We start from the raw sequence: 114,433 nt of genomic DNA, 5'->3' as shown, positions 1-114,433 counted from the left end.
AGGGCCCGTTCCTCCGGCCGGCGGGTGAAGTCGGCGGAGGTGGGCGACTGCGCCGGGCCATGGGGCTGCGAGCGGCGCCCGTGCCGGGACAGCATGAAGACCCGCCCCGAATGCCCGCGCTGGTGCAGGGTCGCCACCACATCGGCGCCGGTCAGCCCCGAGCCGAGGATCAGCACGCGGTCGGTCGGGGCGATGGCGGCGAGCGCATCCGGCCCATAGGCGTCTGCCACCAGCCGCGGATCGTCCCGCAACGGCGACAGCGGGCCGGGAATGGCGGGCGCCGGGTGGGCGACGGCCAGCACCACCCGGCCGGCGGCGATCTCCCCGCCGTCGTCGAGGGTGATGCGGTAGCCGTGCGGTTCCGCCCGCACGCCGGTGGCGCGTGCCCGCACATGCGCGATGCGGCCGCTGGCGAGCCAGGGGCGAAGATGGTCGGCCACATAGCGGCCGAACACCTCGCGCGGCACGAAGGCATCGCCATCGGCGGGCTGCGTGGCGCCGGGCAGCGGGCCCGGTCCCTCGGGGGATTGCAGCCAGCGCTGGAAATGCAGCGGGTCGGCGGTGTCGATGGTCATCTTCCGCGCCGGCACGTTCAAGCGGTGGTCCGGATCGGGGGTCGAATAGGCGAGCCCGCGCCCGAGCTCCTCCCGCGGCTCGATGACGATGATGCGGATGTCCTCGGCCTGGGTGCGGCGGGCCAGATGCCACGCCACGACCGCGCCGGAAAGGCCACCGCCGATGATGGCGACGGCGGGCCGCTCGCCGCCCGCAGGCTGCGCGGGGGCCGTTGGAGCTTTTGTCCGCTCGGAGGAATTCATATGCCTGCCCCTGCGCTGGGAACATTCTCGCGCGAGCGGATCGCCGCTTCGCGCAAGGAAGATGCGTGAGCCTGGGAGGCCGGAACGGCCGGCCTCGGCCTGTGGGAGAACGCCGGGGCGCGGAGAAAGATCGCTCCGCCGCGCCCGGTTTGGCTGGCGCATCCTCACGCGAGGCGGATGCCGGTTCGCGTCAGCAGAATGCGCCTTCTGGATAAACTGGAGCCAAAGTGGCCTTAGAGGCCAAGAAGCCGGGCGGCGTTGTCGTGGAAGAGCCGCGGGAGAAGCTCCTCGCGGAAGCCGATGTTGCGGAAGTCGTCGATGGTCTGGGCGATGGGGCGGAAGGGGTAGGAGGAGCCGAACAGGAACTGGTCTGCGAGGAAGCCGTTTACGGCGTCCACGTAGGTCTGCGTGCCCGGCTGGAACAGGTACATGTCCGGAATGAGGAACACGTTCTCGTGCCGGAAGGCGACGCCGACGACCTGCTGCACGTTGGGCCAGGAGCCGTGGTAGACGGCGATCTTCAGGCGCGGGAACAGCCGCGCCACGTTGCCCACCGCCGCCGGATCGTTGAAGCGCGGATCGGGCGTGGTCGGCCCGCTCATCAGGAATAGCGGCGCGCCGAGGCCGGAAAGCAGCTCGTAGAGCGGGAAATACACCGGGTCGTCCGCATGTCGGGCGGGATCGCCGAAGCCGGGTTCCAGATCGATGCCCCGGAGCCCCAGCACCTTGATCGCGCGCTCGGCCTCGTCGAGGGCGCCCCGCTCGCCCTGGAGCACGGGATCGACCGCGCCGATCCCCTCCAGTAGCGGGGAGGCGGAAACGATCTGGTGGATCGTGTCGTTCGGCAGGTGCTGCCCCGGCGTGTGGCGGCCCACCACCACCGCCGTCGCGAGGCCGGCGTCACGCACCTCGTCGAGGAAGCCCTCGGGGGTCGCTGAGCGGGTGAAGTGGGTGTCGGCGCCCCGCGTGCCCACGCGCCGGTTGAGCCAGCGGGCGGTCTCGAATTCCGCGGTGCCCGGGGTCCTGCCGAAGAAGTCGTGCAGGTAGGCCGGGCGGCAGCGCATATCGATGATTTGCATGATCGTGCTCAGCTTGCTGCGGTTTGGCGGAGGGCTCGGATGTCGAATGCGCCGCCGGTCTGGGTGCCCTGCTTGGTGACGGCGGCCTTGCCGAGGAGGGGGAACACCAGCTCGGCGAAGCGGATGGATTCCTCGAGGTGCGGGTAGCCCGACAGCACGAAGGTGTCGACGCCCAGCGCCTGGTATTCGCGCAGCCGCGCGGCGATCTGCTCGGGGGCGCCCACCAGCGCGGTGCCGGCCCCGCCGCGCACGAGGCCGACGCCCGCCCACAGGTTCGGCGCCACCTCCAATTGGTCGCGGCGGCCGCCGTGCAGGGCCGCCATGCGCTTCTGGCCCTCGGAATCCATCTTGGCGAAATTGGCCTGGGCGGCGGCGATGTCGGCGTCGCTGAGGCGGGAGATCAGCCGCTCCGCCTCGGCCCAGGCCTCGGCCTCGGTCTCGCGGGCGATGACGTGGAGGCGCACGCCGAAGCGCACGGTGCGGCCGTGGCGGGCGGCGCGGGCGCGCACGTCGGCGATCTTCTCGGCCACGGCGGCGGGCGGCTCGCCCCAGGTCAGGTAGGCATCCACGTGCTTTGCGGCCAGCTCGTGGGCGGCGGGGGAGGAGCCGCCGAAATAGAGCGGGGGATAGGGCCGCTGGACCGGGGGATAATAGTTGCGGGCGTTCTCCACCGTGAGGTGGCGGCCGCTGAAGCTGAAGGCCTCGCCGGTGGCGAGGATCTGCCGCCAGACGGTGAGGAACTCGTCGGCGGCCTCGTAGCGGGCGTCGTGGTCGAGGAAGATGCCGTCGGCGGCGAGCTCGGCGGCGTCGCCGCCGGGCACCACGTTCAGCAGCAGGCGCCCGTCGAGGGCCTGGTCGAGGGTGGCGGCCTGGCGGGCGCAGGCGGTGGGGCCCATGATGGAGGTGCGCAGCGCCACCAGCAGCTTGATGCGGCTGGTGAGGGGGATGAGGCTGGAGGCGGTGACCCAGGGGTCCTGGCAGCTCGATCCGGTGGGGATGAGGAGGCCGTCGTAGCCGAGGCGCTCGGCGGTGACGGCGATCTCGCGCAGGTAGGCGTTGGTGGGCTCGCGCCCGAAATCGGAGGTGCCGAGGTAGCGGGTATCGCCCGAGGTGGGGAGGAACCAGAAGACTTCCGGGGAGGGAAGGGTCGCCATCGCATCGATCCTGTCAGAACGGCCGGGCCTGCGCCGTCCGTTCCCGGACGCGCGGCGTCACCTCCTGTGATAGGCGGCACCCGCCGCCGCGGCTATTCCAAAGAACCCCCCCGGCTGGAGAACGCACCCCTCCCAGGCCCCGCCCGCGGAGAACGGTTTTCTCCGCGTCGATCATGTCCCGCCCGGCGCGACCGCGCCCATGCCGAAGGGGGCGCGGATGCTTGCGGCACCCGCGCCCCCCGCAATGCTTGGCCGCCCGGCGGGGATCAGTTCCAGGGATGGCGCGGCGGATGCACGCCGTTCAGGTACCAGTTGCCGACGTGGAAGAACTTCCAGCGCACCGGGTCGTGCAGCGTGTGCACCCGCGCGTTGCGCCAGTGCCGGTCGAGCCCGAACTGGGCGAGCGTGGAGCGGGTGCCCGCCAGCTCGAACAGCTTGTTGGTGGCGTCGATGGCGATCTGCGTGGTCAGCACCTTGGCTTCCGCCGTGCGGATGGTGGCCTCCGTCACATTTTCCAGGGAGGGGTCGAGGTAGCCCTTGTCGATGGCCCGCCCGGCGCTCTCCAGCAGGGCTTCCGCCGCATGCAGGCGCAGCTTGAGGTCGCCGATGGCGGCGATGGTGTAGGGGTCCTCGCCCGCCGTCTCCTTGCCGCTGTCGATCCACGGGCGGGTCTGGGTCTTCACGAAGCGGATGGTGTCGTCGATGGCGGCCCGCGCGATCCCGGCGTCGATGGCGGCCTGGATGATCTGCGAGACGGGGCCCTGGACCGAGGGATGCTCCGCCGTGTCGCGCAGCTTCACCGCCCGCTCGCGCGGCACGCGGACGTTCTCGATGCGCACGGAGCCCGACGCGGTGGTGCGCTGGCCGAAGCTCGACCAGTTGTTGGTGACGCTCAGGCCGGGGGTCTCGCGGTCGGCGAACACCAGATAGACGCCGTCGTCGCCCACCGCGACGATGGGCACGATATGGGCCAGGAGGGCGCCGGTGGTGTAGAATTTCTCGCCATCGACCACCGCCTCGGCGCCCTCGAAGCGCACGCGGGTCTTGAAGTCGGTCACGTCCTTGCCGCCGAACTCCGAGAAGGCGTTGCCGAAGCGCAGGCCGGCGAGCGACCAGCCGAACACGCGCGCCTTCTCCTCCTCGGTGGCATCGAGATCCACCAGCGCGGCGATGGCGATGTGGTTCTGCGCGATCTGCGCCACCGCCGGATCGCCGGAGGCGACGATGGCGATGACCTTGGCGAGGGTCGCATGGGACAGGCCGGGACCGCCGAACCGCTTCGGAATGAGGAGAGACCAGATGCCGCTCTGCGAGTAGAGGTCGAGTTCCGCCAGCGGCAGCAGCCCCTCGCGGTCACGCAGCGCCGCGCCTTCCGCAAGCCGGGCCGCCAGCGCGGTGGCGGCGGCGATGGCGTCGGCATCGTCCTTCAGCAGGTGCGGCGGCGTCGAGGGGCGCGGACGCGGCGGCACGGGGTCCGCCGAATTCACGCGGGGATGCTGCGTGTAATCGATTTCGGTATCGGTGAGGGAACCCATGCTCGTTCCTTTTCGGGCTTGATGTCTCATCCGCATCCGGAAGACACGCGCCATCCGCGCCATGCGCATGCCGTCTTCCGCGGGGTCGTCAGCGCCGCGCAATGCGATGCCGTTGCAGCGTTGCGAGAAACAACGCCTCGCACAAGTGGAATGCGCTTCTTATTATGTGTTGTCCTGCAACAACATTATTCTCCGTTCGCTCTGCGGCCGGATGGAAGGCCGTGATTAAATTTTATTGTCTGGGTGCGACGTCGCATAATTGAAAAAATATTCTGAAAAACGTTCACGCCATGGCGGTGATATGCTCCGCGGTGGTTGAAATATGGAATAGTGAGCTCTCGCTTCCATCCGTGGCTTCCGATTACACTTTGCAGCACTGGGGTTCCGCCGGCTCAATGCGGTCGAGGCAGTTCCAGAAATGAAGGTCATTGCCGCCCGGATGCCGGTTCGGGCGCAGGAAGGAGCCTTGCCGTGACTGTGCATGAGTACCGGGGCACGTTCCCCGACACCGGGGCGCTGAAGGCGCGTTTCCGTCCGCTGTTCGCGCGCATCGCGGAAGGGGCGGTCCGGCGCGAGCGCGAGCGCATCCTGCCGTTCGAGGAGATCGGGTGGCTGAAGGAGGCCGGCTTCACCGCGCTGCGCGTGCCGGTGGAATACGGCGGCCTCGGCGTCTCCCTGCCGCAGCTGTTCGACCTCCTGATCGACCTCGCCGAGGCCGACACCAATGTCGCCCAGGCGCTGCGCGGGCATTTCGCCCTGGTGGAGGATCGCCTGGTCGCGCCGCGTCGGGAGGGCGAGCCCTGGCTGAAGCGCTTCGGCGCCGGTGAGATTGCCGGCAACGGCTGGACCGAGATCGGCGCGGTCAAGCTCGGCGACACCATCACCAAGGTGGTTCCGGACGGCGCGGGCTTCCGTGTCGAGGGCGAGAAATACTATTCCACCGGCACCATCTTCGCGGACTGGATCGACACCTACGCCACCCGCGCCGACACCGGCGCCCCGGTGATCGCCATCGTGCGCGCGGCGCAGCCCGGCGTGGAGCGGCGCGACGACTGGAGCGGCTTCGGCCAGAGGCTGACCGGCACCGGCACCACCATCTACAAGGCCGCCGCCGTGGAACCGGAGGGGCTGGTGCCGTTCGAGGCCCGCTTCCGCTACCAGACCGCCTTCTACCAGCTGGTACTGAATTCCGTCCTCGCCGGCGCGGCCCTCGCGGCGGTGCGCGAGGTCTCGGCCCTGGTGGCCAAGCGCACGCGCGGCTTCTCCCACGGGGCGGGCACGCCGCCTCGGCATGATCCCCAGGTGCTGCAGGTGGTGGGCCGCGCGCGCGCCTTCGCCTTCACCGCCCGTGCCGCGACCCTCGAGGCCGCGCGGGCGGCGCAGCGGGCCTATGAAACCTCCCAGGCCGGCGACAAGGCCGCGGACGATCAGGCGAACATCGAGGCCGAGCTCGCTTCCGCCGCCGCGCAGGTCGGCGCCGCCGAGCTGGCGCTGCGGGCCACGAGCGATGTCTTCAATGCCCTGAGCGCCTCGGCCACCGACGAGAAGCTCGCCTTCGACCGCCACTGGCGGAACGTGCGCACCGCTTCGAGCCACAACCCTTTGATCTACAAGGAGCGCATCCTGGGCGACAATGCGGTGAACGGTACCGAGCCGGTGTATGTCTGGCAGATCGGAGCGATCGCCGGCTAGGCTTGGAGCCGGTCGCCCGGTTCGATTTGCGATCCGCTGGGCGAGACAAGGACGGCGCGGCCCGCGCTGTCCTTGTCGTTATCCCGCATCCGAGGGCCCACCGGCAGGACGGAGGGCCTTCGGGAGGGCTGGTTCCGTCCTGGACGGGATTGCGCGGAGGCGGCTTGGCCGCCCTCTGCGTGGCCCGATCGAAGTGCCGGGACGACGGCCCCCGTGGTCTCCCAGGGGGCGGGTCGAGGGGCGCCGTTCGGCGCGATGGCCCGTTGTCCTCTGGTGCATATCGACCCGCGCGGCGCAGCGCCGGAATCCGCCGGTTGTTCGGGCTCGATGCCGGCACCTTGCCGTCGCCCGTCTGGCCGCATAGGGTCTGCCGAAAGCCGGTGCCGGTTGAAGCACTGGCGTTTCCCGACCTCAGGCCGATTGGACCTCCGGCATCACAAGGCACCCGATGAAGCATCCGTATGCTGACGCGCTGGCGGACATGCGGGTCGCCGTGGTCATTCCGTGCCATCGGGTGCGGGCGAGCGTCCTGCCGGCCATCGCGCGGATCGGACCGGAGGTCGATCTCATCTATGCGGTGGACGATGCATGCCCGGAGGGATCGGGCGTTTTCATCGCCGAGCACGCCGCGGACCCGCGCGTGAATGTCCTCTTCCACGACGAGAACATGGGGGTCGGCGGGGCGACGTTGACCGGCATGCGCGCGGCGGTGGCCGGCGGCGCGGACATCATCGTGAAGATCGACGGCGACGGGCAGATGGACCCGGCGCTGATCCCCGGTTTCGTCGGCATGATCGCCGCGGGCGAGGCCGACTATGCCAAGGGCAACCGCTTCTTCGAGCCCGAGAGCGTCGCGCGCATGCCGATCGTCCGGCTGATCGGCAATGCGGGCCTGTCCTTTCTCTCGAAACTCTCGACCGGCTACTGGCAGACCATGGACCCCACCAACGGATACGTGGCCATCCATGCCAGCCTGGTGGAACTGCTGCCGACCGAGAAGATCGCCAGGCGCTATTTCTTCGAATCCGACCTCCTGTTCCGGTTGTCCATCCTGAACGCCAAGGTGGTCGATGTGCCCATGGTCGCGCGCTATGGCGAGGAGATCAGCGGGCTCGTGCCGCACCGCGAGATCCTGCCCTTCGCCGCCGGGCACCTGCGCAATCTCGGCAAGCGCATCCTCTACAACTATTTCATCCGGGGCTTCAGCGCGGCCTCGGTGGAGCTGGTGCTGGGCTTCGGCCTTCTCCTGTTCGGCATCGTCTTCGGCCTTGCAAACTGGGGGCTGCGCAGCCCCGCCTCGGCCGGCACGGTGATGGTGGCGGCCCTGCCGGTCATCGTCGGCTTTCAGCTGCTCCTCGCCGCGCTGAACTACGATATCCAGGCCGTGCCGCGCACGGCGCTGTATCCGCGGCTGCGCCTCTCCGCCCGCAACCGCTCCGGTTCCGCCGGCCGCGGCGTCCCGCCGCTCACGCCCGGCGCGGGCGCGGGGACGGGAGACACCCGGGCGAGGGCGGAAGCGCTGGAACCTTGATGTTCCGCCACGCGGCGGCGTGTATGGACATGGCGCCGCCCTGTGCCACCATGCCCTGAGGTCAGTGGTCGGGGCCGGATGCTGGGAATGATGGTCTGAACATATGTCGGGGTTCTTGCGAAAGCGCCATGCCTGCATCGTGCTCGGCATGCATCGCAGCGGGACGTCGGTGCTGGCGCAGCTGCTCGCCGGCCTCGGCGCCGATCTGCCGCTGGTCCTCAACCCGCCGGCGCCGGACAATCCCGAAGGCTATTTCGAGCCGGCGGCGCTGGTCGCCATCCATGACGACCTGCTCAGCGCCGGCGGCAGCGCATGGTTCGATCTGAGGCCGTTCGCGGTCAACGCCGTGCCCCATGACAGGGCCCGCGCCTTGACGGAGGCGATGGCGAGGGCGCTTGAGGCGGATTATGCCGCGGCCGCTCTGCCCCTCATCAAGGACCCGCGCATGTGCCGGTTCTTCCCGCTCTCGCGCGAGGTGCTGGCGGCATCGGGCATGGACTGCTCGGTGGTGCTGGCCCTGCGGCCCCCCGCCGAGGTTGCCGCCTCGCTCGCCAGGCGGGACCAGATATCGGCCGCCTATGCCGGGGTGCTCTGGGCGCGCCATGTCATCAGCGCGGAGCGCGACACTCGCGACCTGCCGAGGGTCGCCGTCTGCTACGAGGAGATGCTGGCGGACTGGCGCGCGACGGCGGCGCGCGTGAGGCGCCTGCCGGGACCGTGGAACCCGTCCGATCCCGAGCGTTCGCCGCTGAAGGAGGAACTGCGGCATCACAGCAGCCTGAGCGCCACCGACGTGTTCGGCACCACGCTCGGCCCCTTGCTCGACGAGCTCTATGCGGCATTGGCGGCACTCACCGGCGGGGACGAGGGGGAGCAGCGCGCGCGTATCGATGCCGCCGCCGCCGATGTCCTTGCCGCCGCGCACCGGGAGACGAGATTGTTCGAGGCCGAATTCCTGCACAGGCGGCTCGCCGCCACCAACCCGTTCTGGCGGTCGAGCGATCCGCTGGGCGACCGGCAGGCGCTTGCCGCGATCTTCGACAGCCTGCACACCGGCCGGGAACGGGATCTCGCCCGATGAGCGAGCGCGTCGGCCTGTTCGTCGCGGGCGTGCAGAAGGCGGGCACGACGAGCCTCGACGCCTATCTGCGCCTGCACCCCGCGCTTGCCGCCCCATCGGAGAAGGAAACCCATTTCTTCGACGACGAGAGCATCGACTGGAGCGCCCCGCCGTATGAACGCCTGCACGCCTTCTACCCTCCGCCGAGGGAAGGCCTGCTGCGCTTCGAGGCGACGCCGATCACGAGCTTCTGGCCGCCCGCCCTGGCGCGCATCCGGCGGTACAACCCGGCGGCCCGGATCATCCTGCTCCTGCGCGACCCGATCGCGCGGGCATGGTCGCACTGGTCCATGGAGGCGGCCCGCGGGGCGGAAAGCGTGTCCTTTTCGGATGCGATCACCATCGGCCGGCGGCGTCTCGCCAATGCCCCGCTCGGGCCGGAATGGCGCGACTGTTCCTATGTGGAGCGCGGCTTCTACCTGGGGCAGGTGCGCCGGGCCCTGCTGCTGTTTCCGGAAGCGCAGCTGCTTTTCCTGGAATCGCGGGCGCTGCTGAGCGATGCGGCCGGAACCCTGGCGCGGATCGCGGATTTCGCGGGCATCGCGCCCTTCCCCTCCGTTCCGGAGATCCGCGAGAGGCCCAATCCATGTCCGGGCGCGGGGATGAGCGCCAGCGACGCGGCCGTGCTGAAAGCGCTGTTCGCGGACGACGCTCGGGAAGCGGTGGCGCTCGCCGGCATCGACGCCGGTCACTGGCCGACGCTGGCGCCGGACGGCGCGGGGCCCGCCGTCCCGCCGGGATCGTCCTGAGGCGTGGCGTTGGCCAGGTGCGCCAGGGCCCCGCAGCACACCACCGGAAGCAGGAAGAGGTAGCGCACGTCGCAGGCGATGCCGATGAGCGCGAAGCTCGCCGCGAACAGCAGGCCCGACACCAGCATCGCGACGATGGCGACGTCTCCGGGTGCGCGGGATGTCCTGAACCGGATCACGCCGGCCAGCGCCAGCGCGACAAGCGCCCACGTGAGGTTCATGAACAGCGGCGTGCCGAACCACGATGTCGAATAGGCGTACAGCGCGGCATCCTGCGGCCGCACCTCCCGTTTGAGCCCCAGTTGGGACAGGGTGGCATCGGGACCGTCGACGCCGACCCAGACCGGCAGGCAGAGCCGCACGTCGGGCGGCGCGACCATCCATCGGAAGACCGCCGCGCGGTGGGCCAGCCAGGCACGCGGATTTGCTTCCACCGTGTGCCACCAAAGTCCAGGAACCTGCTCCATGTCCTGGAAATAGCTCATCACCTCCACGTTCTTCACCAGCGTGTCCACGCGGCTGGGATCGTAGCCGTGCCGGAAGGCGGAGACGATGCGCTGGGATTCCGGCGATGACGCCGGCGACGCGGGGAGCGGGGGCGCGCCGTTCGCGATCATCCCCGCCATGTCGTAGCGGTGAAGAACCTTCAGGCCCCAGGCCATGCCGTCGCCGATGGGCTGCGCCGCGCTGGCCTCCACGGCGGATCGCGCGGCCACGAAGGCGAGGGCGGCACACACCGCCCAGGCGACCATCCGGGTGGAGCGGGCCCGCAGCGTGGCGGGACCCGGCGCGGTGATGGCGACGCAGGCCGCGCCGGCCAGGCCGATCAGCACGCCGTTCTGCCGGGTCGCGGCCGCGAGCGCCGCGAGAAGGGCGGCCAGCGCGAGACAAGTGAGGCGGGCGCGTCGCCGTCCGCCATGGCGCTGCGCCAGAACGAGGCACGTGAAGGTGCTCAGGGACAGGTTGGCGAACAGGACGTCCTTCCAGACCGTGCCCTGGTAGATCAGCAGCAGCGGCGTGGACAGCAGGACGAGGAGGAGCGCGCCCGACAGCCAGTTCATCGCGCTCCGGCGACCGGCCCCGCCCGCCAGCACCATCAGCGGCACATAGAAAAGCGCGGACACGAAGAGGACATAGAGCGCGGTGCCCGGCACGATGCGGTCGAAGGCGCCCAGCAAAGCGGACATGAGCGGCGGGTTGCTGCCGGCATAGATGCCGGTGCGCCCTTCGAGAAGCTGGATGACGGAATCGGTGGAGAGATGGCCCGGCGCATCGAGGGCCAGCGCCACAAGCCACGCCAGGGCGATCAGGAGGCGGAGCATGTCGCCTCCGCGCCGTTCGCCGGCCGCGGCATCAGGCCCTGTTCCACCGCCGCCCGCGCGAAGGCCCGGTAATATTCCGGGATGAAGTGGAAGGGCGCGGGCCCCCACCGATGGGCTCCGTCGACGATCCGCAGGGCGGGGGGCGGCTCGATCAGCGTCGCTTCCGGAAACCGGGCGGCGAAGGCGGCATGCATGCGGCAGAGCAGCTCGTTATGGGCGGCGCGCGATACGACCCTGCCATGCAGGATTTCGCAGCGATCGGGGAGAGGTTCGTTCCCCGAGGAGGTCCGCATGGTGTCGGCCCAGTAGCAGGCATGCAGCACGAGACGGCACGAGGGGAGCTGCCCCCCGTCGAGGAACCGGCGCAGGCGGAGCAGGCCGGCAAGCCATCGTGCCCAGGCTTCCTCGGACAGCCGCGGGATGCGTTGCGCCTGCGCGAGCGGCGCCTGCGCCAGCAGGCCGCTTTCCAGCATTTCGAGGCTTTCGTTCACCAGCACGTCGCCGCAGGCGAGGAGATCGAAGCGCTCATCGATGAAATCGAGCATCAGCACATCCGGCCGCAGCGCCGCCAGCTCGGCGAAGGCGCTCTTGCGGATTTCCGTCGTGACGACCCGTCGGGCGAAGGTGTCCGTGCCCGGCACCCGCGCGGCCAGGGCGTCCAGCGCGCTGCTCCCGTTCATGGGGCGCGAGACGCTCGCCAGCGAGGTCCGGCCGAGGAAGAATGCGGGGCTGCCGGGCTGGAGGTCGAGAAGCCTCCAGACGTCCCTCGTGACGCAGCTTCCCAGGAGGGCGATGCCGGAGGCGGCCATCTAGCCCGCTCCGGCCAGGGCTGCGAATTCGGCGCCGGTGATGGCGAAGGGGTCGCGGATGCGGGCGCGCAGCCCGCCGTCCCGCCGCCAGAGACGGCGATGCTCACGCGGGATCGGCTGACCCTGCGCATCCATGCCGAATGCCCACCAGCCGGCCGGCAACCCCTCCGGCGCGTTGCGGGCCAAGGCGTCCGCGTACCACGCCATCACTTCGGCCAGGGCGCTGCCCGCCTGGGCGTGGCGTTCGAGCATGATGCGGCCGGCGCCGGTGAACTTGGTGAAGTGGAAGAACCTGAGCGGCGCGCCACCGGCGCGGATGACGCCGTCCCGCCCGATGCTCAGCGGCCGGTGGCCGACATTCCAGCTCGCGACATTGCAGCCGGGGTCGCGAATGATGTGGGTGCCGGGGAAGAAGACGGGGACGTGATCGCACCAGCGCTGGTCGGTGAACAGCCCTCCGGCGATGTCGTCCACGCAATGGTCGTGAAGGCGGTCGGCCCACCACCGCGCGAAACGCCGGCCCTCGGCGCCGGCCGATACGCCGACGAAGCCGAGATTGTAGATGCCGTGCTTCAGCGCGCCGATCTCATTGTCCAGTACCGCGGCGGGGGAGGTCTCCGGTTCCAGGAGATGCGGCGTGAGGAGGATATCGGATTGGGTGAGCCGTTCCGCGATCCCGGTCAGCGGCGCGAAGACGGCAATGTCGGGGTCGAGATAGAGGATGCGTTCCGCGCCGCGCTCCAGCATGTGGAGCAGCATGGCGCCCTTCACCGCCGTGCAGGCCTCCACGACGTCGTGGCCGAACAGCCAGGCGCGAACGTCGGGAATATCCAGATCCTCTACCTGGACCACGTGATCGAACGCCGCCTCGATCGCCTCCATGGAAAATCCCGCAGGAGGCTGATCGACCAGGCAAAGCCACGATGTCCAGCCGGGATGCTGGCTGCGCAGGCTCCGGGCGAGCACGGCCGCGCGATCGGCATAGGCGAGCGAAGCCGAGGTGAAGCAGTGGACGCCGGTGTCAGCCATTCCCGCGCAGGCTCCGTTTGCGCGCATCGGCCCCGCGCGCGAGAAGCCACTCCGCGCCGGCGCCACCCACGGCCAGCACATGGCGCGACCGGTGCGCTTCGGCGAGCAGCTCGTGCAGGCGATCGCCCTCGAAGAGGGACCGGAGGTCCTGCTCGTCGCGCGCGAGCAGCCCCTGCCGCGGCGCATTCTCGCGGATCGCCTGCCAGATGTTGCCGGATTCCGGATGGGTGACCACGAAGGCGCCGCCGGCGATCGCCTCATGCGTCGTGAAGGAGAAGGTCTCGAAGCAGGACGACCAGTTCACGACGATATCGATCTCCTCGACGACGACGGCGTCGGCCATCGCGCTTTGGCGGCCGGGGCCGACCCGCACCGGCACGTGCCGGATATGCGGCGTCAGCGGAAGCCCCTCGTCAAGGCCGAGCTGCAGGAATTCGAAGCGCCCGTCCGCCGCGAAGCGGCCGGCAAGCTCGGTGAAGACCGGCCAGCCCTTGTGGAAGGTCCTCGCCCCCAAATGCGCGACGCGCAGCCTCTTCCGCGTCGGGCGCGTGATGGCCGGACCGGGCAGCGGTACCAGCAGGAGGGGCGGAGCCACCGCGGAAAGCTCGACCGCGAACCCCGCGCGGCTCTTCCAGAAGTCGAGCGCCAGCCTGGACGGGGCAAGGACGACCGGGGATACCGCCGCGAAGAAGGCACGCAGCCGTGTCAGGTGCCGTTGCCGACCGGCCCCGTGCGCGCAGATCATGCAGGCGGAGGAGGTCTCCGGGGGGCCGCCGCAGAAGGCGAGGTCGTTGCGCAGGAGCGCCGGGCTCTCGCACAGGGTGCCGAAATCGTGCAGCCAGAACAGCAGCTCCCGGGCCCTCGCGGCAACGTGGAGGGCCTGCACCTGTTCAGGCGCATGGCCCGACAGGTGATGCACGACGCTTGCGAGAACCGCGTTCTGCCGGCCGAGCTCGCGGCAGACTTCGAGGAGCGTCTCGAATGAAGCCGTGCCGATGACGGCTCCATCGAGACGCGCCGAAAAGCACGCCGAGGGGTCAGGTTCCGCCAGCCGGCTCGCGGTCGCCACCGGCGAGAGGTGCAGATAGCCGAGCCCCTCCGCGGCGAAACCGAGCTGTTCCGCATGGACGACGTTCTGCACCCCGCCGCAGTGGGCGGCGTAGTCATCGTGGCTGAAGCTGATGACCAGCGGGAAACGGGAGATGCACGCGAGAATGTCGCCCGCCTCCACCGTCGATTGGCGGTCGTGGGTGGCGGAGGTCTCGGTCCGGCGCGCCCAGGCCGAGGCCAGGGTGTGGCGCCATGCCGGTTCCTCGGCCATCGGGGCCGAGGGCGGCGTCTCCTCGGGGGCTTGTTCTTCCGCCGCGGGAGGTTCCGGCACATGGGGGCGCGCAGTGAGCCGCACGGGGCGCTCATAGGCCGAAAGATGATCTTCGATCGCCTGGAGCGGGACGGGGGACTCGGGCGGAACCAGCGCGCGCCAGTTGACGGCTTCGGGAATGCGCTGGGGATTGCTCAACACCAATTCCGTCTTGAGGAACGGAAAAGCGCAGCGCCGGACCAGCATGCCCGCGAAATAATGGATGGGGTTGAGCGGGAGATCGAGCAATTGCCGGCGCAGGTTGAGGCGCTGGCCGGGACCCGCCGCGGGTCCGTGCCGCCCCGGCAGCGCGGCGAACAGGGCGGCCACGTCGTCTTCCGACTGCAGAAGCTCGTTCTCCAGCTCCTCGTAGCCCCACAGCGCCGCGACCCTGTGGCCCTGGTCGCGCATGTGCTCCGTCAGCGCGATCTCGAAACGCTTCACGACGAGGCGCTTGTTGACGCTCAGGCGCCCGGCGCGGAGGAAGGAAACGACATCCGATATGGCCGCCTCACCGCGCGCGAGCAGGAAATAGGATTGCAGATGGGGCGCATGCTGCACGCTGTCCGTCATGCCGAACAGGCCCTCGCCGGCCGCGCGCATGCGCGCCAGCGCAGGGTCGAGCGCATGCAGCGGGCCGAGCACGGAGTCGTTGACGAGCAGCAGCTCGTCCAGCTGCCCGGTGATGTCCGGGAAAAGCGTCAGCGCGTCGATCCACCCGCCGAAGTCGAGGCCAAAATTGCGGCGGTGGATGGCCAGCTCGACGATATCGCGGATGCGGGTGAAGTCCGCCTCGTCGAAGCGCGGCGATGCGGAGATGAAGACGATGCGGAACCCCAGCCGCGCATAGTCGTGCAGCTGCGCCACGACCATCTCGCTGATGACGGAATGGGGGGAAAAATGGGCGTAAAGGGCGACGGCGCGCGTCCCGCCCGTGCGGGCGCCGTGGAAGATGCGCAGCAGCCGCGCCTTGGCGCCTCCCCGATGCTCGCGCGCATCGGTCCATGCCGTGCGGCAGGAGTCCGCCAGCCGCGAGAGACGCAGCGCGGCCCTCCCGAACGGGGCCAGCAGGCGGTGGAGCAGCCGCTTCCGCCTGGGCGGTCGGCGAAGACGAAACGGCCTGTCGCTGATGTCCGTCAGCGGGTGGGGCCAGTCCGCGCCCACCGCGCCGGGCGGGGGCGCCCCGATGTCTGCTTGATCACTCATCAGCCGTTTTACTCGGAACTGTGCTGTCGAACCAGCGGCCGGTGCCGTCATCTTCCGTTACAGGAATATGGGTTTGCTTTACTTTATTTTATTGATCGGTACGGCTCGATTGCCGGGCTTCGCGCTTTTGAGGATGATGATTTGCATATCGCTTAAGTAGCGTCGCCCTGTTGCTGCAATTTTCCTGTTGGATGATACCGCCTGCAATTCCGTTGTCCAGAGACGCCAATCCCGCCGGACATCGGCAACGATGCTGGCTCCTCCGAATTGCGGTCGGAGAGGCCCGCTCCGAGATAGGACAGCCAAACCATGCCGCCGCCAGCGCCACGGCGCCGAGGCGGGTGACGGCTCTCCGCGGCAGATGGAGCGCCATGCCTCGACCCGTCCGCTGGCCATTCGGCAGGGGAGGCTGATGACGCGCCGACGGTCACCGCGCGTATCGCTTCTGTATCAGCCTGTTTCAGCCCGGCGCGGCATTCTGGAGCCGGGGCAGGCGGATGGTGGCCTCCAGGCCGCCGCCCTCGCCATTGGAGAGGGTCAGCGTGCCGCCATGGGCGGCCACGGCCCCCTGGGCGATGGTGAGGCCGAGCCCCACGCCGCCGGTCGCGCGGCTGCGGGATTCCTCGAGCCGCACGAAGGGCTCGATGACGGTGGCGAGCTGGTCGTCGGGAATGCCCGGCCCGTTGTCCCTCACCGTCAGGACGGCCTCGGCGCCGGCTTCGGCGATGGTGACGTGCGCCGCGCCGCCATAGGCCAGGGCATTCTCCACAAGGTTCGATACCGCGCGCTTGAGGCCGAGGCGGCGGCCCTCGATCACGAGGCGCGGCGGCGCGGAGAGGTCGGCAGGGCGCCCGCGGTCGCGCGCATCGTCCACGATGGTCTCCACCAGCGCCACCAGATCAAAGGCGCGCACCGGCTCCCCGGCGGCCTCGCCGCGCAGATAGGAGAGGGTCGCCTCCACCATCTGCTCCATCTCGGCCACATCGGCCGCCATGGCCGCGCGCAGGGCGGCGTCGGGCACGTCCTCCAGCCGGAAGCTGAGACGCGTCATGGGCGTGCGCAGGTCGTGGGAGACCGCGGCGAGGGCCTGCGTGCGCCGCTTCACCAGCTCAGCGATGCGCGCCTGCATGCCGTTGAAGGCGTGGGCCAGCTCGCGCACTTCCCGAGGGCCTGCTTCCGGAAGCCGCATGGCGGGCGCATCGGGCGGCAAGGCGGCGACGGCGCGCGCCATGGCGCGGAGCGGGCGCGTGAGCCAGGCGGCGATGGCCAGGGACAGAAGCAGCACGCCGGCGGCCATGAGCGAGGTGGAGAGGAGCGAGCCGTGGGCGCCCCCCGCCGTGGGCTCGGAAAAGAACAGGCTGGCGTTCAGCCAGCTGCCATCCGGCAGGCGCAGGGCGACGAGGCTGAGATGCGGGTCCGACCCGCCGCCCGCCACCACGTCGGCCGGCGCGATATCCGGCGCGAGGGCACGCAGGTCCTCGGCAAGGCGCGCCTGGCTCCCCGTCGGGCCGGGGCCGGCCACCGCCATCGCCTGCCGGCTCCAGTGGGCGTCGATGGCCCCGCCCGACAGCTCGTGCGCCACGTCCTCCCGCCGCTCGGGCGGGGCGGCCGCGAGGGCGCGCCGGAGCGCGACCAGCTGATCGGCGAGCCGCACGGCATGGGCGGCGTGGCGCTCGCTCTCCATGGCGTGCTCATAGGTCCAGAGGCTGAGCACATGCACCACCACGATGCCGAGAACCGCCACCACGGCGGTGCGCGCGGCGAGGCTGTCGAAGGCGCGGATCACGAGCGGTGCACCTCGGGGGAAAAGAGATAGCCGGCGCCGCGCACCGTCTTCACCATCTCCGCGCCGCCATGGGCGTCGAGCTTCTTGCGCAGCCGGCTCACCTGGATGTCGATGGCCCGGTCGAAACCGGTGGCGACGCGGTTCTTGGCGGCATCCATGAGCTGGTCGCGGGTCAGGACCCGCTGGGGATGCTCCAGGAAGGTCAGCAGCAGGTCGTATTCCCCGGTGGAGAGATCCACCACCGCGCCTTCGGGATTGGCCAGCTCCCGGCGACGCGTGTCGAGCGTCCAGCCGGAGAAATGGAGCAGGCTTCCGCCGGGCGCCGCGCTTCCCCCCGGCCCGCGCATCCGCCGCAGCACCGCATGGATGCGCGCCAGAAGCTCCCGCGGATTGAAGGGCTTGGCCAGGTAATCATCGGCGCCGAGCTCCAGCCCGACGATGCGGTCGATGTCGCTGCTGCGGGCGGTGAGCATGATGATGGGCACGTCCGAGGTGCGGCGGATGTCCCGGCACAGATCGAGCCCGTTCGCGCCGGGAAGCATCACGTCGAGGATGACGAGATCCACGGGGCCGCCGGCCATCGCCTCGCGCATCTCGCGGCCATCCTGCGCCGCGGTGACCTTGTGTCCGTGCTGGCGCAGGAACTTGCCGGCGAGACGGCGGATCTCGGCGTCGTCGTCGACGATCAGGATATGGCCTTCGGGAAACACTGGTGCTCAGGCCTCGCTTTGCGGTAAGCCGCTCCTTCAAGGGCGCGCCTCGCGGGCGAAGCGTGCTCGATCGGCGGCGGGCCTCGAAGAATGTCCCGCTCGTCAAGCCGCGCGCGGCAACGGCGCCGCCTTCGGAGCGGGAGGGACAAGGTGCCGGGCCGCCGCCCGCACGGCCGCGACGGCAGGCGCCTCTTCCCCATGGCTCGGGGAAGCATGCCCGCGTGTCTCATGCCGTGGCGATGGCGTGCTCAGGCTGTGGCGTTCTCGTAGATGTCCTCCTCCTGCGCATTGTGCATGCGCACCAGCGCCTCGATGGATTCCACCATACGCTGCGCGTCGCGGATCAGGTAGCGGTCCGCGTCGGCCGCGGACAGGCCTTCCGCGAGACGGCTCAGCAGGCGGGCGAGATGGAGGATCTCGCGATGGGCGCGGCTCATGGCGGCGAGGCCGTCGCCATCGTGCACGGCGGCGCGCAGCTGCGGGTAGAGGCTGTCCTCGTCCTGCCGCTCGTGGACGGCGATCTTGGTCGCCACCAGAGTACTCGCCTCGCGGATCAGGGCGACGGCGGCAGCTCCGGCGGCATCGTCCAGGGCATCGGAAATCTCCCGCATCCGGTCGAGGGTCGCTTCCAGCGCGCGATGGTCCTGCTGAAGCGCGAGGGTGACCGCCGGCTTCAGGGCGCGATGGCCGAAGCCATGGCCCGCGGTCAGGGCGCGCAGGGCATTGAGGATGACAGCCACGTCGATGACTTCCTGGGTCACCGCGCCGGCGACCGGCGGCAGCCAGCCGAAGGCCGCCGCGATCATGGCGGCGCCCGACAGCCCCATGCCCACGCCGATGCTCTCCATGGCGATCCGCCGCGTGCGCCTGGCGATGGCAACCGCGTCCGACACCCGGTCCAGCTGGTCCACGAGGATGACCACGTCCGCCGCCTCGGACGAGGCGCTCGCGCCGCGCGCGCCCATGGCGATGCCCACGCCGGCGGCGGCGAGGGCCGGGGCGTCGTTGATGCCGTCGCCGACCATCAGCGTGGGGTTCAGCCGCTGCTCCACCGTGACGGCCTCCAGCTTGTCGCCGGGGCTCCGGTTGGCGAGGACGGAATCGAGGTCCAGGGCGGCGCCGATGGTTTCCGCCGCCTCGGCATTGTCGCCGGTCAGCATGACGATCCGCGCCACGCCCGCGGCCCGCAGGGACTGGATGGCGCGCGGCGTCTCGCGCCGCAGCTCGTCGGCGAGCAGGATGGCGCCCTTCACCTTGCCGTCCACCGACACGAAGATGCTGAGGGCGGATCGCCAGGCGGCCCGTCTCAGCGCCCTCTGCGCCCAGGGCTCGGGACGAAGGGCACCGCAGACGAGATCATAGGAGCCCGCCTTCACCAGCCGCCCGCCCACGCGGCCCTCGAGGCCCGATCCCATGGTCTCGCGCACGCTCTCCGGCGGGTCGAGCGCGATGCCGCGCCTGCGGGCGGCGGAGACGATGGCCGCCGCCACCACATGGTGCGAGGCCTGCTCCAGGGAGGCCGCGAGGCGCAGGATCTCGTCCGGGCTTTCGCCGGAGGCGGCCTCCACGGCGACCAGCCGGGCGCCGCCCACCGTCAGCGTGCCGGTCTTGTCGAGCACCACGGTGTGGGTGCGGGCCAGCGCCTCCAGCGCCGCTCCGCCCTTCACCAGAATGCCGAGCCGCGCCGCCCGCGCGACACCGGAGATGAACGCCACCGGGGCGGCCAGGATGAGGGGGCACGGTGTCGAGGCCACCAGCACCGCCAGGGCGCGGACCTCGTCCCCCGAAAGCGCCCAGGCCAGCCCGGCAAGAAGCAGGGTCGCCGGCAGCAGCAGCAGGGCGTAGCGGTCGGCGAGGCGGATGAAGGGAGCCCTGGCCGTCTGCGCCGCTGTCACCATCCGGACGATGCCGGCATAGGTGCTGTCGCCGGAGCGGGCGGTGGCGCGGATCTCGAAGGTCTCGCCGGCATTTATGGTGCCACTGAACACCGGCGCGCCGCGCGTCTTGCGAACGGGCAGGGGCTCGCCGGTCAGGGCAGCCTCGTCCAGCGTGGCGGCGGCGGTGGCGAGGAGGCCGTCCACCGGGATGACCTCGCCGGCATCCACCACCAGCAGGTCGCCGGCCGCGATGGCGTCGACGGGAACGTCGGTGATGGCGTCGCCGTCACGGCGGTGGGCGATGCGCGGCGCGCGATCGACCAGCGAGCGCAGGTCCCGCTCCGCGCGCGCGACCGCGATGTCCTCCAGCAGGTTTCCACCGGCATACATCACCGCAATGACTGAACCCGCGAGATTCTCGCCGAGCGCGACCGCCCCGCTCATGGACAGCAGCGCCACCGCATCGACGCCCAGGCGCCCGGCGGCGAGATCCCTTGCGATGGAGACGGCGAGCCAGACGATGACGGGAAGCGTGCCGCCGGCCCAGATCCGGTCCGCGAGCGTCGCGTATCCGAGCCACCATGCGGCGATGCCGCCGATGAGGCCGAGCAGGGCGATCCCCGCAAGGCCCCAGCGCAGAACGCGCGCGTCAAGGAGACGTCCCATCCGACCCCCATGGCCACGCCGGCATGGCCGCAGAAGAGTTTAATGCGATGATTCCGCGCTCGCCATGGCAGGATGCCGATGGAAGCGGCTTGGTGTGCAATGCCGAGGGTGCACCCATATCACAACAATGTGAATGAATGCGCGGCTTGAAAATCGCTTGCCGGATCTTATTACCGGCGCGCGTTCTGAGATCAGGCTGGTCTTTGATCGGCCCCAGCGAGGCTTCGCTCCGTCGCCACGCTGCCAGACGCCAGCGAGCAGAGCGCGCCGGCCTTCGGAAGGCGGGCGATGTCTTGGCGGACGCGCCGAACCCCGGCGCGAAGCGCGTTTCGCAATCCGTGACCTCGCCGCGCTGACCGGCGGGGCGCGCGGCATCCCTTTGAATTTCAAGATCCTCGAACTGGTCGCATACCGACGCGAAGGACGACCGTCGGCGCGCGGCGCGATGCCGGGCCGTCATCGGCGGAGATCACGCGGCCGGCACCGGATCACCCGATGAGCCTCCCTGGTGCCGGGCGGATTTCAGCTCGCAAATCGGGGGCGGGACGCTGCGGGTGAGCCGCGGTGCTGCCGACCCGACTGTTGCCACGATCTGCATGTCATGGTCGCGGCCACCGCGAGGCGAGATCGCGCTGGTGTCGCCGTCGGTGGCGCGTGGCGGGCCGCGCCACGCACACGCGCGCTTGCCAGTCGAGCCGTGTGACGGCAATCTCCGCCCGGCAAGACGCCCGGCGGGCGCATGCCGGGTCATTCTCGCCGAGCAACTGGACATGGGAAGCTGCCAGATCATGAGCATGGACTGTGGGAATGACGCGGCCGGGGACATCGGCGAGCGCCGCCTGCCCGGGCTTCGCGCGGGGGCGCTCAGCCGCCGGTCGTTTCTGTTCGGCTCCGCCATGGGGTTCGGCGCATTGGGGCTCGCCGGTTGCGGGACGCTCGACGGCATGAGCGTCGCCGAGGCCGAGAAGCTCTACGGGCCGGTGCCCACCGAGAAATTCCCGATCCCGGGGGTCGATGTCAGCAAGGTCAATCCCAAATATTATCGTCGCACGGTGCGCTACGAAACGAAGGAAGCGCCCGGAACCATCATCGTCGATCCCGGCAATTACTACGTCTACCGCATCGAGGATGAGGGGTCCGCCACCCGCTATGGCGCCAATGTCGGCCGCGCGGGCTTCCTCTGGAGCGGTGACGCTTATGTGGGGCGCAAGGGCGAATGGGCGATCTGGACGCCCCCCAAGGAGATGATCAAGCGCCAGCCCGAGGCGGCCAAATATGCCGGCGGAATGCCGGGCGGCCTCGACAACCCGCTCGGCGCCCGCACGCTTTATCTCTATCAGAACGGCGCCTACACGCTCTACACGATCTACGCCACCAGCGATCCCGAGTCGATCGGCACCGGCGTCACCAGTGGATGCGTCGGCCTCCTGAGCCAGGACATGATCGACCTGTACTCGCGGACGCCGGTCAAGACCAAGGTGGTCGTTCTGCCGGCATAGGCGCGGGACCTGCTGACTTGGACGGGGCGTGTTCACGGCGTCCGGTTCCACCGAGCGAAGGCGGGTGGCGCGGATTGCACCATCGACCGCGACCGAAATGCGCCCCCGCCGACTGGCAACCCGCGAAGCGCTCCGGCGACGGCTGTCACAGGGTCCGGGCCACCCGCGCCCAAGGGGGCAGCCTGAAGGCGAGATATGATCCCGCCACCGTGGAGCACGGCCGCCGCCGCACGTTGACGAAAGCCGGCCGAAGCATGAAGGTTCTCTTCGGGGGACTTTCATGACTCAATCGGATGCAGGGGCTGGCGGGACGTCGCAGGCGGCCGCGGGCGAAGCGGGCGCGCGCGTGCCCGAGGCCACGCAGATTTCTTGCTCGCGCACGTTCGCGAGCTGGCTCGTCCGGCACCGGGCGAGCCTCGCGTTCTCCTCCTACCAGTCGGGCCAGCTTTTCCTCGTCGGCCAGTTCGGCGACGGGAGCCTCTCCTTCCATCAGCGCGACTTCGTGCGCGCCATGGGGCTGTGGAGCCAGGGCGGCGACCTCTTCCTCGCCTCGCTGATCCAGATCTGGCGCCTGGCCAACGTGCTTGCCGCGGAAGAGCGGGCCAATACCCATTTCGACCGCCTCTACGTGCCGCGCGCCGCTTTCGTCACCGGCGACCTCGACGCCCATGAGCTGGCGGTGGAGGCGAGCGGCCGCCTCGTCTTCGTGAACACGAAATACTCCTGCCTCGCGACGGTCAGCCATTCCCACAGCTTCAAGCCGCTGTGGCGGCCGAAATTCGTCTCCCGCCTCGCGGCCGAGGACCGCTGCCATCTCAACGGGCTCTGCCTTGAGGACGGACGCGTGCGCTATGTGACCGCCGTGGCCCGCGCCGATGTGGTGGACGGCTGGCGCGAGCATCGCGCCGGTGGCGGCGTCGTCATCCGGGTGGACGACGATGCCGTGATCGCGGAGGGCCTGTCCATGCCGCACTCGCCGCGCCTTCACGGCGGCTTCCTGTGGGTGCTGGATTCCGCGCGCGGCTACCTGGTGCGGATCGATCCGCAAAGCGGAGCGAAGGAGGATGTCGCCTTCTGCCCCGGCTTCCTCCGCGGCCTCGCCTTCCATGAGGGCCACGCCATCGTCACGCTTTCCCTGCCGCGCGACACCAGCTTCGCCGGCCTGCCCATCGAGGGGGAGATCGCGCGGCGCGGCGGCGTGCCGTGGTGCGGGATCCAGATCATCAACCTCGCGACCGGCGACGTGGTGGAATGGATCCGCCTCGACGGTGCCATCCGCGAGCTGTTCGACGTGGTCGTCCTCAAGGACGCCGCCTGCCCCATGGCCGCGCCGGCGGCAGGGCCCGAGCTTGCCGGGCTCCTGACCGTCGAGGCTCCTGACCGCCCCCTCGACGCGCGAGGATATCCTCGCGACGGGCCGTAATTCCGGCGCCGCGCGAGGCTCCGATCTGGGCCAAAATTCGCCGCGCCAAAGGCATGCCATGCCTTCGCGGAAGCCGGGCGCGATGCTAGTGTCAAGTTGAAGCTGGGGGGGCTTCATGCTGTCCGCGCCCGCGCGTTGCGCCGGTGCGCGAGGGGCGATGTCCCATCCCGACTTTCCGGGGGGCGGGCGGCATGCTTAGGCGCGGTACGGCACTGAGGAGCTTGCTCCTCCAGGCGACATTTCTCAGCGGCTCCCTCGCAGTGGGGGCGGTGGCGGGCGCGGTGCCCAGCCATGCCCAGCAGGCGTGCACGAGCGGCGGAGCGCCAGCCTCCTGCACCGTGTTGCCCCAGGGCCAGATCCAGATCACCTCGAACGGCGCGAATGGGACCAATAGCGACGACACCAGCAGGCAGGGTGGTGTCGGCAGCATCGGGGGCGCTGTCTCCATCTCCAGCGCCAGCCCGGTCAACGGAGCGCTGACGGCGAGCACTTCCGGCGGCGGCGGCGGTGGCGGGTACAACGCCAGCGGCTTCAGTTCCGCCTCGTCCGGCGGCAACGGCGGCAATGGCGGCTCAGCCTCCATCTCCAGCACCGCCGCGCTTTCGACCCCCGGCGGAACCACCTATAGCGGCATCGCCGTCATATCGAGCGGCGGCGGCGGCGGCATGGGTGGTGCCGCCAACTTGGTCGAAGGCGCGCAGCCGGGCGGAGCGGGCGGCGATGGCGGCACCGTCGCCGTCACCAATTCCGGGACCATCACCATCCGCTCCTCCGACACCGCCGGTATCTACGGCGTCGCCACCGGCGGCTCCGGCGGCGTCGGCGGCTACGCCTCCAGCGTCGATTCCGGGGATTCCGGCCGCAGCGGCAACGGTGGACAAGGCGGCGCCATCGTCATCACCAATCTCGGCGCCATCACCACCTTTTCGTCGAACGGCATCGGCATCAAGGCGAACGGGAACGGCGGCAGCGGCGGCAACGGCGCCGGCCTGACGGAATCCTTCGCGGTGGATAGCAGCGCCGGAAACGGCGGCGGCGGCGCGGGGGCCAGCAGCATCGGGACGAACGGCATCGCCCAGGGCAGCGCCATCGGCTTCAGCCAGGCCGCGGTCGCCATCAAGAACTATGGCGCCATCACGATAGCCTCCGGCGCCGGCATCGCCGCCTATGCCACCGGCGGCTTCGGCGGCCTGGCGGGGGCGCAGACCACCAGCCAGGGCGGCAACGGTGGTCAGGGCGGCCTCGTCTACGTGCGCAACGCGGCGGGCATCGTCGTCAGCGGCGACACCGCCTTCGGAATCGGCGCCATCGCCACGGGCGGCGCGGGCAGCCAGGGCGGCACGGAAAGGGATGGCGGCGGCAACGGTGGCACGGGCGGCAACGGCGGCATCGTCACCATCGTCAATGTCCAGGGCACCACGGTGCAGACCAATGGGAGCAAGGCGTTCGGCGTCTATGCCCAGGCCAATGGCGGTGTCGGCGGCGTGTCCGGCTTCAACAGCGGGCTTTCGGCCTCCGGCGGCGGCGGTGGCAATGCGGGCACCGCCTTCATCACCCATGAGGGCGCCATAACGACCGCCGGCCCCGCTGCGCACGGCGTCTATGCGGCCGCGGTCGGCGGCGCCGCCGGCGGCATTCTATACACGGCCAATTCGGGCGGCGGCGTGGGCGGCACCGGCGGCATGGCCAACGCCACGGTCAACAGCGCCGCGACGACCGCGAACACCATCGCCACCACCGGTGCCGGCGCACACGGCATCCTGGTGAACGCGAGCGGCGGCGCCGGTGGCCCGGGCGACAATGGCGGCATGGGCGGGAATGCCGGCACGGCCACGCTGCACGCCTACGGCATCGTCACCGTGTTCGGAGCCAACGCGAACGGCGTCGTCGTCCTCGCGCAAGGCGGCACCGGCGGCAATGCCGAGGTGGACAACGACGGCAACCGCGGCGCGGGCGGCGGCGGCGGTGCCGGCGGCAACGCCTTCGCCTACAATCAGGCCTCCGTTGTCGCGCAGGGCGCGAACGCCATCGGCGTGCTGGTGAGCAGCTCCGGCGGATCGGGCGGCTATTCGAGCGCGCTGGTCTGGCCGCAGAACAGCAAGGACGCCGGCAATGCCACCCTGGTCAACACCGGACCCGTGACGGTGACCAGCGCGGCGGGCGGCGCCGGCATCGTGGTGGAGGCGATCGGCGGCCAGGCGTGCGGCAGCAGCGCCTATTGCGGCCCCGCCGCGGGCGGCAATGGCGGCACGGTCACCGCCACCGTCAACAATTCGGTCTCGACCTCAGGCGTCGGAGCTCCGTCGAGCCCCGGCGGCTTCGTGGCCCCGGCCATCCTCCTCTCGGGCAATGGCGGCAACGGCGGCTATGGCGCGACCTACACCAACATGGCCGCCATCGGCGGCGGCGGGTCCGCGGGCGCGGTCTCCCTCACCGTGTCTCCCCTGGTGTCCGGGCAAACGATCCGGATCTCCACGCTCGGCGCCTCTTCCCCCGGCATCGTCGCGACCGCCGACGGCGGAGCCGGCGGAACCGGCATGACGGAAGACGAGGTCAGCTACATCGGTTCCGGCGGCGTCGGCGGCGCGGCCGGGCAGGTCACGGTCAACACCTATTCCCGCAGCATCTCCATCGTCACATCGGGTGACCGCTCGCCCGGCATCTTCGCGACCAGCTTCGGCGGCACGGGCGGCACGGCGTATTCCTCGGCCTCGGAAGGAAACGAGCTGGGCGGCAATGGCGCCGCGGGCGGTGCCGCGGGCGGGGTCATCGTCAAGAACGGCGCCGCCATCTCCACCACCGGGAACGCGTCCTCCGCCATCGTCGCGCAGAGCGCCGGCGGCGCGGGCGGCACGGACGGGTCCTCGTCCGACGGCCAGTCCGTCTTCAGCGGCAACGGCGGAACCGGCGTGGTCAAGGGCAGCAACGGCGTCGAGATCAATGCCGTGGCGGTGACCAACATCGGCACCCTGCACACCACGGGCGCCACCTCCTACGGCATCCTCGTCTCCAGCACCGGCGGCAACGGCGGGCAGGCTTTCGGCGGCAACGCGACGGCGGGGGTCGGCGCGCCCGGCGGCAATGTCAGCGTCATCAACGGCGGCACCATCACGACGGAAGGCGACAGCAGCCACGCCATCGTCGCCATGACGGTGGGCGGCGGCGGCGGCGCGGGCGGAAGCTATTCGGCCGGCTTGAGCCTCGTGGTCGATGCCGTCGGCGGCGCGGGCGGCGCGGGCGCGGCGGCGGGCAACAGCGACGTCACCAATTCCGCGGCAATCCTGACCCTTGGCGATTCGAGCAACGGCGTCTTTGCCCTCAGCGTGGGCGGCGGCGGCGGTAATGGCGGCAGCGCCTCCGGCTCGTCCCTCGGCGGCTTCGAGGTGCCCTCCATCGCCGTCACCGTCGGCGGCAAGGGCGGTTCGGGCGCCACGGGCGGCGACATCACCGTCACCAATACGGCGGGCGGCGTCATCAGCACAGCGGGCGCGGATTCCGCGGCCATCCGCGCCCTGACCCTGGGCGGCGCGGGCGGCGTGGGCGGATCGGCATCCGCGACCACCTACAGCGCCGGCTTCGGGGATGCGGCGAGCATCAACGTCACCATCTCCGTCGCCGGCTCCGGCGGCTCCGGCGGGCCGGGCGGCACCGTCACCCTCACCAACGACGGCAGGCTCACCACCCTCGGCGACCAGTCGGCGGGCATCCTGGCGCTGAGCCTCGGCGGCGGCGGCGGCGAGGGCGGCAACGCCTATGCCCAGTCCATCGCCTACGGCGTCTCCACGGATGTCGCCCTCACGGTCACCATCGGTGGATCGGGCGGCGCGGGCAGCAGCGGCGAGGCGGTCACGGTGAACAACCAGAACCCGACCTCCTCGATCCTGACCTACGGCTATGCCTCCGACGGCATCATGGCGGTGAGCCTCGGCGGCGGCGGCGGCAACGGCGGCATCGGCTCGTCGAGCGTGCAGACCGTCATGCCGCTCTCGGACTTTATCGACGCCCTGCCGCTGGCGTTCAACACCGGCTGGTCGGCGAACCTCACCATCGGCGGCGACGGCGGCCAGGGGGGCACGGGCGGCAACGTAACGGTCACCAACAACGGCACCATCGCCGTCTTCGGCGCCGATTCACGCGGCATCTTCGCGCAATCCGTGGGCGGCAGCGGCGGCAACGCGGCCGCGGGCCAGGCCACCGCCAGCCAGGATCGGACCTTCATCCTGTCCATCGGCGGATCGGGCGGCTCCGGCGGCAACGGCGGGGCCGTCACCGTCAACAATGACGCCTCCGGGCTGATCTTCACCACGCAGGACGGTGCGCACGGCATCGTCGCCCAGTCCATCGGCGGCGGCGGCGGCACCGGCGGCACCGCCACGGCGGATGCGAGCGGCAGCGCTGCCGCGGAGCTGGGCGACAGCGTCGCCGCGATGGTGATCAACAAGATCGTCCAGACCTACGTGGGCAAGCTGGCCCAGTTCGACCAGCACGTGTTCGAGCCGTCGGTGACGGTGAACCTCTCATTCGGCGGCAGCGGAGGGGCGGGCGGCAACGGCGGCGACGTGAAGGTCGGCAATGCCGGCACCATCGCCACCGGAGGGGCCGGGGGCAGCGGCGGGGATGTCGCCTTCGGCATCTTCGCCCAGTCCATCGGCGGCGGCGGCGGCGCGGGCGGCGCGGCCACCGTGATGGGCACCCGGATGATCGACGCGGAATTCGCGCTCGGCGCCCGCGGCGGGGCCTACGGCTATGGCGGCAACGTCACGGTCAGCGGCACCGGCACCATCACCACCACCGGCGACAGCGCGTTCGGCGTGCTCGCCCAGTCCGTCGGCGGCGGTGGCGGCCTCGGCGGCCTCGCGACGGATCTGTCGCAGATCGTGCTCATTCCCACAATCACGCTGGGCGGAGATATCGCGGCGCAGAACAATTCCGGGGGCGGGACCGTCAAGGTCGGCGTCGCCGGCATCGCCACCCGGGGCGCGGAGGCGCATGCGGTGGTGGCCCAGTCCATCGGCGGCGGCGGCGGCCTCTTCTTCTTCAACCAGGCCGACTATGAAAGCGCGGGCCAGGCCGCCTACCAGTCCGAAATCGGCAGCGCGGTCACGAACGCGGTCGGCGCGGCGACGCTGAGCGCCATCGCTCAGCAGTTCGCCACCGATGTTGCAAGCTCCAGCGCGGCGCTCACGCTCAATCTCGGCGGCCCCGCCTCCTCCGCCTCCGATGCGCAGGGCAACGGCGGCAAGGTCGATGTCACCCTCAACGGGGCGGTCTCGACCACGGGTACCGCCGCGTTCGGCGTGCTGGCCCAGTCCATCGGCGGGGGTGGCGGCTTCGCCACCGACGGCAGCGGCCTGACGGTGAGCACGACCACCGTGAAGGGGCAGCTCGGCGGCGCGCTGCCGCTCCTGGGCGCCGACATGTCCGGCGGCACCGTTACGGTTACGCTCGCAGGTGAGGGGGGTCTCTACACGAGCGGGACGGGTGCCGCCGCGGTGGTGGCCCAGTCCATCGGCGGCGGCGGCGGCTATACCGGCGCCATCAACGCCACCGGCGCGAGCTATGCCGCCTTCCTGCCTGTGATGACGTCGTCATGGGTGCTGGAGGGCAATGTTCAGGGCGGAAACATCACCGTCGCCACGAACGGCTATTTCAGCATCTACACCGCGGGCGACAATGCGCACGGCATCGTCGCCCAGTCCGTGAGCGGTGGCGGCGGCCTGGTGGGCAACGGCAACGGCATCATCCTGCCCGACACGGCCGCCACGAACACCTCGCGCGCGCTGGACCTCGACGGCATCGTCAACGCCCAGGCCGGCACCGTCTCCGTCAATTATACGGGCATGCTGCTCACGCCGGGCGCCGGCTCCGTCGCCATCTTCGCCCAGAGCGGCGTGCAGGGCACGTCCGGCGCCCTGGACCGCACCAACGGGCAGTTTTCCGGCGCCATCAGCATCAACATCGGCGCCGACAGCACGATCATGGGCGGCGCCGCCCAGGGCGCGGGCCAGACCGGTGCCGCCATCGTCCTCGACGGCGGGGGGACCAACACGATCACCATCCAGGACGGCGCCTATGTCGCGGCGGCCTCGGGCCTCGCGGTCGCCTCGCCGTGGGGCAGCAACACGCTCACCAATTACGGGACGGTCTCGGGCGATATCCTGCTCGTCAACACCTCCGCCGCGGCGGGTGGCGGGTCCTCCGTCCAGAACATGCAGGGCGCCACCTATCGCAGCAACGTCTCCACCACCGGCACCATCAATCTCGGCGCCAACGGCACCTTCAACAATGCCGGCACGTTCGACATCGGCGGCGTCGGCAAGATCGCGACGGCGAACCTCACGGGCCAGTTCCAGATGTCGAACGGCGCGGTGCTGGTGGACGTGGCGGAGGCGGGCGCCTCGGACCTGCTGACCATGACCAGCGTCGCCGCCATGACCGGCACCCTCAAGGTCAACGTGATGGGCCCGCTCGACCCGACCGGCAGCTACACGGTGATGTCGCTGCCGCCGTCCGGCACGCCCGCCCTCTCCATGCAGGAGGCGGTCGCGGCGGTGACCGCGACCACCAAGACCGCCAGTGGCGTCAACCTCTACTGGACCGTATCGGCTGACGAATACGACCTGAACATCGCGCCCAGAGCCGATTTCGTCGGCGGCATAAGCGGCCTCACGCCCAACCAGGCGGCCTATGCGCGGCACCTCCAGTCCACGTGGGATGCCGGCGGCTCGGGCCCGCTCAATCAGGTCTACGCCGACCTCATCAACCTTCCGAGCACGGCCGCCTACCGCCTGGCGCTTGCCACCTCCGGGCCCGAGATGATGATGGCGGCGCCGCTGGCGAGCATCATCGAGCTGCGCTCCGCCCTGACCGCGGTGATGAGCTGCCCGGAATTCCAGGCGGCGGGCACGCAGCTGGTGCAGGGCGACTGCACCTGGGCGAGGATTGACGCGAGCCGCACCAGCTACACCCCCGGCGACTACACCGGCTTCACCCTCCAGGGAATCACCTATCGCATGGGGGCGCAGAAGGAGTTCGCGCCCGGCTGGTTCGCGGGCCTCGCCGCAGACGTGATGCTCTCGTCGTTCGATCAGGAGTTCGGCTATGCGCAGGCGGACGGCCAGTCCGTGGGCGTGTCGGCCGCGCTGAAGCACGAGGCCGGCCCCTGGCTGCTGTCGGCCGCCACCCATCTCGGCTACGGCTCGTTCAGCGCGGACCGCTCCTCGGTCATCGGGTCGCATACCTATATGTCGAGCTCTTCCTACGAGGTGCTGAGCGCGGCGGCGCGGCTGCGGGCGGAATATGAGATTCCGTTCAAGGACTGGTACCTCAAGCCCGCCGGGCAGGTCGACCTGATCTACGCCACCGTGCCCGGCTTCACGGAAGGCGGCCACGGCAGCGCCTATGACCTCGCGGTCGCGCAGTCGGACGGGTTCACCGCGGCGCTGAGCCCGTATGTGGAGTTCGGCGCCCGCGTCGACCTGCCGGATGGCTCGACCCTGCGACCGTACGGCACCGCGGGCCTGACCTGGTATTCCGACCATACCTGGACCATGGATGCGAGCCTCGTCGCCGCGCCGGTGGGTTCCGGCACCTTCTCCGCCACGGCGGACATGCCCGACCTCGTCGGAAACATGGGGCTGGGCCTGCAATGGAGCAGCACGTCCGGTGTCGATCTTCGCGCCAATTACGAGGCGGATTTCGGCGCCAACTACCTCTCGCAGACCGGGACGCTGCGCTTCTCCATGCGCTTCTGATCCCCGAGGGGGGTGAAGCCTGCGGCACCAGCCGGAAGCCCAAGGGCTGGGTCGCTGGCTCCGGGGGGCGGCGATTGCCGCTCCCCCGGCCGGGGTCATGCCGCCGTGGCGGCCGGGTTCGTCGACACGGCGGTCGTTTCCAAAAGGGCGAGCGCCCGAGCGGCCCGCGCGGTGACCTCGCCCATATCGTCGCGGCGTTCGGCGTGGCTCATGTCCGTGGTGCGGTCCTTCACCACCATCGCGGCCATGGGCGCCCGGCACCGGCACGCTGACCTCGTTCGCGGAGGTCGGGCCGGCGGCACCTTGCTCCTCCCACAAACGGAACGCAGTCGATGTCCGTTGCCGCGATGAGGCGCGCAGGCTGCGATGCGGGCACCGCGCCCCATTTCGGGATCGCCGGCCACTGGCCGCTCATGCGAGGTTCTGCGGTCGGGCTCTTCATTTCCCGAAGGCGCCGGCCATGCGGGCAGATCGGCGCGGCACTAAGCTTTCGCCACCGGCCCGCGTGGCGGCGAAGGGGCGTTGAAATCACAGACCTCGCGCGCGATCTCGCCGACGCGGCGGCATACGGGATCGCCCAGGTGGAACGCCGCGTATTGCAGCGGGCGGTCAGGGCCCGTGTCCACCACCACGAGGTCGCCGGCGTCCAGGAAGTGCTGGAAATAGTCGCGGGGAATGTAGGTGGCGCCGAGCCCCGCCCGTGCCAGCTCCGCCAGGGCCACGATGGAGTTGCAGGTGATGGGCTTGGCATCTCCCCGCCCCAGCGACACCAGCGCGTCGCGCATGCGGTGGTGCAGCAGTGAGTTTTCCGCGTAGGTGAGCAGCGGCAGCCCGGCCAGCGCCGCGCTGCCGGCGCCGGCCGCCAGCACGCGGGGGCTCACCATCCAGGCATAGTCGAGGCCGCCCAGCTCCACCACCGTGCAGTCCATCCTTCCGTGCGGCAGGGGGCCGAGGACGAGGTCCAGGGCGTGGCGGGTGAGCTGCGGCAGCATGTTCGAGACCACGTCGATGCGCGGCTCCAGGGTGATGAGCGGATAGACCTCCTTCACCGCCGCAAGCAGGGCCGGCAGCCAGGTGAGCGCCACCATTTCCGTCACCCCGAAGCGCAGGCGGCCGCTGTAGGTGTCGGTGTTGCCCAGGGTCAGCTCGATCCGCTCGCGCAGGCGCAGCATGGCCGAGAAATCGCCGATGATCTCCCGCCCCTTGAGGGTGAGGGTGCCGGGCGGGGCGTGACGGTCCAGCACCTCGAGGCCGAACTGGTGCTCCAGCTCGGCGATGCGCTTCGAGATGGTGGACTGGGTGGTGTTGAGCCGCCGCGCCGCCGCCGCGAAGCCGCCCAGCACATGGACCCAGTAGACGGCCTCGATCTGCTTCAGCGTCACCTGCACCGCGCGCACCTCGTTGCCCTGAAATAACGGGAATGATCTGTGTTATGAGAAAATGGAATAAGGCAACATATATTTTTATCCCTTGAAACAATACTATAAAGACGGTTTTTATGGATAAAAGACGCATCCACTGGGATCGAGGAGCAACCGATGACGCGGCCGGGCGGGCGGATCAGCCTGAATTTCGAGCGGATTTCCACTGAGGTGGTGGCGACCGCCAAGGGCATTCCCGTGGCGGTGGTGGGGGACGTGTCGAACCGGCTGTTCTCCTTCCCCGATGGCTTCCGCAATTACTCCGAGGCCGCGCCCGCCTTCGCCGGCCCCGCCTTCACGGTGCGGGTGCGCCCGGGCGACAACCTGTTCCTGCACAAGGCCCTCGATACCGCCTTGCCGGGCGACGTGATCGTCTGCGATGCCGGCGGCGCGCTGGAAAACGCCATCCTGGGCGAAATGATGGGGCGCTATGCGGCCTCGCGCGGCATCGCCGCCATCATCATCGACGGCGCCATCCGCGACCGCGCCGGGCTCGCCAGCCTGCCGATTCCGGTGTTCGCCCGCGGCGTCACCCCCAACGGCCCCTGGAAGAGCGGCCCCGGTGAAATCGGCTACCCGGTTTCCGCGGGCGGGCTCTCCGTCGCCTCCGGCGACCTCGTCATCGGCGATGCCGATGGGGTGCTGGTGCTGCCCCGCGCCGATGCGCCCCAGGTGATCGCCGATGCCCGGAAGCACGCCGAGGTCGAGCACCAATGGGCGGTGCAGATCCGGGAGGGCACCTGGCCGCGCGGCTGGGTGGACGAGGCCCTCGCCAAGCTCTGATCCCGCCAGATCCGCCCCTGCCGCGCCTCACCCCCGGCAGGCCGCCGCCGTTCCGGCGATCCCAGGAGGTCCCCCCGCGATGACATTTTCCCTTCGCCTTCTTGCCGCGGCCGGGCTCGCCGCGCTGCTTCCCTTCTCCGCCATGGCCGAAGAGGCCTATCCGCAGAAGCCCGTCACCATCGTCGTCCCGCAATCGCCGGGCTCGGTGACGGACATCGTGGCCCGGGCCATCAGCGGCCCGCTCTCCAAGGCGCTCGGTCAGCCGGTGGTCGTCGACAACCGCAACGGCGCCAGCGGCATCATCGGCGCCGAGCGTGTGGCCCGCGCCAAGCCGGACGGCTACACCCTGTTCGTCGGCTCGGTGAGCACCCACGGGCTCAATTCCGGCATCTTCAAGACGCTGCCCTACGATCCGCTGAAGGACTTCGCGCCCATCACGCAGATCACGGATTCGCCCCTCGTGATCGCGGTTAATCCCGACAGCAAGATCCGGACCCTGAGCGAGCTGATCCAGCGCGCCAAGGCGGAGCCGGGCAAGCTCACCTTCGCCTCCGCCGGCAACGGCAGCGGTTCGCGCTTCACCGGGGAACTGCTGAAGGCGAGCGCAGGCATCGACCTGACCCACGTGCCCTACCGTGGCCCGGCCGAGGCGGTGGCGGCCGTGGTGGGCGGCGAGGCGACTCTCGCTATCCCCTCCGCGCCGAGCACCCCCACCTTCATCAAGTCCGGCCGGCTGCTCCCGCTGGCGGTGACGGGCGCTATCCGCACCGACCTCCTGCCCGATGTGCCCACCACCGCGGAGCTGGGGTATCCGAGCGTCGCCTTCACGAGCTGGACCGCCCTGTTCGCGCCCGCCGGCACGCCCGAGCCCATCGTCCAGCAGCTTTACCGCACCACCAAGGCGGTGCTGGCCGAGCCGGAGGTGCGCAAGGCCCTGTCCGATGTCGGCGCGAGCCCGGTGGGCTCCACGCCGGATGAGCTGCGTGCGTTCGTGGAATCCCAGGTCGCGACCTGGACCAAGGCCGCCCGCGACGCCAACATCTCGGAGAACTGAGCCCGGCCGGCTCCGGCACCTCCCTGAAGCCCGCCCGCGCCGCGGCCGGGCTTCGCCCCATAGCGGCAGGACAGCTCATGCGCTCAGCCATCCGGAACGGCCGCAATCTGGTGATCGGCCTGATCTACATCGCCTTCGGGCTGGGATTCCTGCTGCTCTCGCGCGCCTATCCCATGGGCACGCTCGCCAAGATGGGGCCGGGTTATCTGCCGGCCGTGCTGTCGCTCGTGCTCATTGCCGTGGGGGCTGCATCGGTGGCGCTCTCCCTCACGGGCCCCGCGGAGGCAGTGGCGCGGCTGAACCTGCGCGCCGCCGCCTTCGTGGTCGCGGCCGTGGCCGGCTTCGCCTTCCTGCTCGAGCGGGCCGGGCTCGTCATCGCCCTGGCCGTGCTGCTCGGCGTCAGCGGCGGCGCCAGCCGGGAGAGCCGGCTCGATCTTCCGACCCTCGCCGCCAGCGCCATCATCATCGCGCTTTGCGTTCTGGTGTTCGTGGTGGGGCTGGGCCTGCCCATGCCGCTCATTGGCAGATGGTTCCGCTGATCGCCCCGGAGGGCACCCCTTGGATCTCCTCTCCCACCTCGCGCTCGGTTTCTCGACGGCGGTCTCGTTCGACAATCTCGTCTATTGCTTTGTGGGCGTCACCCTTGGCACGCTCATCGGCGTGCTGCCGGGGCTCGGGCCCGTGCCCACCATCGCGATGCTGCTGCCGCTCACCTACGGCATGCGGCCGGACACGGCGCTCATCATGCTCGCCGGCATCTTCTACGGCGCGCAATACGGCGGCTCCACCTCGGCTATTCTGGTGAACCTGCCAGGGGAATCCTCCTCCGTCATCACGGCGGTGGAAGGCCATCAGCTCGCCCGCCAGGGCAAGGCCGGCAAGGCGCTAGCGGTGGCGGCCATCGCCTCCTTCGTGGCCGGCACCATCTCCACCGTGCTCATCGCCCTGTTCGCGCCGCCGCTGGCGGAGGTCGCCATCCACTTCGGCGCCCCGGAGTATTTCTCGCTCATGCTGTGCGGCCTGGTGGCGGCGGTGCTGCTCGCCAACGGCTCGCTGCTGCACGGCTTCGGCATGATGGTGCTGGGCCTGCTGCTGGGGCTGGTGGGCACGGACGTGAACTCCGGTGCCCAGCGCTTCACCTTCCAGGTGAGCGAGCTTGCCGACGGCATCGGCTTCGTGGTGGTGGCCATGGGCCTGTTCGGCCTTGGCGAGATCATGGCCAATCTCGACCACGTGGAAGCCCCCGCCGCGCCGCCGCACCAGGTGGGCGGGCTATGGCTCGACCGCGACGACATCCGGCGCAGCGTCGGCCCCACCCTGCGCGGCACCCTGTTCGGCTCGCTGCTCGGCGTGCTGCCGGGGGGCGGGGCGCTGCTCTCCTCCTTCGCGGCCTATTCGGTGGAGAAGAAGATCTCCCCCAATCGCGGCCGGTTCGGCCACGGCGCGCTGGAAGGGGTGGCCGCGCCGGAGAGTGCCAACAACGCCGGCGCGCAGACCTCCTTCATCCCCATGCTGACCCTGGGCATCCCTTCCAACCCGGTGATGGCGCTCATGATCAGCGCCATGATGATCCAGGGCATCCAGCCCGGCCCCTCCATGATGGTGGACCAGCCCGAGCTGTTCTGGGGCGTCATCGCCTCCATGTGGATCGGCAATCTGATGCTGCTGATCCTGAACCTGCCCTTGATCGGCCTGTGGGTGAAGGTGGTGGCGGTGCCCTACAGGCGGCTCTACCCGGCGGTGCTCATGCTTTGCGCGGTGGGCGTGTTCAGCCTCTCCGGCAGCACCTTCGACATCTACATGATGACCGCCTTCGGCGTGCTCGGATACGTCTTCGCCAAGCTGAGGCTGGAGGCGGCACCGCTGCTGCTCGGCCTGTTGCTGGGGCCCATGATGGAGGAATACCTGCGCCGGGCGCTGCTGCTCTCGGGCGGGGACATGAGCATCTTCCTCACGCGCCCGGCGAGCGCCGCCCTGCTGCTGGTGGCTGCTGTCGGCACGGTCGTCGTCATGCTGCCGGCCATTCGCCGCACCCGCGGCGAGGTGTTCGCGGAATAAGCAGCTCGCCGGGGCGCTTCAGGGCACCCCGGCGCGCGACGAGCAAGGGCACCACGCCGAGCGGCGCGGCGAGTCAGCCGGAACTCGAATCTGGAATCGTACCCCGAAGGGGCGTGGGTCGAGATATCTGGGCGCGGGTACAGTCGCGGATACAAAGGCCCGCGCCACGAACAAAACCCAAATTAAATGAATGGCTTATGGATGGCGGAGAGAGAGACCGCCTAGAATTCAGCCTAGGCGGTGTGGACGGATTTGGCGGGGTCGAAGCGGGGGGATTCCCTTCCGGCTGTTTCGGTGATTCATAGAGGGTCGGCTTTTGGCGAGGTCGACCATGCTGACGCGGATGACGGACGAGGATTGGGCGGTGGCGCTGGATGTGTTCCACGCCTGCCGCTCGCGGCGGGGCGACAAGGGGCGAGACGACCGCAAGTTCCTCGAAGCCATGCACTATTTCACCGTGCACAACATCTCCTGGCGGGCGCTGCCGGCGGAGTTCGGGTCCTGGAACAGCGTCTGGAAACGGTTCTGGCGGCTGCGCCAGGCCGGCGTGTTCGAGCTGTTCTTCGAAACGCTGGCTTCGCTCAGCCGCACCGCGCATCTGGTTCAGATGTTCGATTCCACCGTGGTGCGTGCCCACGTCTCCGCCGCCGGGGCAAAAGGGGGCAGCAAGGCCACGCCCTCGGGCGCTCACGCGGCGGCTTCTCCACTAAGATCCACCTCAAGAGTGACTTCGAGGGCCACCCGATCGCCTTCCACCTGACCGGCGGCGAGGCCGGCGACAGCCCGCTGTTCAAGCTGCTGCTGGATCTTGGTCCCGATGTGAAGCCCCGCGCGGCGCTCGCCGACAAGGGCTATGACGCCAAGGCCAACCGGGCGCTGGCCCGAGCGCGCGGCATCGCGCCCGCCATCCCGTTCAAATCCAACGCGAAGGATCGTCCCGCCTTCTTCCCGAAGGCGCTCTACAAGGGCCGGGCCCGCATCGAGCAGTGCTTCGGAAAGCTCAAGCGTTTCAAGCGCGTCGCCCTGCGCTGCGAGAAGACAGAGCGCGGCTTCGCCGCAATCGTCGCGCTCGCCTTCTCATTCATCCTCATCAAATCCGTCCACACCGCCTAGGCGAGGTCCTAGGAGGCTCGGCGCGCTTGGCCATCCCCACCATTCCCGGATGGGTGCGACCATATCACCGGAAGAGGGGCATCAACAACGCGGCCTTTGCCATTGCCTTTGCGTAGGGCATCATCGCTCAATCTGATGGGGAGACTGGTCATGGCTAAGATTGTGCGTCGAGAGGTGCGGAAGCGGGGCTTTTTTGGATGGATCTTTCTGTTGATTTTCCTGCTCTTCAACGCCGTTATGGTGCTCTGGCTAATCTCTTACCTCGGTTCCCTTTCAGAAGTGACGGCCGTTTCCGAAGCTGAAAAGGCTGGCCGCGCGATCGGGGGCACAATCGGAGCTGGGTTCCTGTTAGTCGTGTGGGCACTTGGCGCCGTGATAACAGGGCTGCTCGCCATCGTGACACGGGGCTCCAAGACGATTGTTGAAGAGATGGTGGAACAATGACGCATATCGTGCAGCGGCGAGCGCTCTGCGCATATGTCCTCATCCTGACGGCTACCCCTGCGATTGCTCAGGAAATGCCACGCTACGACCCCGAAGGCTGGTGCAAGCGTGTCTCGGAGGTCGGGGGCGGCTCTAGCGAGTGGATACAGGGAGCGTGCCTGGAGCAGGAACAAATCGCCTACGATAAGCTGAAGCCGGTCTGGAAAGAGGTCCCGAAGAAAACACGAAATTGGTGCGATCAGGTCGCCAAGAGTGGCGGACGTGGTTCTTACGCAATGCTGGAGCAATGCGTAGATATGGAGTTTTTCGCCAAGCAGAAGAATGAAAATTCAAAGTTCCGCTTCTGATGCCGGCCCCGCTTGGCTCGCCACCGAAAGCTCAAGATTGCGTTCCGATAAGGCCGTCGCGTTGTCCTGCGCGGCCTTCGCTTCCGCCTTCAGGCGCTTGACATCGGCGGCCGTCACCTTCTGGCCGTCGATCACAAGGGCCTCGACCTGATCGCGGACCTCCGGTGGGGTCGACGGGGCGGCAAGCTCGTAGAGAGCTTCGGTCCCGATTTGCGTAAGGCTTACGCTTTTGCCGCCGTACACATCCGCAACGTTCATGAGCTTGTTCGCGGTGCTGCGGCTCATGCCGAACTCGGCCGCAATCCACGGCAGGAACATCCCGTGCGGGACCGCTCTCCGATCCGGGTGACCGCCAACGCCTATCTCCTGAACTGAACGACACCAGCCTCGGGCTCAGGGCGGGCGGCTTGCTGAAGGGCCTCTTCGATGTCCAGGCCGCTCGTGAGGCCCGCCACGACCTCGCGCTCCCGGCTGCGGGCTCGGGGGTCGGATAGCGCCATGCTGACGCGCCGCATCGCCTCGGCCTCGCCCCAACTGAACGCGACAGCGAAGGGAAAGACCGCCTCTTCTGAGGGGCGTTCGACGCACTCCGCGAATACCCGGACGGCTCTTTTGGTCGCTCCCTCGGTCACCCCCATGGCCTCGAACACGTTCACCGTTCCGGAAAGCTCTCCGGACGCCACTCGATCCGCCATCTGACGCACGGTCGCGTCCCAGAGGACGGGCTCCAGTGCCGACATGTCTTCCCTTCCGAGCAACTTCGACATCGTCATCTCCTCAAGCGAGCGTCAGGCCGATGTCGGCCTGCACGGCCCGCATCGCATTCCTGATGCCCTGCGAGACTTTCCGCTCGACCTGGGCGGCAAGCTCGTCGAGGCCCACACCAGAGATCGAAACGCTGATGTGATTGGTGACCTGCGGTGGCGCGTCCGGCCCAGCAGCGACCCGCGGGTGGATGTAGCCGTCCTGGCCGGGGCTGAAGATTTCGGGCCGGTGCTCGCCAACCAGATAAGAGCTGCCGCGCGAGACCCGCCCGCCGGCCGCACGATGTCCGATCCCGCCCGCGCCATCAGCGGCGGGAGCCGGAGGGCCGGAAGGAGCCGGAGCCACCGGAGCCCCGCCGCCGAGCCACGAAGGCATACTCGGCCAACGGATCAAGCTGCTAATGTCGATGTTCCCGATCGCGGCCATAATCCGGCCCGGCAGGGAGGCGAACCACGTCACCAGCTCGTCGATCTTCGTCTTGACCGCGTTGACCAGACCGTCCGCAAGGTTATAGCCCCAGGCTTCCCAACTGGCCTTCCCGCCAGCATCGAGCCGTTCGGGCGTCAGGAATTCACTGATCCACGTTCCGACGCTGCTGAGACCATCAGAGATGGTTTTGTAGACCCCGGAGAAGTCGAAGATGCGATCAAATGCAGCCTTAGCCGCCTCTGGGTCAGCTCCGAACCACTCCGCGACATTCCCCACGGAGTTGCGCAACCATTCCCAGGTCTGAGACGCCTTCTCGCGTACCCAATCAAAGGCCGGCGCCAGTTCCTCCCCGATCCTCGCTCCGACCCCAGAGAAGACCGCAACGATGCGGTCCCAATACTTCCAGATCATCACACCCGCGGCAGCAAGTACGCCCACGATTACCGCGATGGCCGCCGCTACCGGAGCCGAGACCCCTGCGAAGACGGACCCCAGCGCCAGCCCCACCTGGGCGATGATCCGGAAGACGGTCGCGAGGGGCGCGAACACCATACGGGCGAGCCCCATGCCCACAACCTTCAGGCCCGTGAGGGCTCCACGGATCAACCGCAGCGGATTGAGGAGCCCGAGCGCGGAGGCTCCGAGAAGCCGCAGGGCACCGCCGCGCCCCACAATCATCGAGGCGGCGGCGAAGCCCATCAGGCTATGCCTGAGAGCCCGGAAGAGAGCGAAGAAAGGGGTGAGCGCTCGGAGGAGGCCGCCGCGCGCAATCATTCCGAGACCAGCCACGATGCGACCGGAGCCCGCGACCGTCGCCACGCCCGCGACCTTGGAGGCAGAACCCAAAAGACCGAGCGTGCCGACCAGAAGACCACCAACCGCCATAAACCCCGAGGCCGCCATCCCGAGCGGGATCATGGCCACGGTGGCTAACCCCGCGTAGGCGACCCATTTGAGAAGGCTGGGGTTGCTCTTAGAGATCCCCTCAAGCGCATCGGCGAAATCCTCCAATGCCTTCGTGACCGTCTGGAGGATCCCGGACTTCCCGATCGCGATGATAACCCGCTCGAAGGCGGCGCCGAAGCGTGCCCAAGCCCCGACCACACCCTCCATCCGGAGCTTCACCGCCTCCTCGATGTACCCGAAGGCATTGTCCATGATGTCCTTCAGGACGGTCGGGACATCGCCCACCAGGGCGGTAATCAAACGGGCACCTTGCCGCTGATCGAAGATATTCGCAAGATCCCCTACGGTCGCGCCCTTCTTCTTCAGGGCCTCCAGGAACCCGATGAGGTCGATCTTGTCCGCGGATTGCAGGAGCGCGTTCGAGATCGCCTCCGCGATCTTATCGCGATCCATCGCCCCGCCCTCGCCGAGCGCGCCCACGATCACGTCCGTGAGCTTCGCGACCGTGCCGGCGGGATCGAACTTCAGCGACGGATCGTCCAGGACCTGCTGGATCTGTTTCTTCACCCCGGTGGCGTTGATGCCGCCCGCCTCTAGGTTCTTCACGATCGCGTTGGCATCCACCTTGCGGCTGCTCGTCACGAAGTCGTTCAGATTGACGTTCAGTGCCGCGAGAGCACCGAGCATCCCCTTAGTGGGCTTCACCATGCGGACCAGAGCGGAACGCATCGCCACGCCGGCCTCAGAACCGCGGATGCCGTTGTTCGCCATCACGGCCGAGATGGCAGAGACCTGTTCCAGCGATATGCCCGCGGCAGCCGCAATCGGGCCAACATACTTGAAGGTCTCGCCCAGCAACCGAATGTCGGTATTGGACTTGTTCGCCGTGTAGGAAAGCACGTCGTTGATGCGGGCCATCGAGGCCATGGCCTGAGCGGCGTTCGCCATCGGGAGCCGCATGGCGGTCAGGATGTTGGTCGCGATATCGGCGGCCTGCGGAACGTCAATATCGCCCGAGAGCGCGAGCTTCAGGGTCCCCGGCAGCGTGCCCTTCACCTGATCGGGGTTGAAGCCCGTGCGGGCAAGCTCAACGGCCGCCTTCATGGCGTCCGTTGGCTTAATCATGCCCATGGATCTCGCGAGCTTCTCGATCTCGACCCGCTGCTCGGCCGTCGCGCCCGAGACCGCCCGGAAGGTGTTGCCGGCCTTCTCGAACTCGTAGGCGGTCTTAGCCCCAACGGCCCCCAGGATCGCCATCGGGAGTGAGACCGTGGTGGTGATTTTCTCCGTGTTCTTCTGGACCAGCGCCATGTCGCGCCGGACCGCCGCCATCGTGCCCAGCGGCGCCATGGCGGCAACCTTGCTCGCGCCCACGAGCTGCTGAAGCGAGCGGGCCGCTGTCTTGGCGGGGCCGCTCACGCCATCGATCAGCCGGACGATCAGGCGACTGGTGCGGTCGGCCATAGCGTACCTCCGCCTCAGTTAGTGCCATTGTCCGCGTAGATGATCGGGCGCGGCGCCTCGCCCTTCGGGGCGTGCATCTCAGGAGCCGGCAGCGGAGGGACGTAGAACGTCGCAACCGCTCCATACCCATCCAGATCCCAATCCGGGATAGCGGGAAGGATGGTCTGCACCGAGATGCTATAGGCCGGAGCGTACAGGATCTCGTGGACGGATCGCACGCGCCACTCGACCGGCCGGAGGGTCTCGTCGCCCCGCCCCGCTTCCCCGAGCTTCAGATTGACCTCTCGGACCCGTTCCTCGGCCGCCTGAAGGCGGCCGAGCATCCTGAGCAGCTCCCGCTGGTGGGGCACCCATTCGACGCGCAGTTCCTCCGCGCAAGCCTTCGCCTCGGCCTCGGCCTCGTCGCGCTCCCTGGTCAGCGCCTCCGCGACTTCGCGTTCCCGTGCCTCGGCGAGCCGGACGGTCAGCTCGTTCCGCGCAATCTGCGCGCGCTCCAGGGCCTTCTGGGCGCCGGTCACGGCCGTGTCGTGGCGATCGAGATCCGCATCGGTGGCACCACCGATCAGGGCTTCACGACGCGCCGCTTCGGCGGCGAGAACCTGCTCGCGCAGGGCCTGAAGATCGATCTTGGTGAGCGCGGTTTCCAGGTCGCGCGAGGTCGGAGCCTTCTTGCCCGTAAGGCGGGCCAAAATCTCAGACAACATCTTCCTCTCCGATTTTGAGGGAGCCGATAGGCACGAGCGGTTCGACGATGTCGTGGACCTGCTGGCCGGTCAGAACACCGTGCTCCATGAGCGCGTCGGCCAGCTCTTCTATTGCCGTCCAGACGTTTCGACGCCGGACGATATCGATGGTTTGGCCCTCAAGGTCACGATAGCACTTCAGGTACTCCGTGTCAGGAACATCCAGGCCAATTTTGCTAACGATCTGAATAAAAGTGCGGCATCGATCACAAAATCCGAAGGGCAGCTCTCGGATAGCCCTCGCGTGCTCGACAAGTTCTTCATCGCATGGGCTGTCGTGCCACTGAACGCCCCAGTTCTTCGCGATGTCACCAGCCTCCAGGATCATGACACTGGCGCGCCACAACACTCCCGAGAAGTCGATGGAAGCCAACGGCGCGCCGTCAATCTGGGCGCCGTTCACACGGGCTCCGAGCCCGATCGCGACCACTGCATGGCCGGCCTCGTGAAGCGCAACGTTCACCCACCGCGGCTCTTCGTGCCGCGCGATCTCCTCCACCACCTCGCCCGTCCATTCGTGCGGCGTCGTGTCCCGGATCTGTTCCGCGGGCTCGATGAGCCTGCGGTGAGAACCCGGCCCGCCATTGCAGCAGCGCCGGACCCGATAAGTGATTGCATCCTCAGTCAACTGTTTTTCCTCTCGCGCAAGCAAAATGAGTTTTCGAAACTGCAGAAGATCCTCAGATCCTGCGGGGCCGCGTTCCCGCACCAGGGGGCGTCAGGGAAGAACCTATGGGGTGGGGGCTCTCGTGGCCTCCGGAGCCCCAGGGCAGGCGTGGCGTGGTTCCGGATGGGGGGGCGGGTGCGGGTCATTCAGCCGCCCTCGGGCACGGTGGGCGGTCGAGCGCATGCTCGATCTCTCGGGCCTGGAACGCCAGCCTGTTCCGTGCCTTCCCGGCCGTCATGTTGATGAGCAGACGGATGCGCCTCAGCGCGTTCAGCCCAAGTGAGGTGAGGGTGACGCGGGCCTCCGGCCCCGCCAGGACGCTGCGCCTGTAGATCTTCAGCCTCACCCAGTAGTTATCCGCCATGGACGCGGCTTCGTGGCGCAGTCCCTCGATCAACGCGGGCTCCTGGTGACGCCAGATCCGCAAAGCGAACCTGTTCCAAGGGAGGCTGAAGAGACCGGAGGGCTCAGGCGCGAGCACGCCGGCCTGGACAAGCTCCTCGATCTCGTGGGGTGCGAGGTCGAGTTCGCGCTCCAAGCGATCCTCGTTCACGATGCTCACGCGCGCCTCCTGTCGTCATCGGACCGGGGCTCGGCTAGGCGGGCGGCCTTGCCGCCCTGGATGAGCCCAAGGGTCTGGCTCACCGGGTTGCCGTCCGGATCCGTAATCGCGAACCACCGGGCGCGACACACGAGGTACTTCCTGGACCGGAGGATCAGCCCCTCGCTCTCCAGATCGAAAATCGCGGGCCAGATCCACCGGATGCCCAGCTTCTTGGCGATGTCGCGTACGTCGTGCGCCATGCCATCCTCTAGTAAGCAGAGAACGCGGTCATGCGGGCGAGCGGCGTCAGCCGCGCGAGCGGAGATGGGAGAGGTCATACGATCCTCCTGAGTTTCAAGATGGGGCGGGAAAGGTCACGGAGCCGCTCCGCAAGCGCGCGGCTCGGCTCCATGAGCGACTTGAGGCGCGCGCCCAAGGGGCGCGTCATGCTGTTCTGGTAAGTGAAGTACGCCAGGACGGCGGCTTCCGGCTTCCGCCGGGGCGCTTTTCGGGTGGGCGGCTTCGGCCGCACGGGCTTGACACGACCCGTGGCACAAACTGCGTCCGCTATATAAGAACTCTCTTCTCTTATATGGCGGACAGACTTTGTGCCATCGGTGCCAACCGGCATCGGCCGGCCTTTCCGGTACCATGTCCGGCGGCTCCAACCGAACGCCTCCCACGGCTTAAGGTCCGTGAGGGTGGCCTTGCGGGGCTGAGCCGCGCGAGCGGCCGACCGTTCAGCGGCCTTCCGCGTCTTGTCGGTCACGCGCCTTTCCTCCACGATCTCTTCGAAAGTCATGTCGAAAGGGCGGATGGTCCGGATCTTGAGACGACGACGCTCGGCAGCGCTCACGCGGAGCAGTTGCCCAAGCCGCTCGGCGCTGAAGCGCCTGGGCTTCTCGACCACGAGCGCGATGGCGCGTTCGATCTCCGCCGGGTCGGCTGCGGGCGCCCACTTGCCGAGCCATGCACGGCAGATGTCCGACACGGGCGACCGGGCACTGCCGGCCCGGCCCGCAATCGCGCGTTCGTGCATAACGATGTGGTTGAGCGCGATCATTCCGATGAGCAGCGCGTCGTCGGTGTCCATGAAGGCGCCATGCCGGTGCCGGATCAGGTCCTCGATCTCCTGCACGCGCTGACCCGCAAGCGACCACAGACCCGCACCTGCGGGGCCGCCCCGGCGTTCAGTAAGCTGGCACTTGCCGATCGCCTTGTGTGACCGGAATGAACGCTCAGTGCCCGCCGGGCGTTCGTTGGTACGGGGGGCTGCGCTCATCTGCGCCCCTCAAGCCTTCTGGACGCCGCGCGGCAGCTCGGCGATGAAGCGCCTGATCTCGTCGGCGGTCACGTAGGAGTTCGAGCCGATCTTGCAGATATGGAGTCGGCCCTGGCGGATCAGCTTGTAGCCGAGCGACTTGCTGACACGAAGATGCTGGGAAAAGGCTTCGAGCACCGGGATCAAACGCGGAGCTGTGGTGGTCTCAGTCATGTGGCCTCCGGTTCAAGGGAGGACCACGCACGGTTCGACCGCGGCGTATTCCTCCCAGAAAATCTGGGTTTGGAAATCCATCCATCGGTCGAGCCTCAATGGCTCAAATACCAAGAAGAACTTTGGGAGACGGACAATGATCCGTCAATACCTATCTGGACCCGAGCGTGGGTATTACGTCATTTGCCCCAATCTGATACCGGAGCGACCTCGTATGGCGTTGTAATATTCCAATATCTATTTTCTCTCTGGTGCGGATTGCTTGCCTTCGATGAAGGTGGACCACGCGGTCATCAGCTCTCTGCGTTTTTCCAGCGCGTCACCGCGCCGGTAGGCGGCCTCGGTTGCGTCCCCGACCGCATGGGCAAGGGCCGCTTCCGCGACCTCGCGGGGAAACGGGGTGGCGTCGCCGGCCCAGTCCCGGAACGTGGACCGGAAGCCGTGGACGGTGGCGTCCACTTTCAGGCGCCGCAGCAGCGCTGTTAGCGCCATGTCCGAGAGAGGGGAGCCTCGCCGCTGGCCGGGGAAGATCAGCCCATCTGGCTTGTGATCGAGCTGCGCCAGGGTCGCGAGGATCTCAAGCGCGCGAGCGCAGAGCGGAACCCGGTGTTCCCGGCCTGCTTTCATCCGTTCCGCGGGTACGGTCCATATCTCTTCCTTCAGATCGATCTCGTCCCACCGAGCGCCCCGAACCTCACCCGACCGGGCTGCGGTTAGGATCAGGAACTCCAGCGCGAAGCTCGACATGCCCCGCACGAGCTGCAACCGCTTCACGAACGCCGGCAGATCTCCATATGGCATGGCCTCGTGGTGGCCGCGCTGGAGCTTCTGGCGCGGCGGGAGGAGGTGATCGAGATGTCCCTTCCACCGGGCCGGGTTCTCACCTGAGCGCAGCCCCTGGGCCTTGGCGGCATCCAGCACGGCCTCGATCCGGCCCCGAACCCGCGAGGCCGTCTCATTCTTGGCGACCCAAATGGGTCGCAGGATCGCCAGCACGTCATCGGTCGTGATCTCCGCTGGAGCCGTGTCACGTATGGTACGGCAATAGCCGGTGTCCAGCAGCCCGCCATCCTCGCCGCGCTGCACCGACAGCACCATGCGCCACTGCGCGATATGCTTGGCGTTCCGCCATGCGGCCTCGTGGTCCTTGATGAACTGCTCGGCCAGGGCTCCGAAACTAGGACCCGCGCCCTCGGTCCTAGTCCGTTTCTCCGCGATCGGGTCCACGCCGCCCCGTATGAGTTTCCGGGCCGCCTCGGCCTTCTCGCGCGCCTCCGCGAGACTGACCTCGCTGGCAGGCCCCAGGCCCAGCTCGCGTTGCTTCCCGTTCCATTGGAACATCAGGGTCCAGCGCCGCCGGCTCCCGTCAGGGGAGATGAACAGATACAACCCTCCGCCGTCCGCGTGGCGGCCCGGTGCCTTAAGGGTTTGCACCGCTCTGGCGCTCAGTCGATTTAGGACCCGTGCCATCCTGTCCTCCGGTCCCAAGCTGGGTCCTAGACAGATAGGGTGGATTGAGAGGTACGTCCACGCACGCCAAACGCCCGTGAGGGACTTAGGTCCGTTGAAAATGTTGGGCTTTGTGAACCGCTAGGAGCCAGAAGAAACGCAGGGGGATGAGCGATTGGCGGAGAGAGAGGGATTCGAACCCTCGATACGGTTTCCCGTATACACGCGTTCCAGGCGTGCGCCTTCAACCGCTCGGCCACCTCTCCAGCCACGTGCGTGTTGGCGCACGTAGAATGTCTTGAGCAGAGACCTGCGACTTGGCCGCATCCACTCTGCTCCGCCAGGGGCATGAAGCCCACGGCGCCGCCCGGTCGATCCCCCTGAAAACAAAGGAAACATGCAGCGTTGGTTGAGGCGCTGCGCCCTGGCGAGGCGGCGGAATATACAGGCTCGCTCGCATCGCGCAAGGGGCTTCGGCGGAAAGCACGGCGCGCCGTGCACAGGCTTGCGTATTTTTCCACGGCCAAGCGCCGCCATGTACCTTGCCGGCCCGGGCTGCGCCCGCGTCAGGGGGAAGCTGGATCGACAGGGGGCAGACCGGCTGCGGTGCCGCGCGGCCACGTCCGCAGCCGCCTTCCCGAGGGCCAGCCGCACCAATGCCGGTGTCCATCCGTCACCTGGCGGCGCGAAATGCAGCACGCGCAGTTCGGCAATGCTCCTTGCCTGGAAAGAGTTCGTCACCGGGCTGCGCGGGACGCGGCGGGGAGCGCTGCTGAGGCGGAAAAGCTCGGTATCGCGGGCTGCGGTCTGGCCTCTGGCGCGCCGCAGCCGCACTCCTCGATCATCTTCGAGCGAAGTTGATGCCTGTTCGCGTTAAAAATGCCTGATCTCAATAAATCAGAGTGCTTTCCCCGCCGTGTCGGCTCTGGACCGCTGCCGGGGCGCGAGGGCGTCGCATGGAAGCGGAAGGCACGAGAAAGCCCGTGCCTTCCGCGCCTTCGGGCTCAGTCGCGCAGCAGGTCGTTGATGGAGGTCTTGGAGCGGGTCTGGGCGTCCACGCGCTTCACGATCACGGCGCAGTAGAGCGAGGGGCCCGGCGCGCCGTTCGGCAGCGGCTTGCCCGGCATGGAGCCCGGCACCACCACGGAATAGGCGGGCACCTCGCCCACGAAGATCTCGCCCGTCTCGCGATCCACGATCTTGGTGGAGGCGGAGATGAACACGCCCATGGAGAGCACCGAGCCGGTGCGCACCACCACGCCTTCCACCACCTCGGAGCGGGCGCCGATGAAGCAGTCGTCCTCGATGATGACGGGGCCGGCCTGCAGCGGCTCCAGCACGCCGCCGATGCCCACGCCGCCGGAGAGATGCACGTTCCTGCCGATCTGCGCGCAGGAGCCCACCGTGGCCCAGGTGTCCACCATGGTGCCCTCGCCCACATGGGCGCCGAGGTTCACGAAGGAGGGCATCAGCACCACGTTCGGCGCGATGAAGGCCGAGCGGCGGACGATGGCGCCCGGCACCGCGCGGAAGCCGGCGGCGCGGAAGTCCTTCTCGCTCCAGGACAGGAACTTGGAGGGCACCTTGTCCCACCAATGGGCGCCGCCGGGGCCGCCGCCGATCTCCACCATGTCGTTGAGGCGGAAGGAGAGCAGCACCGCCTTCTTCAGCCACTGGTTCACCTGCCAGGAGCCGTCGGTCTTGCGTTCGGCGACGCGGGCCTTGCCCGAATCGAGCAGGTCGAGGGCGGCGTCCACCGCCTGGCGCACCTCGCCCATGGTGGAAAAGGAGATCTCGGCGCGCTTCTCGAAGGCGGCGTCGATGACGGATTCAAGCTGGGTCAGTTCGGACATGGGATTTCCTCCGGAAGGGCGGGGCGAGCCGGGCCCGGCCGGCTCGGTTTGAAGGCGCATGGGGGAGAGGCGGGCTCAGCCGCGCTCCTTCACCGCCACGAATTTCAGCTTCGGCCATTCCTCGATGGCGCGGTCGAGCACCCACTGGCTGCGGGCGAGGTAGACTGGCGCGTCGTCGCGGTCGCGGGCGGTGGAGGAGCGGTTCGCCTCCATGAAGCGCTCCACCTCGGTCCGCTCGCCGATGATCCAGCGGGCGGTGACGAAGGACACCGCCTCATAGCGGATCGGCACGCCGTATTCCTTCTCCAGCCGCGCCGCCAGCACGTCGAGCTGGAGCGGGCCCACGACGCCGACGATGGGCGCGGGATCGGTGACCGGCTTCAGCACCTGCACCACGCCTTCCTCGGCCATGTCCTGCAGCGCCTTGAGCAGCTGCTTGGCCTTCATGGGATCGGCCAGCAGCACCCGGCGCAGGATTTCGGGCGCGAAGTCCGGCAGGCCCTCGAAGCGGATGGTCTCGCCCTCGGAGAGGGTGTCGCCCACGCGGAGCATGCCGTGGTTGGGAATGCCGATGATGTCGCCCGCCACCGCCTCGTCCACCGTCTCGCGCTCCTGGGCGAAGAAGAAGATGGGGTTGGCGATGGCCATCTGCCGCTTCTCGCGGGCATTGTAGAGCTTCATGCCGCGCTTGAAGCGGCCGGAGCACAGGCGCACGAAGGCCACCCGGTCGCGGTGGTTCGGGTCCATATTGGCCTGCACCTTGAACACGAAGCCGGAGACCATGTCCTCCTGCGGCGCCACCGTGCGCTCGCCGGCGGCGGCGCGGGGCAGGGGGCTCGGCCCCACGGCGCCGAGGCCCTCCAGCAGCTCGGCCACCCCCGCCTCCTTCAGCGCGCTGCCGAAGAACACGGGGGAGAGGTGCCCCTCGCGGAAGGATTCGAGATCGAACGGCGGCAGCACGCCCAGCGCCAGGGTCAGGCTCTCGATGGATTCGGTGAGGATGCGCTCCTCCACGCCCTCGAGGCCGATGAGATCCTCCGGCGCGTCGAAGGGCACCTCGCGCACCAGGGGGCCGCCGCGCTCGGTGGCGAGCAGCGCCTTCTTGCCCTGGATGTCGATGAGGCCGCGGAAATCCACGCCGAGGCCGATGGGCCAGGTGAGGGGGGTGAGGTCCAGCGCCAGGGTGGAGGAAACCTCGTCCATCAGCGCGATGGGATCGAGCCCCTCGCGGTCCACCTTGTTCACGAAGGTGAAGATGGGGATGTCGCGCAGGCGGCAGACCTCGAACAGCTTGCGGGTCTGGCTCTCGATGCCCTTGGCGACGTCGATGACCATGACCGCCGCGTCCACCGCGGAGAGGGTGCGGTAGGTGTCTTCCGAGAAGTCCGAGTGGCCGGGCGTGTCGAGCAGGTTGAAGACGATGCCGTCCTTCTCGAACGTCATCACCGACGAGGTCACGGAGATGCCGCGTTGCTGCTCGATCTCCATCCAGTCGGATCGCGTGCGGCGGCGCTCGCCGCGGGCCTTCACGTGGCCGGCGAGGCGGATGGCGCCCGAGGCGAGCAGCAGCTTCTCCGTCAGCGTGGTCTTGCCCGCGTCCGGATGGGAGATGATGGCGAAGGTGCGCCTGCGGGCATAATCGGGCAGGGCGCCTGGCTTCGCGCCCGCGTGCGCCGCGCCGTGGTCTGGGGTCTCGAGCATTGCGGCTATATAGTGCGAAACCGCGCGCCGATAAACGGCCAACGCAAGGGGCACGGGCATGGCACGGGGAATTGCACAGGGGGCCGCGCGGATGGCGGCCGCGGGGGTGGCGGCGTGGCTTGCGCTCGGTGCCGGGCCGGCGGCGGCGCTCATGCCGCCCTATGTCTATGAGAACGCCCGGCGCGATGCCGCCTCCGTCGTCGTACTGCGGGTGAGGACGGTGACCACCCCCGCCGGCGGCTACGGCGCCTGCCGCGTGAGCGGCGTGGTGCGGAAGGTGGAGCGCGGCCCCCTGCGGCCCGGCATGGTCCTCAGGCTCGATGTGCCGTGCATGAAGCCCGGCGCCCAGCCGCCGCTCGGCGGAACCATCTACCAGCCGCTGGCCGCCCTGGTGCGCGCGCCCTACGGCCGCGCATGGCTCGATGCCGGAGGGCAGGTGGTGCTCTCGCAATACGAGCAGCTCAAGCAACTGCCCTGAGGCGCGCGCCACGCGCGCCGGGGGCAGCGCTGGCGGCGACCCCACCGGGAGTCGAAAGCGCCAGGGCGGGCGGCGCGCCTATGCGGGCCCGCCGCGCCCGGCTCCGCGCGAACCGCAAGCAGACGTGGTTTTTCCCTGCGGTTCGCACCAGCGCCAAGCCTTTGATTTCCCATGATGCCGGCTCCGCAGCGCCCCGCGCCGCCGCCCCTCCTCCCCCTTCGCCACCCCGGTTCGCGCTGAGCGCACGATTCCCCTTTCCCCACGAATGCCTTATGGCAAAGCCGTCGCCCCCCGTGCGGGGGCGTGGATCGAAACACCCTCCACCTCCTGTCCCCCGAGGGCGTGAAGGGTCGCCCCCCGTGCGGGGGCGTGGATCGAAACCGGAAGAGTTTCCCCAACGGCGGAAGCTACGAAGACGTCGCCCCCCGTGCGGGGGCGTGGATCGAAACATCGGCATAGGCTTGAGCGGACATCACGGTCTCCAGTCGCCCCCCGTGCGGGGGCGTGGATCGAAACTCCGCCTTGAGAAAGTGCCGCCGGGGCCGAGGGCGGTCGCCCCCCGTGCGGGGGCGTGGATCGAAACAGCCGCACGTCGAGATCCGCCGCCGCGTCCACCTCGTCGCCCCCCGTGCGGGGGCGTGGATCGAAACCTTCCCGGCCACGGAGGCGGCCGGGGACGGAATGAGTCGCCCCCCGTGCGGGGGCGTGGATCGAAACCGCGATCACTCCGGTGTTGTACGGGGCGGTGGCGCGTCGCCCCCCGTGCGGGGGCGTGGATCGAAACGCTTTCGCGAGCGCAACCAGATGGCGCGGCGCGTGGTCGCCCCCCGTGCGGGGGCGTGGATCGAAACGGGAGCGGTGCAATCAATCTTGATGCTGTTGAGCCGTCGCCCCCCGTGCGGGGGCGTGGATCGAAACATCGATATGCTGCTCTCCATCTTCACGGTCGCGGCGTCGCCCCCCGTGCGGGGGCGTGGATCGAAACTCGCGCACGCTCGCGCATTGCCATTTTGGATTTCGAGTCGCCCCCCGTGCGGGGGCGTGGATCGAAACATGTTGCCCGTGAACGGCCCATATTCGCTGCCCGGCGTCGCCCCCCGTGCGGGGGCGTGGATCGAAACGCTTTCGCGAGCGCAACCAGATGGCGCGGCGCGTGGGCGTCGCCCCCCGTGCGGGGGCGTGGATCGAAACTGCGGGAGCTTGAGCATCTTGCCCGCGAACCGGGCGTCGCCCCCCGTGCGGGGGCGTGGATCGAAACAGTTATTCCGCCGATATGTCGCCCACTGTCCAAAACGTCGCCCCCCGTGCGGGGGCGTGGATCGAAACGCAGCGCTCGCCCCGCGAACCCAATATGACTACCGGTCGCTCCCCGTGCGGGGGCGTGGATCGAAACATCGTGCCCCAGGACGCCGTGTGGGCACAGGGCGAGAACGTCGCCCCCCGTGCGGGGACGTGGATGGAAGCATGGCGTCGTTGATGCGGGCGAGGGGCCGGTGGGAGCGGCCACTCGCGCGGGGGTGGGTCGCGCCTGCTTTCGGGGCCGGCCTTGCCGTTTCCGTCGGGAAGTGCCTGCCTGCGGGACTGTGAGCGGAGCTTCGTCCATCAGGGGAGGCTGCGTGTGGATTGGGGACAGGCGTGCAAACGCCGCCGCCGCCGACGGGCGTCCCGCGTCCCGGCTATCCGATCCGCTCAAGCGCGTGCGTCCCGGCGCCTCGGGTCTTCTCGGCAAGGCGTTTCGCGCGTCGTCAAAGCCGCGTGGGTGTCGACGTTCAGGCGCCGGCCGGGGCGGGCGGTGGGGGAGGCCTCAGTCGCCGGTGCCGGGCTCGGGGGAGAACATGGGCTCCTTGCCGGGCTTGCCGTCCCATTCCTTCGCGTCGGGCAAAGCGTCGCGCTTGATGGTAATGTTCGGCCACGCCTGGGCGTATTCGGCGTTCAGGGCCGCCCACTTCTCCAGGCCCGGCTCCGAATCCGGCTTGATGGCCTCGGCCGGGCATTCCGGCTCGCACACACCGCAGTCGATGCACTCGTCCGGGTGAATGACGAGCATGTTCGCGCCCTCGTAGAAGCAGTCCACGGGGCACACGGCGACACAATCCGTATACTTGCAGCGGATGCAGTTCTCGGTGACGACGTAAGCCATGGCAGGTCCCTTTCGCGGCCTCGCGTAGCGTACCCGGTGAGGGCGCGCAAGCGCGTGCGTGCCGCGTCGCTGTATTGCGCTTTAATTCTCTGTGATTTCATCGAAAAGCGCGGAAGCTGATGTAGCATCTCCGCGCCGTTCCGAAAAGCTCAGGACCCGCAGAACCCTGACACGGGCGTCGAGCGCGATGGTCAGCACCTGCCCGGCCCGCACCGCCTGGGCGGGGGCGGTCACCCGCGTGCCATCGAGCCGCACATGACCGGAGCGGATCAGCTCGGCGGCATCCGCGCGGGTGCGCACCACCCGCGCGTGCCAGATCCAGCGGTCGAGCCGCTGGCGTCCCGGCGCGTCGTCCGCCGCGTCCGCGTCCATGTCCCCGCCGGGCGCGCGGGCGGCATCGCCGCGCGCCCCTTCGGGAACCTGCCGTGACCGCGTCTTCCTCACGCGCGCCGATGCTCCCTCTGGCCTGCGGCGTCAGCCGCCCTTCTTGTCCGCCTCCAGGCGCGCCTTGAGGGCGGCCAGGGCGGCGAACGGGCTGTCCGGGTCCACCGGCTTGTCGCGGCGGCGGTCCTGGTGGGCGGGACGATGCTCCGTGCGTGGCGCGCGATTCTCGTCGCGCGGGCCACGCTGCGGGCGATCGGACCGGGGCGGACGCGGCGCGCGCTCGGCATCGCCGCTTGCGGCCTCCGCGGACGGCGATTCGGCGGGGCGGTCGAACCGGCGCTGGCCGGGGCCGCTTTCGCGGCGCTCGCCGCGGCGGTGGCCGTCCTTGCGCTCGCCGTCCTTGCCGCCGAAACGCTGGCCGTCGCGCTGGCCTTCACGCTGGTGGCGCTCGCGGCGCGGCGCGCCCGGCGGGCGGCCGGGACGCCACACCTCGATCATCTCGGGTTCGGCGGGCGCGCCCTCCACGGCCTCGGCACCGCCGGGGGCGGCGGGCGCCTCCACCTCGGCCGCGGTTTCGGCGGCGGTGGGATCGCCGCTGGCCTCCAGGGCCTCGACGGCGACCTCCGCCTCCACCGCCTCGTCGGTCGGCGCGGCGTCCAGGGCGACGGTGTCCACCACGACCGCCTGCGCGGCCACGGCTTCGGCCGCCTCCGGCGCGCCGTCGTCGAGGGCCGCGACCTCGGCCGCCACGATCTCTTCGTCAGCCGCCGGGGCGGCCGGAGCGTCGAACAGCAGGTCCGCCTCGATGGCGCCTTCGGGCGCGGGCGGCAGCTCCACGGGAGCGGCGTCCGCCGGGGCGGCCTCTTCCGGCGGCGGGGCCGCGCGGCGCTCCATGCGGTAGCCGAGCGACTTCAGGATGGAGGAGAAATCCTCTCCCGAGCAGCCGGCGAGCGAGGTCATGCCCACGGTGACGGTGAAGCCGCGCCCGTCCACGGCGCCGGCGGGCTTGGGCCCGGGCGAGGCGGGGCGCCAGTCCAGCGCCGGGCGGATGAGGTCGGCGAGGCGCTCCAGGATGTCCACGCGCACGGCGCGCTCGCCGCACACGCGGAAGCCCACGGCGCGGTAGAGCCCCTTCTGGATCTCGTGATCCACGGGGATGGAGGTGCGCCCCGAGGCCGCAAGGTGCGGCAATTCGTCGAGGCCCTTCTGGGCGAGGCCGCCGTGCTTGAGCGCGTAGAGCTCCAGCGCCAGGGCGCGGGGCGCGGGCTTCAGCAGGGCCGGCAGGTAGATGTGGTGGGCGCCGAATCGCACGCCGTAGCCGCGCAGGGTGGCGCGGGCGGTCTGGTCGAGGCTCTTCATGTCCTCGGCCACGCGGGCGCGCTCCAGCACGCCGAGTGATTCGACGATCTGGAAGGCGATGCCACGGGCGATGCCGGTGATGTCCTCGGCCGCCTGGAGCTTCAGGAGCGCGCCGAGCAGCTTGTCCACATGGGCCGAAACCCAGAGCGCGAGGCGGGCGTCCACCTGGTCGCGGGCGGGGCCGGTCAGGTGCTCGTCGGCGATGATCTTGAAGCGGGGCTTCAGCACCTCGTCGCCGGGAATGAGCTTGGCCACCGCTTCGCCGGTCCAGCGGATGGTGCCGTCGTTGGTGAGAACGAAGGCCTCGTCCACCGCCTGGGCGAGCCGCGCCGCGCGCGCCTCGATTTCGCCGGCCAGCGCCTGCTGTGCGGCGGTGCGCAGCGCCTTGGCCTCTTCCCCGCCGGCGGTGGGCTCCGCCTGGAACTGGAAGCCGTGGAGGTGGCCGATCACGTGTCCTTCGACGGTGACGTCGCCGGTCTTGCTGATTTCAGTTTCGAGCATCTTTTTCTCTCGCAGGCGCCGCATGAGCACGCTGGTCCGCCGATCCACGAAACGCTGAGCCAGCCTTTCGTGCAGCGCGTCGGAAAGCTTGTCTTCGACCCCTCTCGTGACGCCTTGCCAGTGCTCCGGATCCTTGAGCCAGTCGGGCCGGTTGGCAACGAAGGTGAGAGTCCTCACCTGCGCGATCCGGCTCGACAACGTGTCGATGTCGCCTTCTGCGCGATCGGTCAAGGCGATTTGACGCCGAAACCAGTCATCGGGGATGAAACCACCCCCTTCCACATGCCCGAAGAGGGTGGCGACCAGCTCGGCATGGGCCCCCGGAGACACCTTGCGATAGTCGGGAACCTGACACACTTCCCACAGCCGTTCCACCTGCTGCGGAGAGGTCACGCGCGCCGCCACCTCCATGTCCCGGCTCATGATTTCGAGCACGGCGACGTCGTCGGCGGTGGGCGCGCGGGTCAGCCCCTCCTCGCGCGGGGGCTGCGACAAAGAGGCCAGGAGCGAGCGGATGGAGGAGAAGTCGGGCAGGGAGTTGCGCCATTGCAACACCTTCGCGGTGTCGAATGCGTGCTCCTCCAACTGCTCGACCAGTTCCTCCTCGAACGGGGGGCAGCGGCCGGTGGTGCCGAACGAGCCATCGCGCAGGGCGCGGCCGGCGCGCCCCGCGATCTGGGCCATCTCCGAGGGGTTGAGGCGGCGGAACTGCCAGCCGTCGAACTTGCGGTCCGAGGCGAAGGCCACGTGGTCCACGTCGAGATTGAGGCCCATGCCGATGGCGTCCGTGGCCACCAGATAGTCCACGTCGCCGGACTGGTAGAGCTCGACCTGGGCATTGCGGGTGCGCGGCGAGAGCGCCCCCATCACCACCGCCGCCCCGCCGCGATGGCGGCGGATGAACTCGGCGATGGCGTAGACCTCCTCCGCCGAGAAGGCGACGATGGCCGAGCGGCGCGGCAGGCGCGAGATCTTCCGCTCGCCCGCGAAGGTGAGGGTGGACAGGCGCGGCCGCATCATCACGTTCACGCCCGGCAGCAGCTTCTCGATGAGCGGGCGCATGGTGGCGGAGCCGAGCAGCAGCGTCTCGTGGCGGCCGCGCCGGTTCAGCAGGCGATCGGTGAAGACGTGGCCGCGGTCGAGGTCGGTGGCGACCTGGATCTCGTCGATGGCCACGAAGGCGACGTCGAGGTCGCGCGGCATGGCCTCCACGGTGGAGACCCAGTAGCGCGGCGGCGAGCGGCGCGATCCCTTGGGCTTGATCTTTTCCTCGCCGGTGATGAGGGCCACGTTGCTGGCGCCCACCTTCTCGACGACGCGCTGGTATACCTCGCGCGCCAGCAGGCGCAGCGGCAGGCCGATGATGCCGCTCTCGTGGCCGAGCATGCGCTCGATAGCGAGATGGGTCTTGCCGGTGTTGGTGGGGCCGAGAACCGCGCTCACCCCCCGCGCCCTCACCATGCGCGGCAGTACGGCCCATTGGGTGATGTCGTCCATCGGTGTCGTCGGCTCTCGTGTGGGGGCTTGTGTACCATATCGGGTCGCCGGGGCGAGGACGAAAGGTGTGGATGGCCTTTCGGGGAACGAAACGGCGACAAAGGGTGCGCGAATCGCGGCACGGCGCCGCGTCGCGTTTCGTTCGCCCGGCCTTGTGGCCGGCCGGCGGGCTGCGTAAAGCTCACCTGAGGCTGCCGGCGGGAGCGTTCCACCGCCCGATGGCGAGAAGGAGGCCGAACATGCCGCTCACCCACGCCACGGTCGATCCGGAGGAGGTCGCCCGCTTCGAGGCGCTCGGCGCCGAGTGGTGGAACGAGAAGGGCAAGATGGCCCCGCTCCACGCCATGAATCCGGCGCGGCTCTCCTTCCTGCGCTCCGCTCTGGTGCGCCATTTCTCGCGCGACGAGAAGGCGCTGCGCCCGCTCCACGGCCTGCGCGTGCTCGATATCGGCTGCGGCGGCGGGCTGCTCAGCGAGCCCCTGGCCCGCATGGGGGCGCAGGTGACGGGCATCGATCCCGCCCCCGGCAACATCGAGGTGGCCCGCGCCCATGGGCGCGCGGCGGGGCTCGATATCGAGTACCTGCCCTCCACCGCCGAGGAGCTGGCCGCGCGCGGTTCTCGCTTCAATGCGGTGGTGGCGCTGGAGGTGGTGGAGCACGTGGCCGACGTGGGCCTGTTCGTGCGCACCGCCGGTCAACTGGTGGAGGAGGGGGGCGTGCTCGTGCTCTCCACCCTGAACCGCACGGCCAAGAGCTTCGCGCTCGCCATCGTGGGGGCGGAATATGTGCTGCGCTGGCTGCCGCCGGGCACCCACCGCTGGGACAAGTTCATCACTCCCGACGAACTGGAGGCGACGCTGGCCGCCGCCGGCTATGCGCCCAGCGAGAAGGCGGGGCTCGTCTACAATCCGCTCACGCGCGAGTTCAAGCTCTCCAGCGATCTCGACGTGAACTATTTCATGGTGGCGCAGCGGGTCTGATCCCGTCGGCCCCGGTCTTCGGCAAGCAGGTGCGATCCCGGTCGAGCGCCGCGCGGGCGCGGCCGAGGGTCCAGGCGCGACATGCTCACGGGCCTTCGTCGCAACGGCCGTTCGCGCCATCGGCGCACGGGCGCGGAAAAAGGGCGGGCCAGCCGCTCCCGCCTTCAGGAGGGGGCTTTCCGCTCCTCCTGTTCCTGTCGCGCGGCGCGGTGGTAGTCGGCGTCCCGGTCATGGTCGTGGGCGTCGTGGTAGGCGCCCTCGCTCATGCCCCGCTTCCAGTAGCCCACCGCCACCAGGGCGCGGACGCCGAGGCCCCGCTCGTCCCGCAGGTGGGCGCGCAGGGCGCGCGCGGCGGACGATTCGGCGGCCACCCAGGCGGCGAACCCGCGCGCGGGGAGGCTTGCGGCGCGCACCGCCTCCTCCAGCAGGCGGGTGGTGCCGGCGGCCGCGCTTCCGCGATGGAGATAGACGAGGCGCACGCCCGGCGGGGCCGCGAGGTCCAATTCGTCGCCCGCGTCCGCCACTTCCAGGACGGCGTGGCCACGCGTCGTGCGCGGCAGGCGCTCCAGGATGGCGGCGATGGAGGGAAGGCCGCTGAGGTCGCCCGCCAGCAGCACCGTTTCCGCGTCCGGCAGCGCCCGCCCGCCCGGACCGCCGACGCCGATCACGTCGCCCGGCCGCGCCCGGCGCACGAAGCGCGCCGCCGGCCCCTCATGGCCATGCCGCACGAAATCCACCCAGAGCTCCCCGCGTGCGGGATCGAAGCGGCGGACGGAGTAGGTGCGCGGCACCGGCCGCAGCTCCGGCGGTGGCCACAGCGGCGCCCCGTCCGGCCCCGCGATCGGCCATTGCGGCTGCGAAACGCCCTCGGGCGGGATCAGCAGCTTGATGTTCGGCCCCCTGCCGAAGCCTTCGATCTCCGGCCCGCCGAGCACGATCCGCCGCATGCGCGCGCTCACCTCCTCCACGCGCAGCACCTCCAGCACCCTTATGCCGTGGTAGCGCCGGGCAAGCGCGGCGGTCATGGCGTTCCCGCCCTGTCGCCGGCGCCATCCGCGCGCTCCGGTGCCGCCTGCGGCCCCAGGAAGAACTCAAGCCCCGCCAGCAGCGCATGGGGCGCGGCGGAGGCGTGGGTCTGGCCGGGGAAAACCTCGAAGCGCACCGCCACCGGCGTGCCCGGCAGGGCGGCGAGGCGCTCGGAGAGCTCTCGCGCGGAGTCCACCATTCGCCGCTCGGCGAGGCGCCGGGCGACAGCCTCGGCCTGGGGCTGGCCGGCGAGGCCGGGGTGAAGCTGCTGCTCCTGGCCGCCCACGGTGACGAGCAGGCGCCGGCGGCCCTGCGGCGGGTGGGCGGCGAAGGCGTCCTCCTCCTTCAGGATCGCCCCGTCGGCCCACCAGAGGGAGGGGCTGGCGGCGACGTAGGTGGAGAAGGCCGCCGGCCGGGTGAACAGCGCATGCAGCGTGAACAGCCCGCCGAAGGAATGGCCCATCAGCCCCTGGCGCGCGGGATCGGTGGGGAAATCGGCGGCGATGGCGGGTCTCAGCTCGTCCACCAGGAAGGCGAGAAAGGCATCCGCGAAGCCCGTGTCCTCCGGCTTCAGGTAGGTGCCGGAGCCGCCGGCCGTGGCCGGCGCGGGGGTGAGGTCCCGCGCCCGGCGGGGCATGTTGTGGGGCGCGTCCCCGGGATAGCCCACCGCCACCAGCACCGCCGGCTGGATGAGCCCGCCCTGGCTGCGGGCCTGGGTGCGCGCATAATCGGAGAGGGTGCCGGCGACCGCATTGCCGTCGAGCACGTAGAGCACGGGATAGCCCGAGGGCGGCGGCGGCTCCCGGGGCAGGGCGATGAAGATGCGGTAGGCGAGGCCCGCCTTCGAGACCACCGTGCGCTCCTCGGCGCCCGGCAGGGTGAGGGGGGCGGCGGCCGGGGCGCGTGCCCCGCCGAGCCCCGCCGCGAGGGCGAGGAGGAGGGCGCCGGCACGCCGCAGGGGAAGGAAGCGCTTCATCATCAGTAGGTCGCGCTCACCTTCAGCCAGTAGCCGCGCGGCTCGCCGTAGAAGTTGAACAAAGCGACCGAGCCGACGCGCTGGTAGTAGACCTCGTCGAGCAGGTTCGTGACGGTGAAGGTGGCCTTCCAGTTGTCGTTGAATTTGTATCCGGCCTGCACGTCCACCACCGTGTATCCGTCCTCGGTGAGCTTCACGTTGTTGGAGATGGTGTAGAAGCTGGAGAGGATCTTGACGCCGCCCGCCACATGGAAGCCGCGCAGCGCGCCCTCCTGAAACTCGTACTTGGTCCATAGGTTGTAGTTGTTGCGCGGCGTGTAGGTGCTGAAGCCCGCCTGGAGCTGCGCCGGCGTGGCGGTGAGGTATTCGGTCTCAGTGTAGGTGTAGCCGGCGTAGATGTCCCATCCGGGGGCGAGGCGCCCGCTCACCTCCGCTTCCCAGCCGGAAACCTGCACCTCGCCCGAGGCCACGTACACGTTGGCCACATTGGTGGCGAGGGCGCGATTGTCGTCGCGGATGAGGAACATGGCCAGCGAGGCGTTGAGCGCCCCGTCCAGGAAGGAACCCTTCACGCCCCCCTCGTACTGGTAGCCCTGGCGGGGCTGGAGCACGTCGCCGGCGGCGTTCAGCTCGGTCTGGGGCACGAAGGTGGTGGCGTAGCTGCCGTAGAGGGAGATTTCCTTCGTCATGTCGATGACGAGGCCCGCGTAGGGCAGGAACTCGCCGGCCACGTCCACGTCGGAGCTGGTGGTGGTGAGCCTGGTGCCGGTGAGGGTGTTGACGGTGGAGGTCGCGTCATACCAGGCGAAGCGGCCGCCCAGCAGCACGTGGAGCTGGTCGATGGGATTGATGCGCGCCTGGCCGTAGAGGCCCCACTGGTCGGGGTCGGTGGTGCTCTCGCGGTTGTAATTGGTGACCGGCTCGGCCACCGTCCAGGGGGTCGGCCGGTAGACGTTGTAGGTGCCGGGCAGGGTGGTGGCGGTGGGCGACCACTGGGTCTGGTCCATGAGCTGGAAGTCCGCGCCCGCGGTGAGCTGGTGCTCCTGGCCGAACAGGGTGAAGGGCGTGGCCACGTGGACGTCGCCGGAAAGGGCGCTCTGGGTCACCTGGGCGGCGGTGTACTGCATGCCCACGTCGCCGAAGGTCGCGGCCCTGGTGCTCATGGCGGTGCGGGCGTAGGCGTATTTGTAGTCGATGTCGCGATCGGTGTAGCGCAGCGACGCCTTGGCCTCGCCGCCGTTGTCGAGGTCGTGCTTCAGCTCCACGAGATAGTCGGTGCTCTCGTTGTCGAAGCGGTTCCACCCGGCGCCGACGAAGGTGGAGCGGGCGACATCGAGCAATTCGCCGGTGCCGTTGCCGAGGTTGATGGCCGGCAGCCCGTTGAAGGGCGTGATGTCGCGCTCCTGGTGCCAGGCATAGAGAGAGAGGCTGGTGTTCTCGGTGATGTCGAAGGCGAGGGTGCCGTAGCCCACCCACACCTGGTTCTCGTTGAGGTCCACGAACGAGTCGCGGTTCTGGAAGGCGCCGCCGATGCGGGCGCGCACGGTGCCGGCCTCGTTCAGCTTGCCGCCGGCGTCCACCTCGGCGCGCAGGAAGTCCCAGGAGCCGTAGCTCAGCTCGGAATTGAGGAAGGGCTTGGCGAGGGCGGGCTTCAGTGTGCCGTTGATGATGCCGGCGGGTCCCGCGTTGTTGCCGGCCGAGCCGCCGTAGAACAGGCCGGCGGGGCCCTTCAGCACGTCGAGGCGGTCGAAGATGAAGAGGTCGGGCTGGGTGCCGAGGATGGAGGAGAGCGGCGCCGGCAGGTTGTTCACCAGGAGGGTGTCGATCTCGAACCCGCGCGAGAAGATGGAGGAGCGGCCCTGGTCGTTGGCGAGGATGACCATGCCGGTGGTGCGGCGCATGGCGTCCTCGAGCTGGGTGAAGTTCTGGTCGTCCATGCGCTGGCTGGTGACAGTGGAGATGGACTGGGGGATCTCCCGCACGCTGGTGGGGGTGCCGACGCCGATGGTGGTGATGTTGGCGCTGTAGGTGTCGAGCCCCTCGGTGAACACCTCCTGCTGGAGCTTCTTCTCCGCCTGCACCTGCACGGTTTCGAGGGCGATGTCGCCCTGGGCGGGCTGCGCGGCGGCCTGCTGGGCGCGGGCCGCGGGCATCGTGGCGAGAAGGGCCGCGGCGGCGCCGGACAGGAGGGTGCCTGAAAGCAGAAGGCGCATGCGGCTGCGCTCTGCGGGCGCGCGCTTCGGTCCGGTCATGAAGATCCCCGCTGGTGGCGAATATCGCCCAAGTTGCGCCGGGCGTGGCGCTGACTTGCATGGCTGGCCCCGGCTGGTGGTCCTGTTGTAGCTGACGCCTTCAGCCCATCTCCAGAAGGAATGGCTTTGCGTGATCGTATAATTCGTTTGCGAAAGACCCGGTTGTTTGAAATTTGAGCGTTTCGAGAGGCCGGTTTCGCGCTCAAGGCGGGCATTCAAACAGCAATCTGGAACAATACTAAATTCAATTCATCGCCCGATGCTTGACAGCCCCCCTCCCGCGCCGCGTTCATGCGGGGCATGACCCGTTCCGATGCGCCCAAGCCTCCGCCGGAAGAGACGGAGACGCCGCAGCGGCCGCCCGCGCGCGGCGCGCTGGTGCGCTCCCGCGACATCGCCGCCCTTTCGCATGTGGCGGGGCGCGACTTCCATCTCGTCACCCCGAGGCTCGGGGCCGACGGCGCGCTGCTGCGCGGGCGCTACCTGCTCAGCCCGCTGCGCAGCGGCATGGTGCTGCACGCCACCGACGCCGCCGACCTGCACGACACCACCACCCGCGTGGTGCACGGGGCGGGGCTCACCATCTCCCTGTTCCTGGAGGGGGAGGCGGACATCTCCCTGGGCGGCCGCCCGCTGCACGTCGGCGCCGCCGATGGGGCGCAGGGGGCGCTGATGGCGCGGGCCGAGCCCGACCTCTTCGAGCGCCATGGCCGGCGCGGCACGCGGGTGCGCAAGGTCAACATCTTCCTGCCCGAAGGCTGGCTGGAGCGCGAGCACCACGACGATGCGCGGCACCAGGCGGTGCTCGCCTTCTGCCGCGACCACGGCGCCAACGCGCGCTGGCGTCCCTCCGCCCACATGGCGGCGCTGGCGGGGCAGATCCTCGCGCCGCCCGGCTACGGGCCGCTGCTGGCGGGCCTCTACGCCGAAAGCCGGGCCTTGGAGCTGGTGGTGGGCGCGCTCGGCCTGCTCGACACCGGCGCCGAGGGCGAGGCGATCGCGGCCCTGCGCCCGCGCGAGCGCGAGCGGATGTGGAGCGTGCACGATTTCATCGAGGCGCACCTGCGGCGCGAGCTGAGCCTGGAGGAGATCGCCCGTGAGGCGGGCATGAGCGTCAATTCGCTCCAGCGCGCCTTCCGCGGCGCCTTCGGCACCACGGTGTTCGACTATGTGCGCCGCCGCAAGCTGGAGCTGGCGCGGGATGGGCTCGCGGCCGAGGGCCTCACGGTGGCGCAGGCGGCGTTCGTGGCGGGCTACGGCTCGGCCGCCAACTTCTCCACCGCCTTCAAGCGCGCCTTCGGCGTCTCGCCGAAGGCGTGGCGGGAGAGGGGCCGGGGTGGCTGAGGCCGGGAGGTTCCCGCCACGGCACCGGCGCAAGCCCGGAGGGAGCGGTGGTCTTGCGCGGGGGCGCGATACACGGACGCTTGCGACACCGGCCGAAGGACGGGGCCGGGCGGGTTTCGTTCATGCGCGGCGCGGGCGGGGGCACGGCCCAGGAACCGAGCCCTCCGGGCCTTTGGCGTGGGAGCGTGTGCGACGCGCCGATGTCCGCCGAGCCTGTTCCGCGCGCACCGGCTCGCGGCCATCGCCCCGGCTTCTTGAACCCACGCATGTGCTTCAGGCGAGCCGGCATCCGCTTCGCCTGAAATGCGCTAGCCGCGCGGCGCGGTTCCGGCCTCGCCGGTGCGCAGCGGCTTCGTGGGCGGCAGCGGCGCCACCGGCGGGGGCAGCCGGCCGGCGGGTGGGGCGGCGGCGGGCACCCCGGCCGCGTTCTCGGCATCCTTCAGCAGCCGCTCCAGGGCCGCGAGCTGGTCCGCGGACTTGGGCGAGAGCGTCACGGGCCTTTGGGAATCGGCGAGCCCCGGCACCTCGATGGGCACCGGCGCCTCGTCCAGCTTCGGGATGGGCGAGGTGACGCCGGGGATCGGCTTGATGTCGATGCCCTGGTGGGCATAGGCCATGATCTTCTGCCAGGTCATGGCCGGCAGCGCGCCGCCCGTCATCTTGTTCATGGAGGCGTAGTCGTCGTTGCCGAACCACACGCCCGCCACGTAATTCCCGGTGAAGCCCATGAACCAGGCGTCGCGATAGGCGTTGGTGGTGCCGGTCTTGCCCGCCACCTTGGAATTCACGAGGCGGGCCCGGCGGCCGGTGCCGTTCTCCACCACGTTGTTGAGCATGGTGTTGATGTCGTTGAGCTGCTGGGTGGGGATGATCTGCACCGGGGCGGGCGCGTCGCGGTCGAAGCGCCACACCACGTCGCCATTGCCGATCCGCATCTCCACCACGGCGTGGGGGTAGACGCTGCGCCCGCCGTTGGCGAACACGGAATAGGCGGTGGTCATGTCCACCAGCGTCACCTCGGCGGCGCCGAGCGGCAGCGGCGCGGAGATGGGCAGCGGCGTGCGGATGCCCATCTGGTGGGCGAGGTCCACGATCTTCTTGCGCCCGAACTTCTCGGCGAGGCGCACCGCCACCGTGTTCAGCGAGTGCTGCAGGGCGGTCTGCAGCGTGATGGAGCCCATGTAGGAGCGCCCGTAGTTCTGCGGGCACCAGTTGCCGAGGCAGATGGGCGCGTCCTGCACGATGGTCGAGGGCTTGAAGCCGTTCATGAGCGCCACGGTGTAGACGAACGGCTTGAAGGAGGAGCCGGGCTGGCGCAGGGCGTCGGTGGCGCGGTTGAACTGGCTCTCGCCATAGTCGCGCCCGCCCACCATGGCGCGCAGGGTGCCGTTGGGCTCCATCACCACGGTGCCGCCCTGGGTGACCTTGTAGTCCCGCCCGAACTCGCGCAGCGACTGGTCGATGGCGGCTTCCGAAACCTTCTGGATATTGGGGTCGAGCCCGGTGCGCACCACGAAGATGCGCTCGGTGACGGAGGCGGGAAGCTGGTCCACCAGCTTCTTCACCTCGGCGAAGGCGTAGTCGAGATAATAGTCCGGCACCGCCTCGTCGCGGCGGTCCACGGGGGTGGCCGGGTTGCGGCGGGCGCCGAACACCTGGCCCTCGGTCATGAAGCCGGCATCCACGAGATTGTCCAGCACGGTGGAGGCGCGGGCGCGGGCGGCGGGCAGGTTCACGTGCGGCGCGTATTTGGAGGGGGCCTTGAACAGGCCCGCCATCATCGCCGCTTCCGCGAGGTTCACCTCGCGCACCGACTTGCCGAAATAATAGCGCGCCGCCGCGTCCACGCCATAGGCGCCGCCGCCGAGATAGGCGCGGTCGAGATAGAGCTTCAGGATCTGGCTCTTGGTGAGCCGCGCTTCCAGCCAGATGGCGAGGAACGCTTCCTTGATCTTGCGCTCGAGGGTGCGCTCGTTGTTCAGGAAGAGGTTCTTGGCGAGCTGCTGGGACAGGGAGGAGCCGCCCTGCCGCACGCCGCCCGCCCGCGCGTTGGTGACCACGGCGCGGAAGGTGCCGGAGATGTCGATGCCCCAATGCTCGTAGAAGCGCCGGTCCTCGGTGGCGAGGGTGGCCTTGATGAGATGATCGGGGAAGTCTTCCAGCGGCACGGTATCGTTCTGCCGCACGCCGCGCTCGCCGATGATGTTGCCGTAGCGGTCGAGGAAGGTGACGGCGAGCTCGGTGCGCTTCAGCCAGTCGTCGGAGGTCTCGTGGAAGGCGGGAATGGCGAGGGCCAGCACCGCCACCGCCCCGATGGTGCCGAGGGTGAAGGCCTCCGACGCCAGCCCGATGAAGAAGCCCGCCACGCCGCCGATGTTGAAGTTCTCGGTGAACGCCGCATAGGAGGAAAGCGCCCGCCGGGTGCGGCTGCCGAGGCCGAACAGCGAGGAATCGAGAAAAGCATCGAACGCCAGCAGCGCGTTGCGCAGCCGGGTCTTCATGGAGGGACGCTCAGGCGCGGGCACGGGTCAGGGCTCACCTTCTGCGGCGGACGCGCCGACGGGGCGCGGCCGCATCATCTGCCACGCCTCGAAGGTGGCGATTTCGCGGCCGCGGCGCAATGGCCAAGAGGTTCTGGCCCCCGCGCGGCCTCAGGCCTTGGGCAGTTCCAGCACGCCGTTGGGGCTCAGCTTGTCCACCAGGCCCGGCAGGTACTGGGCGAGGAGGTCGGAGAGCTTGTCGGGGGTGAGGCCGATGCCGGCGGCGAGCTGGCCAATCTGGGTCTCGCCCAGGGCGGACAGGAGCTGCTCGGAGCTCACCGGCAGGTTGGTGCCGCTGGAGAGCCAGCTCGACACCTGATCGCCGAGGCCGGCGTCCTTGAGCTGGGCCAGCAGGCCGTCGATGCTGCCGAAGGAGGTCTTGGCGAGGGCGCCGTCCAGCATGCCCGGCAGCGCCTGGGCCATGGGCCCGCTCATGGCGGCGCTCAGCAGGCCACCGACGCCTTCCGTGCCGCCGGCCTTCGCGAGCATGTTGTTGAGAACGCCGCCCACCATCTGATCGAACAGTCCCATGGCCCTATCTCCGTGTCGGCTGGTTGATTGTCGGCTGGTTGATCCGGGGCGGAAGCGCCTCCCGCGGCTGCGTCCCGTCTACCGGAAGACGCGCGCGGAGTCGATCACAAGTCGCGGCGCCCCTGCGGCTCCGCGCCGCTGAGGCGGGATGTGGCCTTGTGCTTTCGGCGGGACTGCGGCTAACGGCTAAGAGATGATGTCTGCGCCCCTGTTTACCCTGTTCGCGCTCATGACCGCCATTGCCGCCCTGGCGGTGCTGTGGCCGCTGAGCCGCGCCCGCGCCCTGAAGGGCGAGCGGGAGGGAGACCTCGCCGTCTACCGCGACCAGCTCGCCGAGATCGACCGCGACCGCGAGAGCGGCCGCCTGCCGCCCGAGCAGGCGGAGGCCGCCCGCACCGAGGTGGCGCGCCGGATGCTGGCGGCCGATGCCGCCGGCGCCGCCGAGGCCGGGGCGCAGGAGGGCGGCACCCGCCGCCGCCGCGCCGCCGCTGTCATGGCGCTGCTGGTGGTGCCCCTGCTCGGCGCCGGCCTCTACCTCTATCTCGGCTCGCCCGGCCTGCCCGGCGCGCCGCTGGCCGAGCGGCTGGCCGCGCCGGCCGATCGTGGCGACGTCGCCATCCTGGTGCGCAAGGTGGAGGAGCACCTCGCCCGCAACCCGGACGACGGCGCCGGCTACGAGGTGCTCGCCCCCATCTACCTGCGCCTCGGCCGGCTGGACGACGCGGCCCGCGCCCACGCCCAGGCCATCCGCATGCTGGGGCCGACGGCGCTGCGCTATTCCGCCCTAGGCGAGGTGCTGGTGATGTCCGCCAACGGCATCGTCACCGCCGATGCGCTCAGGGCGTTCCAGGATGCCGTGAAGCTGGACCCCGACGAGCCGCGCGCCAGCTATTTCCTGGGCCTCGCCGCCGAGCAGGACGGCCGCGCCGCCGATGCCGCCGCCATCTGGAGCGCCATGCTCGCCCGCACGCCCGCGGACGCGCCTTATCTGCCGCTGCTGCGCAAGGCGCTGGCCCGCGTGCAGGGCGCCGCGGGCGAGGGCAGCGGTGCGGAGAAGGCGCCGGCTGCGGCGGCGCCCGGCCCCTCGGCCGCCGACGTCGCCAATGCCGCCGCCATGTCCGCCGGTGACAGAAGCACCATGATTCGCGGTATGGTGCAGAGGCTGCAGGATCGCCTTTCCGCCGCGCCCGAGGATCTCGACGGCTGGCTGCGCCTCGCGCGCGCCTTCAAGGTGCTGGGCGAGGGCGAAAAGGCCAAGGGGGCGCTCGCCTCCGCGCGGGCCGCCTTCGCCGGCAACGCCGAGGCGCTGGCGCGCATCGACGCGGCCGAGAAGGACCTGGGGCTCGGGAGCTGACCATGGCGCCGGCGCACAAGATATTTCGGGAGGACCAACAATGACCCGCAAGGGCCGCCGCCTCGTGCTCATCGCCGCCGGACTGGGCGTGCTGGCGCTCGCCGCCGGGCTGATCCTGTCGGCGCTGAACGACACCATCGTGTTCTTCCGCACCCCCACCGAGGTGGCGCAGCAGCAGGTGGCGCCGGGCGCGCGCCTGCGCCTCGGCGGGCTGGTGGAGACGGGCTCGGTCGCCAAGGCCGGCACCCTCACCACCTTCGCCGTCACCGATGGCAACGCCACCGTGAAGGTGGCCTATTCCGGCATCCTGCCGGACCTCTTCCGCGAGGGGCAGGGCGTGGTGGCCGAGGGCGCGCTGCAGCCCGACGGCACCTTCCGCGCCGACAGCGTGCTCGCCAAGCACGACGAGAAATACATGCCGCGCGAGGTGGCCGACGCCCTGAAGAAACAGGGCGTGTGGAAGGAGGGCGAGAACGGCGCGCCCGTGCCCGCCCGTCCCGCCGCCGCCAACACCGGGAGCTGACGCACCGTGATCGCCGAACTCGGCCAATACGCGCTGGCGCTGGCCTTCGCCCTCGCCATCCTCCAGGTGGTGCTGCCGGCCTGGGGCGCGGCCAAGGGGGACGCGGTGCTCATGGGCACCGCCGCGCCCATCGCCTTCGGGCTCATGGGCTTCGTCACCTTCGCCTTCGCGGCGCTGGTCCAGCTCTACCTCACCTCCGACTTCACGGTGGTGAACGTGGTGGAGAACTCCCACTCCCAGATGCCGCTGATCTACAAGATCACCTCCACCTGGGGGAACCACGAGGGCTCCATGCTCCTGTGGGTGTTCGTGCTGGCCCTGTTCGGCGCGCTGGTGGCGGCCTTCGGCGGCAACCTGCCGGATCGGCTGAAGGCCCACGTGCTCGCGGTGCAGGGGCTGATCGCGCTCGCCTTCCTCTCCTTCATCCTCTTCACCTCCAATCCCTTCCTGCGGCTCGTTCCGGCGCCGGCGGAGGGGCGCGATCTCAATCCCATCCTCCAGGATCCCGGCCTCGCCATCCATCCGCCGCTGCTCTACCTCGGCTATGTCGGGCTCTCGGTGTCGTTCGCCTTCGCCATCGCGGCGCTGATCGAGGGGCGGATCGACGCCGCCTGGGCGCGCTGGGTGCGGCCGTGGACGCTGGCGGCCTGGGTGTTCCTCACCCTCGGCATCGCCATGGGCTCCTACTGGGCCTATTACGAGCTGGGCTGGGGCGGCTGGTGGTTCTGGGATCCGGTGGAGAACGCCTCCCTCATGCCGTGGCTCGCGGCCACCGCGCTGCTGCACTCGGCGGTGGTGATGGAGAAGCGCGACGCGCTGAAGGTGTGGACCATCCTGCTCGCCATCCTCGCCTTCTCGCTCTCGCTGGTGGGCACCTTCCTGGTGCGCTCGGGGGTGCTCACCTCCGTGCACGCCTTCGCGACCGACCCCGCGCGCGGCGTGTTCATCCTCGGCATCCTCACCTTCTTCATCGCCGGCGGGTTCGCCCTGTTCGCGTTCCGCGCCTCGGAGCTGAAGCAGGGCGGGCTGTTCGCCCCCGTCTCGCGCGAGGGGGCGCTGGTGCTCAACAACCTGTTCCTCACCGCGGCCACGGCGGCGGTGCTGGTGGGCACGCTCTATCCGCTCGGGCTCGAGGCGCTCACCGGCGCCAAGATCACCGTGGGCCCGCCCTATTTCAACCTCGCCTTCGGCGGCCTCATGCTGCCGCTCGTCTTCGCCGTCCCGTTCGGCCCGCTGCTGGCGTGGAAGCGCGGTGACCTGCTGGGCGTCGCCCAGCGGCTGATGCTGGCCGCCGGCCTCGCGGTGGTGGCGGTGGTGGTGACGGCGGCGGCGGTCACCGGCGGCCCGGTGCTGGCGCCGCTGGCGGTGGGGCTCGCGGTGTTCATCATGCTCGGCGCGCTCACCGACATCGCCGAGCGCGCCGGCCTCGGCCGGGTGCGGGCGAAGGTGGCGCTGGCGCGCCTCGCCGGGGTGCCGCGCTCGGCCTATGGCACCGCCGTCGCCCATTTCGGCGTCGGCGTCTGCCTGCTGGGCATCGTGTGCGAGGCCTCCTGGAGCCAGGAGAAGATCTCCGCCATGAAGGTGGGCGACCAGGTGGTCATCGGCGCCCGCGCGCTCACCCTGGAGCGGATGGAAAACCGCACCGGGCCCAATTACCGCGCCCGCACGGCGGTGTTCTCCATCCGCCACGACGGCGCACCTGAGGGCACCATCGAGGCCTCCCGGCGCATCTTCGCCTCGCGCCAGATGGGCACCACCGAGGCCGGCATCCGCACCTTCGGCTTCAGCCAGCTCTATGTGAGCATGGGCGAGGAGACGCAGGACGGGCACATCTCCATGCGCGCCACCTTCAAGCCGAACGTGACGCTGATTTGGCTCGGCGCGGTGGTGATGGCGCTGGGCGGCACGCTCTCGCTGCTCGACCGGCGGCTGCGCATCGGCGTGCCCAAGCTCTCGCGTCGCCGCGCGGCGGCGGTGCCGGCGGAATGAGGATGGGGATGACAGCCATGAAGCGCCTCGCCCTCGCTTTTCTCGCCGTGCTGCTGCTGGCGGCGCCGGCCCGCGCCGTGCAGCCGGACGAGGTGCTGAGCGATCCCAACCTGGAGAGCCGGGCCCGCGTGCTCTCCGCCGAGCTGCGCTGCATGGTCTGCCAGAACCAGTCCATCGACGATTCCGACGCGCCGCTCGCGAAAGACCTGCGCCTCATCGTGCGCGAGCGCCTGAAGGCGGGCGACAGCGACGGGCAGGTGCTCGACTTCATGGTGGCGCGCTATGGCGAGTTCGTGCTGCTGCGCCCGCGCTTCTCCTGGCGCAACGCGCTGCTGTGGGCGACCCCGGCGGTGGTGCTGGGCCTGGGCGTGCTGGCCTCGGTGGTGGCGCTGCGCCGCCGGCGCGCCGCCGCCACGCCCCGCGAGGCCCACCTGACACCGGAAGAAGAGGCGCGGCTGAAGCGCCTGCTCTCCGACGCGCCGCCGCCCGCCGCCGGCTGAGCCGCCGGGCGCGCCGCGCCGCTGGATTTTTTCCGGGGCCGCCGAGGCGTGGCGCCACTCGGCCGCACAGCTCCCACGGCCCGCCACTGCCGTGAGCCGCGCGCGTCCTCGCCTTGCCGCCAGGCTTGCCGTGAGAAGGGCGCGGGGCGGCCCGCCATCTGCCGATCGCCCCCGGCGCGGCCGAGGCTCGCCCCGGTGCCGCCACGCTGCCTGATGGTCGCAGGTTCGCGGGTCTGCCGCGTCGCTTGCGCCACCGGCGTGTCGATGGGCGCGCCCGATCAGGCCTCCCGCGAGCATCGCGCGGGCTGCTTCCCGCGCAAGGTCGGTAGCGCCATCGCCTCGCTTGTGCCCGCCGCCTTCCGCCACCTGCCGATGGCCTGCGTATGAGCAGGGTGGTTCGCGCACGGTAGCGGGCGATTTCGTGGTCCGCCGTCAGCAGAGCCTCATCGCCTCGCTCGCACCCGCCACATTCGGTCGATCGCCGACGGGCCCGCGTGCGACCGGGTCTCGCCTGGGCACCGCGCGAGCCACGCCCCTTCCGTGCCCGCGCGCCGTTCGCTCTATGCCTTCGGCTCTGGTCTTCGACCGCAGCCAGGCGAGTCTCGCCAGAACATCGCGCAGGCTTGGCCGAAGGCCCCGGGGGCAAGCCCTCGGACCTTCGGCATCACTCCTGCCCGCCGCCGTAGCGGCGCTCCAGGTGGGCCTTGAACACGGCGGCGTCGAGGGGGCGGCCGGTGGCGTGGGTGAGGAGCGCGTCCGTTTCCAGCAGCGAGCCCTGGGCGTGCACACTGGCCCGCAGCCAGGAGAGCAGCGGCGCGAAATCCCCCCGCGCGATGCCGGGCAGGATGTCCGCGTCCGCCCGGCAGGCGGCGTCGAAAAGCTGGGCGGCGGTCATGGCGCCGAGCGTATAGGTGGGGAAATAGCCCCAGCCGCCGCTCGGCCAGTGGATGTCCTGCAGGCAGCCGAGCCGGTCGTCCGGCGGCACCACGCCGAGCAGTGCCTTCATGCCCTCGGCCCACGCGCCGGGCAGGTCCTTCAGGGCCATGTCGCCGGCGATCAGCGCCTTCTCCAGCCGGTAGCGCAGGATCACGTGGGCGGGGTAGGTGACCTCGTCGGCATCCACGCGGATGAAGCCGGGCTTCACGGTGGTGTAGTGCCGCCACAGGGCGTCCGCCTCCCAGGAGGGGCCGGAGCCGCCGAAGGCGGCGCGCATGCGGGGCGCGGCGAAGGCGAGGAACTCGCGGCTGCGGCAGGCCTGCATCTCCATCAGCAGCGACTGGCTCTCGTGCACGCTCATGGCGCGGGCCTGCCCCACCGGCTGGGTCATGAAGGCGGCCGGGCGCCCCTGCTCGTAGAGCGCGTGCCCGGTCTCGTGCAGCACGCCCATGAGGGCGCTCGAGAAATCGTCGCCGTCGTAGCGGGTGGTGATGCGCACGTCGTTGTCGGCGCCGCCGCAGAAGGGGTGGGTGGAGACATCGAGCCGCCCGCGCTCGAAATCGAAGCCCACCACCTTCATCATCTCCAGCCCCAGGGCGCGCTGGGCCTCCACGGGGAAGGGGCCCTGCGGCAGTGGCGTCTTCGGGCGGCGGGCCTGGATTTCCAGCACGCGCGCGGTGAAGCCGGGCAGGAAGGCGGCGAGATCGTCGAACAGCGCATCGATGCGCGCGGAGCGCCCGCCGGGCTCGTAATCGTTCAGCAGGGCGTCATAGGGCGAGAGGCCGAGCTTCTCGCCCTTGGCGGCGCCGATCTCGCGCTGGAGCCGCAGCACCTCTTCGAGACGGGGCAGGAGGCTCGCGAAGTCCGCCTCCGCGCGGGCCTTGCGCCACGCCATCTCGCAGGCGGAGACCGCCTTGGAGGAGGCTTCCACGAGGTCGGCGGGCAAGGCGGTCTCCATCGTCCACAGCCGCTGGATCTCGCGCAAATTGGCGCGCTCCCATTCGCCGAGGCCGTTGTCCGCCTCCGCCCCGGCCAGCCACTCGCCCACCCTGGGGTCGGTGACGAGGCCGTGCTGGAGCACGCGCAGCAGCGCGAGGCTCTCGGCGCGGGTGCCGACGGCGCCCGCCGGCATCATCACGTCGCTGTCCCATTGCAGGATGCCGATGGCATTGGACAAGGCGGAGGCGCGGCCGAAATGGGCGGAAAGCTCGGTATAGGCGCTCATGTCTCACGTTTCCGAAGGGCGGCCGGCCGCGAAGGGGAACGGGCCGGGGAGGGCGTCAGCGCCAGGGTAGTGCGCCGCTGGGCACCACGGAAGCGCGCGCGGAGCGAAAAAAGCCCGGCGCCGGAGGTCCGGGCCGGGTGGAGGCAATGACGGGAATCAAGGATCGAAAAATCAGGCGGCCTTCTCGCCGGGGGTGAGGGAGAGCACGGATTCGAAGCCCTCGAACTCGGGCCCGCCGATGTAGTTCACCGTGTTGGCGCTCTCGCCGGCCTTGCGGTGGGCGAGGCGGAAGGCCTCGGACTTGGTCCAGGCCTCGAAATCGGCCTTGGCGGCCCACACGGTGTGGGAGATGTAGAGGGTATAATCCTCCTTCTCCGGACCCCGGCAGAGGTCGAAGGCGACGAAGCCGGGCACGGCGGAGATGTAGGTGTCGCGCTCGCGCCAGACGGTCTCGAAGGCGGCTTCCGAACCGTGCTTCACCTTGAAGCGGTTGGTGGCAATGAACATGCGTATCACTCCATATGAAAGGGGGCGCGGCCGCCCGGCTACTTGACGATCCGCGCGGGGGTGGCGGCAGCGATCACATCACCGCCGAGGGTGACCTTCAGCCCGGCCTTGAAGGTGATGCCGGCGCTGGGCACGAACTGCTGGTAAATAGTGTATTGCTCATTGAGCAGGTTCTCCAGGGCGAACTGGGCGGTCACCCACTCGGTCGCCTGGTAGGCGAGATAGGCGTTCACGAGGTTGAAGCTGGGAGTGGGCTCGACGGCGCTGCCGGGCGGCAGGTCTTCCTCGGTCTTCGCCGCCACCCACTGCCAGCGCACCGAGGCCAGGAGCTTGTTGTCGAACAGGCGGGTGCCCAGCGTGGTGGCCACGTTGTTCGGCATCACCGAGACCAGCGGCTCGTTGGTGGTCTGGTTGTCGCCGGAGGAGACGGTGGCGTTGAAGCCCACGAACCACACGCCGGCATCATACATGCTCTCGAACTCGAAGCCCTGGAGCTGGGCCTCGGCGACGTTCTGGTACTGGTAGCAGAGCATCCAGCCGGCCCGTGCGCATTCAGGCACGGCGCGGGTCATGTAGTCGATCTCGATATAGTCCGAGACGTCGTTGCGGTAGAGGTTCGCCTTGGCGCGGAACTTGTCGCCCTTGGTGAAGATGTCGTTGAACTTGAGGTTGACGCCGATTTCCTTGTTCTTGCCCACCTCGGCCTTCAGGTCCGGGTTGGGCAGGAAGCCGAAGTTGAAATAGGGGCTCACCGTGGGGTGCTCGCCGTTCACCAGGGCTTCGGTCACGGCCGGGGCGCGGTAGCCTTCCGCGTAGGTGCCGTAGAAGGTGATCCACTCGAACGGCGAGATGCCCACCGTGATCTTGGGCGAGAAGCGGTCGCCGCTGGTGCCGGGGGTGGTGTCGCTGGACAGCTCGTAGGAATCGTAGCGCACGGCGGCGATGGTCTGCAGCCACTTGGTCCAGTCGGCCTGCCACTGCACGAAGGCGCCGCCCACGGAACGCTCGCCCGAGGGGTTGTAGCCGGCGCCAAAGCCGAAATTGTCTTCGTTGTTGACGTTGTCGTGGAAGTAGTCGCCGCCGACGGTGATGGCGTTCTTCACCGAGGCGAGGTTGAAGCGCGACGTGTTGTTCACGTCGAAGCCCAGGGTGTCGATGGTGAAGCTGCGCGGGTCGCCGATGCAGCCGGTGGAGGTGGAGCAGGTGCCTTCCACCTTGGTCTGGTCCTGGTTCACCTGGTTCCAGTAGGCGCTGGAGCGCCAGTCGAACCAGTTGTTGTCCGGGTTCGAGTAGTTGTAGGTGGCGGCCACCGTGCGGTTGGAGGTATCCGTGCCGTACTGGGTGGTGCCGGTGGGCGGATAGCTGTTGCCGGTGGTGTAGGTGGTGTCGAGGTTGAGGGCGGTGAGCTTCACCTCGTGGAACTCGGCCGGGCGCACGGTGAGCTTGGCGATGCCGGTCCAGGTGTCGTAGCCGGTGCCCTGCACCACGTTGCCGTCGCCGTCCGTATATTCGGACTGGGCGCGCAGGGTGCCGCCGAAGAACAGGTCGGCGTTCGGGCCGAGGCGGGTGGCGGCGAACGCCGAGCCGAAGCCCATGGGGCCGTTGGAGCCGAACTCGCCGGAGGTCTCAACCCCCCACTGCTGGCCGGCCTTCAGGATGTCGTTCACGTCCTTGGTGCGGAAGCTCACCACGCCGCCGATGGCGCCCGAGCCGTAGATGTTGGCCACCGGGCCGCGCACCACGTCCACCGTGCTCAAGAGGGCGGGCTCCAGGAAGAAGGAGCCGGCGCCGTCGTTATGGCCGAGCTGGGTGAAGTTCTGCCGCGCGCCGTCGAGGATGACGGCGACGCGGCCGAAGTCCTGCATGCCGCGAATGTTGATGGACGCCTGCGTGGAGTTGCCGTTCTGGATCACCGTGGTGCCGGGAGTGCCGAAGAACACCTGCTGCGTCGTCGAGGGCATGAGCTGCTGGAGCTGGTCCGAGGTGATGACGCTGACGCCGGCCAGCGCATCCACCGCCGTGGTCTCGATGCCGCGGGTGGCTGCCACGGTGAGGGTGTCGAGGGCGATCTCGTCGCTGCCGGCGGCGGCCGCGCTTTGCGCCGCGCCCGCGCTCTGGGCCAGGGCGGCGCCGCCGCCGAGCAGCAGCGCGCACGCCGCCGCGCCGCACAGAAGAAGAGGCCGAAGCCCGTGGGAAAGCTGGGGGTCCAATGGCCCACGCACCATGATCGTCTCCGCGTCATGTCGTGGCTGGCTACCGTTCGCGGGGGCAGAACTTCGCGCGCTGCAGGACCGTCTCGCCTGCAGGGCATCGGTTATCTCCATACCTAAATGTCGTCAAGCTGAGTCATCTGTATCTTGTCAAATGAGCGAAATAATAAGATTTAATGGTACATGTTCGTCACTCAGAGCCGAGGTTTTGAATTTTGAATAAATCGAAATTTGAGAGTCGATCGGCTCGAATCGACTCGAAAGTAATAGATTTGAATCATTCAAAAGCGCGCTCTCGTCCAGGCGTGGCCGTTGTGGTGGGTCGGTTGCTTGCGCTGGCCCTGCTTGTCGTTCCCTTCGCCTGGGGCCCCGCAGTCGCGGGCGCGGTGGTGGACGCGCGCGGCCGCTCCGTGGAGGTGAAGGACACCGCGCGCATCGTCTCCATCGGCGGCTCGGTGACGGAGATCCTGTTCGCGCTCGGCCTCGGCGACAAAGTGATCGCGGTGGACCAGACCAGCCGCTATCCCGCCGCCGCCCGCGCCCTGCCCAACGTGGGCTATGCCCGCACCCTGGCGCCGGAAGGCGTGCTCTCGGTGGGGCCGAGCGTCATCCTCGCCATCGAGGGGGCGGGGCCGCGCTCCACCCTCGATGTATTGGAGAATGCCTCGGTTCCGGTCGTCATCATTCCCGACGCCCATGATGCCGAGGGCGTGGCGCGCAAGATCGAGGCCGTGGCCGCCGCGGTGGGCGAGCCGGCGAAGGGCGAGGCCCTCGCGGCGGCGGTGCGGGCGGATTTCGCGGCGCTGGGCGCGGCGGTCACGGCGCTCAAGGCGCATCCGCGCGCGGTGTTCGTGCTCTCCACCGGCAACGGCACCGCCGTGGTGGGCGGGGCCGACACCAGCGCCGACGCCATGTTCCGCCTCGCCGGCATCGCCAATGCCATGTCCGCCATCAAGGGCTACAAGCCGGCGGTGGACGAGGCCGCCATGGCCGCCGATCCCGACGCGGTGGTGGTGATGCGCGGCGGCGGGCAGGTGCTCGACGCCGAGAGCGTGCTTTCGCTGCCCGCCTTCGCCGGCACGCCGGCGGCGCGGGACAAGCGGTTCGTGAGCCTGCCCGGCTCCTACCTGCTCGGCTTCGGCCCGCGCGCGCCCCAGGCGGCGCGGGATCTGGCGGCGGCGCTCCACGGCGCGGCCATGCCCGAGCTGCCGGCGCGGCCCTGGGCGGCGGAGCCCGACGAATGAGCGCCGGGCCCGTGCCGCTTTCCGCCGCCGCCCGGCCGGCGCGCCGCCCGGCCGTGGCCGGCCTCGCCCTGCTCGCGGGGCTCGCGCTCGCGGCGTTCCTCGGGGCGCTGGCCATCGGCCCCTTCTCCATTCCGCCGGGCCGGGTGCTGGGCGTGCTGTGGGAGGCCGCCACCGGCACGCCCGCAGGCGCCGGCCTGCTGCGCGAGCGTATCGTGGTGATGGACGTGCGCCTGCCGCGCGCGGTGCTCGGCGCGCTGGTGGGGGCCGGCACGGCGGTGGCCGGCGCCATGATGCAGGGCGTGTTCCGCAATGCGCTGGCCGACCCCGGCCTCGTGGGCGTGGCGCCGGGCGCGGCGCTGGCGGCGGTGGCCTGGGTGGTGTTCGGCGGCGCGCTCGGGACGCTGCTGCCGTCCTCCGTGCAATTGCTCGGCCTGCCGCTGGCGGCCTTCCTGGGCGGGCTCGTCACCACCCTCGTCATCGGCCGGCTCGCCACCAGCGACGGGCGCACCTCGGTGGCCACGCTCCTGTTCGCCGGCCTCGCCCTCGGCGCGCTCGCGAGCGCGGGCACCGGCGTCATGGTGTTCATGGCCTCCGAGCAGCAGACCCGCGAGTTCCTGTTCTGGACTATGGGGAGCCTCGGCGGCGCCACCTGGATCAAGGTGGGGCTCGCCGCGCCCTTCATCGTCGCGCTGGTGCTGGCGGCACCGCTGCTGGCGCGCGGGCTCGACGCCTTGGCGCTCGGCGAGGCGGAGGCGTTCCATGTGGGCATCGCGGTGGAGCGGCTGAAGCGGCTCGCCATCATCGGGGTCGCGGCGGGGGTCGGCGCCTCGGTGGCGGCGGCGGGCGTGGTGGGCTTCATCGGCCTGGTGGTGCCGCATCTGGCGCGGCTGGCGCTGGGGCCCGGTCACCGAGTGCTGCTGCCGGCCTCGGCGCTGCTGGGCGCGGCGGTGCTGCTGGCGGCGGACATCCTCGCCCGCATGCTGGCGGCCCCGGCGGAGCTGCCGCTGGGCGTGGTCACGGCGCTGGTGGGCGCCCCCTTCTTCCTGTGGCTGCTGCTGCGCCGCCGCGCCTTCGTGGGGTGAGGCCATGTCCGAAGCCGAGAATGCTTACGAAGCCAAGAGTGCTTACGAGGCCGAGAATGGTTACGAGGCCAAGAGTGCTTACGAGGCCAGGGGTGTGCGCGTGGCGGCCGGCGGCCGTGTTCTGCTGGATGGCGTGAGCCTCGTCCTGCGGCCGGGCGAGGTGACGGTGCTGGTGGGCCCCAACGGGGCCGGCAAGTCCACGCTGCTGAAGGCGCTTTCCGGCGAGCACCGGCTCTCGGGCGGGCGGGTGCTGCTGGATGGGGCGGACCTTTCCGCCCTGCCGCCCGCGGCCCTGGCGCGGCGCCGGGCGGTGCTGCCCCAGGCGGCGGAGGTGGCGTTCGCCTTCTCGGTGGCGGAGGTGATCTCGGTGGGGCTGATGGGCGTGCCGGCCGGCGGCTCGGAAGCCGAGGCGCGAATCGCCCGCCTGCTGCGGCAGGTGGACCTGCCCGGCTTCGCCGGCCGCCGCTACGACAGCCTCTCCGGCGGCGAGCGCCAGCGGGTGCAGCTCGCCCGCGTGCTGGCCCAGCTCGAATGCGGGGAGGAGGGCCGGCCCTCCTATCTCTTCCTCGACGAGCCCACGGCGAGCCTCGACCTCGCCCACCAGCTCACCGTGCTGCGCCTCGCCCGCGCCCACGCCGATGCCGGCGGCGGCGTGCTGGCGGTGCTGCACGATCTCAACCTCGCGGCCATGGTGGCGGACCGGCTGGTGGTGCTGGCCCACGGCGGCGTGGTGGCGGAGGGGAGCGTGGCCGAGGTGGTGACGGAGGACGTGCTCCACCGGGCGTTCGGGGTGCGGGTGCGGGTGGGGGTCGCCCCGCCCGGCCCCTTCGTGCTGCCGCAGAATGTCGCGGCGGGATGAGCCCGGCCGCCGCGCCCCCCTGGCGGCGAGTTCCGCCTCGGGTGGGCATGGCGCGCGGGTGTGCCACCTCGGGCAGCGTGCGCCCATGACATGCGCCCGCCTCCGGCGGACGCTCCTCCGGCCTGAGCCCGCCTCGGGCGGGTGGTCCTGCGACCTGAGCCCGCCTCTGGCGGGTGGTCCTGCGACCTGAGCCCGCCTCTGGCGGGTGGTCCTGCGACCTGAGCCCGCCTTTGGCGGGCTTGGGGCTCAATCGAGCGCCTGGGCGGCCTTGAGGACCTCCTCGGCGTGGCCGTCCACCTTCACCTTGGGCCATGTGTGGGCGATGGCGCCGTCGCGGCCGATGAGCACGGTGGCGCGGGTAATGCCCATGAAGGTGCGCCCGTACATGCTCTTCTCGCCCCACACGCCATAGGCCTCCAGCATCCCGTGGGTCTCGTCCGAGCCGAGGGGGAAGGCGAGGTCGTGCTTGGCCTTGAAGCTGTCCTGCGCCTTCACCGGATCGGCGGAGACGCCGAGGATGTCGGTGTCGGCGGCGGCGAAGGCGGCCTTCAGCCCGTTGAAGGCGATCGCCTCCTTGGTGCAGCCGGGGGTGCTGGCCTTCGGATAGAAATAGAGGACGAGCTTGCGCCCCTTGAAATCGTCGAGGCTCACCTCGCCGCCGCCGTCCCGCTTGAGGTGAAACGGGGGTGCTTTCGAGCCGGCTTCGGGAAAATTGGCCATCCGCCTTCCTTTCGACGTGTTCGGCGCCATACGGCAGGTGCGCCGCCTTCGGCGAGGATAACTCCCCCCGGCGGACCGGCAGTATGGTGTGCGTGGGGCGATCCACCTCATCTTTACGCCGAAGATGGACATTAGGCTGAAATCTCGGGGCGTGTAATTGGTCGCGCGGCGGGCTCGCCCGCCGCCTTCGGATGACGTGGACGGTTGCGGGAGGACCTCGCGGGCATGGAGGATTTCGGGCCGACGCTCGCTTCGCAGCGGCGCAGACCGCGGCACGCGCGCATTCGCAGCCTCATGGGCGCCCTGGTGCCGCAAGGGCGCATCGCGCGCGCGCTCGCGAGCGTGCTGCTCGGCGTCATCGCCATCGCCGGCCTCGCGGCGCTGACCCTCTATGCCCTGATCGCCACCGGCGTCGTCACCGCCGACGTCGCCACCCCCTACATCGAGCGGGCGCTGGAAGACCGAATCGGTGAGGGCCGCAAGGTGTCCATCGGCTCCACCACCATGGAGCGGGTGGGCGACGGCAACACCGCCGTGGTGGTGCACGACATCCGCGTGTTCGCGCCCGACGGCGCGCTCCTGGCGAGCGCGCCCAGCGCCGAGGTGGAGCTGGAGGGCTCGCTGCTTTCGCTCATGCCGAAGGCGCGGCGCATCGATCTCATCGGCGCGGAGATGACGGTCCACATCGGCGCCAGCGGCCAGCTCGCGGTGGCGGTGGCCTCGGCCGGCGGGGCCAAGCCCGCCAAGCTGCAGCAGGTGCAGGCCGCGCCCGCTCCGGCACCCGGCCCGGCCGGCGCGCCGGCTCCGGCCTCTCCCGCCCAGGGGGGCGCGGGCCCCGCGCCGCAGGCCGCGGCGGGGGAGATCGACCCCCTGCACCTCGCCTTCCTCGCCCAATGGCTGAAGGACATGGACGCCGCCGGCTTTGACGGCAACGCCTTGGCGGATGTGGGGCTGAAGGACGGCACGCTCATCGTGGAGAACGAGAGCTCCGGCCGCCGCATCGTGTTCCAGCACATCTCGGTGCGACTCGCGCGGATGCCGGCGGGCGGCATGGAGCTGACCTTCACCTCCCAGGGGCCGGATGGCGTCTCCACCGCCGTGGCGCGCATCGCCCCCGCGCGGGACGACGAGCGGGCCATCGAGGTGGTGGTGAACGACCTTTCCACCCATGACCTGGTGCAGGCCTTCAGCCAGGATCACCGCCGCTTCTACATGGACACGCCGCTCAACGCGAAGCTCACCGCCCGGCTTGGCCTCGACGGCGCGGTGAAGGCGGCGGAGATGGCGCTGGAACTGGGCGCCGGCGCCATCGGCAACGGCGAGGAGCCCACCGAGCGCTTCGTGATCGACCGCGCGCGCATCGGCGCCCGGCTCGATCCGGCGCGGCGGGTGATCGTGCTGGACCCCATCGCCGCGGAGAAGAATGAGAACAAGGTGGCGCTGACGGGCGAGATCCACGTGCCCCAGCGCGCCCGCGACCCCTGGCCCTTCACCATCGTCCAGAAGGACGTGGTGCTCGCCGGCGCCGAGATGGACGAGCCGCCGCTGGTCATCGACCGGGTGCAGGTGGAGGGCGCCTATGACGCCGCCAGCCGCCAGCTCAAGGTGGAGCGCGGCCTGCTCGGCAGCAAGGTGGGCGGCTTCAGCTTCACCGCCACCTTCGATTTCGGGGCGGAGGTGCCGATCCTGAGGATGCAGGGCGCCGGCTCGCCCATGCCGGTCTCCACCGTCAAGCGCTTCTGGCCGGTCAGCATCGCCCCGCCGGCGCGCCAGTTCGCCATCGAGAACGTCTCGGGTGGCACCGCCAGCGACATCAGCCTGCTGGTGAACATGCCCCTCGACCTCATCGGGCAGAAACAGGTGCCACTGCCGGACGACGCGGTGCACTTCACCATCAACGGCAAGGGCGTCACCCTGCGTCCGGTGAAGGGCCTGCCGCCGGTGGTGGACGCCAGCCTCGCCATCGTGGTCACCGGCCGCACCGTGCGCATCGACATGCCCACCGCCACCATGGTGACGCCGCTGGACCACAGGATCGCGGTGACGGACGGCGTGATGTTCATGCCGGACTATTTCCCGCGCGAGCCCTCCACCCAGATCTCGGTGCGCTTCGCCGGGCCCGCCGACGCCGCCGTGGAGGTGCTGGGCATGGAGCCCCTGAAGGGGCCCGCCGGAGCCGCCTTCAACCCCAACACCACCCGCGGCAAGTTCTCCGCGCTGCTCCAGCTCAAGATCACCTTCCGCAAGGTGCCGGAGCCGGGAGATCTCGACTATTCGCTGGACGCCACCCTCTCCGATTTCGGCGTGGACAAGGTGTTCAAGGCGCTGCGGCTGGAGGAGGCCACGGTGCAGGCGTTCGCCTCGCCGGCCGGCATCGTGCTCAGGGGCAACGGCAAGCTCGGCGGGGCGCCCATCGCCTTCGAGTATGAGAAGAAGAAGGACGTGGCTGACGCGGACATCCGCATCAGCGCCAATCTGGACGACGCCGCCCGCGCCAAGCTCGGGCTCGACATGCCCGGCATCTCCGGCACGCTGGCGGTGCAGTTCGTGGGCACCACCAACAATGTGGACACCCGCGCCACCATCGAGGTGGACCTGACCTCCGCCCGCATCTCCGATCTCATCCCCGGCCTCAGCAAGCCGGCGGGCAAGCCGCTGAAGGCGCGCTTCACCATGGACGACAAGGGCCGCTCGGTGCGGCTCAACGATCTCGTCATGGAGGGATCGGGCACGCGGCTCGAAGGCGGCCTGGAGCTTTCCGATTCCGGAGACCTGCTCTCCGCCCAGTTCCCCGTGTTCCAGCTCTCCGACGGCGACAAGGCCTCCCTGAGCGCGGAGAAGGCGGGCGACGTGCTCAAGATCCACCTCAACGGCGCCATGATGGACGCGCGCGGCATCATGAAGAGCCTCATGAGCACGCCCGGCGCCCCGGCCGCCGGGGCCCGGCGCCCGCAGCAGGCCAAGCTGCCGGACGTGGACCTCGACGCCAAGGTGGGCGCCCTCACCGGCAACAACGGCGAGGTGATGCGCCAGTTCGACCTGCGCCTCTCCCGCCGCGGCGTGGTGATCAGCGACCTCGACCTCTCCGCCAAGGTGGGCCGCGACGGCTCCCTCGCCGGCAAGATCCGCGACTGGAAGAACGAGATCCGCGACTGGCGCGGCAGCGGGCCGGCGCTGCAGATGGCCACCACCGACGCCGGCGCGCTGCTGCGCTTCCTCGACATCTACCCCAAGATGCAGGGCGGCGAGGCCTGGATGGTGGTGGACCCCCCGCGCAGCGACGACACCCCCCAGGAAGGGGTGATGCACCTGCGCAACTTCTTCGTGAAGGGCGAGCCGGGGCTGACCCAGCTTTCGAGCGCGGTGCGCGATTCCTCCGGCAACATCGTGGACGGCTCGGCGGCGTTCGAGAAGGCCGAGACCCGCTTCGTGCGCACGCCGGGCAAGATCAACCTGAAGGAGGGCGCCATCTGGGGCACCTCGGCGGGCGTCACCTTCGACGGCACGCTGGATTTCGCGGCCAACAGGGTGTCCATGCGCGGCACCTTCGTGCCGGCCTACGCGCTCAACAACATGTTCTCGAAGCTGCCGGTGCTGGGCATGTTCCTGGGCGGCGGGCCGAACGAGGGCCTGTTGGGCGTGACCTTCGAGGTGGTGGGCCCCATGAGCGGCCCCACCCTGCGGGTGAACCCCATTTCCGCCGTGGCACCGGGCTTCCTGCGCAAGATCTTCGAGTTCCGCGACTCCAACGACGCGCCGCCGAGCCGCTAGGGCGTTTCCCGCTCGCATCGGCTCGGGGCAACTGCTCCGCCTGAAAATGCTGCGGGGCCTTCGGCGGATGGACCCGAACACCCGCGCGCCGGCCTAGAGGATGCTCTGGCCCGTCAGCGTCACGCAGAAGCTGTCGAGCAGCTCGGCTTCCGCCGCCTCCAGCCGGCCGTCGGCGGCGATCACGCGCAGGCCGGCCTTGAGCAGGGCGGCGGTGGCCTCGCGCTCGCCCGCCAGCAGGGTATCGAGGGCGCGGTCCACGCTCTCGGGCGTGGGGCGCAGGCGGGCGAGGTAGGCGGCGAGCCGCTCGCGCTCGGCGCCGGTGAGGTCGAGCCCCGAGGCCGCGCAGACGCGCGCGCAGTAGAAGCGGATCTCGTCCGCCTCGGCCGCGCCCATGTCGCCGTCGGCGAGCGCGAGCGCCACCAGCAGCACCACGCCGGAGCGGTTGGCGATGGTGCGGATGCGGTCCCAGCGCGCATCGGCCGGCTCGGTGTCGGGCAGGATGATGGCGTCCTTGGGCCAGGTGAAGCCGAAGGTCTCGAAGAAGAAGCGCGAGAGCGGCTCGCGCGCGGTGCCGTCGAAATCCGTCACGGCCCGGATGCGGTCCACCCGGAAGGCGCGGGCGGCCTGCCGCTCGTGGCACTTGGCGAGCAGGATGGGCACCCCCTCGACATTGCGCTGCACCGCCCACACCGAGATGCGGCGATGGCTGAGGTTGCCGGCGTGGTCCTCATAGTCGATGGCGAAGGACTGCCCCTCGGCGGGGTCGTGGTCCGGCGCGTGGCCGGCGATCTCGTCATGCGGGTCGTCGGCGGGCAGCGCGATCTTTCCGGCGCCGGCGTAGAGCGGCGCGCCCAGGCCGGCCACGCGGCCGATGAAGAACGACTTGAGGGAGGTGATGGCGTTCATGCGGCAAAGATCCCAGCTCGCCTTCATTGGTAACCCATGCCGACGCGCGGACAAAGAGGGAACCCGAGGTGGAACGGCGGCTATTCCCTGCGCGGGCGCGAGGGGCTAAGTTCCCCCCTTTCCGCGCCGGCGCCCGCAGGGGCGCCGGGCGCGCACGAGAAACGTTCGGGAGTGAGCATGTCGGTCGCCGTGACGATGCAGGACCAGGTGGCTTCGCAGGGCGCGGCGCCGCGCCGCAAGTGGACCCGCGAGGAGGCGCTCGCCCTCTATGGCGCGCCGTTCAACGATCTCCTGTTCCAGGCGCAGACGGTGCATCGCGCCCACTTCGATCCCAACGCGGTGCAGCTCAGCCGCCTGCTCTCCATCAAGACCGGCGGCTGCCCGGAGGATTGCGGCTATTGCAGCCAGTCGGCCCGGCATGAGTCCGAGCTTTCCGCCTCCAAGCTGATGGAGGTGGAGCGGGTGCTGGCGGAGGCGAAGAAGGCCCGCGACGCCGGCGCCACGCGCTATTGCATGGGCGCCGCCTGGCGCAGCCCGAAGGAGCGCGACATGGGCTTCGTCATCGCCATGGTGGAGGGGGTGAAGGCCCTCGGCATGGAAACCTGCATGACGCTGGGCATGCTCAACCCCGACCAGGCGGGCCGGCTGAAGGCCGCGGGCCTCGACTATTACAACCACAACATCGACACCTCGGAAGCCCACTACGCCAGCGTCATCACCACTCGCACCTTCGCCGACCGGCTGGAGACGCTGGACAACGTGCGCGAGGCGGGCATCAAGGTGTGCTCGGGCGGCATCCTCGGCCTCGGCGAGAAGGCGGAGGACCGGGTGGACATGCTCGTCACCCTCGCCAACCTGCCGGAGCCGCCGGACAGCGTGCCGATCAACATGCTCATCGCCATCCCCGGCACGCCCATGGAGAACGCGCCGAAGGTGGACCCCATCGACTTCGTGCGCACCATCGCGCTCGCCCGCATCATGATGCCCGCCTCCCATGTGCGCCTTTCCGCCGGCCGCACCGAGATGAGCGACGAGATGCAGGCCATGTGCTTCTTCGCGGGCGCCAATTCCATCTTCGTGGGCGAGACCCTGCTCACCGCCGGCAATCCGGAGGAGGACAAGGACGCGGTGCTGTTCCAGCGCCTCGGCATCCACCCCATGGAGCTGAAGGTGGAGGTGGAGACCGTGGAGATGGAAGCCCCCTGCGCCTCCATGGCGGCGGCCGCCGCGGAATGAGCGAGCCGGGACCCTCCGGCCTGCTGGAGCGCTATGCCGCGACCCTGCGCGGGCTGGACCGCAAGGACCGCCTGCGCGCCCTCGCGCCCCGCGCGGGACGCGACTTCGCCTCCAACGACTACCTGGGCCTCGCCGCCTCGGGCCTGCTCACGGATGCGGTGCGCCGGGCGCTGGACGCCGGCACGCCCGTGGGCGCCGGCGGCTCGCGCCTGCTGCGCGGCAATACCGAGGAGCACGAGCGCCTGGAGGAGGCCGCCGCGCGCTTCTTCCGCACCGAGAGCGCGCTGTTCTTCGGCGGCGGCTACGTGGCCAATTTCGCCACCCTCACCACCCTGCCGCAGAAGGGCGACCTGCTGGTGCTGGACGAGCTGGCGCACGCCAGCGCCCACGAGGGCGCGCGGGCGGGCCGGGCGCTCGCCGTCACCGCCCGCCACAACGATGTGGACGCTTTCGCGCAGGAGATCCGCCGCTTCCGCGCCGCAGGCGGCACCGGGCGCGCCTGGATCGCGGTGGAGAGCCTCTACAGCATGGACGGCGACGAGGCCCCGCTCGCCGGGCTGATGGCGCTCGCCGACGAGACCGGGTCCTTCCTCTTCATCGACGAGGCCCACGCCACCGGCGTCTATGGCGTGGACGGACGCGGCCTCGCCGCGCCGTTCGAGGGGCGCGAGAACGTGCTGGTGCTGCACACCTGCGGCAAGGCGCTGGGCGGCTCCGGCGCGCTGCTCGCGGGCGCGCGGGTGCTGCGCGACTATCTGGTGAACCGGGCGCGGCCCTTCATCTTCGCCACCGCGCCCTCGCCGCTGGTGGCGGTGGCGGCGCTGGAGGCGCTCGACCTGCTGAAGCGCGAGCCCGAGCGGCGCGCGCGGCTCGCGGCCCTGGTGGCCCATGCGGGGCGGGAGCTGGCGCGCATCGGCGTGCCCGCGTCCGGCTCGCAGATCCAGCCGGTGGTGGTGGGCGACAACGGCCGCGCCATGGCGCTGGCCGCCGCGCTTCAGGCGCGCGGCTTCGATGTGCGCGGCGTGCGCCCGCCCACGGTGCCGGAGGGCACCGCCCGGCTGCGCGTCTCGCTGACGCTGAACGTGGACGAGGCGGCCGTCACCGCATTGGTGGACGCGCTCGCGGAAGAGATGGGGAGCCGCGCGGCATGACGCGTCTCGTGGTCACCGGCACCGACACCGGCATCGGCAAGACCGTCTTCAGCGCCGGCCTCGCCGGCTTCCTGAAGGCGCGCTACTGGAAGCCGGTGCAGTCGGGCCTGGAGGAAGAGACCGATTCGCAGGCCGCTTTGCGCCTCGGCGGCCTCGCCCCCGGCGACGTGCTGCCGGAGGCCTACCGGCTGAATACGCCGGCCTCTCCGCACCTGGCCGCCGCGCTCGACGGGGTGGCCATCGACCCCGCGCGCCTCGCGCCGCCCGCGGACGACCCCGCCCGCCCGGTGGTGATCGAGGGCGCGGGCGGCCTGATGGTGCCGCTCACCGAGGATCTCCTCTTCATCGACGTGTTCGCGGGCTGGGGGCTGCCGGTGGTGCTGTGCGCGCGCTCCGGCCTCGGCACGCTCAACCACACCCTGCTCTCGCTGGAGGCGCTGCGCCGCCGCTCCGTGCCGGTGCTGGGCGTGGTGCTCATCGGCCCGCCCCACGCGGAGAACGCGCGCATGATCGCGCGGCTCGGCGCGGTGCGGGTGCTCGGCACCCTGCCGCCGCTCGCCCCGCTCGATGCGGGCGCGCTCGCCACCGCCTTCGCCGCCGGCTTCCGGCGCGCGGATTTCCTCGACGGACGGACCCACGCATGACCGGCGCCATCCCCTGCGGCTCGCCCATCTGGCACCCCTTCACCCAGCACGCGCTCCATCCGGTCATGACGGCCATCGCGCGCAGCGAGGGGGCCCACCTGTTCACGCCGGAGGGCGCGCGCATCCTCGATGCCATCTCCTCCTGGTGGGTGGTCACCCATGGCCATCGCCATCCCGCCATCGTGGAGGCTGTGAAGGCGCAGGCCGATACCCTCGACCAGATCATCTTCGCCGGCTTCACCCACGCCCCGGCCGAGGAGCTCGCCCGCGAGCTGGTGGCGCTCGCGCCCGAGGGGCTCTCGCGGGTGTTCTATTCCGACAGCGGCTCCACCAGCGTCGAGGTGGCGCTGAAGATGGCGCTCGGCTACTGGCGCAACCTGGGCATCGACCGCACCACCATCGTGGTGATGGAGCACAGCTATCATGGGGATACCATCGGCACCATGTCGGTGGGCGAGCGCGGGGTGTTCAACGCGGCCTATGCGCCGCTGCTGTTCGACGTGAAGCGCATTCCCTTCCCCCACGCCGGGCGGGAGGAGGAGACGCTGAAGGCGCTCGCGGCCGCCTGCGCCGAGGGGCCCGCCGCCTTCATCGTGGAGCCGCTGGTGCTCGGCGCCGGCGGCATGCTCATGTACGGCCCGGACGTGCTCGCGGCCATGAAGGACATCTGCGAGGCCCACGGCGTGCTCTTCATCGCCGACGAGGTGATGACCGGATGGGGCCGCACCGGCACCCTGTTCGCCTGCACCCAGGCGGGCATCAGCCCGGACATCATGTGCCTTTCGAAGGGGCTCACCGGCGGCCTCGTGCCGCTCGCCGCCACCATGTGCCGCGAGCCCATCTTCGAGGCCCATTATTCCATGGACCGCTCGCGCACCTTCTTCCATTCCTCCTCCTACACGGCCAATCCCATCGCCTGCGCGGCGGGCCTCGCCAATGTGGAGGTATGGCGCAACGAGCCGGTGGCGAACCGGGTCGCCACCCTGGCCGTGCGGCAGAACGCGGCGCTCGCGCCCTTCCGCGAGGACCCGCGCTTCGAGAACGTGCGCCGCTGCGGCACCATCGCCGCGCTCGACCTGAAGGTGGCCGACGCCGGCTACCTCGCCCAGGTCGCGCCCCGGCTCATGGCCTTCTTCCTGGAGCGCGGCGTGCTGCTGCGCCCGCTCGGCAACACCATCTATGTGATGCCGCCCTACTGCATCGGCGAGGAAGAGCTGGACGAGGTCTATGCCGCCATCGCCGCCGCGCCGGAGGTGCTGGCGTGAGGGGCGCGCCCGCCAGCCGCATCGCCGGCCTCGGCCGCCACGCGCCCGAGCGGCGGGTGGAGAATGCCGAGCTGGAGGTGATGCTGGGCCTCGACGAGGGCTGGATCGAGCGGCGCACCGGCATCCGCGCCCGGCGCTACGCGGCGCCCGGCGAGGCGCTGACCGACATCGCCCGCCCGGCGGCCGAGCAGGCGCTGGCGGCGGCGGGGGTGATGCGCGGGGAGGTGGGGCTGCTGCTGCTCGCCACCTCCACGCCGGATCACCTGCTGCCGCCCTCGGCGCCGCTGCTGGCGCACCGCCTCGGGCTCGTCCATGCGGGCGGGGTGGATCTCGCGGGCGCCTGCTCGGGCTTCCTCTATGCGCTCACCCTGGCGGACGGCTTCGTGCGCGCCCATGGCAAGCCGGTGCTGGTGGTGGCCGCGAACATCCTGAGCCGCCGCATCAACCCGGCCGACCGCGCCAGCGCGGTGCTGTTCGCCGATGCCGCGGGCGCGGCGCTGCTGGTGCCGTCCGAGCGGGCGGAGACGGGTGTCGTGGGCGCCCACCTCGTCGGCGACGGCGCGCTCTACGGGCTCATCCAGATCCCCGCCGGCGGCAGCCGCAGGCCCTACGGGCCCGATGTGCCGGCCGAGGACCTGCTGATGTCCATGCCCGACGGGCGCACCGTGTTCACGCGGGCGGTGGAGATGATGACCGGCTGTGCCGGCCGCGCCATGGCGGAGGCGGGCGTGAGCGCCGCCGACATCACCCGCTTCGTGCCGCACCAGGCGAACATCCGCATCTTCGAGGCGGTGCGCAAGGCGCTGGCGCTGCCGCCGGAGAGCGTGGTGTCCACCATCTCGGAGTTCGGCAATTCCTCGGCCGCCACCATCCCCTTCTCCCTCGCCGCCGCAGCCGAGGCCCGGCCCCTCGTCTCCGGCGAGCGGGTGCTGATGACGGCGGTGGGCGCCGGCCTCACCGCCGGCGCGGTGGTCTATACGGTGCCCTGAGCCCGGGCCGGACGCCGCAGCCCAGGGCGCGCCGTTTCTTTTCGCGGACCGACCCCGCGCGGGAAAAGGGGCGGGGCTTTCTGGCGCCGCCCATCCGCGCCGAGCTTTCGCGATGCCCCGCGCGCTCCTGTGGGACGGCGCGGGCGGGGGCCGGGTGTCCCCCAAAGGCCGGGCGCGAGGCGCCCGCGCCGGCCTTCTCCGCCGCGCCTCCCGTGGTGTGAAGCGGGGTGCTCGGTGCCTCCCTCGGTGTGATGGAACCGGGGATAGGCCCCGGGCCGTCGCCTTGACGTGTTTTCTCTTCACGCGAACCGGTTTCCGCCTCGCCCGGACGCGCTTCAGTCCGTGGCTTCGCGCAGGTGGCGGCCGATCACCCAGCCGCTGGGCTTGCGGGCGTCCCAGGGGGAAACGCGGCACCAGCGTACGCTTTTGAGGATGAGGCAGCCTTCGTTGGCCAGCCGCGCACCTTCCGGGTAGCGCGCGAGAACTGCGGCGCCGCGGGCGGGGGCGGCCCTGAGCGCCAGCGTCGCGCCGGGCGCGAGGCCGGAGACGCGCCACGCATCGGGCCCGCCCTTCAGCCCGTCCGCGAAATCGGAGGCGAGGGCTGGGGCCGCAGCCAGCAGGGCCGCGAGGGTGAGCGCGGGAAGGGGAGGGCGCATGGCGTGTCCTGCGCTCACGTCGCGCCCGGCGCCAGCGCGATGGCGGCGATGAGGCGGCCGTAGTCCGCTTCCTTGCGGTGGGTCGCGCGGCGGAAGGAATAGAAGCGCGCCTCGTCGGTGTAGGTGTCGAGCATCAGGTCCTCGATCATGGTGATGCCCGCCTCCTCCAGCCGCAGGCGGATGAAGCCCGGCAGGTCGAACAGCGCATGGTGGGGCCGGTCGGCGGGCGCGAAGAAGCGGGCATGGGCGCGGTCCTGCGCCAGGAGGCGCGTCACGAAATCCTCGCCCACCTCGTAGCTGGACTGGCGGATGAGGGGGCCGATGACGGCGTGGATATCGGCGCGCCGGGCGCCCTGCGCCTCCATCAGCGCCACCGTGGCGCCGATGACCCCGCCGACGGCGCCCTTCCAGCCGGAATGGGCCGCCGCCACCACCCGCGCCTTGGGATCGGCGAACAGCACCGGCCCGCAATCGGCGATGGAGACGGCGGCGCCGAGGCCGGGCGTGCGGGTGACGATGGCGTCCGCCTTGGGCGCCTCCTCGCGGGTCCAGGGGGCGGCGGCCAGCACCGCGTCGGGCGAATGCACCTGCCAGCAGGCGAGCAGGTTCTCCGGCGCGAGGCCGAGGGCGCGGGCCATGCGGGCACGGTTCTCGCGCACCGCCTCGGGATCGTCATTGGAGCCCATGCCGCCGTTGAGGCTGGCGTAGAGGCCGGTGGAGACGCCGCCGGCGCGGGTGAAGAAGGCGTGGCGGATGCCGGGCAGGCCGGCGAGGGAGGGCGCCTCGATGGTCATCGGCGGCATGGCGGTGGAACCCGTGTCCATGGGCTGCGCGGTCATGGGTCGCGTCCTCGTGCTTTCCCGGTGGCGGGCGCGCCGGTGTGGTCGCGCGCGCGATTCTGTAGCGCCTTCTCCTTAATGGGAACCCCGCAGCGGCCGCGCGCGGGGCTACCGCGCCGGGCGGTCATTGCGGAAAGGCACGGCCGAGGGACGCCTGGGGCCGGTCCCGGCTTGATCTAAGCTATATCCATGTGAATATAAATAAGGTGTCCGGATCGCGAAGGCGGAGTCTGTCCCCAGGGCTGCTCCGCTGCCCGGACGCGCGGCGCGGGCCGCTGACTTCAGGAGAGGCGAGATGCGGAAACTGGCATTCCTGCTGGGGCTGGCGGCCCTCGGGGCCGCGGCCTTCGGGGCAATGACCCTGGGGCTGCGGGAGGCGCGGGCGGCGGAGCCCGTGCGGGTGGCCTATGCCGGCTCCATGGGCGTGGTGATGGACCGCGCGCTGGGGCCCGCCTTCACCAGGCAGACCGGCGCGCCCTTCCAGGGCATCGGCCAGGGCGCCTACGGCCTCGCCCGCCTCGTCGCCGGCGGGCAGATCCAGGCGGACGTGTTCGTCTCCATCACGCCGGGGCCGGTGGAGATCCTGAGGAAGGCGGGGCTGGTGGATGGCGCGGTGCCGGTGGCGAGCACGGCCATGGTCATCGTCTACAACGCTTCCGGCCCCCACGCGGCCGCGTTCGAGGCGGCGAAGGCGGGCAAGACCCCCTGGTGGAAGGTGCTGGAGGAGCCGGGCGTGAAATTCGGTCGCACCGACCCCGCCACCGACCCGCAGGGCCAGAACATCATCTTCACCTTCCTGCTGGCCCAGCGCTACTACAACCAGCCGGACCTCATGCAGAAGGTGCTGGGCGGGGTCTACAATGACCAGCAGATCTTCGCCGAGGGCTCGGCCATGACCCGCCTGGAGGCGGGGCAGGTGGACGCGAGTTCCGGCTATCAGAGCGCGGCGGTCTCGGCCAGGCTGCCCTTCATCACCCTGCCGGACGAGATCAACCTTTCCAATCCGGCGCTGGCCGCCGCCTGGTATGATACGGTGAGCTTCGACCTGCCGGGCAGGGACGGCAAGGCGCAGGTGGCGAAGCCGCAGCCCATGGTGTTCTACGCCGCCGTGCTGAAGAACGCTCCCAGCCCCGAGGGCGGGGCCGCCTTCCTCAAGTTCATGACGAGCCCGGAGGGGCAGAAGCTGTTCCAGGCCGCGGGCTACGGCCCGCCCAAGGGCGACGGGATCTGAGCGCCGCGCCGGAGCCCGCGCCTTGACCGCCGTTTCCGGAGCCGGCGTCCCCGGTTCCCGCCTCCTCGGCGCCGTCGCGGTGTTCGCGGCGCTGGTGCTGGCGGTGATGGTGGCGCCCTTCGCCACCCTCGCCACCGCCACCGACTGGTCGCGCTTCCGGCTCGCGGATGGGGACTGGGACGCGATTTCCGTCTCGCTCGGCTATGGCGGCGTCTCCATGGTCATCATCGTCGCGCTCGGCACGCCGCTGGCGTGGTGGCTGGCGCGCAGCCGCTTTCGGGGCAAGTGGGTGGCGGATGTGCTGCTGTTGCTGCCGCTGCTCTCGCCGCCGCTCGCGCTCGGCATCCTGCTCGCCTCCTTCTATGGGCCCTATGGCCCGGCGGGCGCGCTGCTGCAGCAGGCGGGGCTGGTGCTCACCAACAATCCGCCTGCCTTCATCCTCGCCACCTGCTACGGCGCCGGCCCCTATTTCGTCATCGCCGCCCGCGCGGCCTTCGAAGGCGTGCCGCATGAGCTGGAGGAGGTGGGGCTCACGCTGGGCCGCGGGCCGCTGGCGCTGCTGTGGCGGGTGACGCTGCCGCTGGCCGCGCCGGGCCTGCTGATGGCGCTGGCGGTGGCCTGGGTGCGGGCGGTGGGGGAGTTCGGCATCGTGCTGGTGGTGGCCTACTTCCCGCAGGGCATGCCGGTGAAGCTGTGGGTGAACCTGCAGGATCTCGGGCTGCAGGCGGTCTATCCGCTGCTCTGGGCCTTCTTCCTGCTGGCGATGCCGGTGCCCCTCCTCATGCGCGCCTTCACCCGGCGCTGGGACGGCGCGCCATGAACGACATGACGGGCGTTCCGAGCGGCGGCACCATGGACACCGGCAACCCGGACATCGGTGCCGTGGACGTCACCTGCCGGCTGGAGCATCCGGTCCGCCTCGATGCCGCGTTCGCGGCGCGCGGCCTCACCGTGCTGCTCGGCCGCTCGGGCGAGGGCAAGACCACCCTGCTGCGGGCGCTGGCGGGGCTCATTCCGGCTGAGGGCACCCCCTTCGACGGCCTGCCGCCCCAGGCGCGCCCCATCGGCTACGTGCCGCAGGGCCTGTGCCTGTTCCCGCACCTTTCCGTCTGGCAGAACGTCGCCTTCTCCCTCGATGGCGCGGGGCGGCGGGAGAAGGCGGTGGCGCTGCTGGAGCGCTTCGGCCTCGCGCATCTCGCCGACCGCCGGCCGCGCCAGCTTTCCGGCGGGCAGCAGCAGCGGGTGGCGCTGGCCCGCGCGCTCGCCCGCGCGCCGGACTTGCTGCTGCTGGACGAGCCCACGTCCGCCCTCGACCCCGTGACCCGCGACGAGGTGGTGGCGGAGCTGATCGCCATCAGCCGCGACGGGCGCCTGGCGGTGCTCGCCTCCACCCATGACCGGCAGATGGCGCTGGCGGCGGACCATCTCGTCATTCTCGCGCACGGGCGGGTGGTGCAGCAGGGCTGGCCCGAGGACCTCATGGCCCGCCCCGCCGACGCCGAGGTGGCGGGCCTGCTCGGCCTGCGCCCCAAGGCGACCTGAGGGGGTCCTGCCGGCGGCCCCAGGCGCGCCCCAACCGCGCGCGGGTGAAGGCACGCGGTGAATCCGGGGCCACGGGCGCGCCCGTGGCGCGGTGGGCAGATTCCCGTTTCATAGAATCAAGCAAGTCTATGATTCTAAGTGGTTTCATCGCGCGAGACGGTGTCCGCCTCGCGCGGAAATGCGCTACGCCACCGTCAGCGTGATCTTGCCGATGTGGGCGCTCGCGTCCATGCGGGCGTGGGCGGCGGCGGCCTCCGCGAGGGGGAAGGCGAGGTCCATCACCGGGCGCACGGTGCCGGCCGCCACCAGCGGCCACACCTTCTCCACCACTTCGGCGGCGAGGGATGCCTTCTCCGCCAGCGGGCGCGAGCGCAGGGTGGAGCCGGTGTGGGTGAGGCGCTTCAGCATCAGGCGCATGAAGTCCACCTCCGCCTTCGAGCCCTTCTGGAAGGCAATCTGCACGATGCGCCCGTCCACGGCGGCGGCCTCGTAATTCTTCTGGATGTAGGGGCCGCCGATGATGTCGAGGATCACGTTCGCGCCCTTGCCGCCGGTGGCGCTCTTCACCTCGGGCACGAAGTCCTTCTCCGCGTAGTTCACCGCCACGTCGGCGCCGAGCCTGAGGCAGGCGGCGCATTTCTCCTCCGAGCCGGCGGTGACGATGACGCGCGCGCCGAACGCCTTGGCGAGCTGGATGGCGGTGGTGCCGATGCCGCTCGCCCCGCCGTGCACCAGCAGCCATTCGCCCGCCTTGAGCCCGCCGCGCTGGAACACGTTGCTCCACACGGTGAAGACCGTTTCCGGCAGCGCCGCCGCCTCGCCCATGGAGAGGCCGGCGGGCACGGGCAGGGCGGTGGCCTCCGGCGCCGGGCAGTATTGAGCATAGCCGCCGCCGGAGACGAGCGCGCAGATGCGGTCCCCGATGGCGAACCGGCCCGCGCCCGCGCCCAGCGCCACCACCGTGCCGGCGATCTCCAGGCCGGGGATGTCGGAGGCGCCGGGCGGCGGCGGATAGAGGCCCTTGCGCTGCATCACGTCCGGCCGGTTCACGCCGGCGGCCTCCACCTTCACCAGCACCTCGCCGGGGGCGGGGGCCGGGGTAGGGCGCTGCTCGGGCGCCAGCACATCCGGGCCGCCGGGGGCGGTGATGGCGATGGCGGTCATGGTGGCGGGCACGGCCGGCGCTGTCATGGCGAAGCTCCCAAAGGCTCAGGTCGCGCTTTCTAGAGCGTTTCCCCGTTTCATGGAAACGACGAAACGCTCCAGGCTCTTGCGTTGACGCGTTTTCGTCACGCGAACCGGTTTCCACTTCGCTCGAAAGCGCCCTGGCCCCACGCGCCGGCCGCGCAAAGCGCGGGGGCCTTCATGGCGCGCCGCCGGGCGGCTACCATGGCCGCGAACGGCGAGAGGAGGATGCCATGGACCCCACCGACGACGAGCGGCCGGCCCGGCCGGCGGACCCGCTGCTGGTGGCGGATGTCTCGCGCCTGTCGGTGGACGAGATCCGCGCCCGCATCGCCGCGCTGAAGGCGGAGATCACGCGGCTCGAAGGCGCCCTCGCGCAGAAGGAAGCCTCGCGCGCCGCCGCCGACGCCGCCTTCAAGTTCTGACGCGCCCGGCTTCCGGGGCCGGCGGCCTTTACGTTCTGTTAACCCTGCGGCGCGTTCGCCGCGGCGTGGGCACGCGCGCGCCCGGCGGTCTCCGACCCCGCCGCCGGCCCATGAACCGGCGCGGCGCGGGGCTTTCGCTGCGCCGTCAGCGCCGCCGCGGCGTGCCCGGTTTCCCCAGGGGCTGGGCCTTTCCCGGCCTTTACCTTTTGGCCGCGCCGTCGTTTTGTGGCGCGCCGCGCGATGGGCGCGGGTGGCCGTGGCGGAGCATAAGCGGAACCTTGGGACGGGACGCGGAAATGGGGGCGCAGGCACTGGAGCCTGTGTTCGGGGGCGGCATGGCGCTGCTGGCGCAGGCGCGCGCGCGGCTGAACGACGATGCCGTGGCCCGGGGCCTCGACGGCGCCGCCCGCTCAGGCCTTTCCGTGCTGCTGCTCGATCTCGCCACCGCCTTGATGCTGCTGCGCGCCGCCGCCGAGGGCGACATGGACCCCGCCGCCGCGGGCGACGAGGCGGACCGGCTGGACCTGCCCGGCCAGGTGGCGCGGGCGCTGACGCCGGCGCTGCGCTGCGCGCGCGCGCCTGCCTTGCAGGTGGTGCTGCTCCAGGTTTCCGCCCTCGCGGCGCAGGTGCTGGCGCTGCTCGACGCGCTGGCCGAGCAGTCCACGCGCCTTCCACCGGGCTTTGAGGGCGCCGGGCCGTGGCTCGCGCCCGAGGGCCTTGCGCCCGGGATCCTGGCATCGGAGGCCGCAGAAACGGAAAAGCCGCGGCAGCGTCCGGAGGGACGCCCGCGGCTTCGTCTCGTCTCCTCGCGGGAGCTGCCCTGAGGGGCGGCCCGGCGGGAGGGGCACTTTCCTCTCACGCCTGCGTGAGGGAGGCTGCGGCGCGTGCGCGCAGCTCTCCCGGAGGCAGGTGCGGGGCCGGGCCTCAGCCCTTGAGCAGCGCGCCGAACTTGTTCTTGAAGCGCGACACGCGGCCGCCGCGGTCCATGAGCTGCTGGGTGCCGCCGGTCCACGCCGGATGGGTGCGCGGATCGATGTCGAGCTGGAGGGTGTCCCCCTCCTTGCCGTAGGTCGACCGGGTCGTGTACTCGGTGCCGTCCGTCATGACCACCTTGATGAAGTGGTAGTCGGGATGGATGTCGCTCTTCATTGTCTCAATCCTTTTGGCCTCGCCGGGCTCACGGGACGATCCCGTAAATCCCCGACGCGCTCAAATTCGTTTCCTGCCGGAAGTGGCGGGTCTATAGCCGAGAGCAACCTTTGACACAAGCCGACCTTGCCCCCGAAGCCGCCCCGGACCGCGCGCCGGAGGGCGAAAAGCGCCGCGGACGGCGCGCGCTCGCCCCGCTGCGGGGGCTGCTGCCCCATCTCGCGCGCTATCGCGGCCGGCTCGGCGCCGCGCTCGCGGCCATCCTGGTGGCGGCGCTCGCCACCCTGGCGCTGCCGCTCGCCGTGCGGCGCATGATCGACTTCGGCTTCGCCGCCGACCAGGCGGGCATGGTGGACCGCTATTTCGAGCTGCTGGTGGCGGTGGTGGCGGTGCTCGCCGCCGCTTCCGCCGCCCGCTACTATCTCGTGACCACGCTCGGCGAGCGGGTGGTGTCGGACCTGCGCAAGGCGGTGTTCGCCCGTCTGGTGACCCTGGACGGCGCCTTCTACGATGCCGCCCGCTCGGGCGAGCTGACCTCGCGGCTCACGGCGGATACCACCCAGATCAAGGCGGCGGTGGGCGCCTCGGCCTCCACGGCCCTGCGCAACCTCGTGCTGTGCCTCGGCTCCATCGCGATGATGGTGGTGACGAGCCCGCGTCTCTCGGGGCTGGTGCTGGTGGCCATTCCGGTCATCGTGCTGCCGCTCGTGGCCTCGGGGCGGCGCGTGCGCCTGCGCGCGCGGGCGGCGCAGGATACGCTGGCCGATGCCTCCGCCTTCGCCGCCGAGGCGCTGGGCGCCATGCGCTCGCTTCAGGCCGCCACCGCCGAGGGCGCCGCCCTCTCGCGCTTCGGCGGCGATGTGGAGCGCGCCTTCGAGGCGGCGCGGGACGCGAGCCGCGCGCGCGCGCTGCTCACGGCCGTCGCCATCTTCCTGGTGTTCGCCTCCATCGTGACGGTGCTGTGGGCGGGGGCGCAATCGGTGCTCGCCGGCACCATGAGCCCCGGCACGCTCGGCCAGTTCGTGCTCTATGCGGTGCTCGCCGCCTCTTCCCTCGGCAACCTCTCGGAGACCTGGGGCGAGGCCTCGGCCGCCGCCGGGGCCGCCGGGCGCATCGCCGAGCTGCTGAAGGCGGAGCCGCAGGTGAAGGCGCCCGCGCGCCCCGCCGCCCTGCCGGCGCGCATCACCGGGGCCATCCGCTTCGACGAGGTGAGCTTTTCCTATCCGAGCCGTCCCGATTCGGCCGCGCTGCACGCCATCTCGTTCGAGATCCGCCCTGGCGAGCGGGTGGCGCTGGTGGGCCCCTCGGGGGCGGGCAAGAGCACCGTGTTCCAGCTCCTGGAGCGCTTCTACGATCCCCAGGCCGGGCGCATCAGCTTCGACGGCGTCGATATCCATGGCTGCGATCCGGTGGCGGTGCGGCGCCAGATGGCGCTGGTGCCGCAGGATGTGGCCATCTTCGCCGATACCGTGCGCGGCAACATCCGCCTCGGCCGCCCCGAGGCCACCGATGCCGAGGTGGAGGCCGCCGGGCGCGCGGCGCTGGTGGACGAGTTCGTCTCCCGCCTGCCGAAGGGCTGGGAGACCGAGGTGGGCGAGCGCGGCGTCACCCTTTCCGGCGGGCAGCGCCAGCGCATCGTCATCGCCCGCGCCATCCTGCGCGCGGCGCCCGTGCTGCTGCTCGACGAGGCGACCAGCGCCCTCGACGCCGAGAGCGAAACCCTGGTGCAGACCGCCCTGGAGCGCTCCATGGAAGGGCGCACCACCCTCGTCATCGCCCACCGGCTGTCCACCGTCCTCTCCGCGGATCGCATCCTGGTGATGGAGGCCGGGCGCATCGTGGACGAGGGCAGCCATGCCGAGCTGGTGGCCAAGGGCGGCCTCTATGCCCGCCTTGCCGCGCTGCAGTTCGGCGCGGCGGGGTGAGGGGGCGGCGCCCTCCGGCTTTGCGCACGAGGCCGCCGGCCTCGGCCGAAGACCGGGGCTGGCGTCAGGCCGGACGCCACTCCATGCGGAAGGTGCGCCGGCCCGACATGGGGTTTTCCCCCTCGCCGGTGACGGCAAGGCCCATCTTCTCGTAGAAGCGCACCGCGCGCGGGTTCTCCTGGTTCACGTCCAGCGCCACCAGGGCGGGGGAGAGGCGCCGCGCCTCGTCCATCAGCGCCTCCGCCGCGCCCTGGCCCCAGAAAGCGGGGGAGACGGCGATCTGGTCGAGGTAGCCGGTGCCGGGGTGGATCACCACGAAGCCGGCGACCGTGCCCTCGCGCTCCGCCACGCGGGTGGAGGCGCCGCCGGCGGCGAGCGTGTCGAGATGCGCGGAGAGCCAGGGGCGGCGGGCTTCGAAATCGATGTCCGGCAGGGTGCGCGCCCAGCTCTCCACCCACAGGTCGGCCATGGCGGCGCGGTCGGCCGGGGTCGCGGGGCGCAGGATGTAGGGCAGGGGCATGACGCGGGTCCGTGGCGGGAGGCGGGCGGCGCCGTCGCCGGGCGAATCGGTGCCATGACGATGAAACGCCCGCATGCCGCTCCTTCGCAAGCGATCCGCGCGGCAACGCTGTCGCGCCGGTTGGGGGAGGGGAGGCGGGCGCGCGGCAAGAAGAGGACGCCGCCGCGCGGGCCCGGCACACTCAGGTATGCCTGAATCTCTCGCGGATGCGGTTTTCCAGCTCGTCGCGCACGGCGCGGTAGGCGTCGAGGCGCTGCTCGCGGTTGCCGCCCTCTCGGGTGGGGTCGGGGGTCGGCCAGTATTCCACGTCGAGGGCGTTGGTGCGGGTCAGCTCCAGCGCGCGGTGGTGGGCGCCGGGGGAGAGCGAGATGGCGAGGTCGAAGCCGAGGCCCTCGTATTCCTCCAGCTCCTCCAGGGTCTTGGGCCGGTGTTTGTGGACGTCGAGGCCGATTTCGTCCATCACCGCGACCACGAACGGGTCCGGCTCCCCGGCGATGACGCCGGCCGAGCCCACATAGATGGACTTGCCATAGAGATGGCGCAGCAGCGCCGCCGCCATCACCGATCGCACCACGTTCTGCCCGCAGATGAACAGAACCGATTGCGGCCGCGCCGACCGCGAGCGGGCTACGTCGGGGTCCGCCACCGAGGGCATGGCGATCAGCCCTTCCAGTGCAGCGCGCAGATGAGGGTGAAGAGGCGCCGGGCGGTGTCGAAATCCACGTCGATCTTGCCCTTCAGGCGCTCCTGCAGCAGCTCTGAGCCTTCGTTGTGGGCGCCGCGGCGGCCCATGTCGATGGCCTCGATCTGGCTCGGGGAAGCGGTGCGGATGGCCGCGAAATAGCTCTCGCAGATAAGGAAATAGTCCTTCACCACCTTGCGGAAGGGGGTGAGGGAGAGGTGGTGCTGCACCACCTGGTCTTCATTCTCGCGCTTGATGTCGAGCACGAGCCGGTTGTCCATGAGCGAGATGTGGAGCTTGTAGGGCCCCTCGCCGGGATCGCCGCACGGGTGGAACGTGTTGTCGTCGATCAGGTCCCAGATGGCGGTGGCGCGCTCGTGCTCGATCTCCGCCCCGGCATGGCCGATGGAAGAGGGATCGAGGGTGACGCAGGACAGGCGCGACGGGGATTTCTCGCTCATGCCGTCATCGCCCTCCCCCGGCGTTGGTGCGGATGGACACGGAACGCCCGTGCGCCTGCAGGCGCTCCACCTCGGCGAGGCGCACGGCGGCGGTGCCCACCTTTTCCAGCGCGTCGGCGTCGAGCTTCAGGATGGAGGTGCGCTTCATGAAGTCGAGCACCGAGAGGCCAGAGGAGAAGCGCGCCGAGCGGGCGGTGGGCAGCACATGGTTGGTGCCGCCCACATAATCGCCGATGGCCTCCGGCGTGTAGGCGCCGATGAAGATGGCCCCGGCGTGGCGAATGCGCGCCGCCAGCCGGTCTGCGTCGGCGGCCTGGATCTCCAGGTGCTCGGGGGCGACGCGGTCCACCAGGGCGGGCGCCTCGTCGAGGTCACGCACCTTGATGACGGCGCCGTGGTCGCGCCAGGAGGCGCGGGCGATCTCGGCGCGGGGCAGCGTTTCCAGCATGCCCTCCACCGCCGCCGTCACGCGCTGGGCGAGGTCTTCCGAATCGGTGACGAGAATGGACTGGGCGGCGGTGTCGTGCTCGGCCTGGGCCAGCAGGTCGGCGGCGATCCAGTCGGCGTTGGCATCGGCGTCGGCGATCACCAGCACCTCGGAGGGGCCGGCCACCATGTCGATGCCCACCTTGCCGAACACCTGCCGCTTGGCCTGCGCCACATAGGCGTTGCCGGGGCCGACGATCTTGTCCACGGGGGCGATGGTGTCGGTGCCGAAGGCGAGGGCCGCCACCGCCTGGGCGCCGCCCACGCGGTAGACCTCGTGCACGCCGGCAAGGCGCGCCGCCGCCAGCACCAGGGGGGCGATCTGCCCGTCGGGGGCCGGCACCACCATCACGATGCGCGGCACGCCCGCCACCTGGGCCGGCACCGCGTTCATGAGCACGGAGGAGGGATAGGCCGCCGTGCCGCCGGGCACGTAGAGGCCGACCGCGTCCACGCTGGTCCAGCGATGGCCGAGGGTGACGCCGGCGGCGTCGGTATAGGTCTCGTCGGTGGGGCGCTGGCGGGCGTGGTGCGCCTCGATGCGCGCCTTGGCGAATTCCAGCGCCTCGCGGGTCTCGTCCGGGATGGAGGCGAGCGCGGCGTCGATCTCCGCGTCGGTGACGCGGATGCCGAGGGCTTCGAGGTCCACCCGGTCGAAGGTGCGCGAGAAATCGATGAGCGCCTGGTCGCCGCGCGCGCGCACGTCGGCGATGATGGCGGACACCTGGTCCTGCACATCCACGGACGACTCGCGCTTGGAGCCGAGGAAGGTGGCGAAGCGCGCCGCGAAATCGGGGTGTTCGGTGTCGAGACGGATAGGCATGGATGCCTTGCTAGATCAGGACGGCGGCGGAGGGAAGCCCCGCCGTGGCGGGGCACCGCGGGGAAGGCAGAAGGATCAGGCCGCGCCGGGACCGGCTGCGCCGGCGGGGGAGGCGTGGCGCGGGGCGTGGGCGCAGCCCCAGGCGGGGCCGAGATCCTTCAGGCCCGCCTCGATGCACTCCACCTCCAGCCGCACCTCGGCACCGCCGGAGAAGGTGAGGAGCACATAGCCGGAGGGCGCATCGGTGGGAATGAAGGTGACCGCCAGCAGGTTGAGCACGCCGTCCTGCTGGGCGAGGTCGAGGCCGCGGCACTTGGCGTCGCGCACCCGCTCGAAGTGCAGGCCCGCGCGGCGGCGCACCTTCTCGTTGGCGTGCGCCTGCTGGTCCCAGTCGAAGCGATTGAGCAGCAGGGCGAAGCGCTGCACGCGCGGCAGAAAGCCCATGTCCGCCACCTTCACCACCGCATCCTGCAGATGGGCGGAGACGACGGCGAGATCCTCCTCGTCGAGGGCGATGAGCTTGAGATCGGTCATGGCGGGCGCCTTCCTGGCTCTAACCTTCTCGTTCGTGCGCCGTTTTCCGGCACCCACGACATAGAGAGCGGCAGGCGCGTTTTCAATGTCGCCGGCACGCATGGCTCGGCCGCGCCCGGCTCACGCGCGCGCCGCGCAGGCCGCGGTCGGGCTTGCCGCCATGGCGCCGGCCTCACAAGGGGGAAGGGGGCGGGCGAAGTGGTAGCCCTGCCCCAGGGTGCAGCCGTGGGTGCGCAGCCACTCGGCCTCCTCGGCGCGCTCCACCCCCTCCGCCACCGTGGCGAGGCCGAGGGCGGAGGCAAGCCCCAGCATGGAGGAGACGATCTTGCGGCAGTGGGCATCCTCCAGCAGCCGGCAGGTGAAGGAGCGGTCGATCTTGATCTTGTCGAGGGGCAGCTCCTGCAGGTGGCGCAGGCTGGAGAAGCCGGTGCCGAAATCGTCCAGCGACATGCGCATGCCCGCCTCCCGCAGCGCCGACATGGTGCGCCGCGCGGTTTCGAAATCCTGGAGCAGGGCGGTCTCGGTGATCTCCAGCTCGATGCGGCGGGGCGGCACCCCCATGCGCGAGAGCAGGCTCAGGATGGTGGCGGGCAGGTCGCGGTCCAGCAGCTGCGGCGGGGAGAGGTTCACCGCGACGGTGATGTCGTCCGGCCAGTCGCGGGAATCGGCGCAGGCCCGCTCCAGCATCGCCGCCAGCAGCCGGCCCACGAGGCCCGCGTCCTCCACGATGGGAATGAACTGCGGCGCGCCGAGCAGGCCGCGGGTGGGATGGCGCCAGCGCGCCAGGGCCTCGAACCCGCGCGGGCGGCCGTGCGCAAGGTCCACCAGCGGCTGGTAGAGCGCCACGATCTCCCCGCGTTCCATGCCCGCGCGCAGCTCGGCTTCGGTGTCGAGCCGGGCGCGGCGGTGGGCGTCGAGGGTGCCGTCGTAGAGGGAATAGCGGTTCTTGCCGTTGCCCTTGGCCTGCGCGAGGGCGGTTTCCGCCCGCCGCAGCAGGCCGCTCTGCTCGTCGCCGTCGCGCGGATACTTGGCGATGCCGATGGAGACGGACACCGCCAGCGGCCCGTTCGGCGCGGCGATCGGCTCGCGGGCCGCCTTCAGGATACGCTCCGCGCGGCGGAACAGGTCCTGAGTGCCTTCGCTCTCCAGCGGGTAGAGCAGGATGAATTCGTCGGCGCCGAGCCGGGCGAGCGCTTCCTGCCCGCGCAGCGGCGCGGACAGCCGCTCGGCGAGGGCGATGAGCACGGCATCGCCGGCGGCGTAGCCATGGGCGTCGTTCACCTGCTGGAAGGCATCGACATCGATGATGAGCACCGCCAGCCGGGTCTGGGTGGCGCGCGCCCGCGCCAGGGCCGCGGCGAAGTCCTCCAGGAACAGGGCGCGGTTGGCGATGCCGGTCAGCCCGTCATAGCGGGACGCGGCCTGGGCGAGCGCCTCGGCGCGCCGGCGCTGGGAGATCTCCGCCTGGAGCTGGTGCTCGTGCACCGCCAGCATGGCGATGGAGGTCAGGGCCGCGGTGACCACCAGGGCGAAGAGGTCGCCCAGGTGCCAGCTGGCATGGGTGGCCGAGAGGCGATAGGCGTAGCCGAGGGCGTCGAGGTACCTGAGGCCGAAAAAAAGAACGACCGCGCACAGCCCGATGGCAGCGTAGGCCTTCCAATATCCCCGCTTCAGGTCGGGCGGCGCAGCTCGCGACGACATCTTCCGGTTCCGCCTCCGACCTCGGCTTTCCCCGGAATCATACCAGTCCGGGAGGAGCTGAACAGAGGACGAGCGTCTTATCCCGCGGCCTGTGCACGGCTGAGCGCCCGCTGCGGGGCGCCCGGCGGGCGCTCAGCCGGTGATGCGCTCGATCTGCGCGCCGCAGCGCGAGAGCTTGGCTTCCAGCTTCTCGAAGCCGCGGTCCAGGTGGTAGACGCGCTGCACCAGCGTCTCGCCCTCGGCCGCGAGGCCGGCGATGACGAGGGAGACCGAGGCACGCAGGTCGGTGGCCATCACCGGCGCGCCGGTGAGGCGCTCGGCACCCTCGATGGTGGCGGTGTCGCCGTCGAGCTGGATGCGGGCGCCGAGCCGCGCCAGCTCCTGCACATGCATGAAGCGGTTCTCGAAGATGGTCTCGGTGATGCGCGAGCGGCCCTTCGCCTTGGTCATCAGGGCCATGAGCTGGGCCTGGAGATCGGTGGGGAAGCCGGGGTAGGGGGCGGTGCTCACCTCCACCGGCAGGATGCCGGCGCCGTTGCGGCGCACGCGCAGCCCCTCGTTGGTGACGTCGATCTCGGCGCCCGCCGCGCGCAGCACGTCGAGCGCGTTTTCGAGCAGGTCGGCCCGCGCGCCGGCGAGCAGCACGTCGCCGCCCACCATGGCGGTGGCCATGGCGTAGGTGCCGGTCTCGATGCGGTCGGGCAGCACCGCGTGGCGCGCGCCGCGCAGGCGCTGCGTGCCCTGCACATGAATGGTGGCGGTGCCGGCGCCGGAGATGCGCGCGCCCATCTTCACCAGGCAGTCGGCGAGGTCGGTCACTTCAGGCTCGCGGGCGGCGTTCTCGATGACCGTCTCGCCCTCGGCCAGGGCGGCGGCCATGAGCGCGGTGTGGGTGGCGCCCACCGAAACCTTGGGGAACACGATGCGGGCGCCCTTCAGCCCCTTCGGGGCGCGGGCCACCACGTAGCCGCCGTCGATCTCGAGGTCGGCGCCCAGCGCCTTCAGCGCATCCAGGTGGAAATCCACCGGCCGGGTGCCGATGGCGCAGCCGCCCGGCAGCGACACCTTCGCGACGCCCATGCGGGCGACCAGCGGCCCCAGCACCCAGAACGAGGCGCGCATGCGCGAGACGAGATCGTAGGGCGCGGTGGTGTCGACGATCACGCGGGCGTCGATTTCCAGCGTCTGGCCGGCATCGGGGTCGTCGCCGTTGCGCTTGCCGTTGGTGGTGATGTCCACCCCGTGGTTGCCCAGGATGCGCTGCAGCAGCGCCACGTCCGCGAGGCGCGGCACGTTCTCCAGGATCAGCTTCTCCTCGGTGAGGAGGCTCGCGATCATCAGCGGGAGGGCCGCGTTCTTGGCGCCGGAGATCGGAATGGTGCCCTGGAGCGCGTTGCCGCCGACGATGCGAATCTTGTCCATGCTGGTCCTGTTCCCCGGCGCCGCGCGGGCCTGCCCGCAGCGCTTTCAAATGTCTAGATCTAGCGTGCCTTCCCGCCCGGCACAATCGCCGCCGCGCCCGGCTCGCCCGCGATACCACCTTCGCGTGCAGCCGTGCCGTCCGGGCCGGGCGCGTCGGCGCCCTCGGCCTCCGCCGTGCGGCGGGCGCGGGTCTGGGCCTTGCGGCGCGCGAGGTTGGCCTTGAGCGCGGCGGCGAGGCGGGCGGTCTTTTCCGGCGGCTGCGACATGGCGGGCGAGTTAGCCGCCCCTTGCGGCGGATGCAAGGCAGGCCGGCGCCCAATGCCGGCTTCGAGCGGTTCCAGATGTTCCGCACGGGCACGCGGCGCGGTGTCATTTGCCGCGCGCTGTGCCATAGTCCCCCGCCGAGGAGACATGCGGGGCACACGCCCGGGAGCCAGCATGACGCGCGCCGTCGAGCCTTACGTGAAACTGTCCTCGCCGCGCATCTTCCTGGTGCGCATGGTGGTGTTCCTGGCGCTGTGCGCGGCCCTGGCGGCGGTGCTGCACCGGCAGATCGCCGCCGCCTTCCTCAACAATCCCGGGCTCAACGGCGTCATCTTCGGGGTGCTGGCGGTGGGCATCATCCTCGCCATCCGGCAGGTGGCGCGGCTGTTCCCGGAGGTGGACTGGGTGAACTCCTTCCGCCTCGCCGATCCGGGGCTGGAGGTGTCGCGCACGCCCACCCTGCTCGCGCCCATGGCGGCGCTGCTGCGCGACCGGGTGGGGCGCATGACCATCACCCAGACCACCATGCGCTCCATCCTCGATTCCATCGGCACGCGGCTCGACGAGAGCCGCGACATGGCGCGCTACCTCACCGGCCTGCTGGTGTTCCTGGGCCTGCTCGGCACCTTCTGGGGCCTTCTGGAGACGGTCTCCTCCATCGGCCGGGTCATCAGCTCGCTGCAGGTGGGGCCGGATTCGGGCTCGGTGTTCGAGGACATGAAGACCGGGCTGGCCGCGCCGCTGGGTGGCATGGGCATCGCCTTCTCGTCGTCGCTGTTCGGCCTCGCCGGCTCGCTGGTGCTGGGCTTCCTCGATCTGCAGGCCGGGCAGGCGCAGAACCGCTTCTATATCGACCTGGAGGACTGGCTCTCCACCACCGTGCGCGACCTCGACATCGCGCCGGGCGCACCGGAGCGGGCCGGCGGCGCGTATGTCGCCCTGCCGGCGCCGCGCATCGAGGCGGATGAGCTCGTCGCCGCCATCGACCGGCTGGAGAAGACCATGTCGGAGGCCGGCTCCCAGCGGGTCACCGCCGCCATGTCCCACCTCGCCGAGAGCCTGCAGGGGCTGGTGACGCACCTGCGCTCGGAGCAGGCGCTCATCCGCCAGCTGCTCGACACCCAGGGACGCCAGCAGGAAAACCTGCGCCATCTGGTGGAGCGGCTGGAGAAGACCGGCCCCGGCCCCGAGCGGAGGTGAGCCATGGCCCTCGGCCGGCGCGGGCGCGACCGCCACATCGACTATTGGCCCGGCTTCGTCGATGCGCTTTCGACGCTGCTGCTGGTGTTCATCTTCCTTCTGTCCGTCTTCATGCTCACCCAGTTCTTCCTGACCCAGGAAATGACGGGCAAGGATAACGTGCTCCAGCGCCTCCAGGCGCAGATCCGCCAGCTCACGGAGCTGCTCTCCCTGGAGCGCGCCAGCGGCCAGAACAACGAGACCGAGCTTGCCGCCGTGCGCGCCTCCCTGGAGGCGACGAAGGCCGAGCGCGACGGCCTGCGCGGCCAGCTTTCCGCCGTGCCGGCCGCGCCCGACGGCAGCCGCGAGCAATCCCTCGCGCGTGACCTCGACGCGCAGAAGGATGTCGCCACCCGCGCCCTCTCGCAGATCGACCTGCTCAACCAGCAGATCGCCGCCCTGCGCCGGCAGATGGCGGCGCTGGAGGAGGCGCTGAACGCCACCGAGCAGAAGGACAAGGAAAGCCAGTCCCGGATCGCCGATCTCGGCCGCCGGCTGAACGTGGCGCTCGCCCAGAGGGTGCAGGAGCTGACCCGCTTCCGCTCCGAATTCTTCGGCCGCCTCAAGGACATATTGGGCAACCGGCCGGACATCCGGGTGGTGGGCGATCGCTTCGTGTTCCAGTCCGAGGTGTTCTTCGATCCCGGCTCCGCCACCCTGAAGCCCGAGGCCCAGGCCGAGCTGGACAAGCTCGCCTCCGCCATCCTGGACCTGGAGAAGGAGATCCCGACGGATATCGACTGGGCCCTGCGCATCGACGGGCACACCGACAACCGGCCCATCGCCACCTCCCAATTCCCCTCCAACTGGGAGCTTTCGGCGGCGCGCGCCATCGCGGTGGTGCAGTATCTGGTGGGCAAGGGGGTGAGCCCGCAGCACCTGATCGCCGCCGGCTTCGGGGAGTTCCAGCCCATCGACACCGGCACGACCGACGAAGCCCGCGCCCGCAACCGCCGCATCGAGCTGAAGCTGACGGACCGGTGAGGGGGGCGGAGGGGCACGGAAGGTGCGCCCGCGGGCTTGACGGCCGGCCCGCCCTCGGGCCAGATGCCGGAGCGTCGGCTTGTTCCGGCGCCGTAAGCGTCCGACGTCAGGCAACGCATCCAACCCGGTCTCGCGGCCGGCCGGATGCGATATGCCTCCGGACCTGCCCGGACCATCCAGCAGGGATGGCCCTATGCCTTCCAATTCCTCTTCTTCGTTCCGCGCGGGGCGACGCCGCTTGCCGGCGCGCTACGCCGGTTTCGTGATGCCCCTGGTGCTTTCGGTGCTGATGACCCTGGTGGTCTCCGCCGTCGCCACTGCCCACGGCTTCGGCCTCACCGCAGATTTCCTCGCCGTCTGGCCGGGGGCGTGGGGGCTCTCCTGGCTGGTGGCCTTTCCCACCCTGCTCCTGGTGCTGCCGCTCGTGCGGCGCATCGTGGCGCTGGTGGTGGAGGTGCCCGGCCGGTGAGCCAAAAGAAAAGGCGGCCCTGGGGCCGCCTTCGTCCGTCTCGTCATGGCGCGCCCGCGGCGCTCAATTGTCCAGGAACGACCGCAGCTTGCGGCTCCGGCTCGGGTGCTTGAGCTTGCGCAGGGCCTTGGCCTCGATCTGGCGGATGCGCTCGCGCGTCACCGAGAACTGCTGGCCCACTTCCTCAAGGGTGTGGTCGGTGTTCATGCCGATGCCGAAGCGCATGCGCAGCACGCGTTCCTCGCGCGGGGTGAGGGAGGCGAGCACGCGGGTGGTCGTCTCGCGCAGGTTGGACTGGATGGCGGCGTCGATGGGCAGCACCGCGTTCTTGTCCTCGATGAAGTCGCCCAGGTGCGAATCTTCCTCGTCGCCGATGGGCGTTTCGAGGGAGATGGGCTCCTTGGCGATCTTCAGCACCTTGCGCACCTTCTCCAGCGGCATGCCGAGCTTCTCGGCCAGCTCCTCCGGGGTCGGCTCGCGGCCGATCTCGTGGAGCATCTGGCGCGAGGTGCGGACGATCTTGTTGATCGTCTCGATCATGTGCACGGGGATGCGGATGGTGCGGGCCTGGTCCGCGATGGAGCGGGTGATGGCCTGCCGGATCCACCACGTGGCATAGGTGGAGAACTTGTAGCCGCGCCGGTACTCGAACTTGTCCACGGCCTTCATGAGGCCGATGTTGCCCTCCTGGATGAGATCCAGGAACTGCAGGCCGCGGTTCGTGTACTTCTTGGCGATGGAGATGACGAGGCGCAGGTTCGCCTCCACCATTTCCTTCTTCGCCTGGCGGGCTTCCTTCTCGCCCTTCTGCACCATCTGCACGATCTTGCGGAATTCCGCGATCTCCAGCCCCGTCTCGGTGGCCAGAGCGTGGATGTCGCCGCGCAGATCCTTGATGCCGTCCTTCTCGTGGGCCACGAAGCCCTTCCAGCCCCGCGAGCCGAGCTTGGAGACGCGCAGCACCCACTTGGGGTCGAGCTCGGAGCCCAGGTAGTTCTTCAGGAAGTCGTCGCGCGAGACGCCGTAGCTCTCGGCAAGGCGCAGCAGGCGGCCCTCAAGCGACACGAGCCGCTTGTTGATCTCGTAGAGGTGCTCCACCAGGGCGTCGATGCGCGCCTGGTTGAGGGAGAGGCTCTTCACGTCGAGGACGAGGTCTTCCTTGAGCTTCTTGGCCTTGCGCTCCTGCGCCGGCGAGAGGCTCTCGTTCTTGAGCTTCGATTCGACGTTCTGGTCCTGCAGGCGGCGCAGCTTGACGTAGGAGCCGGCGATGCGGTCGAAGGTCTCCAGCACCTTCGGCTTGATCTCCGCCTCCATGGCCGCGAGCGACATGGAATTCTCCATGTCGTCCTCGTCCCCCTCCGGAATGGGGGGCTCGCCCAGGATGCCGTCTTCCCCAGCCTCGGGGGCAAGGGCGGCTTCCTCGCCCAGGGCGGCCGGCGGGTTCTTGCCCTCGGGGCCGGCATAGGTGGCCTCGAGGTCGATGATGTCCCGCAGCAGGACCTTGCCTTCCACCAGCTCGTCGCGCCAGATGATGATGGCCTGGAAGGTGAGGGGGCTCTCGCACAGGCCGGCGATCATGGCCTCGCGGCCGGCCTCGATGCGCTTGGCGATGGCGATCTCGCCCTCGCGCGAGAGCAGCTCCACCGAGCCCATCTCGCGAAGGTACATCCTTACCGGATCATCGGTGCGCTCGGCGGGCTCCGATTTGGCCTCGGAGCGGGCAAGGGCGCGCGGGGCCGGCTCGGCCAGCTCGCCGCCTTCGGCCTCCTCGGGCTCCTCGGCGGTTTCGCCTTCCTCGCCGTTCTCCTCGGCCTCGGCCTCCTCGGCCTCGATCACGTTGATGCCCATGTCGTTGAGCATCGCGAGGGTGTCCTCGATCTGCTCGGAGGTGACCTCCTCGGAGGGCATCACCTCGTTGAGCTGCTCGTAGGTCACGTAGCCCCGGCGCTTGGCGTTCTTGATCATCTTCCGGACGGCCGCGTCCGAGAGGTCGAGCAACGGCCCGTCGGGGGCGTCGGTCTCCTTCTCGGGCGCGTCGGTCGTCTCGGCAGATTGCTTCGCCATGGACATCTCCTGATGATCTCGCCGATCTTCAACGGCGAAACGGCGACGCGGCCCTCCGGCCCCGCCGCCTGTCGTACTCGGCTCCGGTCGCGCCCCTTTTGGACGCGTCCCCGTTAAGCCCGCCTGAACGGCGGCCCATCCCGCAGGACGGTATTCCGCACCACCCGAGGCCGCCGGGCCGAAATCCTGCGCCCCTTTGGCCGCCCTTTGCGCGGGGCCGCCTTCTACACCGGGCGTGCCGACCTGCGGCCCGACAGCGCGCCGAAACCTTCCACCAGCGCCTCCATCCCCTCCGCCGTGGAGAGGCGCTCGCGCACGTCGCGCAGCCAAGCGAAATTCGCCTCGCTCGGGTCATCCCCGAAGGACCGCTCGGCCTCTTTCAATTCCCTAGATAGCGCGTGAGCCTTGCGATGCAAGGCCGTCCGCTGCTGCCACCAGAGCCGCGCATCCTCTTTTGCGGTATCAGCGTAGGCTGGCCAGTCCATTTGTGGGTTGGCGAGGCTCCGGACCCGGCCGGAAAGGGCGTCGAGGTCGGAACTGCCGAGCCGCTCGGCGAGGGTATCCCACTGCCCGCCCTCGTTGTGCGCGCCCTCCAGGTGGGCGGCGATGAGGGCCTGTCGCAGGCGGTCCGCCTCCGGGTTGGCGAAGGGCAGGTCGGCCACGTCCTCCGCCGCCTCGTCCAGCAGGAACGGGTGGTTGATGAGGCAGAACAGCAGCAGAGCCTCGTTGCGCGGCAGCGCCGCCAGTGGCCCGCGCACCAGCGCCGTGCGGGCGATTTCCCCGCCCACGGAGCCGAAGCCGGTCTCCCGCCCGCGCCCGGCGCCCCGCTCGGCCCCGCGCCCGCCGGCGCGGCCCGCGCCCCAGCCGCCACCTTGCCAGCCGCTTCCCTGCCGGCCATTTGCCTGCCAGCCGCCGGACCGGCCATCGCGTCCGCCGCCGCGTCCGCCCGCGGGGGCGAGCAGCGCGCGCAGGCGCTCGTTCATCTCCTGGCGGTAGTGCTTGCGCACGGTCTCGTCGGTGATGACGTTCACGATCTCGTGGAGCCGCGCTTCCAGCGCCGCGCGGCGCTCGGGCGTGTCGAGGGCGGCGGCCTCGCTCTCCCGCGTCCAGAGCTCCGCCGCCAGCGGGCGGGCGCCGGCCAGCACCTGCTCCATGGCCTCGCGCCCCGAGCGGCGGATGAGGTCGTCCGGGTCCTGGCCTTCCGGCAGGGTGGCGAAGGACAGGGAGCGCCCGGCCTTGAGGTGCGGCAGGGCGATATCCATGGCGCGGCGGGCGGCGCGCAGGCCCGCCTTGTCGCCGTCGAACAGCAGCAGCGGCTCCTCCGACATGCGCCAGAGCAGCTGGAGCTGGTCCTCGGTGAGGGCGGTGCCGAGGGGCGCCACGGTGCCGCCGAAGCCCGCCTCCACCATGGCGATCACGTCCACATAGCCTTCCACCACGATCACCCGCGCGCCCTTGTGGGCGCTCGCGCGGGCCTCGAAGCCGTTGTAGAGCAGGCCGCCCTTGTGGAAGAGCACGGTTTCCGGCGAGTTCAGGTACTTGGCCGGGACATCCTTCTCCAGCGCCCGCCCGCCGAAGGCCACCACCCGGCCCTTCAGGTCGGTGATGGGAAACATCACCCGGTCGCGGAAGCGGTCGTAGGGGACGGGAATGTCCTCACCCGAAATGAGGAGGCCGCATTCCACCATGGCCTCCACCGGCACGCCCTGCCGGCCCAGCGCCTCCTTCAGGTGGAAGCGCTCGCCGGCGGAATAGCCCAGGTGGAAGCGCTGCTGGGTGGCGGGGCCGAGCTCGCGGTCCGCGAGGTAGCCGCGGGCCTTTGCGCCCAGGCGCGATTGCAGCGTCTCTTCAAAATGCCGGGCGGCGAGCGCCATCACCTCATAGAGCGAGCGGCGGCGCTCCTCCTTGGCGGCGGCCTCGGGCGTCACCTCCGGCAGCGGCAGCCCGGCCATGGACGCGAGCCGCTCCACCGCCTCGCCGAAGGGCAGCCCTTCCGTCTCCATCAGGAAATCGAACACGTCGCCGTGCTTGCCGGAGGAGAAGCAGTGGTAGAAGCCCTTCTGGTCGTTCACGAAAAAGGAGGGCGTCTTCTCCGCGTTGAAGGGTGAGAGGCCGGCGAACTCACGCCCCTGCTTCTTCAGCTTGACGCGCCGGCCCACCACCTCCGACACCGGCAGGCGGGCGCGGATCTCATCGAGGAAGGCGGGGGAAAAGCGCATGCGCGAATCAATTCAGTCAGGAACAGGGCAGGGGGCCGGAGCCTGGGCCGCCGCCCGTTAACGTCCGTCGACGAAATCGTACACCAACGGGCGACGGCCCGGCGGGCGGACTTCAGGCCATGTCCGGCGCGGCGGCGCGCACCCGCACGTCACACCCGCAATCCTCGTTATCCACAAGCGCCGATTCGGGCGGGACGATGACGAAAGGCGCACCCGCGGCGAGAGCTTTGCCGTGGACCGGGGGCTGTGCCGGCGCTAGCCTTCCCAAGGGCAACCGGGGCTTGGCCATGGATACGGTCATCAACTTTCTGAACACCATCTTCTGGGGCTATGTGCTGATCTACGGCCTCCTGGCGGTGGGCATCTATTTCACGCTTCGGCTCGGGTTCATCCAGGTGCGCCATTTTCCGGAGATGCTGCGCTCGGTGCTGCGCGCGAATACCACCGACAAGTCGGGCATCACCCCGTTCCAGGCGCTCTGCACGTCGCTCGCCTCGCGGGTGGGCACCGGCAACATCGCTGGGGTGGCGGTGGCGCTCTACCTCGGTGGGCCGGGTTCCATCTTCTGGATGTGGGTGGTGGCGACCCTGGGCATGGCCACCGCCTTCGCCGAAAGCACCCTCGCCCAGCTCTACAAGGTGAAGGACGAGAAAGGCCGCTACCGCGGCGGGCCCGCCTTCTACATCTCCAAGGGGCTGAAGGCGCCGTGGGCCGGCGCGGTGTTCTCGGTGTGCCTCATCCTGTCCTTCGGGCTCGTGTTCAATGCGGTGCAGGCCAATTCCATCGCCGATGCCATGGAGGGCGCCTTCGGCCTGCCGAAGCTCGGCACCGGCCTCGTCATCGCGGCGCTCGCGGGGGTCATCATCTTCGGCGGCATCGCGGCCATCGCCCGCACGGCGGAGCTGGTGGTGCCGTTCATGGCGGGCGCCTACGTGCTGTTCGCCCTCTATGCGCTGGTGACCAACATCACCGAGGTGCCGGCCATGCTCTACCACATCGTCGCCAGCGCCTTCGGCGTGGAGCAGGCGGCGGGGGGCGTGGCGGGCTCGGTCACCCTCGCCATGATGAACGGCGTGAAGCGCGGCCTGTTCTCCAACGAGGCGGGCATGGGCAGCGCGCCCAACATCGCCGCGGTGGCGACGCCCGACCCGCACCACCCGGTGAGCCAGGGCTTCGTGCAGTCGCTGGGCGTGTTCGTGGACACCATCGTCATCTGCACCGCCACCGCGCTGCTGATTCTGCTGGCCGACGTGATCGTGCCCGGAAACGGTGTCACCGGAACCCAGCTCACCCAGGCGGCCATGGAGGTGCATATCGGCTCGGCCGGGCGCTACTTCGTGGCCATCGCCATCTTCTTCTTCGCCTTCACCTCCATCATCGGCAACTATTCCTACGCCGAGAACGCGCTCGTCTTCCTGGGGCACGGGCATGTGGCCGGGGTGGCGGTGCTGCGCATCGCGCTGCTGGCCATGGTGGTGTGGGGGGCGCTGGAAAGCGTCACCACCGTGTTCAACACGGCGGACGCCGCCATGGGGCTGATGGCCTCCATCAACCTCGTGGCCATCCTGTTCCTGTCGGGTCTCGTGGCGCGGCTGGCGAAGGATTATCTCGACAAGCGCCGGGCCGGCGAGGAACCCATGTTCCTCGCGAGCGAGATGCCCGACCTGGCGAACGAGATCGACACGCAGATCTGGAGCCGCCGCTAGAGTGACTTCCGCTCGCACCGGCTCGCGGAGATCGCTCTCGGCCCTTGATGCCGAGCGTTTTCTTCACGCGAACCGGTGTCCAATTCGCTTGAGGATGGGCCGAAAGGCGGCATCGTCCGGCGGGGTCTGGCGTCCCCGCCGGACGCGTGGCGCGCGGCTCAGCCAGCGGTGAGGGCTTCCTTCACCCACTGGGAGGCCTTGCCGAAGTCGATGGCGCCGGCATGGCGCTCCTTCAGCACCGCCATGGTGCGGCCCATGTCCTTGATGCCCTTGGCCTCGATCTCGCCGATGACGGCGGCGATGGCGGCGCGGGTGTCCGCCTCGCACAGGGCCTGGGGCAGGAACGCCTGGATGTAGGCGATTTCCTCGCGCTCCTGGGCCGCGAGCTCGGGGCGTCCGCCCTCGTCGTAGATCCTGGCGCTTTCCTCGCGCT

Annotated in this window: 92 protein-coding genes, 1 tRNA gene, 2 pseudogenes and 1 CRISPR repeat array (2 of these 96 cut by a window edge); of the genes and pseudogenes, 41 read left to right on the top strand and 54 right to left on the bottom strand. The window is 70.2% G+C overall.

What is annotated here, in order from left to right; all coding sequences use genetic code 11:
- The 4 genes from V5F75_RS19905 to V5F75_RS19890 form a co-directional block, all read right to left on the bottom strand.
- Window positions 1-818, bottom strand: the 5' portion of a protein-coding gene (locus tag V5F75_RS19905) for an FAD/NAD(P)-binding protein (RefSeq protein ID WP_394034098.1). Its footprint begins 643 nt before the window's first position; 818 of the gene's 1,461 nt are visible here — the first part of the coding sequence; the start codon lies at window positions 816-818; the stop codon falls past the left edge of the window.
- A 233-nt stretch (window positions 819-1,051) separates the two neighbouring features.
- Window positions 1,052-1,897 carry an amidohydrolase family protein gene (locus V5F75_RS19900; RefSeq protein ID WP_394034097.1) on the bottom strand — a complete coding sequence of 282 codons (846 nt, stop codon included), beginning with the start codon at window positions 1,895-1,897 and terminating at the stop codon, window positions 1,052-1,054.
- 8 nt (window positions 1,898-1,905) lie between these two features.
- Window positions 1,906-3,051 (bottom strand): FMNH2-dependent alkanesulfonate monooxygenase, encoded by a 1,146-nt coding sequence (ssuD, locus tag V5F75_RS19895; protein ID WP_509212122.1) that lies wholly within the window; start codon window positions 3,049-3,051, stop codon window positions 1,906-1,908.
- Between the two features lie 266 nt (window positions 3,052-3,317).
- Window positions 3,318-4,586, bottom strand: a complete 1,269-nt coding sequence (locus V5F75_RS19890; protein ID WP_394037614.1) for an SfnB family sulfur acquisition oxidoreductase — start codon at window positions 4,584-4,586, stop codon at window positions 3,318-3,320.
- Between the two features lie 471 nt (window positions 4,587-5,057).
- Between V5F75_RS19890 and V5F75_RS19885 the strand changes: the two genes are divergently transcribed.
- From V5F75_RS19885 to V5F75_RS19870, 4 genes are all read left to right on the top strand, one after another.
- Entirely contained in the window at window positions 5,058-6,278 is a 1,221-nt protein-coding gene (locus V5F75_RS19885; protein WP_394037616.1) for an acyl-CoA dehydrogenase family protein, read from the top strand.
- A 448-nt stretch (window positions 6,279-6,726) separates the two neighbouring features.
- Window positions 6,727-7,809 (top strand): glycosyltransferase family 2 protein, encoded by a 1,083-nt coding sequence (locus V5F75_RS19880; RefSeq protein WP_394037618.1) that lies wholly within the window; start codon window positions 6,727-6,729, stop codon window positions 7,807-7,809.
- A gap of 103 nt (window positions 7,810-7,912) precedes the next feature.
- Window positions 7,913-8,890, top strand: coding sequence for a sulfotransferase family protein (locus V5F75_RS19875; protein WP_394037620.1), 978 nt, complete (start codon window positions 7,913-7,915; stop codon window positions 8,888-8,890).
- A complete protein-coding gene (locus V5F75_RS19870) occupies window positions 8,887-9,678 on the top strand; it encodes a sulfotransferase family protein (protein ID WP_394037622.1) in 792 nt (263 codons plus the stop codon). The genes V5F75_RS19875 and V5F75_RS19870 overlap by 4 nt, the downstream gene beginning before the upstream one ends.
- Here V5F75_RS19870 and V5F75_RS19865 read toward each other — a convergent pair.
- The 7 genes from V5F75_RS19865 to V5F75_RS19835 form a co-directional block, all read right to left on the bottom strand.
- Window positions 9,618-11,000: a hypothetical protein gene (locus V5F75_RS19865; RefSeq protein WP_394037624.1), complete on the bottom strand. Its 1,383-nt coding sequence runs from the start codon at window positions 10,998-11,000 to the stop codon at window positions 9,618-9,620. The genes V5F75_RS19870 and V5F75_RS19865 overlap by 61 nt on opposite strands.
- Window positions 10,985-11,809, bottom strand: a complete 825-nt coding sequence (locus tag V5F75_RS19860; RefSeq protein ID WP_394037626.1) for a DUF6270 domain-containing protein — start codon at window positions 11,807-11,809, stop codon at window positions 10,985-10,987. The genes V5F75_RS19865 and V5F75_RS19860 overlap by 16 nt, the downstream gene beginning before the upstream one ends.
- On the bottom strand, window positions 11,810-12,775 hold the full coding sequence (locus V5F75_RS19855; protein ID WP_509212121.1) for a hypothetical protein: 966 nt from the start codon (window positions 12,773-12,775) through the stop codon (window positions 11,810-11,812).
- Window positions 12,776-12,830: 55 nt separating this feature from the next.
- On the bottom strand, window positions 12,831-15,404 hold the full coding sequence (locus V5F75_RS19850) for a rhamnan synthesis F family protein (RefSeq protein WP_509212120.1): 2,574 nt from the start codon (window positions 15,402-15,404) through the stop codon (window positions 12,831-12,833).
- Between the two features lie 460 nt (window positions 15,405-15,864).
- Complete coding sequence (locus V5F75_RS19845) at window positions 15,865-17,190, bottom strand: ATP-binding protein (RefSeq protein ID WP_394037632.1); 1,326 nt, start codon at window positions 17,188-17,190, stop codon at window positions 15,865-15,867.
- Window positions 17,187-17,900 (bottom strand): response regulator, encoded by a 714-nt coding sequence (locus V5F75_RS19840; protein WP_394037634.1) that lies wholly within the window; start codon window positions 17,898-17,900, stop codon window positions 17,187-17,189. Before V5F75_RS19840 ends, V5F75_RS19845 begins: the two co-directional genes overlap by 4 nt.
- Before the next feature lie 248 nt (window positions 17,901-18,148).
- On the bottom strand, window positions 18,149-20,443 hold the full coding sequence (locus V5F75_RS19835) for a heavy metal translocating P-type ATPase (protein ID WP_394037636.1): 2,295 nt from the start codon (window positions 20,441-20,443) through the stop codon (window positions 18,149-18,151).
- 788 nt (window positions 20,444-21,231) lie between these two features.
- Between V5F75_RS19835 and V5F75_RS19830 the strand changes: the two genes are divergently transcribed.
- From V5F75_RS19830 to V5F75_RS19820, 3 genes are all read left to right on the top strand, one after another.
- Window positions 21,232-21,942: a L,D-transpeptidase gene (locus V5F75_RS19830; RefSeq protein ID WP_394037654.1), complete on the top strand. Its 711-nt coding sequence runs from the start codon at window positions 21,232-21,234 to the stop codon at window positions 21,940-21,942.
- Window positions 21,943-22,222: 280 nt separating this feature from the next.
- Window positions 22,223-23,365, top strand: coding sequence for a TIGR03032 family protein (locus V5F75_RS19825; protein WP_394037638.1), 1,143 nt, complete (start codon window positions 22,223-22,225; stop codon window positions 23,363-23,365).
- A 191-nt stretch (window positions 23,366-23,556) separates the two neighbouring features.
- On the top strand, window positions 23,557-31,119 hold the full coding sequence (locus tag V5F75_RS19820) for a hypothetical protein (protein ID WP_509212119.1): 7,563 nt from the start codon (window positions 23,557-23,559) through the stop codon (window positions 31,117-31,119).
- A 95-nt stretch (window positions 31,120-31,214) separates the two neighbouring features.
- Here V5F75_RS19820 and V5F75_RS19815 read toward each other — a convergent pair whose 3' ends face one another.
- The gene (locus tag V5F75_RS19815) at window positions 31,215-31,367 is read right to left on the bottom strand and encodes a hypothetical protein (RefSeq protein WP_394037642.1); all 153 of its coding nucleotides are present in this window, start codon (window positions 31,365-31,367) and stop codon (window positions 31,215-31,217) included.
- A 234-nt stretch (window positions 31,368-31,601) separates the two neighbouring features.
- Window positions 31,602-32,516: a LysR family transcriptional regulator gene (locus tag V5F75_RS19810; protein ID WP_394037644.1), complete on the bottom strand. Its 915-nt coding sequence runs from the start codon at window positions 32,514-32,516 to the stop codon at window positions 31,602-31,604.
- 141 nt (window positions 32,517-32,657) lie between these two features.
- Between V5F75_RS19810 and V5F75_RS19805 the strand changes: the two genes are divergently transcribed.
- The 8 genes and pseudogenes from V5F75_RS19805 (at window position 32,658) to V5F75_RS19770 (ending at window position 38,339) form a co-directional block, all read left to right on the top strand.
- A complete protein-coding gene (locus tag V5F75_RS19805; protein WP_394037646.1) occupies window positions 32,658-33,323 on the top strand; it encodes an RraA family protein in 666 nt (221 codons plus the stop codon).
- Between the two features lie 79 nt (window positions 33,324-33,402).
- Window positions 33,403-34,377 carry a Bug family tripartite tricarboxylate transporter substrate binding protein gene (locus V5F75_RS19800; protein ID WP_394037648.1) on the top strand — a complete coding sequence of 325 codons (975 nt, stop codon included), beginning with the start codon at window positions 33,403-33,405 and terminating at the stop codon, window positions 34,375-34,377.
- Between the two features lie 77 nt (window positions 34,378-34,454).
- On the top strand, window positions 34,455-34,916 hold the full coding sequence (locus tag V5F75_RS19795) for a tripartite tricarboxylate transporter TctB family protein (RefSeq protein ID WP_394037650.1): 462 nt from the start codon (window positions 34,455-34,457) through the stop codon (window positions 34,914-34,916).
- Window positions 34,917-34,935: 19 nt separating this feature from the next.
- Window positions 34,936-36,435, top strand: a complete 1,500-nt coding sequence (locus V5F75_RS19790) for a tripartite tricarboxylate transporter permease (protein ID WP_394037652.1) — start codon at window positions 34,936-34,938, stop codon at window positions 36,433-36,435.
- 331 nt (window positions 36,436-36,766) lie between these two features.
- Window positions 36,767-36,934: pseudogene (locus V5F75_RS19785) on the top strand (transposase); the annotation flags it as partial.
- Window positions 36,907-37,548 (top strand): IS5 family transposase, encoded by a 642-nt coding sequence (locus V5F75_RS19780; RefSeq protein WP_509212177.1) that lies wholly within the window; start codon window positions 36,907-36,909, stop codon window positions 37,546-37,548. The pseudogene V5F75_RS19785 and the gene V5F75_RS19780, both read left to right, overlap by 28 nt.
- A 150-nt stretch (window positions 37,549-37,698) precedes the next feature.
- Entirely contained in the window at window positions 37,699-37,992 is a 294-nt protein-coding gene (locus V5F75_RS19775; protein ID WP_394035227.1) for a hypothetical protein, read from the top strand.
- Complete coding sequence (locus V5F75_RS19770; RefSeq protein ID WP_394035226.1) at window positions 37,989-38,339, top strand: hypothetical protein; 351 nt, start codon at window positions 37,989-37,991, stop codon at window positions 38,337-38,339. Before V5F75_RS19775 ends, V5F75_RS19770 begins: the two co-directional genes overlap by 4 nt.
- Here V5F75_RS19770 and V5F75_RS19765 read toward each other — a convergent pair.
- The 13 genes from V5F75_RS19765 to V5F75_RS19705 all read right to left on the bottom strand — a co-directional run bounded on the left by V5F75_RS19765 (window position 38,322) and on the right by V5F75_RS19705 (window position 50,355).
- Window positions 38,322-38,657, bottom strand: a complete 336-nt coding sequence (locus tag V5F75_RS19765) for a hypothetical protein (RefSeq protein WP_394035225.1) — start codon at window positions 38,655-38,657, stop codon at window positions 38,322-38,324. The genes V5F75_RS19770 and V5F75_RS19765 overlap by 18 nt on opposite strands.
- Window positions 38,658-38,698: 41 nt before the next feature.
- The gene (locus V5F75_RS19760) at window positions 38,699-39,106 is read right to left on the bottom strand and encodes a hypothetical protein (protein WP_394035224.1); all 408 of its coding nucleotides are present in this window, start codon (window positions 39,104-39,106) and stop codon (window positions 38,699-38,701) included.
- Between the two features lie 10 nt (window positions 39,107-39,116).
- A complete protein-coding gene (locus V5F75_RS19755; protein ID WP_394035223.1) occupies window positions 39,117-41,903 on the bottom strand; it encodes a phage tail tape measure protein in 2,787 nt (928 codons plus the stop codon).
- Between the two features lie 14 nt (window positions 41,904-41,917).
- Window positions 41,918-42,607 (bottom strand): hypothetical protein, encoded by a 690-nt coding sequence (locus V5F75_RS19750; protein WP_394035222.1) that lies wholly within the window; start codon window positions 42,605-42,607, stop codon window positions 41,918-41,920.
- Window positions 42,597-43,274: a hypothetical protein gene (locus tag V5F75_RS19745; protein WP_394035221.1), complete on the bottom strand. Its 678-nt coding sequence runs from the start codon at window positions 43,272-43,274 to the stop codon at window positions 42,597-42,599. Before V5F75_RS19745 ends, V5F75_RS19750 begins: the two co-directional genes overlap by 11 nt.
- Before the next feature lie 181 nt (window positions 43,275-43,455).
- Entirely contained in the window at window positions 43,456-43,875 is a 420-nt protein-coding gene (locus V5F75_RS19740; RefSeq protein WP_394035220.1) for a hypothetical protein, read from the bottom strand.
- On the bottom strand, window positions 43,872-44,117 hold the full coding sequence (locus V5F75_RS19735; RefSeq protein WP_509212118.1) for a hypothetical protein: 246 nt from the start codon (window positions 44,115-44,117) through the stop codon (window positions 43,872-43,874). Before V5F75_RS19735 ends, V5F75_RS19740 begins: the two co-directional genes overlap by 4 nt.
- A gap of 74 nt (window positions 44,118-44,191) precedes the next feature.
- Window positions 44,192-45,139 (bottom strand): hypothetical protein, encoded by a 948-nt coding sequence (locus V5F75_RS19730; RefSeq protein WP_394035218.1) that lies wholly within the window; start codon window positions 45,137-45,139, stop codon window positions 44,192-44,194.
- A gap of 9 nt (window positions 45,140-45,148) precedes the next feature.
- On the bottom strand, window positions 45,149-45,352 hold the full coding sequence (locus V5F75_RS19725) for a helix-turn-helix domain-containing protein (protein WP_394035217.1): 204 nt from the start codon (window positions 45,350-45,352) through the stop codon (window positions 45,149-45,151).
- Window positions 45,353-45,589: 237 nt separating this feature from the next.
- Window positions 45,590-46,822 (bottom strand): tyrosine-type recombinase/integrase, encoded by a 1,233-nt coding sequence (locus V5F75_RS19720; protein WP_394035216.1) that lies wholly within the window; start codon window positions 46,820-46,822, stop codon window positions 45,590-45,592.
- Between the two features lie 155 nt (window positions 46,823-46,977).
- A tRNA-Ser gene (locus V5F75_RS19715) sits at window positions 46,978-47,067 on the bottom strand.
- A 738-nt stretch (window positions 47,068-47,805) separates the two neighbouring features.
- Window positions 47,806-48,654 (bottom strand): 2,3,4,5-tetrahydropyridine-2,6-dicarboxylate N-succinyltransferase, encoded by an 849-nt coding sequence (gene dapD, locus V5F75_RS19710; RefSeq protein ID WP_394035215.1) that lies wholly within the window; start codon window positions 48,652-48,654, stop codon window positions 47,806-47,808.
- A 75-nt stretch (window positions 48,655-48,729) separates the two neighbouring features.
- On the bottom strand, window positions 48,730-50,355 hold the full coding sequence (locus V5F75_RS19705; protein ID WP_394035214.1) for a peptide chain release factor 3: 1,626 nt from the start codon (window positions 50,353-50,355) through the stop codon (window positions 48,730-48,732).
- Window positions 50,356-50,446: 91 nt separating this feature from the next.
- On the opposite strand from V5F75_RS19705, the gene V5F75_RS19700 reads away from it, so the two are divergent.
- Window positions 50,447-50,833: a hypothetical protein gene (locus V5F75_RS19700; protein ID WP_509212117.1), complete on the top strand. Its 387-nt coding sequence runs from the start codon at window positions 50,447-50,449 to the stop codon at window positions 50,831-50,833.
- A gap of 283 nt (window positions 50,834-51,116) precedes the next feature.
- Window positions 51,117-52,297: direct repeats of the CRISPR family, unit length 32 nt; unit sequence GTCGCCCCCCGTGCGGGGGCGTGGATCGAAAC.
- 340 nt (window positions 52,298-52,637) lie between these two features.
- Here V5F75_RS19700 and fdxA read toward each other — a convergent pair.
- The 3 genes from fdxA to V5F75_RS19685 form a co-directional block, all read right to left on the bottom strand.
- Entirely contained in the window at window positions 52,638-52,973 is a 336-nt protein-coding gene (gene fdxA / locus V5F75_RS19695) for a ferredoxin FdxA (RefSeq protein WP_394035212.1), read from the bottom strand.
- 81 nt (window positions 52,974-53,054) lie between these two features.
- Window positions 53,055-53,345, bottom strand: coding sequence for an RNA-binding S4 domain-containing protein (locus V5F75_RS19690; RefSeq protein WP_394035232.1), 291 nt, complete (start codon window positions 53,343-53,345; stop codon window positions 53,055-53,057).
- A 102-nt stretch (window positions 53,346-53,447) separates the two neighbouring features.
- Window positions 53,448-56,714, bottom strand: a complete 3,267-nt coding sequence (locus V5F75_RS19685; RefSeq protein WP_394035211.1) for a helicase-related protein — start codon at window positions 56,712-56,714, stop codon at window positions 53,448-53,450.
- Between the two features lie 239 nt (window positions 56,715-56,953).
- Between V5F75_RS19685 and ubiG the strand changes: the two genes are divergently transcribed.
- Window positions 56,954-57,694, top strand: a complete 741-nt coding sequence (ubiG, locus tag V5F75_RS19680) for a bifunctional 2-polyprenyl-6-hydroxyphenol methylase/3-demethylubiquinol 3-O-methyltransferase UbiG (protein WP_394035210.1) — start codon at window positions 56,954-56,956, stop codon at window positions 57,692-57,694.
- 164 nt (window positions 57,695-57,858) lie between these two features.
- On the opposite strand, the gene V5F75_RS19675 is transcribed toward ubiG, so the two are convergent.
- Genes V5F75_RS19675 through V5F75_RS19665 form a run of 3 tightly spaced genes read right to left on the bottom strand, consistent with a single transcriptional unit; the run spans window position 57,859 to window position 61,948 of the window.
- Window positions 57,859-58,719, bottom strand: coding sequence for a siderophore-interacting protein (locus tag V5F75_RS19675; RefSeq protein WP_394035209.1), 861 nt, complete (start codon window positions 58,717-58,719; stop codon window positions 57,859-57,861).
- Entirely contained in the window at window positions 58,716-59,699 is a 984-nt protein-coding gene (locus V5F75_RS19670) for an alpha/beta hydrolase (protein WP_394035208.1), read from the bottom strand. Before V5F75_RS19670 ends, V5F75_RS19675 begins: the two co-directional genes overlap by 4 nt.
- Complete coding sequence (locus V5F75_RS19665) at window positions 59,699-61,948, bottom strand: TonB-dependent siderophore receptor (RefSeq protein ID WP_394035207.1); 2,250 nt, start codon at window positions 61,946-61,948, stop codon at window positions 59,699-59,701. The genes V5F75_RS19670 and V5F75_RS19665 overlap by 1 nt, the downstream gene beginning before the upstream one ends.
- Before the next feature lie 300 nt (window positions 61,949-62,248).
- On the opposite strand from V5F75_RS19665, the gene V5F75_RS19660 reads away from it, so the two are divergent.
- Window positions 62,249-63,292 carry a helix-turn-helix transcriptional regulator gene (locus tag V5F75_RS19660; protein WP_394035206.1) on the top strand — a complete coding sequence of 348 codons (1,044 nt, stop codon included), beginning with the start codon at window positions 62,249-62,251 and terminating at the stop codon, window positions 63,290-63,292.
- 308 nt (window positions 63,293-63,600) lie between these two features.
- On the opposite strand, the gene V5F75_RS19655 is transcribed toward V5F75_RS19660, so the two are convergent.
- Both V5F75_RS19655 and V5F75_RS19650 read right to left on the bottom strand, forming a co-directional pair.
- Window positions 63,601-65,793: a transglycosylase domain-containing protein gene (locus V5F75_RS19655; protein ID WP_394035205.1), complete on the bottom strand. Its 2,193-nt coding sequence runs from the start codon at window positions 65,791-65,793 to the stop codon at window positions 63,601-63,603.
- Window positions 65,794-65,943: 150 nt separating this feature from the next.
- Window positions 65,944-66,363 carry a YidB family protein gene (locus tag V5F75_RS19650; protein ID WP_394035204.1) on the bottom strand — a complete coding sequence of 140 codons (420 nt, stop codon included), beginning with the start codon at window positions 66,361-66,363 and terminating at the stop codon, window positions 65,944-65,946.
- Between the two features lie 193 nt (window positions 66,364-66,556).
- Here V5F75_RS19650 and ccmI point away from each other — a divergent pair, with 193 nt between their 5' ends.
- The 4 genes from ccmI to V5F75_RS19630 are packed head-to-tail and all read left to right on the top strand — an operon-like array spanning window position 66,557 to window position 70,729.
- On the top strand, window positions 66,557-67,717 hold the full coding sequence (gene ccmI, locus V5F75_RS19645) for a c-type cytochrome biogenesis protein CcmI (protein ID WP_394035203.1): 1,161 nt from the start codon (window positions 66,557-66,559) through the stop codon (window positions 67,715-67,717).
- 40 nt (window positions 67,718-67,757) lie between these two features.
- On the top strand, window positions 67,758-68,240 hold the full coding sequence (ccmE, locus tag V5F75_RS19640; protein WP_394035202.1) for a cytochrome c maturation protein CcmE: 483 nt from the start codon (window positions 67,758-67,760) through the stop codon (window positions 68,238-68,240).
- Window positions 68,241-68,246: 6 nt separating this feature from the next.
- Window positions 68,247-70,229 (top strand): heme lyase CcmF/NrfE family subunit, encoded by a 1,983-nt coding sequence (locus tag V5F75_RS19635; protein WP_394035201.1) that lies wholly within the window; start codon window positions 68,247-68,249, stop codon window positions 70,227-70,229.
- A 17-nt stretch (window positions 70,230-70,246) separates the two neighbouring features.
- Window positions 70,247-70,729 (top strand): cytochrome c-type biogenesis protein, encoded by a 483-nt coding sequence (locus V5F75_RS19630; RefSeq protein ID WP_394035200.1) that lies wholly within the window; start codon window positions 70,247-70,249, stop codon window positions 70,727-70,729.
- A gap of 664 nt (window positions 70,730-71,393) precedes the next feature.
- On the opposite strand, the gene V5F75_RS19625 is transcribed toward V5F75_RS19630, so the two are convergent.
- The 3 genes from V5F75_RS19625 to V5F75_RS19615 all read right to left on the bottom strand — a co-directional run bounded on the left by V5F75_RS19625 (window position 71,394) and on the right by V5F75_RS19615 (window position 75,622).
- Window positions 71,394-72,890 carry a carboxypeptidase M32 gene (locus V5F75_RS19625; RefSeq protein ID WP_394035199.1) on the bottom strand — a complete coding sequence of 499 codons (1,497 nt, stop codon included), beginning with the start codon at window positions 72,888-72,890 and terminating at the stop codon, window positions 71,394-71,396.
- Window positions 72,891-73,061: 171 nt separating this feature from the next.
- Entirely contained in the window at window positions 73,062-73,397 is a 336-nt protein-coding gene (hmuQ, locus tag V5F75_RS19620) for a heme-degrading protein HmuQ (protein ID WP_394035198.1), read from the bottom strand.
- A gap of 38 nt (window positions 73,398-73,435) precedes the next feature.
- A complete protein-coding gene (locus V5F75_RS19615) occupies window positions 73,436-75,622 on the bottom strand; it encodes a TonB-dependent hemoglobin/transferrin/lactoferrin family receptor (protein WP_394035197.1) in 2,187 nt (728 codons plus the stop codon).
- 302 nt (window positions 75,623-75,924) lie between these two features.
- Between V5F75_RS19615 and V5F75_RS19610 the strand changes: the two genes are divergently transcribed.
- Genes V5F75_RS19610 through V5F75_RS19600 form a run of 3 tightly spaced genes read left to right on the top strand, consistent with a single transcriptional unit; the run spans window position 75,925 to window position 78,792 of the window.
- On the top strand, window positions 75,925-76,851 hold the full coding sequence (locus V5F75_RS19610; protein ID WP_394035196.1) for a heme/hemin ABC transporter substrate-binding protein: 927 nt from the start codon (window positions 75,925-75,927) through the stop codon (window positions 76,849-76,851).
- Window positions 76,848-77,933, top strand: coding sequence for a FecCD family ABC transporter permease (locus V5F75_RS19605; RefSeq protein WP_394035195.1), 1,086 nt, complete (start codon window positions 76,848-76,850; stop codon window positions 77,931-77,933). Before V5F75_RS19610 ends, V5F75_RS19605 begins: the two co-directional genes overlap by 4 nt.
- Window positions 77,934-77,937: 4 nt before the next feature.
- Window positions 77,938-78,792, top strand: a complete 855-nt coding sequence (locus V5F75_RS19600) for a heme ABC transporter ATP-binding protein (protein WP_394035194.1) — start codon at window positions 77,938-77,940, stop codon at window positions 78,790-78,792.
- 246 nt (window positions 78,793-79,038) lie between these two features.
- Here V5F75_RS19600 and V5F75_RS19595 read toward each other — a convergent pair.
- A pseudogene (locus tag V5F75_RS19595) lies at window positions 79,039-79,491 on the bottom strand (peroxiredoxin); the annotation flags it as partial.
- 246 nt (window positions 79,492-79,737) lie between these two features.
- Between V5F75_RS19595 and V5F75_RS19590 the strand changes: the two are divergent.
- Window positions 79,738-83,283, top strand: a complete 3,546-nt coding sequence (locus V5F75_RS19590; protein ID WP_394035193.1) for a YhdP family protein — start codon at window positions 79,738-79,740, stop codon at window positions 83,281-83,283.
- Window positions 83,284-83,376: 93 nt separating this feature from the next.
- Here the strand turns inward: V5F75_RS19590 and V5F75_RS19585 are convergent, their stop codons facing one another.
- A complete protein-coding gene (locus tag V5F75_RS19585) occupies window positions 83,377-84,189 on the bottom strand; it encodes a WYL domain-containing protein (RefSeq protein ID WP_394035192.1) in 813 nt (270 codons plus the stop codon).
- Window positions 84,190-84,384: 195 nt separating this feature from the next.
- On the opposite strand from V5F75_RS19585, the gene bioB reads away from it, so the two are divergent.
- From bioB to V5F75_RS19560, 5 genes are read left to right on the top strand one after another with little or no spacing between them, the layout of a single operon-like run.
- The gene (gene bioB, locus V5F75_RS19580; protein WP_394035231.1) at window positions 84,385-85,425 is read left to right on the top strand and encodes a biotin synthase BioB; all 1,041 of its coding nucleotides are present in this window, start codon (window positions 84,385-84,387) and stop codon (window positions 85,423-85,425) included.
- Complete coding sequence (locus V5F75_RS19575; protein WP_394035191.1) at window positions 85,422-86,576, top strand: 8-amino-7-oxononanoate synthase; 1,155 nt, start codon at window positions 85,422-85,424, stop codon at window positions 86,574-86,576. The genes bioB and V5F75_RS19575 overlap by 4 nt, the downstream gene beginning before the upstream one ends.
- On the top strand, window positions 86,573-87,220 hold the full coding sequence (bioD, locus tag V5F75_RS19570; protein ID WP_394035190.1) for a dethiobiotin synthase: 648 nt from the start codon (window positions 86,573-86,575) through the stop codon (window positions 87,218-87,220). Before V5F75_RS19575 ends, bioD begins: the two co-directional genes overlap by 4 nt.
- Entirely contained in the window at window positions 87,217-88,485 is a 1,269-nt protein-coding gene (locus V5F75_RS19565; RefSeq protein ID WP_394035189.1) for an adenosylmethionine--8-amino-7-oxononanoate transaminase, read from the top strand. The genes bioD and V5F75_RS19565 overlap by 4 nt, the downstream gene beginning before the upstream one ends.
- Window positions 88,482-89,474, top strand: a complete 993-nt coding sequence (locus V5F75_RS19560; protein ID WP_394035188.1) for a beta-ketoacyl-ACP synthase III — start codon at window positions 88,482-88,484, stop codon at window positions 89,472-89,474. The genes V5F75_RS19565 and V5F75_RS19560 overlap by 4 nt, the downstream gene beginning before the upstream one ends.
- A 335-nt stretch (window positions 89,475-89,809) precedes the next feature.
- On the opposite strand, the gene V5F75_RS19555 is transcribed toward V5F75_RS19560, so the two are convergent.
- Both V5F75_RS19555 and pgeF read right to left on the bottom strand, forming a co-directional pair.
- On the bottom strand, window positions 89,810-90,130 hold the full coding sequence (locus V5F75_RS19555; protein WP_394035187.1) for an SH3 domain-containing protein: 321 nt from the start codon (window positions 90,128-90,130) through the stop codon (window positions 89,810-89,812).
- A 14-nt stretch (window positions 90,131-90,144) separates the two neighbouring features.
- Window positions 90,145-90,924: a peptidoglycan editing factor PgeF gene (gene pgeF, locus V5F75_RS19550; protein WP_394035230.1), complete on the bottom strand. Its 780-nt coding sequence runs from the start codon at window positions 90,922-90,924 to the stop codon at window positions 90,145-90,147.
- 340 nt (window positions 90,925-91,264) lie between these two features.
- Between pgeF and V5F75_RS19545 the strand changes: the two genes are divergently transcribed.
- From V5F75_RS19545 to V5F75_RS19535, 3 genes are read left to right on the top strand one after another with little or no spacing between them, the layout of a single operon-like run.
- The gene (locus tag V5F75_RS19545; RefSeq protein WP_394035186.1) at window positions 91,265-92,200 is read left to right on the top strand and encodes an extracellular solute-binding protein; all 936 of its coding nucleotides are present in this window, start codon (window positions 91,265-91,267) and stop codon (window positions 92,198-92,200) included.
- A 22-nt stretch (window positions 92,201-92,222) separates the two neighbouring features.
- A complete protein-coding gene (locus V5F75_RS19540; protein ID WP_394035185.1) occupies window positions 92,223-93,020 on the top strand; it encodes a molybdate ABC transporter permease subunit in 798 nt (265 codons plus the stop codon).
- Window positions 93,017-93,742 (top strand): ABC transporter ATP-binding protein, encoded by a 726-nt coding sequence (locus V5F75_RS19535; protein ID WP_394035184.1) that lies wholly within the window; start codon window positions 93,017-93,019, stop codon window positions 93,740-93,742. The genes V5F75_RS19540 and V5F75_RS19535 overlap by 4 nt, the downstream gene beginning before the upstream one ends.
- 183 nt (window positions 93,743-93,925) lie before the next feature.
- On the opposite strand, the gene V5F75_RS19530 is transcribed toward V5F75_RS19535, so the two are convergent.
- Window positions 93,926-94,933 (bottom strand): NAD(P)H-quinone oxidoreductase, encoded by a 1,008-nt coding sequence (locus V5F75_RS19530; RefSeq protein ID WP_394035183.1) that lies wholly within the window; start codon window positions 94,931-94,933, stop codon window positions 93,926-93,928.
- Window positions 94,934-95,160: 227 nt separating this feature from the next.
- On the opposite strand from V5F75_RS19530, the gene V5F75_RS19525 reads away from it, so the two are divergent.
- Together V5F75_RS19525 and V5F75_RS19520 are read left to right on the top strand one after the other, a co-directional pair.
- The gene (locus tag V5F75_RS19525; protein WP_394035182.1) at window positions 95,161-95,352 is read left to right on the top strand and encodes a DUF1192 domain-containing protein; all 192 of its coding nucleotides are present in this window, start codon (window positions 95,161-95,163) and stop codon (window positions 95,350-95,352) included.
- Between the two features lie 296 nt (window positions 95,353-95,648).
- A complete protein-coding gene (locus tag V5F75_RS19520) occupies window positions 95,649-96,176 on the top strand; it encodes a hypothetical protein (RefSeq protein ID WP_394035181.1) in 528 nt (175 codons plus the stop codon).
- A gap of 100 nt (window positions 96,177-96,276) precedes the next feature.
- Here the strand turns inward: V5F75_RS19520 and rpmE are convergent, their stop codons facing one another.
- Window positions 96,277-96,501: a 50S ribosomal protein L31 gene (gene rpmE / locus V5F75_RS19515; protein ID WP_393989907.1), complete on the bottom strand. Its 225-nt coding sequence runs from the start codon at window positions 96,499-96,501 to the stop codon at window positions 96,277-96,279.
- Between the two features lie 110 nt (window positions 96,502-96,611).
- Here rpmE and V5F75_RS19510 point away from each other — a divergent pair, with 110 nt between their 5' ends.
- Window positions 96,612-98,426, top strand: coding sequence for an ABC transporter transmembrane domain-containing protein (locus V5F75_RS19510; RefSeq protein ID WP_394035180.1), 1,815 nt, complete (start codon window positions 96,612-96,614; stop codon window positions 98,424-98,426).
- 64 nt (window positions 98,427-98,490) lie between these two features.
- On the opposite strand, the gene V5F75_RS19505 is transcribed toward V5F75_RS19510, so the two are convergent.
- From V5F75_RS19505 to V5F75_RS19470, 8 genes are all read right to left on the bottom strand, one after another.
- Complete coding sequence (locus V5F75_RS19505) at window positions 98,491-99,021, bottom strand: GNAT family N-acetyltransferase (RefSeq protein ID WP_509212116.1); 531 nt, start codon at window positions 99,019-99,021, stop codon at window positions 98,491-98,493.
- A 106-nt stretch (window positions 99,022-99,127) separates the two neighbouring features.
- Window positions 99,128-99,601 (bottom strand): arsenate-mycothiol transferase ArsC, encoded by a 474-nt coding sequence (locus V5F75_RS19500; RefSeq protein WP_394035178.1) that lies wholly within the window; start codon window positions 99,599-99,601, stop codon window positions 99,128-99,130.
- Window positions 99,602-99,606: 5 nt separating this feature from the next.
- Complete coding sequence (locus V5F75_RS19495; protein ID WP_394035177.1) at window positions 99,607-100,089, bottom strand: UPF0262 family protein; 483 nt, start codon at window positions 100,087-100,089, stop codon at window positions 99,607-99,609.
- Window positions 100,090-100,093: 4 nt separating this feature from the next.
- Window positions 100,094-101,398, bottom strand: coding sequence for a histidinol dehydrogenase (gene hisD, locus V5F75_RS19490; RefSeq protein ID WP_394035176.1), 1,305 nt, complete (start codon window positions 101,396-101,398; stop codon window positions 100,094-100,096).
- A gap of 75 nt (window positions 101,399-101,473) precedes the next feature.
- A complete protein-coding gene (locus V5F75_RS19485) occupies window positions 101,474-101,932 on the bottom strand; it encodes a DUF2948 family protein (RefSeq protein ID WP_394035175.1) in 459 nt (152 codons plus the stop codon).
- Window positions 101,933-102,052: 120 nt separating this feature from the next.
- Window positions 102,053-103,633: a putative bifunctional diguanylate cyclase/phosphodiesterase gene (locus V5F75_RS19480; protein WP_394035174.1), complete on the bottom strand. Its 1,581-nt coding sequence runs from the start codon at window positions 103,631-103,633 to the stop codon at window positions 102,053-102,055.
- 132 nt (window positions 103,634-103,765) lie between these two features.
- Window positions 103,766-105,055, bottom strand: coding sequence for a UDP-N-acetylglucosamine 1-carboxyvinyltransferase (gene murA, locus V5F75_RS19475; RefSeq protein WP_394035173.1), 1,290 nt, complete (start codon window positions 105,053-105,055; stop codon window positions 103,766-103,768).
- 59 nt (window positions 105,056-105,114) lie between these two features.
- On the bottom strand, window positions 105,115-105,447 hold the full coding sequence (locus V5F75_RS19470; RefSeq protein ID WP_394035172.1) for a hypothetical protein: 333 nt from the start codon (window positions 105,445-105,447) through the stop codon (window positions 105,115-105,117).
- Window positions 105,448-105,493: 46 nt separating this feature from the next.
- Between V5F75_RS19470 and V5F75_RS19465 the strand changes: the two genes are divergently transcribed.
- The 3 genes from V5F75_RS19465 to V5F75_RS19455 all read left to right on the top strand — a co-directional run bounded on the left by V5F75_RS19465 (window position 105,494) and on the right by V5F75_RS19455 (window position 108,011).
- The gene (locus tag V5F75_RS19465) at window positions 105,494-106,519 is read left to right on the top strand and encodes a flagellar motor protein MotA (RefSeq protein WP_394035171.1); all 1,026 of its coding nucleotides are present in this window, start codon (window positions 105,494-105,496) and stop codon (window positions 106,517-106,519) included.
- A 3-nt stretch (window positions 106,520-106,522) separates the two neighbouring features.
- Window positions 106,523-107,542 carry a peptidoglycan -binding protein gene (locus V5F75_RS19460; RefSeq protein WP_394035170.1) on the top strand — a complete coding sequence of 340 codons (1,020 nt, stop codon included), beginning with the start codon at window positions 106,523-106,525 and terminating at the stop codon, window positions 107,540-107,542.
- 193 nt (window positions 107,543-107,735) lie between these two features.
- Entirely contained in the window at window positions 107,736-108,011 is a 276-nt protein-coding gene (locus tag V5F75_RS19455) for a DUF2798 domain-containing protein (protein WP_394035169.1), read from the top strand.
- 63 nt (window positions 108,012-108,074) lie between these two features.
- On the opposite strand, the gene rpoD is transcribed toward V5F75_RS19455, so the two are convergent.
- Both rpoD and dnaG read right to left on the bottom strand, forming a co-directional pair.
- Window positions 108,075-110,075, bottom strand: coding sequence for an RNA polymerase sigma factor RpoD (gene rpoD, locus V5F75_RS19450; RefSeq protein ID WP_394035168.1), 2,001 nt, complete (start codon window positions 110,073-110,075; stop codon window positions 108,075-108,077).
- 224 nt (window positions 110,076-110,299) lie between these two features.
- Window positions 110,300-112,294: a DNA primase gene (gene dnaG, locus V5F75_RS19445; RefSeq protein ID WP_394035167.1), complete on the bottom strand. Its 1,995-nt coding sequence runs from the start codon at window positions 112,292-112,294 to the stop codon at window positions 110,300-110,302.
- Between the two features lie 287 nt (window positions 112,295-112,581).
- On the opposite strand from dnaG, the gene V5F75_RS19440 reads away from it, so the two are divergent.
- Window positions 112,582-114,000: an alanine/glycine:cation symporter family protein gene (locus V5F75_RS19440; protein WP_394035166.1), complete on the top strand. Its 1,419-nt coding sequence runs from the start codon at window positions 112,582-112,584 to the stop codon at window positions 113,998-114,000.
- Window positions 114,001-114,158: 158 nt separating this feature from the next.
- Here the strand turns inward: V5F75_RS19440 and V5F75_RS19435 are convergent, their stop codons facing one another.
- On the bottom strand, window positions 114,159-114,433 hold the 3' portion of the coding sequence (locus tag V5F75_RS19435) for a GatB/YqeY domain-containing protein (RefSeq protein WP_394035165.1). The gene runs 184 nt beyond the window's last position; 275 of the gene's 459 nt are visible here — the last part of the coding sequence; its start codon lies off the right edge, out of view — the gene reads right to left on this strand; it ends in the stop codon at window positions 114,159-114,161.

Origin of the sequence: Xanthobacter albus (assembly GCF_043194895.2) — a bacterium.
Classification (GTDB): Bacteria; Pseudomonadota; Alphaproteobacteria; order Rhizobiales; family Xanthobacteraceae; genus Xanthobacter.
Note: the sequence above shows the minus strand (reverse complement) of the source record. Positions and strands in the feature narration are given on the sequence as shown.

Bases quoted from the DNA above. Each gene is read 5' to 3' on its own strand.
- V5F75_RS19485 (WP_394035175.1), bottom strand. From the start codon at position 101,932: ATGACCGATCTCAAGCTCATCGCCCTCGACGAGGAGGATCTCGCCGTC.
- V5F75_RS19820 (WP_509212119.1), top strand. From the start codon at position 23,557: ATGCTTAGGCGCGGTACGGCACTGAGGAGCTTGCTCCTCCAGGCGACA.
- V5F75_RS19760 (WP_394035224.1), bottom strand. From the start codon at position 39,106: ATGTCGAAGTTGCTCGGAAGGGAAGACATGTCGGCACTGGAGCCCGTC.
- V5F75_RS19465 (WP_394035171.1), top strand. From the start codon at position 105,494: ATGACGCGCGCCGTCGAGCCTTACGTGAAACTGTCCTCGCCGCGCATC.
- V5F75_RS19460 (WP_394035170.1), top strand. From the start codon at position 106,523: ATGGCCCTCGGCCGGCGCGGGCGCGACCGCCACATCGACTATTGGCCC.
- pgeF (WP_394035230.1), bottom strand. From the start codon at position 90,924: ATGACCATCGAGGCGCCCTCCCTCGCCGGCCTGCCCGGCATCCGCCAC.
- ccmE (WP_394035202.1), top strand. From the start codon at position 67,758: ATGACCCGCAAGGGCCGCCGCCTCGTGCTCATCGCCGCCGGACTGGGC.
- V5F75_RS19730 (WP_394035218.1), bottom strand. From the start codon at position 45,139: ATGAGCGCAGCCCCCCGTACCAACGAACGCCCGGCGGGCACTGAGCGT.
- V5F75_RS19775 (WP_394035227.1), top strand. From the start codon at position 37,699: ATGGCTAAGATTGTGCGTCGAGAGGTGCGGAAGCGGGGCTTTTTTGGA.
- V5F75_RS19685 (WP_394035211.1), bottom strand. From the start codon at position 56,714: ATGGACGACATCACCCAATGGGCCGTACTGCCGCGCATGGTGAGGGCG.
- V5F75_RS19880 (WP_394037618.1), top strand. From the start codon at position 6,727: ATGAAGCATCCGTATGCTGACGCGCTGGCGGACATGCGGGTCGCCGTG.
- V5F75_RS19455 (WP_394035169.1), top strand. From the start codon at position 107,736: ATGCCTTCCAATTCCTCTTCTTCGTTCCGCGCGGGGCGACGCCGCTTG.
- V5F75_RS19545 (WP_394035186.1), top strand. From the start codon at position 91,265: ATGCGGAAACTGGCATTCCTGCTGGGGCTGGCGGCCCTCGGGGCCGCG.
- V5F75_RS19495 (WP_394035177.1), bottom strand. From the start codon at position 100,089: ATGAGCGAGAAATCCCCGTCGCGCCTGTCCTGCGTCACCCTCGATCCC.
- V5F75_RS19735 (WP_509212118.1), bottom strand. From the start codon at position 44,117: ATGGCGCACGACGTACGCGACATCGCCAAGAAGCTGGGCATCCGGTGG.
- V5F75_RS19900 (WP_394034097.1), bottom strand. From the start codon at position 1,897: ATGCAAATCATCGATATGCGCTGCCGCCCGGCCTACCTGCACGACTTC.
- ubiG (WP_394035210.1), top strand. From the start codon at position 56,954: ATGCCGCTCACCCACGCCACGGTCGATCCGGAGGAGGTCGCCCGCTTC.
- V5F75_RS19850 (WP_509212120.1), bottom strand. From the start codon at position 15,404: ATGAGTGATCAAGCAGACATCGGGGCGCCCCCGCCCGGCGCGGTGGGC.
- V5F75_RS19890 (WP_394037614.1), bottom strand. From the start codon at position 4,586: ATGGGTTCCCTCACCGATACCGAAATCGATTACACGCAGCATCCCCGC.
- V5F75_RS19875 (WP_394037620.1), top strand. From the start codon at position 7,913: ATGTCGGGGTTCTTGCGAAAGCGCCATGCCTGCATCGTGCTCGGCATG.
- rpmE (WP_393989907.1), bottom strand. From the start codon at position 96,501: ATGAAGAGCGACATCCATCCCGACTACCACTTCATCAAGGTGGTCATG.
- V5F75_RS19830 (WP_394037654.1), top strand. From the start codon at position 21,232: ATGAGCATGGACTGTGGGAATGACGCGGCCGGGGACATCGGCGAGCGC.
- V5F75_RS19480 (WP_394035174.1), bottom strand. From the start codon at position 103,633: ATGTCGTCGCGAGCTGCGCCGCCCGACCTGAAGCGGGGATATTGGAAG.
- V5F75_RS19535 (WP_394035184.1), top strand. From the start codon at position 93,017: ATGAACGACATGACGGGCGTTCCGAGCGGCGGCACCATGGACACCGGC.
- V5F75_RS19675 (WP_394035209.1), bottom strand. From the start codon at position 58,719: ATGACCGCCGCGCTTGCCCGGCGCTACCACGGCATAAGGGTGCTGGAG.
- V5F75_RS19530 (WP_394035183.1), bottom strand. From the start codon at position 94,933: ATGACAGCGCCGGCCGTGCCCGCCACCATGACCGCCATCGCCATCACC.
- V5F75_RS19870 (WP_394037622.1), top strand. From the start codon at position 8,887: ATGAGCGAGCGCGTCGGCCTGTTCGTCGCGGGCGTGCAGAAGGCGGGC.
- V5F75_RS19630 (WP_394035200.1), top strand. From the start codon at position 70,247: ATGAAGCGCCTCGCCCTCGCTTTTCTCGCCGTGCTGCTGCTGGCGGCG.
- V5F75_RS19650 (WP_394035204.1), bottom strand. From the start codon at position 66,363: ATGGGACTGTTCGATCAGATGGTGGGCGGCGTTCTCAACAACATGCTC.
- ccmI (WP_394035203.1), top strand. From the start codon at position 66,557: ATGATGTCTGCGCCCCTGTTTACCCTGTTCGCGCTCATGACCGCCATT.
- V5F75_RS19795 (WP_394037650.1), top strand. From the start codon at position 34,455: ATGCGCTCAGCCATCCGGAACGGCCGCAATCTGGTGATCGGCCTGATC.
- V5F75_RS19770 (WP_394035226.1), top strand. From the start codon at position 37,989: ATGACGCATATCGTGCAGCGGCGAGCGCTCTGCGCATATGTCCTCATC.
- murA (WP_394035173.1), bottom strand. From the start codon at position 105,055: ATGGACAAGATTCGCATCGTCGGCGGCAACGCGCTCCAGGGCACCATT.
- V5F75_RS19815 (WP_394037642.1), bottom strand. From the start codon at position 31,367: ATGGCCGCGATGGTGGTGAAGGACCGCACCACGGACATGAGCCACGCC.
- bioB (WP_394035231.1), top strand. From the start codon at position 84,385: ATGCAGGACCAGGTGGCTTCGCAGGGCGCGGCGCCGCGCCGCAAGTGG.
- hmuQ (WP_394035198.1), bottom strand. From the start codon at position 73,397: ATGTTCATTGCCACCAACCGCTTCAAGGTGAAGCACGGTTCGGAAGCC.
- V5F75_RS19860 (WP_394037626.1), bottom strand. From the start codon at position 11,809: ATGGCCGCCTCCGGCATCGCCCTCCTGGGAAGCTGCGTCACGAGGGAC.
- V5F75_RS19705 (WP_394035214.1), bottom strand. From the start codon at position 50,355: ATGCTCGAGACCCCAGACCACGGCGCGGCGCACGCGGGCGCGAAGCCA.
- V5F75_RS19470 (WP_394035172.1), bottom strand. From the start codon at position 105,447: ATGGCACAGCGCGCGGCAAATGACACCGCGCCGCGTGCCCGTGCGGAA.
- V5F75_RS19660 (WP_394035206.1), top strand. From the start codon at position 62,249: ATGACCCGTTCCGATGCGCCCAAGCCTCCGCCGGAAGAGACGGAGACG.
- V5F75_RS19750 (WP_394035222.1), bottom strand. From the start codon at position 42,607: ATGTTGTCTGAGATTTTGGCCCGCCTTACGGGCAAGAAGGCTCCGACC.
- V5F75_RS19690 (WP_394035232.1), bottom strand. From the start codon at position 53,345: ATGGACGCGGACGCGGCGGACGACGCGCCGGGACGCCAGCGGCTCGAC.
- V5F75_RS19825 (WP_394037638.1), top strand. From the start codon at position 22,223: ATGACTCAATCGGATGCAGGGGCTGGCGGGACGTCGCAGGCGGCCGCG.
- V5F75_RS19720 (WP_394035216.1), bottom strand. From the start codon at position 46,822: ATGGCACGGGTCCTAAATCGACTGAGCGCCAGAGCGGTGCAAACCCTT.
- V5F75_RS19520 (WP_394035181.1), top strand. From the start codon at position 95,649: ATGGGGGCGCAGGCACTGGAGCCTGTGTTCGGGGGCGGCATGGCGCTG.
- V5F75_RS19725 (WP_394035217.1), bottom strand. From the start codon at position 45,352: ATGACTGAGACCACCACAGCTCCGCGTTTGATCCCGGTGCTCGAAGCC.
- V5F75_RS19835 (WP_394037636.1), bottom strand. From the start codon at position 20,443: ATGGGACGTCTCCTTGACGCGCGCGTTCTGCGCTGGGGCCTTGCGGGG.
- V5F75_RS19615 (WP_394035197.1), bottom strand. From the start codon at position 75,622: ATGGTGCGTGGGCCATTGGACCCCCAGCTTTCCCACGGGCTTCGGCCT.
- V5F75_RS19670 (WP_394035208.1), bottom strand. From the start codon at position 59,699: ATGATGAAGCGCTTCCTTCCCCTGCGGCGTGCCGGCGCCCTCCTCCTC.
- V5F75_RS19865 (WP_394037624.1), bottom strand. From the start codon at position 11,000: ATGCTCCGCCTCCTGATCGCCCTGGCGTGGCTTGTGGCGCTGGCCCTC.
- V5F75_RS19505 (WP_509212116.1), bottom strand. From the start codon at position 99,021: ATGCGGGCGTTTCATCGTCATGGCACCGATTCGCCCGGCGACGGCGCC.
- V5F75_RS19800 (WP_394037648.1), top strand. From the start codon at position 33,403: ATGACATTTTCCCTTCGCCTTCTTGCCGCGGCCGGGCTCGCCGCGCTG.
- ssuD (WP_509212122.1), bottom strand. From the start codon at position 3,051: ATGGCGACCCTTCCCTCCCCGGAAGTCTTCTGGTTCCTCCCCACCTCG.
- V5F75_RS19555 (WP_394035187.1), bottom strand. From the start codon at position 90,130: ATGCGCCCTCCCCTTCCCGCGCTCACCCTCGCGGCCCTGCTGGCTGCG.
- V5F75_RS19805 (WP_394037646.1), top strand. From the start codon at position 32,658: ATGACGCGGCCGGGCGGGCGGATCAGCCTGAATTTCGAGCGGATTTCC.
- V5F75_RS19655 (WP_394035205.1), bottom strand. From the start codon at position 65,793: ATGAAGACCCGGCTGCGCAACGCGCTGCTGGCGTTCGATGCTTTTCTC.
- V5F75_RS19700 (WP_509212117.1), top strand. From the start codon at position 50,447: ATGGCGGCCGCGGGGGTGGCGGCGTGGCTTGCGCTCGGTGCCGGGCCG.
- bioD (WP_394035190.1), top strand. From the start codon at position 86,573: ATGACGCGTCTCGTGGTCACCGGCACCGACACCGGCATCGGCAAGACC.
- dnaG (WP_394035167.1), bottom strand. From the start codon at position 112,294: ATGCGCTTTTCCCCCGCCTTCCTCGATGAGATCCGCGCCCGCCTGCCG.
- V5F75_RS19565 (WP_394035189.1), top strand. From the start codon at position 87,217: ATGACCGGCGCCATCCCCTGCGGCTCGCCCATCTGGCACCCCTTCACC.
- hisD (WP_394035176.1), bottom strand. From the start codon at position 101,398: ATGCCTATCCGTCTCGACACCGAACACCCCGATTTCGCGGCGCGCTTC.
- V5F75_RS19665 (WP_394035207.1), bottom strand. From the start codon at position 61,948: ATGACCGGACCGAAGCGCGCGCCCGCAGAGCGCAGCCGCATGCGCCTT.
- V5F75_RS19625 (WP_394035199.1), bottom strand. From the start codon at position 72,890: ATGAGCGCCTATACCGAGCTTTCCGCCCATTTCGGCCGCGCCTCCGCC.
- fdxA (WP_394035212.1), bottom strand. From the start codon at position 52,973: ATGGCTTACGTCGTCACCGAGAACTGCATCCGCTGCAAGTATACGGAT.
- rpoD (WP_394035168.1), bottom strand. From the start codon at position 110,075: ATGGCGAAGCAATCTGCCGAGACGACCGACGCGCCCGAGAAGGAGACC.
- V5F75_RS19525 (WP_394035182.1), top strand. From the start codon at position 95,161: ATGGACCCCACCGACGACGAGCGGCCGGCCCGGCCGGCGGACCCGCTG.
- V5F75_RS19575 (WP_394035191.1), top strand. From the start codon at position 85,422: ATGAGCGAGCCGGGACCCTCCGGCCTGCTGGAGCGCTATGCCGCGACC.
- V5F75_RS19590 (WP_394035193.1), top strand. From the start codon at position 79,738: ATGGAGGATTTCGGGCCGACGCTCGCTTCGCAGCGGCGCAGACCGCGG.
- V5F75_RS19585 (WP_394035192.1), bottom strand. From the start codon at position 84,189: ATGAACGCCATCACCTCCCTCAAGTCGTTCTTCATCGGCCGCGTGGCC.
- V5F75_RS19765 (WP_394035225.1), bottom strand. From the start codon at position 38,657: ATGTTCCTGCCGTGGATTGCGGCCGAGTTCGGCATGAGCCGCAGCACC.
- V5F75_RS19605 (WP_394035195.1), top strand. From the start codon at position 76,848: ATGAGCGCCGGGCCCGTGCCGCTTTCCGCCGCCGCCCGGCCGGCGCGC.
- V5F75_RS19440 (WP_394035166.1), top strand. From the start codon at position 112,582: ATGGATACGGTCATCAACTTTCTGAACACCATCTTCTGGGGCTATGTG.
- V5F75_RS19600 (WP_394035194.1), top strand. From the start codon at position 77,938: ATGTCCGAAGCCGAGAATGCTTACGAAGCCAAGAGTGCTTACGAGGCC.
- V5F75_RS19755 (WP_394035223.1), bottom strand. From the start codon at position 41,903: ATGGCCGACCGCACCAGTCGCCTGATCGTCCGGCTGATCGATGGCGTG.
- V5F75_RS19500 (WP_394035178.1), bottom strand. From the start codon at position 99,601: ATGCCCTCGGTGGCGGACCCCGACGTAGCCCGCTCGCGGTCGGCGCGG.
- dapD (WP_394035215.1), bottom strand. From the start codon at position 48,654: ATGTCCGAACTGACCCAGCTTGAATCCGTCATCGACGCCGCCTTCGAG.